General features: G+C 72.4%; 96 protein-coding genes, 2 pseudogenes and 1 CRISPR repeat array (1 of these 99 only partly in view). Of the genes and pseudogenes, 57 read left to right on the top strand and 41 right to left on the bottom strand.

Annotated features, from left to right (window positions below):
- Window positions 1–459, top strand: the final stretch of a protein-coding gene (gene arc / locus FHS13_RS15565) for a proteasome ATPase (RefSeq protein ID WP_343065046.1). The gene continues 1311 nt to the left of window position 1, outside the view; only the last 459 of its 1770 coding nucleotides appear in the window; the start codon falls outside the window, past its left edge; its stop codon occupies window positions 457–459.
- 166 nt (window positions 460–625) lie between these two features.
- Window positions 626–2143 carry a depupylase/deamidase Dop gene (gene dop, locus FHS13_RS15560; protein ID WP_343065045.1) on the top strand — a complete coding sequence of 506 codons (1518 nt, stop codon included), beginning with the start codon at window positions 626–628 and terminating at the stop codon, window positions 2141–2143.
- 28 nt (window positions 2144–2171) lie between these two features.
- Here the strand turns inward: dop and FHS13_RS15555 are convergent, their stop codons facing one another.
- Window positions 2172–3701 carry a PucR family transcriptional regulator gene (locus FHS13_RS15555; RefSeq protein WP_184292643.1) on the bottom strand — a complete coding sequence of 510 codons (1530 nt, stop codon included), beginning with the start codon at window positions 3699–3701 and terminating at the stop codon, window positions 2172–2174.
- A gap of 170 nt (window positions 3702–3871) precedes the next feature.
- On the opposite strand from FHS13_RS15555, the gene FHS13_RS15550 reads away from it, so the two are divergent.
- Both FHS13_RS15550 and FHS13_RS15545 read left to right on the top strand, forming a co-directional pair.
- Window positions 3872–5167, top strand: coding sequence for an MFS transporter (locus FHS13_RS15550; protein WP_184292642.1), 1296 nt, complete (start codon window positions 3872–3874; stop codon window positions 5165–5167).
- 81 nt (window positions 5168–5248) lie between these two features.
- Window positions 5249–6865, top strand: coding sequence for an amidohydrolase family protein (locus tag FHS13_RS15545; RefSeq protein WP_184292641.1), 1617 nt, complete (start codon window positions 5249–5251; stop codon window positions 6863–6865).
- 71 nt (window positions 6866–6936) lie between these two features.
- On the opposite strand, the gene FHS13_RS15540 is transcribed toward FHS13_RS15545, so the two are convergent.
- Complete coding sequence (locus tag FHS13_RS15540; protein WP_184292640.1) at window positions 6937–8097, bottom strand: S1 family peptidase; 1161 nt, start codon at window positions 8095–8097, stop codon at window positions 6937–6939.
- A 1037-nt stretch (window positions 8098–9134) separates the two neighbouring features.
- Here FHS13_RS15540 and FHS13_RS15535 point away from each other — a divergent pair.
- The 6 genes from FHS13_RS15535 to FHS13_RS15510 all read left to right on the top strand — a co-directional run bounded on the left by FHS13_RS15535 (window position 9135) and on the right by FHS13_RS15510 (window position 15378).
- Window positions 9135–9338, top strand: coding sequence for a ubiquitin-like protein Pup (locus FHS13_RS15535; RefSeq protein ID WP_184292639.1), 204 nt, complete (start codon window positions 9135–9137; stop codon window positions 9336–9338).
- A 401-nt stretch (window positions 9339–9739) separates the two neighbouring features.
- Window positions 9740–10540 carry a proteasome subunit beta gene (gene prcB, locus FHS13_RS15530; protein WP_420221854.1) on the top strand — a complete coding sequence of 267 codons (801 nt, stop codon included), beginning with the start codon at window positions 9740–9742 and terminating at the stop codon, window positions 10538–10540.
- 49 nt (window positions 10541–10589) lie between these two features.
- Complete coding sequence (gene prcA, locus FHS13_RS15525; protein WP_184292637.1) at window positions 10590–11342, top strand: proteasome subunit alpha; 753 nt, start codon at window positions 10590–10592, stop codon at window positions 11340–11342.
- A gap of 110 nt (window positions 11343–11452) precedes the next feature.
- Window positions 11453–12811 (top strand): Pup--protein ligase, encoded by a 1359-nt coding sequence (gene pafA / locus FHS13_RS15520; RefSeq protein ID WP_184292636.1) that lies wholly within the window; start codon window positions 11453–11455, stop codon window positions 12809–12811.
- A gap of 162 nt (window positions 12812–12973) precedes the next feature.
- Window positions 12974–14089: an FKBP-type peptidyl-prolyl cis-trans isomerase gene (locus FHS13_RS15515; RefSeq protein WP_184292635.1), complete on the top strand. Its 1116-nt coding sequence runs from the start codon at window positions 12974–12976 to the stop codon at window positions 14087–14089.
- Window positions 14090–14364: 275 nt separating this feature from the next.
- Window positions 14365–15378 (top strand): methionyl-tRNA formyltransferase, encoded by a 1014-nt coding sequence (locus FHS13_RS15510; RefSeq protein ID WP_184292634.1) that lies wholly within the window; start codon window positions 14365–14367, stop codon window positions 15376–15378.
- 130 nt (window positions 15379–15508) lie between these two features.
- Here the strand turns inward: FHS13_RS15510 and FHS13_RS15505 are convergent, their stop codons facing one another.
- A complete protein-coding gene (locus tag FHS13_RS15505; protein ID WP_184292633.1) occupies window positions 15509–16645 on the bottom strand; it encodes a DUF3866 family protein in 1137 nt (378 codons plus the stop codon).
- 106 nt (window positions 16646–16751) lie between these two features.
- Between FHS13_RS15505 and FHS13_RS15500 the strand changes: the two genes are divergently transcribed.
- The 10 genes from FHS13_RS15500 to FHS13_RS15455 all read left to right on the top strand — a co-directional run bounded on the left by FHS13_RS15500 (window position 16752) and on the right by FHS13_RS15455 (window position 26888).
- Window positions 16752–18794, top strand: a complete 2043-nt coding sequence (locus tag FHS13_RS15500) for a helix-turn-helix transcriptional regulator (RefSeq protein ID WP_184292632.1) — start codon at window positions 16752–16754, stop codon at window positions 18792–18794.
- 64 nt (window positions 18795–18858) lie between these two features.
- A complete protein-coding gene (locus FHS13_RS15495; RefSeq protein WP_184292631.1) occupies window positions 18859–19041 on the top strand; it encodes a hypothetical protein in 183 nt (60 codons plus the stop codon).
- Window positions 19042–19107: 66 nt separating this feature from the next.
- Complete coding sequence (tatA, locus tag FHS13_RS15490; RefSeq protein WP_184292630.1) at window positions 19108–19419, top strand: Sec-independent protein translocase subunit TatA; 312 nt, start codon at window positions 19108–19110, stop codon at window positions 19417–19419.
- A gap of 303 nt (window positions 19420–19722) precedes the next feature.
- The gene (tatC, locus tag FHS13_RS15485) at window positions 19723–20574 is read left to right on the top strand and encodes a twin-arginine translocase subunit TatC (RefSeq protein WP_184292781.1); all 852 of its coding nucleotides are present in this window, start codon (window positions 19723–19725) and stop codon (window positions 20572–20574) included.
- Window positions 20575–20682: 108 nt separating this feature from the next.
- On the top strand, window positions 20683–21081 hold the full coding sequence (locus tag FHS13_RS15480) for a DUF397 domain-containing protein (protein WP_184292629.1): 399 nt from the start codon (window positions 20683–20685) through the stop codon (window positions 21079–21081).
- Between the two features lie 111 nt (window positions 21082–21192).
- Window positions 21193–22089 carry a diacylglycerol/lipid kinase family protein gene (locus tag FHS13_RS15475; RefSeq protein WP_184292628.1) on the top strand — a complete coding sequence of 299 codons (897 nt, stop codon included), beginning with the start codon at window positions 21193–21195 and terminating at the stop codon, window positions 22087–22089.
- An 11-nt stretch (window positions 22090–22100) separates the two neighbouring features.
- Window positions 22101–24944, top strand: a complete 2844-nt coding sequence (locus FHS13_RS15470) for a DEAD/DEAH box helicase (protein WP_184292627.1) — start codon at window positions 22101–22103, stop codon at window positions 24942–24944.
- 174 nt (window positions 24945–25118) lie between these two features.
- The gene (gene panD, locus FHS13_RS15465; RefSeq protein WP_184292626.1) at window positions 25119–25526 is read left to right on the top strand and encodes an aspartate 1-decarboxylase; all 408 of its coding nucleotides are present in this window, start codon (window positions 25119–25121) and stop codon (window positions 25524–25526) included.
- A gap of 145 nt (window positions 25527–25671) precedes the next feature.
- The gene (locus FHS13_RS15460) at window positions 25672–25911 is read left to right on the top strand and encodes a hypothetical protein (protein ID WP_246405326.1); all 240 of its coding nucleotides are present in this window, start codon (window positions 25672–25674) and stop codon (window positions 25909–25911) included.
- Window positions 25912–26141: 230 nt separating this feature from the next.
- Complete coding sequence (locus FHS13_RS15455) at window positions 26142–26888, top strand: hypothetical protein (RefSeq protein WP_184292624.1); 747 nt, start codon at window positions 26142–26144, stop codon at window positions 26886–26888.
- 371 nt (window positions 26889–27259) lie between these two features.
- On the opposite strand, the gene FHS13_RS15450 is transcribed toward FHS13_RS15455, so the two are convergent.
- Both FHS13_RS15450 and FHS13_RS15445 read right to left on the bottom strand, forming a co-directional pair.
- The gene (locus FHS13_RS15450) at window positions 27260–28120 is read right to left on the bottom strand and encodes a (2Fe-2S)-binding protein (RefSeq protein WP_184292623.1); all 861 of its coding nucleotides are present in this window, start codon (window positions 28118–28120) and stop codon (window positions 27260–27262) included.
- Between the two features lie 215 nt (window positions 28121–28335).
- Window positions 28336–29070, bottom strand: coding sequence for a DUF2306 domain-containing protein (locus FHS13_RS15445; protein ID WP_184292622.1), 735 nt, complete (start codon window positions 29068–29070; stop codon window positions 28336–28338).
- Window positions 29071–29262: 192 nt separating this feature from the next.
- Here FHS13_RS15445 and FHS13_RS15440 point away from each other — a divergent pair, with 192 nt between their 5' ends.
- Window positions 29263–30066 carry a TetR/AcrR family transcriptional regulator gene (locus tag FHS13_RS15440; protein ID WP_184292621.1) on the top strand — a complete coding sequence of 268 codons (804 nt, stop codon included), beginning with the start codon at window positions 29263–29265 and terminating at the stop codon, window positions 30064–30066.
- A gap of 66 nt (window positions 30067–30132) precedes the next feature.
- Here the strand turns inward: FHS13_RS15440 and FHS13_RS15435 are convergent, their stop codons facing one another.
- Both FHS13_RS15435 and FHS13_RS15430 read right to left on the bottom strand, forming a co-directional pair.
- Window positions 30133–31332 carry a JmjC domain-containing protein gene (locus tag FHS13_RS15435; RefSeq protein WP_184292620.1) on the bottom strand — a complete coding sequence of 400 codons (1200 nt, stop codon included), beginning with the start codon at window positions 31330–31332 and terminating at the stop codon, window positions 30133–30135.
- 227 nt (window positions 31333–31559) lie between these two features.
- Window positions 31560–33638 carry a prolyl oligopeptidase family serine peptidase gene (locus FHS13_RS15430; RefSeq protein WP_184292619.1) on the bottom strand — a complete coding sequence of 693 codons (2079 nt, stop codon included), beginning with the start codon at window positions 33636–33638 and terminating at the stop codon, window positions 31560–31562.
- Window positions 33639–33775: 137 nt separating this feature from the next.
- Between FHS13_RS15430 and FHS13_RS15425 the strand changes: the two genes are divergently transcribed.
- Window positions 33776–34276 carry a TspO/MBR family protein gene (locus tag FHS13_RS15425; RefSeq protein WP_184292618.1) on the top strand — a complete coding sequence of 167 codons (501 nt, stop codon included), beginning with the start codon at window positions 33776–33778 and terminating at the stop codon, window positions 34274–34276.
- A 161-nt stretch (window positions 34277–34437) separates the two neighbouring features.
- Here the strand turns inward: FHS13_RS15425 and FHS13_RS15420 are convergent, their stop codons facing one another.
- Window positions 34438–35649: an ABC transporter ATP-binding protein gene (locus FHS13_RS15420; RefSeq protein ID WP_184292617.1), complete on the bottom strand. Its 1212-nt coding sequence runs from the start codon at window positions 35647–35649 to the stop codon at window positions 34438–34440.
- A 609-nt stretch (window positions 35650–36258) separates the two neighbouring features.
- On the opposite strand from FHS13_RS15420, the gene lnt reads away from it, so the two are divergent.
- Entirely contained in the window at window positions 36259–37902 is a 1644-nt protein-coding gene (lnt, locus tag FHS13_RS15415; RefSeq protein ID WP_184292616.1) for an apolipoprotein N-acyltransferase, read from the top strand.
- Window positions 37903–37991: 89 nt separating this feature from the next.
- The gene (locus FHS13_RS15410) at window positions 37992–38507 is read left to right on the top strand and encodes an FxsA family protein (protein WP_184292615.1); all 516 of its coding nucleotides are present in this window, start codon (window positions 37992–37994) and stop codon (window positions 38505–38507) included.
- Between the two features lie 124 nt (window positions 38508–38631).
- On the opposite strand, the gene FHS13_RS15405 is transcribed toward FHS13_RS15410, so the two are convergent.
- Window positions 38632–41121, bottom strand: coding sequence for an HAD-IC family P-type ATPase (locus FHS13_RS15405; RefSeq protein ID WP_184292614.1), 2490 nt, complete (start codon window positions 41119–41121; stop codon window positions 38632–38634).
- Between the two features lie 246 nt (window positions 41122–41367).
- Here FHS13_RS15405 and FHS13_RS15400 point away from each other — a divergent pair, with 246 nt between their 5' ends.
- Together FHS13_RS15400 and FHS13_RS15395 are read left to right on the top strand one after the other, a co-directional pair.
- Window positions 41368–42150, top strand: a complete 783-nt coding sequence (locus tag FHS13_RS15400) for an NRDE family protein (RefSeq protein ID WP_184292613.1) — start codon at window positions 41368–41370, stop codon at window positions 42148–42150.
- 159 nt (window positions 42151–42309) lie between these two features.
- Entirely contained in the window at window positions 42310–44091 is a 1782-nt protein-coding gene (locus FHS13_RS15395) for an N-acetylmuramoyl-L-alanine amidase (protein WP_343065044.1), read from the top strand.
- Between the two features lie 84 nt (window positions 44092–44175).
- Here FHS13_RS15395 and FHS13_RS15390 read toward each other — a convergent pair whose 3' ends face one another.
- Entirely contained in the window at window positions 44176–44805 is a 630-nt protein-coding gene (locus FHS13_RS15390; protein ID WP_184292611.1) for an MBL fold metallo-hydrolase, read from the bottom strand.
- Window positions 44802–45887 carry an S-(hydroxymethyl)mycothiol dehydrogenase gene (locus tag FHS13_RS15385; protein ID WP_184292610.1) on the bottom strand — a complete coding sequence of 362 codons (1086 nt, stop codon included), beginning with the start codon at window positions 45885–45887 and terminating at the stop codon, window positions 44802–44804. Before FHS13_RS15385 ends, FHS13_RS15390 begins: the two co-directional genes overlap by 4 nt.
- A gap of 216 nt (window positions 45888–46103) precedes the next feature.
- Here FHS13_RS15385 and FHS13_RS15380 point away from each other — a divergent pair, with 216 nt between their 5' ends.
- Window positions 46104–46304 (top strand): hypothetical protein, encoded by a 201-nt coding sequence (locus FHS13_RS15380; protein WP_184292609.1) that lies wholly within the window; start codon window positions 46104–46106, stop codon window positions 46302–46304.
- 52 nt (window positions 46305–46356) lie between these two features.
- Here FHS13_RS15380 and FHS13_RS21970 read toward each other — a convergent pair.
- The 4 genes and pseudogenes from FHS13_RS21970 to FHS13_RS15370 form a co-directional block, all read right to left on the bottom strand.
- Window positions 46357–46527 (bottom strand): annotated as a pseudogene (locus FHS13_RS21970) (hypothetical protein); the annotation flags it as partial.
- 161 nt (window positions 46528–46688) lie between these two features.
- A CRISPR array of direct repeats spans window positions 46689–47570; the repeat unit is 29 nt; unit sequence GTGAGCCCCACGCACGTGGGGATGGGCCC.
- Between the two features lie 217 nt (window positions 47571–47787).
- Entirely contained in the window at window positions 47788–49023 is a 1236-nt protein-coding gene (locus tag FHS13_RS15375; protein WP_184292608.1) for an MFS transporter, read from the bottom strand.
- Between the two features lie 163 nt (window positions 49024–49186).
- The gene (locus tag FHS13_RS21965) at window positions 49187–49603 is read right to left on the bottom strand and encodes a ricin-type beta-trefoil lectin domain protein (protein ID WP_425491178.1); all 417 of its coding nucleotides are present in this window, start codon (window positions 49601–49603) and stop codon (window positions 49187–49189) included.
- Window positions 49586–50401: pseudogene (locus FHS13_RS15370) on the bottom strand (glycoside hydrolase family 16 protein); the annotation flags it as partial. The gene FHS13_RS21965 and the pseudogene FHS13_RS15370, both read right to left, overlap by 18 nt.
- 293 nt (window positions 50402–50694) lie before the next feature.
- Between FHS13_RS15370 and FHS13_RS15365 the strand changes: the two are divergent.
- The 3 genes from FHS13_RS15365 (at window position 50695) to mshC (ending at window position 52781) form a co-directional block, all read left to right on the top strand.
- Window positions 50695–51051: a hypothetical protein gene (locus tag FHS13_RS15365; protein ID WP_184292606.1), complete on the top strand. Its 357-nt coding sequence runs from the start codon at window positions 50695–50697 to the stop codon at window positions 51049–51051.
- 218 nt (window positions 51052–51269) lie between these two features.
- Window positions 51270–51461 (top strand): hypothetical protein, encoded by a 192-nt coding sequence (locus FHS13_RS15360; protein ID WP_184292605.1) that lies wholly within the window; start codon window positions 51270–51272, stop codon window positions 51459–51461.
- 96 nt (window positions 51462–51557) lie between these two features.
- The gene (gene mshC, locus FHS13_RS15355) at window positions 51558–52781 is read left to right on the top strand and encodes a cysteine--1-D-myo-inosityl 2-amino-2-deoxy-alpha-D-glucopyranoside ligase (RefSeq protein WP_184292604.1); all 1224 of its coding nucleotides are present in this window, start codon (window positions 51558–51560) and stop codon (window positions 52779–52781) included.
- A 45-nt stretch (window positions 52782–52826) separates the two neighbouring features.
- On the opposite strand, the gene FHS13_RS15350 is transcribed toward mshC, so the two are convergent.
- Entirely contained in the window at window positions 52827–53339 is a 513-nt protein-coding gene (locus FHS13_RS15350) for a nitroreductase family deazaflavin-dependent oxidoreductase (RefSeq protein WP_184292603.1), read from the bottom strand.
- 63 nt (window positions 53340–53402) lie between these two features.
- On the opposite strand from FHS13_RS15350, the gene FHS13_RS15345 reads away from it, so the two are divergent.
- Both FHS13_RS15345 and FHS13_RS15340 read left to right on the top strand, forming a co-directional pair.
- Window positions 53403–54536 (top strand): hypothetical protein, encoded by a 1134-nt coding sequence (locus FHS13_RS15345; protein ID WP_184292602.1) that lies wholly within the window; start codon window positions 53403–53405, stop codon window positions 54534–54536.
- 112 nt (window positions 54537–54648) lie between these two features.
- A complete protein-coding gene (locus FHS13_RS15340; protein ID WP_184292601.1) occupies window positions 54649–55092 on the top strand; it encodes an ABATE domain-containing protein in 444 nt (147 codons plus the stop codon).
- Between the two features lie 37 nt (window positions 55093–55129).
- Here FHS13_RS15340 and FHS13_RS15335 read toward each other — a convergent pair whose 3' ends face one another.
- Entirely contained in the window at window positions 55130–55969 is an 840-nt protein-coding gene (locus FHS13_RS15335; RefSeq protein ID WP_184292600.1) for a PAC2 family protein, read from the bottom strand.
- Between the two features lie 367 nt (window positions 55970–56336).
- Between FHS13_RS15335 and metH the strand changes: the two genes are divergently transcribed.
- From metH to FHS13_RS15300, 7 genes are all read left to right on the top strand, one after another.
- Window positions 56337–59810: a methionine synthase gene (gene metH / locus FHS13_RS15330; RefSeq protein WP_184292599.1), complete on the top strand. Its 3474-nt coding sequence runs from the start codon at window positions 56337–56339 to the stop codon at window positions 59808–59810.
- A gap of 249 nt (window positions 59811–60059) precedes the next feature.
- Complete coding sequence (locus FHS13_RS15325) at window positions 60060–60794, top strand: HAD family hydrolase (protein WP_184292598.1); 735 nt, start codon at window positions 60060–60062, stop codon at window positions 60792–60794.
- Window positions 60795–61017: 223 nt separating this feature from the next.
- A complete protein-coding gene (locus FHS13_RS15320; RefSeq protein WP_184292597.1) occupies window positions 61018–61500 on the top strand; it encodes a cellulose synthase in 483 nt (160 codons plus the stop codon).
- Window positions 61501–62088: 588 nt separating this feature from the next.
- Window positions 62089–63150, top strand: a complete 1062-nt coding sequence (locus FHS13_RS15315) for an ABC transporter permease (protein WP_184292596.1) — start codon at window positions 62089–62091, stop codon at window positions 63148–63150.
- 100 nt (window positions 63151–63250) lie between these two features.
- Window positions 63251–64996 (top strand): ABC transporter substrate-binding protein, encoded by a 1746-nt coding sequence (locus tag FHS13_RS15310; protein WP_184292595.1) that lies wholly within the window; start codon window positions 63251–63253, stop codon window positions 64994–64996.
- An 87-nt stretch (window positions 64997–65083) separates the two neighbouring features.
- Window positions 65084–66097, top strand: a complete 1014-nt coding sequence (locus FHS13_RS15305) for an ABC transporter permease (protein ID WP_184292594.1) — start codon at window positions 65084–65086, stop codon at window positions 66095–66097.
- A 43-nt stretch (window positions 66098–66140) separates the two neighbouring features.
- The gene (locus FHS13_RS15300) at window positions 66141–67898 is read left to right on the top strand and encodes an ABC transporter ATP-binding protein (protein ID WP_184292593.1); all 1758 of its coding nucleotides are present in this window, start codon (window positions 66141–66143) and stop codon (window positions 67896–67898) included.
- 66 nt (window positions 67899–67964) lie between these two features.
- Here FHS13_RS15300 and FHS13_RS15295 read toward each other — a convergent pair whose 3' ends face one another.
- Window positions 67965–68609 (bottom strand): TetR/AcrR family transcriptional regulator, encoded by a 645-nt coding sequence (locus tag FHS13_RS15295; RefSeq protein WP_184292592.1) that lies wholly within the window; start codon window positions 68607–68609, stop codon window positions 67965–67967.
- 231 nt (window positions 68610–68840) lie between these two features.
- On the opposite strand from FHS13_RS15295, the gene FHS13_RS15290 reads away from it, so the two are divergent.
- The 4 genes from FHS13_RS15290 to FHS13_RS15275 all read left to right on the top strand — a co-directional run bounded on the left by FHS13_RS15290 (window position 68841) and on the right by FHS13_RS15275 (window position 72696).
- Window positions 68841–69542 (top strand): YqeB family protein, encoded by a 702-nt coding sequence (locus FHS13_RS15290; RefSeq protein WP_184292591.1) that lies wholly within the window; start codon window positions 68841–68843, stop codon window positions 69540–69542.
- A 283-nt stretch (window positions 69543–69825) separates the two neighbouring features.
- The gene (gene rpmG, locus FHS13_RS21530) at window positions 69826–69990 is read left to right on the top strand and encodes a 50S ribosomal protein L33 (RefSeq protein ID WP_184292590.1); all 165 of its coding nucleotides are present in this window, start codon (window positions 69826–69828) and stop codon (window positions 69988–69990) included.
- A 26-nt stretch (window positions 69991–70016) separates the two neighbouring features.
- Window positions 70017–70259: a type B 50S ribosomal protein L31 gene (locus FHS13_RS15280; protein WP_184292589.1), complete on the top strand. Its 243-nt coding sequence runs from the start codon at window positions 70017–70019 to the stop codon at window positions 70257–70259.
- Between the two features lie 67 nt (window positions 70260–70326).
- A complete protein-coding gene (locus tag FHS13_RS15275; protein WP_343065043.1) occupies window positions 70327–72696 on the top strand; it encodes a flippase-like domain-containing protein in 2370 nt (789 codons plus the stop codon).
- A gap of 80 nt (window positions 72697–72776) precedes the next feature.
- On the opposite strand, the gene FHS13_RS15270 is transcribed toward FHS13_RS15275, so the two are convergent.
- The 4 genes from FHS13_RS15270 to FHS13_RS15255 all read right to left on the bottom strand — a co-directional run bounded on the left by FHS13_RS15270 (window position 72777) and on the right by FHS13_RS15255 (window position 75552).
- Window positions 72777–73760 carry a YihY/virulence factor BrkB family protein gene (locus FHS13_RS15270; protein ID WP_184292588.1) on the bottom strand — a complete coding sequence of 328 codons (984 nt, stop codon included), beginning with the start codon at window positions 73758–73760 and terminating at the stop codon, window positions 72777–72779.
- Between the two features lie 123 nt (window positions 73761–73883).
- Window positions 73884–74483 carry a DUF3618 domain-containing protein gene (locus FHS13_RS15265; protein WP_184292587.1) on the bottom strand — a complete coding sequence of 200 codons (600 nt, stop codon included), beginning with the start codon at window positions 74481–74483 and terminating at the stop codon, window positions 73884–73886.
- Window positions 74459–74881 carry a phage holin family protein gene (locus FHS13_RS15260; RefSeq protein ID WP_184292586.1) on the bottom strand — a complete coding sequence of 141 codons (423 nt, stop codon included), beginning with the start codon at window positions 74879–74881 and terminating at the stop codon, window positions 74459–74461. Before FHS13_RS15260 ends, FHS13_RS15265 begins: the two co-directional genes overlap by 25 nt.
- An 11-nt stretch (window positions 74882–74892) precedes the next feature.
- Window positions 74893–75552 (bottom strand): hypothetical protein, encoded by a 660-nt coding sequence (locus tag FHS13_RS15255; RefSeq protein WP_184292585.1) that lies wholly within the window; start codon window positions 75550–75552, stop codon window positions 74893–74895.
- Between the two features lie 417 nt (window positions 75553–75969).
- Between FHS13_RS15255 and FHS13_RS15250 the strand changes: the two genes are divergently transcribed.
- The gene (locus FHS13_RS15250; protein WP_184292584.1) at window positions 75970–76305 is read left to right on the top strand and encodes a DUF6968 family protein; all 336 of its coding nucleotides are present in this window, start codon (window positions 75970–75972) and stop codon (window positions 76303–76305) included.
- Window positions 76306–76357: 52 nt separating this feature from the next.
- Here FHS13_RS15250 and FHS13_RS15245 read toward each other — a convergent pair whose 3' ends face one another.
- Both FHS13_RS15245 and FHS13_RS15240 read right to left on the bottom strand, forming a co-directional pair.
- Window positions 76358–77305 (bottom strand): MSMEG_6728 family protein, encoded by a 948-nt coding sequence (locus FHS13_RS15245; protein ID WP_184292583.1) that lies wholly within the window; start codon window positions 77303–77305, stop codon window positions 76358–76360.
- Window positions 77306–77409: 104 nt separating this feature from the next.
- The gene (locus FHS13_RS15240) at window positions 77410–79206 is read right to left on the bottom strand and encodes an acyl-CoA dehydrogenase C-terminal domain-containing protein (protein WP_184292582.1); all 1797 of its coding nucleotides are present in this window, start codon (window positions 79204–79206) and stop codon (window positions 77410–77412) included.
- A 306-nt stretch (window positions 79207–79512) separates the two neighbouring features.
- Between FHS13_RS15240 and aroQ the strand changes: the two genes are divergently transcribed.
- Window positions 79513–79977: a type II 3-dehydroquinate dehydratase gene (gene aroQ, locus FHS13_RS15235; protein WP_184292581.1), complete on the top strand. Its 465-nt coding sequence runs from the start codon at window positions 79513–79515 to the stop codon at window positions 79975–79977.
- 63 nt (window positions 79978–80040) lie between these two features.
- Here aroQ and FHS13_RS15230 read toward each other — a convergent pair whose 3' ends face one another.
- Both FHS13_RS15230 and FHS13_RS15225 read right to left on the bottom strand, forming a co-directional pair.
- A complete protein-coding gene (locus FHS13_RS15230; RefSeq protein ID WP_184292580.1) occupies window positions 80041–80676 on the bottom strand; it encodes a histidine phosphatase family protein in 636 nt (211 codons plus the stop codon).
- Between the two features lie 57 nt (window positions 80677–80733).
- Entirely contained in the window at window positions 80734–83043 is a 2310-nt protein-coding gene (locus FHS13_RS15225; RefSeq protein ID WP_184292579.1) for an FdhF/YdeP family oxidoreductase, read from the bottom strand.
- 156 nt (window positions 83044–83199) lie between these two features.
- Between FHS13_RS15225 and FHS13_RS15220 the strand changes: the two genes are divergently transcribed.
- Entirely contained in the window at window positions 83200–84033 is an 834-nt protein-coding gene (locus FHS13_RS15220; protein WP_184292578.1) for a MerR family transcriptional regulator, read from the top strand.
- Window positions 84034–84137: 104 nt separating this feature from the next.
- Here the strand turns inward: FHS13_RS15220 and FHS13_RS15215 are convergent, their stop codons facing one another.
- Window positions 84138–85136 (bottom strand): ABC transporter substrate-binding protein, encoded by a 999-nt coding sequence (locus tag FHS13_RS15215; RefSeq protein WP_184292577.1) that lies wholly within the window; start codon window positions 85134–85136, stop codon window positions 84138–84140.
- 507 nt (window positions 85137–85643) lie between these two features.
- Here FHS13_RS15215 and FHS13_RS15210 point away from each other — a divergent pair.
- The 3 genes from FHS13_RS15210 to FHS13_RS15200 all read left to right on the top strand — a co-directional run bounded on the left by FHS13_RS15210 (window position 85644) and on the right by FHS13_RS15200 (window position 90003).
- On the top strand, window positions 85644–87365 hold the full coding sequence (locus FHS13_RS15210) for an ABC transporter transmembrane domain-containing protein (RefSeq protein WP_343065042.1): 1722 nt from the start codon (window positions 85644–85646) through the stop codon (window positions 87363–87365).
- Window positions 87362–89167 (top strand): ABC transporter transmembrane domain-containing protein, encoded by a 1806-nt coding sequence (locus FHS13_RS15205; protein ID WP_184292575.1) that lies wholly within the window; start codon window positions 87362–87364, stop codon window positions 89165–89167. The genes FHS13_RS15210 and FHS13_RS15205 overlap by 4 nt, the downstream gene beginning before the upstream one ends.
- Before the next feature lie 71 nt (window positions 89168–89238).
- Window positions 89239–90003, top strand: coding sequence for an alpha/beta fold hydrolase (locus FHS13_RS15200; RefSeq protein ID WP_184292574.1), 765 nt, complete (start codon window positions 89239–89241; stop codon window positions 90001–90003).
- A 60-nt stretch (window positions 90004–90063) separates the two neighbouring features.
- Here the strand turns inward: FHS13_RS15200 and FHS13_RS15195 are convergent, their stop codons facing one another.
- From FHS13_RS15195 to pdxR, 3 genes are all read right to left on the bottom strand, one after another.
- Window positions 90064–91662: a glycoside hydrolase family 10-like protein gene (locus FHS13_RS15195; RefSeq protein WP_184292573.1), complete on the bottom strand. Its 1599-nt coding sequence runs from the start codon at window positions 91660–91662 to the stop codon at window positions 90064–90066.
- Window positions 91663–91824: 162 nt separating this feature from the next.
- On the bottom strand, window positions 91825–92592 hold the full coding sequence (locus FHS13_RS15190) for a siderophore-interacting protein (RefSeq protein ID WP_184292779.1): 768 nt from the start codon (window positions 92590–92592) through the stop codon (window positions 91825–91827).
- Window positions 92593–92754: 162 nt separating this feature from the next.
- Window positions 92755–94185 (bottom strand): MocR-like pyridoxine biosynthesis transcription factor PdxR, encoded by a 1431-nt coding sequence (gene pdxR / locus FHS13_RS15185; RefSeq protein ID WP_184292572.1) that lies wholly within the window; start codon window positions 94183–94185, stop codon window positions 92755–92757.
- 68 nt (window positions 94186–94253) lie between these two features.
- On the opposite strand from pdxR, the gene FHS13_RS15180 reads away from it, so the two are divergent.
- Window positions 94254–94895: a pyridoxamine 5'-phosphate oxidase family protein gene (locus FHS13_RS15180; RefSeq protein WP_184292571.1), complete on the top strand. Its 642-nt coding sequence runs from the start codon at window positions 94254–94256 to the stop codon at window positions 94893–94895.
- On the opposite strand, the gene FHS13_RS15175 is transcribed toward FHS13_RS15180, so the two are convergent.
- The 8 genes from FHS13_RS15175 to FHS13_RS15140 all read right to left on the bottom strand — a co-directional run bounded on the left by FHS13_RS15175 (window position 94870) and on the right by FHS13_RS15140 (window position 103758).
- Window positions 94870–95946, bottom strand: coding sequence for a methyltransferase (locus FHS13_RS15175; protein WP_184292570.1), 1077 nt, complete (start codon window positions 95944–95946; stop codon window positions 94870–94872). The genes FHS13_RS15180 and FHS13_RS15175 overlap by 26 nt on opposite strands.
- Before the next feature lie 28 nt (window positions 95947–95974).
- Entirely contained in the window at window positions 95975–96898 is a 924-nt protein-coding gene (locus FHS13_RS15170; protein ID WP_184292569.1) for a universal stress protein, read from the bottom strand.
- 125 nt (window positions 96899–97023) lie between these two features.
- Window positions 97024–98271 carry an FAD-dependent oxidoreductase gene (locus tag FHS13_RS15165; RefSeq protein ID WP_184292568.1) on the bottom strand — a complete coding sequence of 416 codons (1248 nt, stop codon included), beginning with the start codon at window positions 98269–98271 and terminating at the stop codon, window positions 97024–97026.
- 85 nt (window positions 98272–98356) lie between these two features.
- Window positions 98357–99397: an L-glyceraldehyde 3-phosphate reductase gene (mgrA, locus tag FHS13_RS15160; RefSeq protein ID WP_184292567.1), complete on the bottom strand. Its 1041-nt coding sequence runs from the start codon at window positions 99395–99397 to the stop codon at window positions 98357–98359.
- 35 nt (window positions 99398–99432) lie between these two features.
- Window positions 99433–100485, bottom strand: coding sequence for an ABC transporter substrate-binding protein (locus tag FHS13_RS15155; protein WP_184292566.1), 1053 nt, complete (start codon window positions 100483–100485; stop codon window positions 99433–99435).
- A gap of 43 nt (window positions 100486–100528) precedes the next feature.
- On the bottom strand, window positions 100529–101311 hold the full coding sequence (locus tag FHS13_RS15150; protein WP_184292565.1) for an ABC transporter ATP-binding protein: 783 nt from the start codon (window positions 101309–101311) through the stop codon (window positions 100529–100531).
- Complete coding sequence (locus FHS13_RS15145; RefSeq protein WP_184292564.1) at window positions 101311–102423, bottom strand: FecCD family ABC transporter permease; 1113 nt, start codon at window positions 102421–102423, stop codon at window positions 101311–101313. The genes FHS13_RS15150 and FHS13_RS15145 overlap by 1 nt, the downstream gene beginning before the upstream one ends.
- Before the next feature lie 99 nt (window positions 102424–102522).
- Window positions 102523–103758: an MFS transporter gene (locus tag FHS13_RS15140; protein WP_343065040.1), complete on the bottom strand. Its 1236-nt coding sequence runs from the start codon at window positions 103756–103758 to the stop codon at window positions 102523–102525.
- Window positions 103759–104018: 260 nt separating this feature from the next.
- Here FHS13_RS15140 and FHS13_RS15135 point away from each other — a divergent pair, with 260 nt between their 5' ends.
- Genes FHS13_RS15135 through FHS13_RS15120 form a run of 4 tightly spaced genes read left to right on the top strand, consistent with a single transcriptional unit; the run spans window position 104019 to window position 107471 of the window.
- A complete protein-coding gene (locus FHS13_RS15135) occupies window positions 104019–104741 on the top strand; it encodes a class I SAM-dependent methyltransferase (protein ID WP_184292563.1) in 723 nt (240 codons plus the stop codon).
- Window positions 104738–105535: a Rossmann-like domain-containing protein gene (locus tag FHS13_RS15130; RefSeq protein ID WP_184292562.1), complete on the top strand. Its 798-nt coding sequence runs from the start codon at window positions 104738–104740 to the stop codon at window positions 105533–105535. Before FHS13_RS15135 ends, FHS13_RS15130 begins: the two co-directional genes overlap by 4 nt.
- Complete coding sequence (locus FHS13_RS15125; RefSeq protein ID WP_184292561.1) at window positions 105532–106494, top strand: GHMP family kinase ATP-binding protein; 963 nt, start codon at window positions 105532–105534, stop codon at window positions 106492–106494. Before FHS13_RS15130 ends, FHS13_RS15125 begins: the two co-directional genes overlap by 4 nt.
- On the top strand, window positions 106452–107471 hold the full coding sequence (locus FHS13_RS15120) for a pyridoxal-phosphate dependent enzyme (protein ID WP_184292560.1): 1020 nt from the start codon (window positions 106452–106454) through the stop codon (window positions 107469–107471). Before FHS13_RS15125 ends, FHS13_RS15120 begins: the two co-directional genes overlap by 43 nt.
- Before the next feature lie 42 nt (window positions 107472–107513).
- Here FHS13_RS15120 and FHS13_RS15115 read toward each other — a convergent pair whose 3' ends face one another.
- Both FHS13_RS15115 and FHS13_RS15110 read right to left on the bottom strand, forming a co-directional pair.
- Window positions 107514–108332 (bottom strand): metallophosphoesterase, encoded by an 819-nt coding sequence (locus FHS13_RS15115; RefSeq protein WP_184292559.1) that lies wholly within the window; start codon window positions 108330–108332, stop codon window positions 107514–107516.
- Between the two features lie 92 nt (window positions 108333–108424).
- Window positions 108425–111799, bottom strand: a complete 3375-nt coding sequence (locus FHS13_RS15110) for a pyruvate carboxylase (RefSeq protein WP_184292558.1) — start codon at window positions 111797–111799, stop codon at window positions 108425–108427.
- 568 nt (window positions 111800–112367) lie between these two features.
- Between FHS13_RS15110 and FHS13_RS15105 the strand changes: the two genes are divergently transcribed.
- Window positions 112368–112946, top strand: a complete 579-nt coding sequence (locus tag FHS13_RS15105) for a winged helix-turn-helix domain-containing protein (RefSeq protein WP_184292557.1) — start codon at window positions 112368–112370, stop codon at window positions 112944–112946.
- Window positions 112947–113098: 152 nt separating this feature from the next.
- Window positions 113099–113353 carry a transposase gene (locus FHS13_RS15100; protein ID WP_221443008.1) on the top strand — a complete coding sequence of 85 codons (255 nt, stop codon included), beginning with the start codon at window positions 113099–113101 and terminating at the stop codon, window positions 113351–113353.
- Here FHS13_RS15100 and FHS13_RS15095 read toward each other — a convergent pair.
- Window positions 113341–114513 (bottom strand): ISL3 family transposase, encoded by a 1173-nt coding sequence (locus tag FHS13_RS15095; RefSeq protein ID WP_246405324.1) that lies wholly within the window; start codon window positions 114511–114513, stop codon window positions 113341–113343. The two genes, FHS13_RS15100 and FHS13_RS15095, sit on opposite strands and share 13 nt — an antisense overlap.
- On the opposite strand from FHS13_RS15095, the gene FHS13_RS21190 reads away from it, so the two are divergent.
- Window positions 114416–114933, top strand: a 518-nt coding sequence (locus FHS13_RS21190; RefSeq protein ID WP_221443071.1) for a hypothetical protein, incomplete at its 3' end; no start/stop codon positions are given. The genes FHS13_RS15095 and FHS13_RS21190 overlap by 98 nt on opposite strands.

Below are 114933 nucleotides of genomic sequence, written 5' to 3'. Positions count from 1 at the left end.
CTGCACGAGGACGACCTGGCCGAGCACGGCGGCTCGGCCAAGGCCACGGTGGACGCCATGATCCAGACGGTCGTGGAGCGGATGTACACCGAGGGCGAGGAGAACCGCTTCCTGGAGGTCACCTACGCCAACGGGGACAAGGAGGTCCTGTACTTCAAGGACTTCAACTCCGGCGCGATGATCGAGAACATCGTCTCGCGCGCCAAGAAGATGGCGATCAAGGACTTCATCGACAGCGGCTCCCGGGGCCTGCGGGTCTCGCACCTGCTCCAGGCGTGCGTCGACGAGTTCAGCGAGAACGAGGACCTGCCCAACACCACCAACCCCGACGACTGGGCGCGCATCTCCGGAAAGAAGGGCGAGCGCATCGTCTACATCCGGACGCTGGTCACGGGCAAGAAGGGTGCGGACTCGGGCCGCTCCATCGACACGGTGGCCAACACCGGCCAGTACCTGTAGGGGCCCGTCCCCTGCCCTCCGGGGCCGGCCGTGCGGCCGGCCCCGGAGCCGTTCCCTGACCTGCGGCGACGCGCCAGGGCCGTGCGAAACGCCCGGCAAGACGGCACTTGGGCCACAATCATCGCAAAGAAGTTCAAGACCGAGCACGGGTGGATAACCTCTCAGCATGAGTGTGCGGCGGATTATGGGCATCGAGACCGAGTACGGGGTCTCCGTGCCGGGCAACCCCGGGGCCAATGCGATGGTCACCTCCACGCAGGTGGTCAACGCCTATCTCGCGGCCTCGGCCGCCCGGGCGCGGCGGGCCCGCTGGGACTTCGAGGAGGAGAACCCGCTACGTGATGCGCGGGGCTTCGATCTGGCGCGTGAGGCCGCCGACCCCACACAGCTCACCGATGAGGACCTGGGGCTGGCCAACGTCATCCTCACCAACGGGGCGCGCCTGTACGTGGACCACGCCCACCCCGAGTACTCCGCCCCGGAGGTCACCAACCCGCGCGACGCGGTCCTGTGGGACAAGGCGGGGGAGCGGGTGATGGAGGACGCGGCCGCCCGTGCCGCGGCCACCCCGGGGATCGACCCCATCCAGCTGTACAAGAACAACACCGACAACAAGGGCGCCTCCTACGGCTGCCACGAGAACTACCTGATGCACCGGTCGACGCCCTTCGGCGACATCGTCCGGCACCTCATCCCCTTCTTCGTGTCCCGCCAGGTGGTCGTGGGCGCGGGCAAGGTCGGCATCGGCACCGACGGCCACGGGAGCGGCTTCCAGATCTCCCAGCGGGCCGACTTCTTCGAGGTCGAGGTCGGCCTGGAGACCACGCTCAAGCGGCCCATCGTCAACACGCGCGACGAGCCCCACGCCGATCCCGACAGATACCGGCGCCTGCACGTGATCATCGGCGACGCCAACATGAGCGAGATCGCCACCTACCTCAAGCTCGGCGCCACGGCCCTGGTCCTGTCGATGATCGAGGACGGCTTTCTGAGCGAGGACCTGTCCCTGGAGAAGCCGGTCGCCGATCTGCGGGCGGTCTCGCACGACCCCGGCCTCACCCACCGGGTGCGGCTGCGCGACGGCCGCCGGATGACGGCGCTGGAGCTGCAGGGCGAGTACCTGGACCAGGCGCGCAAGTACGTCGAGGACCGCTACGGCACGGACGTGGACCCCGACACCGCCGACGTCCTCGACCGCTGGGAGTCGGTCCTGCACCGGCTGGGCACCGACCCGATGGGCCTGGCCGACGAACTGGACTGGGTGGCCAAGCTCAAGGTCCTGGAGGGGTACCGCTCGCGCGACGGGCTGGACTGGTCGCACCCCCGCCTGCAGCTGGTCGACCTGCAGTACTCCGACGTGCGCACCGACAAGGGCATCTACAACCGCCTGGTGGCGCGCGGGCGCATGCGGACACTGCTGGAGGAGGCGCAGGTGCAGCGTGCCGTCACCCAGCCGCCCGAGGACACCCGCGCCTACTTCCGCGGCCGCTGCCTGGACAAGTACGCCGACTCGGTGGCGGCGGCCTCCTGGGACTCGGTCATCTTCGACCTGCCCGGCCACGACTCGCTCCAGCGCGTCCCCACCCTGGAACCCCGCCGCGGCACCAAGGAGCACGTGGGTGCCCTGCTGGATTCCTGCGACACCGCCGCCGAGCTCGTCGCCGTCCTCACCGGCGGCGGCTGAGGCGCCTCTGAGGCGCCTCTGAGGCGCCTCAGGCCCGGGGGCCGCCGTCGCAGCAGGGGCGGGGGTCGAGGCTGAGCGCGGTCCACAGCTCCAGGCGGGTGCGGGGGTCCTGGAGGGAGCGGCCCAGGACCCGTTCGGCCGCCCTCAGACGTGAGCGCAGCGTGTTGCGGTGCAGGCCCAGGCTGCGGGCGGTGCTCTCCACGTGCGCGCTGTGGTCGAGGTAGTGGCGCAGGGTGTGGGCGAGGTCGGTGCCGTTGCGCTCGTCGTGGTGCGAGAGCGGGCCCAGTACCGCGCTGGTGAAGGCCCGCGCCCCCTCGGCGGGGACGGAGGAGCGCAGCAGCGCCCAGGCGTCGGCCTCGTCGGCGTGGCGGTAGCCGCTCTTGACGGCCAGGGTCGTGTGGTGCGCCCGCTCCACCGCCGAGGCCAGCTCCGAGGGGCCGCGTGCGCGGCAGGCGCCCGCGGCCCGGGGGCCCTCCCCGTGAGCGGACAGCAGCTCCAGCAGGCGCTCGCCCGCGTAGGGGTGCCCGGTGTCGGGCAGGACCGCCACCAGTACGCCTTCCAGCAGGCACAGCCCCGCGCGCCGGGCCGCGTCGGTGTCGCCCAGGACGTCCACCAGCGCGTCCGCGGCCTCGTCCTGCAGGGACGCCCCGGCGGGCCGGTAGCAGACCACCTCCCAGGGCGGTGGAGGGAGGGTCAGGGGCACGCCGGTCGGGGTGCCGAGGGCCGCCGCGCGCAGCAGCGGGGCGCGTTCGCGAAACAGCGCCCGGCGGGTGTCGCGTGAGTGCAGCAGGTCGACCGCCAGCAGGGACACCGCGTGGTTGGCCAGCACCCGCACGTTCGCGTTGGGCCGTCCTTCGCAGTGCAGGGCCAGCCAGCCCAGGATCTGGCCCGTCGTCCCCAGGGTCTGGAGCAGTACGGAGTCGGGGCCGTCGGCGAGGATGCGCATTCCCCGGGCCTGCCTGCCGCCGGCGAGCGCCTCGCGGACCAGGGAGTGCCAGGGCGGCTCGGTGTCGGGGACGGCCTTGCTGGTCATGCCGTTGCGGTCCAGGAGCAGGCAGGCGCCTCCGGTGGCCGCCGCCAGCTCGTGCATCACCCCGGCGGGCCCCGAGCGCAGTGCCGCGCGGGCCATGGCGTCCTGGGACGACAGCACGCGGGACTGGGCCCGTACGCGTTCGGCCGCGTAGTGGTCGGCGACGGCCTCCACCACGGAGATGAAGGAGGTTCCTCCCTCCACCCGCATGACGGGGAAGCCGAGCCGCTCGCCTTCCTCCAGGATCTCGGCGGGGATGTCTCCGCCCAACCACACGTCGATGGCGAAGGCCAGGCCGGCGCATCCGGCCCGGTCCAGGCGGCGGACGTAGGCCCGCCTCTCCTCCTCCGAGGTCCCCATGCCCAGGCCCACGGACAGGACGAGCTCCCCGCCGCGCAGCCAGCGCACCGGGTCGGGAAGCTCGGTGACGTGGGCCCAGCGCACCGTGCGGTCCAGGCCCGCGAACCCCGCCACGGGGAACACCTGGAGGTCCGGCGCGGCCGCGATGTCCCGGACCGTGATCGGCATCTGTCCCTGCCCTCCGCCTCGTTGGTGTGCAACATGCACTTTTGTTACAGCTCACAGTGTGCGTGATGGCTCCCCGTAGGTGTCCCAGGAGTGTCTACCGTCACATACACACCTGAACTAACGGTTGTGGCCTGCGGGTTTTTCCAGCCGAACGTGCCAACGGAGTATCCATGTCTGAGCGGACCGCCCCCACGTCCACGCATCCTGCGCGTGCGGCAGTGGCGGCTTTCGTCGGCACCACCATCGAGTGGTTCGACTTCTACATCTATGCCACTGCGGCCAGCCTGGTGTTCGGCACGCTCTTCTTCCCGGAGGGCACCGACCCCTTGGTCGGCCTCATGGCCTCCTTCGCCACCTTCTCCGTGGGCTTCTTCGCCCGGCCCCTGGGCGGCCTGCTCTTCGGCCACTTCGGCGACCGGATCGGCCGCAAGTCGGCACTGGTCACCACGCTGCTGATGATGGGTGTGGCGACCTTCTGCGTCGGCCTGCTGCCCACCTACGAGCAGGCCGGCTTCCTGGCGCCCCTGCTGCTGGTGGTGCTGCGGTTCGTCCAAGGTATCGCCGTGGGCGGCGAGTGGGGCGGTGCCGTCCTCATGGCGGTCGAGCACGCCCCCGAGAACCGCAAGACCTTCTACGGCTCCTTCGCCCAGCTCGGCAACCCGGCCGGCGCCCTGCTGGCCACCGGCTCCTTCAGCCTCATCACGGCCTGGGACGCCGACCTGCTGTACACGTGGGGCTGGCGCCTGCCCTTCCTGGCCTCGGTCCTGCTGGTCCTGGTGGGCCTGTTCATCCGCCTCAAGGTCGAGGAATCGCCCGTCTTCACCGCGGTGCAGGAGCAGGACCGCACCGCCGAGCTGCCCGTGCGCGAGGCCCTGCGCACCTCGTGGCGGCCGCTGCTGCTGGGTATCGGCGTCCTGCCGGTGGCCGTCGGCGGCTACTACATCGTCACCACGTTCCTGCAGGCCTACGGTGTCACCGAGACCGGCATCAGCGAGCAGGTCATCCTCAACGGCCTGAGCCTGGCCGCGTTCGTCGAGCTGGTGGCCACGCTCGGTGTCTCCTGGCTGGGGGACCGCTTCGGGACGGTGCGGGTGGTCGTCATCGGCCTGGTCGGTGTGATCGTGCTGGCCCTGCCGCAGTTCCTGGTTCTGGAGAGCGGCAGCGTCGCGCTGGTCTTCCTCATGCTCTGCCTCATGCGCCTGGCCATGGCGGCGGTCTACGGCCCCATCGCCCGCGTGCTGGCCCAGATGTACCCGCCCCGGGCCCGCTACACCAGCATCTCCATCGCCTACCAGGTCGCGGGCGCGATCTTCGGCGGCCTGTCGCCCCTGGCGTGCACCGCCCTGTACGCGGCCACCGGCAGCATCCTGCCCGTGGTGGGCCTGCTCATGGCCATGGCGGCGGTCTCCATCGCCTGCCTGGCCTACGCCCCCCGCCACACCGACGAAGAGGTCGCCGTCGCCTGAGGCGGCACCACCCGGCCCGGAGGGCGGGACGTCCCGCCCTCCGGGCCGCGCACACCACAACTCGCAAGGAGAGGAACCGCCGTGTCCGGCATGCTCATCCACAACGCCGCCGTCCTGACCATGGACGACGCCCAGCCGCGCGCACAGGCCCTGGCCGTGCGTGAGGGCCGGATCCGCGCGGTCGGGACGGCCGAGCAGGCGCGGGCCGCCGCGGGACCGGGCGCGGTCGAGGTCGATGCGGGCGGACGCACCGTCCTGCCGGGGTTCATCGACCCCCACAACCACCTGCTGTCCACGGCCGAGTCGCTGGCGGCACTGGACGCCCGCTACCCGCGGGTGACCAGCGTGGCCGACCTGGTGGCCCTGGTGGCGGCCGAGGCCGAACACACCCCGCCGGGCCAGTGGATCCGCGGCTTCTCCATGGACGACGCCAAGTACCCGGAGGGCCGTCCGACCCGCCGCGACCTGGACGGCGCCACCACCGAGCACCCGGTGATCATCTACCACGTCTCGGGGCACCAGGCGGTGGTCAACTCCGCGGCCCTGGCCTGGAGCGGTATCGGCGAGGACGTGCCCGACCCCGTCGGCGGTTCCTTCCTGCGCGACGAGGGCGGGCGGCTGACCGGTATGGTCACCGACGCGGCGATGGAGCTCCTCCTGCCGCTGGCCGTCGACATCGGCTGCCACGGGCCCAACTTCCACACCGACCTGCCGGCCGAGCAGCTCCTGGGGTGGCTGTCCGACGCGGCCGGCCCCTACCTGTCGGCCGGTGTCACCACGGTGTGCGACCCCCAGGTCTCGGCCCGGGAGCTGCGCGTGTACCGCGCCGCCCGCGCCGCGGGGACCCTGCCCCTGCGCACCTTCGGCATGCCCCTGTCCCACCAGCTCGACTCCCTCACCGCGGTGGGGCTGGCCGGCCCCTTCGGCGACGACTGGCTGCGCCTGAGCGGCATGAAGTTCTACTCCGACGGCACCCTGCTGGGCGGCACCGCCAAGTTCTCGGTGCCCTACGGCGAGCACGGTGAGTTCCCCGGCAGCCTCTACCACCACCCCGACCAGCTCGTGGACCTGGTCACCCGGGCCGCCCGGGAGGGCTGGCAGGTGGCGATCCACACCCAGGGCGACGCCGCCATGGAGCACACGCTGAAGGCCATCGCCTCGGCGGTGCGCGTGTCGGGCCCCGACCCGCGCCCGCGCGTGGAGCACTGCGGTTACCCGACGCGGGAGCAGGCCAAGCGCTTCACCGACTTCGGGGTCATCCCGGTCAACCAGCCCAACTTCCTCCACGACAGCGGTGGCGACTTCCTGCGCCGCCTGGGGCAGCGTGCGCACCGGCTCCAGCCGATGCGAGAGGAGATCGACCTGGGGCTGCGCCCGGTGCTCTCCAGCGACTCCTTCGTCTCCAGCCTGCGGCCCATGGACACGGTGGCCAACGCGGTCGGGCGCACGACGCGCGAGGGACTGGAGATCGGGACCGACCAGGCCGTCACCCTGCACGAGGCGCTGCGCGCGCACACCCTCGACGCCGCCCATTCGCTGGGGGTCGAGGACCGCCTGGGCATGCTGCGCGAGGGCCACCTCGCCGACGTGGTGGTCCTGGACCGCGACGTCGAGGGCCTGTCGCCCGACGACCTGCGCCGGGTCGACGCCTGGATGACCGTTCTGGACGGCGAGGTCGTGCACCGGCGCGAGGACTGAGGGACCCCGCACACGGGGCGTCCCCGCCCGCGCGGTGCGCGGACGGGGACGCCGTGAGGGTGAGGGGAGGGTCAGCTGGTGCGGATGCGCACGCCCCAGGAGTTCACCATCGGGGTGACTTCCTGGTAGTAGGTCGTGCCGCCGGTGCGGCAGTTGCCCGAGCCGCCGGAGGTGACGCCCTGCGCCTGCGAGCCGGAGATGAAGGAGCCGCCGGAGTCGCCGGGCTCGGCGCACACGTTGGTGCGGGTGAGCGCGTTGACGGTGCCCTGCGGGTAGCGGACCGTCTGGTTGCGGGCCTGGATGGTGCCGCAGTACCAGCCGGTGGTGGAGCCGGAGCGGCAGACGGCGGAGCCGATGGCGGCCTGCTGGGTGCCGGTCACGGACTGGTAGCCGCCGCTGTTGTAGCGGTAGACCAGGTTGGTGAGGGTGAAGTTCGACGTGCCTCGCACGAAGGCGGCGTCGTTGCCGGGGAAGACGGAGCGCTCGAAGGTGCCGCGGCCGTTGCCGATGGTGACGGAGGCGCCCACGCGGCCGCAGTGGCCCGCGGTGACGAAGCCGGCCTGGCCGGAGCTGTTGGTCGCGGGGAAGCCGACCGAGCAGCGGCTGCTGCCGTTGATGTTGTAGGCGAGGCCGCCGATGATGTCGGCGTAGAGCTGCGGGGCCTCCTCGGTCACCACGACCTCGACGGCGGAGGCGTCCACGCCGGCCTCGGCCAGCAGGCCCGAGACGTCGGCGTCGCTGCCCTCGAGGACCTCGAGGACGACGGTGTCGGAGGCCGCGTCGGGGTACCAGCCCACGAAGCCGGCGTCGGGGTCGGCCGCCTCGAAGGACTCGATGATCTCGGCCAGGCCCTCGGCACCGTACTCCACGACCTTGGCCTCGGCGCCGGCGGCCTCGACCGCGGAGGCGGCGTCGGCGTCGGTCACCAGGACGGTGAGCTCGTGGGTGGTGGTGTCGAACAGCGAGCCGCCGTAGGCCGCGCCGGCGGCCTCGGTGGCCTCGGCGTCGATCTCCTGGGCGGCCTCCTGGGCCTCCAGGAGCGCCTCGGCCTCACTCGTGGTCAGGTCGAAGTCGCGCTCCAGTGCCTCCAGCATGCTGTCGGCGCTGTCGTCGGCGACGGGGGTTTGGGGGGCGGGGGCGGTCGCGGCGTAGGCACCGGGGGTCATGCCCAGGGACAGGCCGAAGGCCAGTGCACCCATGCCGACGGCGGAGATAACGGGGGAGGGTTTCATGATCCCTACTCTCCAGGGGGGGTTGACGGGGGAATGGAGCCCGTGCCGGTGGGCGAAGGCTCCGTTCGGGTGGTGGGTTGTCCCGCCACCCGACGTTCACCAAGACGCTCGGTAAACGATTCCAAACCATAAGTGGACACTTTGGTGAGGGAAAGCCCCAGGTCGCCGGAAGATCATTCAAGGCCGCAGGGGATCATCCCATGAAACGCGGTGCCGCCATGGCGGTAGGTAGTCGCGTATTGACAACCTGCATCTTTGGCGCGTTCGGGAAATTACCGGCGGTAACAGGACCCTTTTAGCAAGGGGGGCAAAGTGGCCAGATGCGGACACGGAACCGAGTGCCATGTGTAACCGGGTGGACACATGGAAGCAACACGCGAGGTCAGGGAGGCGAGATCTCGGCGGGTGGTCGCCGGGGCGCACGGGTTCCCACCGCGTGCGCCCCGGTTCCGTCTCCGGCCCGCGCCGCTCCGCCGCGGTGCCGAGCGCGGGCGGGTGCGGCTTCGCCGGGTCCGGCCCCGAGCGGGGCGGGGTCGGACCAGGGGCCGGCTTCCGGGGTGGCGGACAGGAACGCCTTCCCCGGGAATTTCACTGCCTGTCCCCAGCTGGGGACTCAGGGTGAACAATTTCCGACTCTACGTGGTTCCTACTGTCGAGGGAAGAAGAAGGAAATGAAGCTTTTATTCATGGGATGAAGGAAAAGTCGGATCACCCGACTTGCAAAGAGGCCGCAGTGGGTTCGAGTGGGCCGCTGACCTGCTTCTTTGCGTGGAGCCGCTGTTCGCCCGGAAGTCCTGGCTGCGTGTCAAGAGGTGTCGTCTGGCCGGATGCGGCCGCTTCCGCCCCGGAGGAGAGAGGGCTCCGCCGCCCTTCCCCGGTGGCGCGTCCGGGCGCTGGAAGCGGTCGGTGGCGCGCGTACGGGCGCACACAGTGCGCGATGTGAGGTCTCCGAGAGGTATCGGGCTCCCTGAAAGGGGTTGAGGCGCCCGGTGTTGGGCCAAGATAAGGGCGAGGGCTCCGAACGGGAGGTATCAGGTATGGCGACGAAGGACACCGGCGGCCAGAAGCACGCCTCGCGCCGCGACGAGGATGTCGAGGAGGTCGAGGCGTCGGCCGACGTCCAGGAGCGCAAGGAGGACCTCGACGAGGAGGTCGACGACATCCTCGACGAGATCGACGACGTCCTGGAGAGCAACGCCGAGGACTTCGTCCGGCAGTTCGTGCAGAAGGGCGGGCAGTAGCCCCCCGCGCGGCGGTCCGCCGGGAGCCGGCCGAAGGCGCGGTCGGCGCTGCCGCGGATACGACCGGGAGTGTCCGGTGGGTGCCGCCCGTCGCGGGCGGGGCCTCGGTGCGTTCCGTGCGGGGCCGGAGAGGAACCGCCCCCGCCGCGGGTGCTCCGCGATCCCGGCGGCTCCCCCGCCGGTCGGCGGGGGAGCGGCGGGGAACGCACCGGGGTGCCACGCGGCAGAGTGGGTATCCGCCGGACATGCCCTAGGGTCAGTCGAGAGGCCGCCGAGCGGCCTGCCACCAGCACACAGGAACAATGCAGGCGCCCCGCCCGTCCCCCACACCGGGGCGGGTCGCCAGTGGAGGGAATCGCGTGTTCAAAGGGTTCGAGGGCGGACAGTTGCCCGCCGCTTTCATGAGTGCGGGAACCTCGTCCTTCACCGAGTTCGTCCGTGCGGTCAGCCCCGAGCTGCTGCCCGGGCACAATCCGCCCCAGGGCGGCGGGGCCGAGCACCTCACCCCCGACGCGACGACCATCGTCGCCCTGACCTTCCCGGGGGGTGTCCTCCTGGCCGGCGACCGCCGGGCCACCCAGGGCAACGTCATCGCCAACCGGGACATGGACAAGATCTTCCGGACCGACGAGTTCTCCGCGGTGGCCATCGCGGGCTCCGCCGGGATCGGGATCGAGCTCGCCCGCCTCTACCAGGTGGAGCTGGAGCACTACGAGAAGATGGAGGGCCGCCCCCTCTCCCTCGAGGGTAAGGCCAACAAGCTGGCGCAGATGGTCCGCGGCAACCTCGGCATGGCCATGCAGGGCTTCGTCGTCGTCCCCGTCCTGGTCGGCTACGACGAGGTCACCGAGGAGGGCCGCGTGTTCAGCTACGACGCGGTCGGCGGCCGCTACGAGGAGCGCCGCTACCACTCCGTCGGCTCCGGCTCGGTCTTCGCCAAGGGATCGGTCAAGAAGCTCTACCGCGACGACCTCACCCGGACCGAGGCCGTCAAGGTCGCCCTGGAGGCCCTCTACGACGCCGCGGACGAGGACTCCGCCACCGGCGGCCCCGACCTGCACCGCAAGATCTTCCCCCTCGTCGACGTCATCACCGAGGACGGCCACCGACGCCTGCCGGCCGAGGAGGTCGAGCGCCTGGCGGTCGAGGTGGTCGAGGGGCGCTCCGAGCACCCCGACGGCCCGACGGCCCGGCTGGGCTGACCGTCCCGCCACACAGACATCTCCCGACTAGGTAAGGAAACGATCCGCGGTGTCGATGCCGTTCTACGTCGCCCCCGAACAGCAGATGAAGGACAAGGCGGACTACGCGCGCAAGGGCATCGCGCGCGGCCGCAGCGCCGTCGTCCTGCAGTACGAGGGCGGCATTCTCCTGGTGGCGGACAACGTGTCCCGCACCCTCCACAAGATCAGCGAGCTCTACGACCGCATCGCCTTCGCCGCGGTCGGCCGCTACCCCGAGTTCGAGAATCTGCGCCTGATGGGCGTCCGGTTCGCCGACGTGCGCGGGTACCAGTACGACCGCCGCGACGTCAGCGGCCGCCAGCTCGCCAACATCTACGCCCAGACCCTGGGCACGGTCTTCAGCGAGAGCCTCAAGCCCTGGGAGGTCGAGCTCGTGGTCGCCGAGGTCGGCGACACCTCCGCGGAGGACGAGATCTACCGCATCACCTTCGACGGCTCCATCGTCGACGAGCAGCGCTTCGTCGCCGTCGGAGGTTCGGCGGAGCAGGTCTCCACCGCGCTCAAGGACCGCTTCTCCCCCGACGCCACCCTCGGCGAGGCCCTCGGCACGGCCACCCGCGCCCTGGCCCGCGAGAACGGCGGCGACCAGGGACCGGAGGCCGCCAACCTGGAGGTCGCCGTCCTGGAGAGGAAGCGCGAGCACCGAAAGTTCCGCCGCATCCGCGGCCGGCGCCTGGCCTCCCTCCTGGAGGAGGCCGCGGGCGCCGCCGGGACCGCCTCCGGCGGCGGGACCACCACCGAGGACGAGGCCGACGAGTGACCTGCAAGCGATGAACACGGTGCGGCGCACCCTGGCGCCGCACCGGTCGGGCGGGTGTGGACGGCGCGGCCCGCCGTCCGCACCGGGCGACGGGAAGTTGGTGAGGCCGCGTGGAACGACGGATCTTCGGGCTGGAGAACGAGTACGGGGTCACGTGCACCTTCCGGGGGCAGCGGCGCCTGTCACCGGACGAGGTGGCCCGCTACCTCTTCCGGAGGGTGGTCTCCTGGGGGCGCAGCAGCAACGTGTTCCTGCGCAACGGCGCCCGCCTCTACCTGGACGTGGGCAGCCACCCCGAGTACGCCACCCCCGAGTGCGACAGCCTCGTGGACCTGGTGGCCCACGACAAGGCGGGCGAGCGCATTCTGGAGGGGCTGCAGATCGACGCCGAGCAGCGCCTGCACGAGGAGGGCATCGCCGGGGACATCTACCTGTTCAAGAACAACACCGACTCCGCGGGCAACTCCTACGGCTGCCACGAGAACTACCTGGTGGGGCGGCACGGCGAGTTCGGGCGCCTGGCCGACGTCCTCATCCCCTTCCTGGTCACCCGGCAGATCATCTGCGGTGCCGGAAAGGTCCTGCAGACCCCCCGCGGCGCCCTGTACTGCGTCAGCCAGCGCGCCGAGCACATCTGGGAGGGCGTCTCCTCGGCCACCACCCGCTCCCGCCCCATCATCAACACCCGCGACGAGCCGCACGCCGACGCCGAGCGGTTCCGCCGGCTGCACGTCATCGTCGGCGACTCCAACATGAGCGAGACCACCACCCTGCTCAAGCTGGGCTCCACCGACCTGGTGCTGCGGATGATCGAGGCCGGCGTGGTCATGCGCGACTACACCCTGGAGAACCCGATCCGGGCGATCCGCGAGATCAGCCACGACATGACCGGCCGCCGCAAGGTGCGTCTGGCCAACGGCCGCGAGGCAGGCGCGCTGGAGATCCAGCGCGAGTACCTGGAGAAGGTGCAGAGCTACGTCGACCGCCACGGCACCGACGCCACCGGCAAACGCGTGCTGGAGCTGTGGCAGCGCACCCTGGAGGCGGTCGAGACCCAGAACCTGGAGGCGGTCGCCCGCGAGATCGACTGGGTCGCCAAGTACCTGCTGCTGGAGCGCTACCGGGCCAAGCACGACCTGTCCCTGTCCTCGCCCCGCATCGCCCAGCTCGACCTGACCTACCACGACATCCACCGCGACCGCGGCCTGTTCTACCTCATGCAGAACCGCGGCCAGATGGACCGGGTGGTCGGTGACCTGAAGATCTTCGAGGCCAAGTCGGTGCCTCCCCAGACCACGCGCGCCCGCCTGCGCGGCGAGTTCATCCGCCGGGCCCAGGAGCAGCGGCGCGACTTCACCGTCGACTGGGTGCACCTCAAACTCAACGACCAGGCGCAGCGCACCGTGCTGTGCAAGGACCCCTTCAAGTCCGTCGACGAACGGGTGGAGAAGCTCATCGCCGGGATGTGACCGGAACCGGGACCCGGCGGTACTCCGGCCGCCGGGAAACCCGGTTCCGTCGCGTACTCGCAGAATTTTTCTTACCAATGTCCCACTTTTGGGGCGGTGGTTACGGTCGCTCTTTTCGGTAGTGTGGCTTCGTCCCGTGCCGGAAACCAGAGGTTGTGACTGATGCGCCGACGTGCCGCCGCCCTCGCGGTGCCCCTGACCGCCCTTGCGCTGGCGGTCTCCAGCTGCGGAAACATCCCAGAGGAGTGGCGTACCCCAGCCTTCCTCCGCATGGGTGAGGACCACCTCGACTCGAGGCTGCCCACCGTCACCGGCGAGGTGGGGGAGGCACCCGAGATCACCTTCCCCGACATCGAACCCCCCGAGGAGGAGATCGCGGGCGTGGTCGCCGAGGGGTCGGGCGAGGACGAGCTGGTGCGCGCCGACGACCTGCTCGTCGCCAACGTGGTCCAGTACCAGTGGACCGGACCGGGTGAGGGAGAGGCGGTCGAGGGTCAGTCCAGCTACGAGACCGGGGCCCCCGACCTGATCCGCATGGGCGAGATGCCCGAGCAGATCACCGACCTCCTGGTCAACCGGTCCGTGGGCAGCCGCGCCGTGTACGTCTTCCCCCCGCTGACCGAGGAGGAGGCCCAGCAGGCCGAGGCCGCGGGCCAGGAGGCCCCCGCCGGCGCCAGCGTGCTGATCATCGACCTGATGGCGCGCCACGGAACCGGCGCGGTCGTGCCGGGCGAGCAGACCACCGACGGCGGCGACGGCTTGCCCACCGTCGTCCAGGAGGGCCACAGCGAGCCCGTCATCGAGGTTCCCGAGGGCGATGCCCCGGAGGACCTCCAGGTCGTTCCGCTCATCGAGGGCGGGGGCGCCGAGGTGGAGGAGGGCCAGCAGGTCATCGTCCAGTACACCGGTGTGCCGTGGGCACCCGACGAGGACGGCGAGCACCCGGTGTTCGACTCCACCTGGAGCCGGGGCGGGGCGCCGTTCGACACCACCATCGGTGCCGGTGCCGTGATCGAGGGCTGGGACGAGGGCATCGTCGGCCAGAAGGTCGGCAGCCGCCTGCTCCTGGTCGTTCCCGGCGACATGGCTTACGGGGAGAGCGAGGAGGAGGCCATGGGCGCGCCGGCGGGCACGCTGGTCTTCGTCGTGGACGTCCTGGGCGCCTACGACAACCCGCCCCCGCCCGAGGAGGAGCCCGCCGAGGAGGAGCCTGCCGAGGAGGGTGGGGACGCCGAGGCCTCCGCCGAGCCCGCCGAGGAGGAGTCCTCCGAGGAGTGACCGCTCCCGAGCATGCTGCGCCCCCGCGGAGATTCCGCGGGGGCGCAGCGCTGTCCGGGGCTGTCCGGGAGGCCCGCGGGGCCCGGGGCGTGGGCAGGGCCGCGGTGCCCTTCGGGGGCGCCGGGGCGGACGCGGCCGCCCCGGTACGGAGAGCGGCGCCGGCGGTGATCCCGGCATCGCGGGTGGACACGCAGAGCCCTCCGACCTCCCCGAACGCCGCCCGAGCGGTACGTAGAGTCGGACGGGGGACCGGCCGACCGGACGAGGGGGGACTCATGTCGGAGCGGCGACGCTACTGCTACGTGTCGGGGCTGGGCCTCGGGGTTCCGGCCCTGGAGGAGCTGTGTGCGCGAGGGCGGCCGCCCTCCCTCGTGGTGTCCTACCCGGCCGAGCTCGCACACAGGTGCGGTTACGCCGACTACGGGGAGATCGCCCGCCGCTCCGGCCTGCCGCACCTGAGCACGGCCGACCTCAACTCCGACGAGACGCGTGAGGCGCTGGCCTCCCACGGCATCGACCTGCTCGTGGTGGCCGGGTGGTCGCAGCTGGTCCGCGAGCGGACCCTGGCGGCCCTGCCCCTGGGCGGGGTCGGCCTGCACCCGTCCCCGCTGCCGGTGGGGCGCGGATGGGCGCCCCTGCCCTGGACGATCCTGCGCGGCATGCGCTCCAGCGCCGTCACCCTGTTCCACCTCGACAGCGGCATGTGCACCGGCGACGTGGTCGACCAGTCCTGGTTCGACCTCGAGCCCGACATCACCGCCACCGGCCTGTACGGCCGGGTCGCGCGCCTGCAGAGTGAGCTGCTCGTCCGCCACCTGGACGGCCTGCTCGCGGGTACCGCGCCCCGCAGGCGCCAGAGCGGGCACGCGTCGGTGTGGCCGCTCCGGCGCCCCAGCGACGGGCGTATCGACTTCACCGCCTCGGGAACGGACGTGGACCGGCTCGTGCGTGCGCTGGCCGACCCCTACCCGGGAGCGTTCGCACTGTTCGGGGGAGCCCGCATCACCTTGTGCGGTGGAGAGATCGACGCGGACCTGGCCGGTGGCGCGCCGGGGCAGATCGTCGCCGCGGGGGAGGGGCGCCGGTGGGGGGTCTCCTGCGGGGACGGGAGCGTCTTCGTGCCCAGCGCGGTGCGGGTGGACGAGGGTGTGCGGGCCGAACCGACCTCGCTGGCGATGTTCCGCCCCGGCGCCTCCTTCGACGAGCCCTCGCCCACGACGGTCTCCGCGACCCTGCACCCGCCGGTCCCCGGCCAGGCGCCCGGCCACGAGAGCCTGCTGCGGGCCTGAGTCGGGGGCGAGCGGCGCCGAACACGGCCCGTCGGGCCGGGCGGAAAGAGCGCCGGTGCGGCGGACGCGGTCCGGCCCGCGGTGACCGCGCCCCCGGGCACCGCCGGCGTCGGCGCCGCCGGGGCAGGTGTCACGGCGAGCAGGACCGGGCCGGCGGACCCTGCCGGTCGCCGTGCCGGACGAGTGCGGCGGCGTGGCGGCCCGCGGCGGCGGCGCTCAGGAAGGCGGCGCGGTCCTCCTCCCACCCGCGGCCCATGGTGGACAGCTTCACCGGCAGGTCCAGCAGGGCCTCCTCCAGGCCCTCCACACCCACGTGCACCAGCGTGTGCCGAGCTCCCAGCGGTTCGGCCTGGGCGCGCACGGTCGCGCCGAACACCCCGGGCAGTACCGGGACCACCACGTCGGCGGGGGCCAGGGCCACCCGGCCGTAGGCGGTCAGGCTGTGGTGCGAGATCCCCCGGTGCCGCTCGCGCGGGTCGGCCTCGCTCATCCGCAGGGAGGCCACCGGGTGCCCGTCCAGCACCGACGCCGCGTTCACGGCCTCGCCGCAGGCCACGCCGGAGAACCCCCACGGGGTTCCGGTGCCCAGGTTTCCCGGCCCCTGACAGACCACGGCGATGTCGGCCCCGAGCACGTGGCGGGCCGCCAGCAGCCCCGAGTGCACGGTCACCGCCTCCAGGTCACCGCCGAAGGCCTGTCCGGTGGTCACGCAGCCCGCCAGCAGCCCCTCCTCGCGCAGGGTTCCCAGCAGGCGTGAGAACGCCGCGGGCAGGGCGCCGCCGTCGAGCATCACGTTGGCCACGCGCGCCTGCGGCCGGGCGGCGCGGATCCCCGCCAGGACGGCGGGCAGGGACGAGTGCAGGTCGGCGACCACCACCGGCATCCCCTGCACCCCCGCGGCGGCGCGCAGCGTCGCGTGGTGGGGGGAGTCCTGCTCGTCGGCGCCCAGCACCGTCGCCTGCAGCGGTGTGTAGCGGGCCTTGACGAGGTGGCCGGGTCCCCGGCGATCGGGGGGCAGCCGGTCGGGCAGGGCCACCACCATCGCGTACCCGCCCGTGCCCAGGCCCAGGTCCAGCGCACCGGTGTTGAGCAGGACCGTGTCGCCCTCCCGGGGCGAGCCGACCAGGTCGGTGTAGGCCAGTGCCCGCACCGGTGCCCCGCCGGGGGAGGGTCCGCCCTCCGGCGCCTCGACGGCCACCGTGCAGGCCGCGACCCCGGGCCAGGAGGGGAGGAGCTGAAGGACTTCGCCGCGGCGCCACCGGATCATGCTCGGCACGGTACCGTCGTTCCTGAACCGGGACGGGGAGGACGCGCCAGTCGGCCCGATCCCGGTACGGGCACCGAGGCGCGGGCTGACGAAGGGGTTGCGGACCATGTCGCGCAAGAAGACGGAACGGCAGCTGAACCTGGTCATCTGCCTGTTGTCCACACGGCGACACCTGACCGCCCAGGAGATCCGCGCGACCGTCCACGGGTATGCGGAGGCCGAGAGCGAGCAGGCGTTCAAGCGCATGTTCGAACGCGACAAGCGGGAACTGCGCGACAGCGGTATCCCCATCCAGGTCGGCACCGGGGACGCCGTCAGCGGCGAGGAGGGCTACCGCATCTCCCGCGCCGACTACGAGCTGCCCGAGATCGAGCTGCTGCCCGACGAGGCCCTCGTCCTGGGCCTGGCCGCACGGGCCTGGCGCCACGCGGCCCTGGGAGAGGCCGCCGCCAACGCCCTGTTCAAGCTGCGTTCGGCCGGGGTGCCGGTGGACACCGACGCGGCTCCGGGCCTCACCCCCGCCATGCGCACCGACGAGCCCGCCTTCGGTCCGGTCTGGCAGGCGGTCCGCGATCGCCGGCCCATCGCCTTCGACTACCGCAAGCCCGGACAGGTGCGGGCCGAGCGCCGCGAGCTCGAGCCCTGGGGCGTGGTCAACCAGCACGGGCACTGGTACGTGGTCGGCCACGACCGCCACCGCGGGGCCCGGCGCGTCTTCCGACTCGGCCGTGTGCGCGGCGCGGTGGAGATCGTGCGGGGAGGGCCCGACGTGGTCGTCCCCGAGGGGGTGGACCTGCGCTCGGTGGTCGCCGGGCACAGGGCCGATCCCGAACTCACCGCGGTGCTGAGGGTGCGTACCGATGCGGCCCACGCGCTGCGCCGCGGGGCCCGGCGCGTCGTACCCGGCGAGCGTGACGGCTCGGGTACGGGCTGGGACACCCTCGAGTATCCCTACACCGACGTCCCGGACCTGGTGGAGCACGTGGCCTCCTTCGGCTCGCGCGCCGTCGTGGACGAGCCCGCGGAGGCGCGGGAGGCGATGGTCGCCCACATGTCCGCCGTCGCCGAGGCCGAGGCGCCTTCGGGCACCCCCGTGCCCGCGGAGGGCGGCGGGGAGGGCGGCGCCCCCTCCCGCGGCCCGCGCTCGGCCGACCAGCTGCGCCGCCTGCTCATGCTGGTGCCCTATGCCCTGGGACGTGACGTGCGCGTGCCCGAGGTGGCCGCGCACTTCGGTCTCACCGAGAAGCAGGTGGTGTCCGACCTCAGCCTCCTGTGGATGTGCGGTCTGCCCGGCTACACCCCCGGCGACCTCATCGACGTCGACCTGGACGCGGCCAAGGAGACGGGCGAGATCATCATCGGCAACGCCGACACCCTCGCCCAGCCGCTGCGCCTGACCGCCGACGAGGCGGCCAGCCTGGTCGTGGGCCTGTCCCTGCTGGAGTCCCTGCCCGAGGGCCTGGGCTCGGGGGCCCTGGAGAGGGTCGGCGAGAAGCTGCGCTCGGCAGCCGGCTCGGCCCTGGGCTCCCTGGCCGACTCGGTCCAGGTCCGGGTGGAGGAGGACGAGCAGGTCGCCGCGACGCGGCGCCGGTGCACCGAGGCCCTGGAGACCGGGCAGCGCCTGCACCTGCGCTACCTGTCGGGCTACCTCGACCAGGTCACCGAACGCGACGTCGATCCGCTGGGTCTGGTCGTCCAGGACGGCCGCACCTTCCTGGAGGGGTACTGCCACCTGCGCGAGGACGTGCGCCTGTTCCGCCTGGACCGCGTACTGGAGCTCACGGTCCTGCCCTTCGCGGCCGAGGTGCCCGAGGGGGTGGGGCGGCGCGACCTCTCGGGCGGCCTGCTCCAGCGTTCGGACCGCGACGCCCTGGTGACCCTCGACCTGGAGCCGTCGGCCCACTGGGTGGTGGAGGACTACGTGTGCGAGTCGGTGGCCGAGATGCCCGGGGGCGGCCTGCGGGCCACGCTGCGCACGCCCGCTCCCGAGTGGGTGGTGCGCCTGGCCCTGCGGCTGGGGCCGCGCGGGCGCATCGCCGCTCCCGAGGTGCTCGCCGAGGAGGCGCGGGCCGAGGCCCGGCGTACCCTGGAGCACTACGGGGAGCTCCTGAAGGAGGGGGAGCCGGGCCGTGACCATTCCGTCGCCTGAGTGAGCCCAGGACGTTCACCGGGGTATTGGGTGCGGAAGGGTACGAAAGGGATAAAGTACAAGCGTGATCGCCCTGACTGTCCTGTTCGCTGCCGTCACGGTGGGAGCCTCTGCCGTAGGTGTCCTCGTCGCGCGGGCGAACCGCGCGGCGGATGCGCTGTCGTCGCAGGTGGAACGGGTGTCGGTCGGTCGCCGGACGAGCAGCACCGCGCTGCGTGAGCGCACGGCCGGAGGTGGCGCGAGGTGACGGTGCCGCCTGCCGGTGCGCGTACCATCGAAGGCGCCTGGCCGCGCCCCGAAGAGAGGTAGAACCATGGGACCGTTCAACGGACCTACCATCGCCATCCTGGTGATCCTGGCCCTTCTGCTGTTCGGCGCCAAGAAGCTGCCCGACCTGGCCCGCTCCCTGGGGCGCAGCGCGCGCATTCTCAAGGCCGAGAGCAAGGGCCTGATCGACGAGGACGAGCAGGGTGGCGCCCAGACGCAGCAGGCCTCTCAGCAGCCTCAGCAGGAGCCCGCTCCCCAGCAGCCGCACCAGCCCCAGCAGAGCTACCCCCAGCTCCCTCCCGGCCAGCGCATCGTCAACGAGGCCGGCGAGCCCACCCACCGCCCCTACAACGGCTAGGGCGCCCACCGGTGGACGCCCGCCCCGCCGTGCGGGGCCCGGGCACGTCCTCCGCCGTGTTCCCGTCGGCCGACGGAGAACGGCCACGGCTCCTTCGGCCCGGCGGCGAACGCACCGGGACACCGCCCGCGACAGGCGGTATCCACCGCACACACCCCGGGCACACGGCCGAAGACCTGGGACACGGCACGGCGGTGCCGTGTCGGACGGATGCCCGCGCGAACCGACGGCGCGGGCCCCTGAGGAGAAGAGAGTGACCGCACGATGAGGTCCGGACGCCGGGCGGCCAACCCCGAGGGTCGGATGCCGCTCATGGACCACCTGCGTGAGCTGCGCGGGCGCCTGGGGAAGGCCATGATCGCCATCGCCCTGGGCTGCGTGGTCGGCTATCTGACCTACGACTGGGTGTGGGAGTTCCTCAAGGCGCCCTACTGCTCGCTGCCCGAGTCCCAGGCGGTCGACCCCGAGGGCTGCGCCCTCATCGTCACGGGACCCTTCGACGCCTTCTTCGTCGCCTTCAAGGTGTGGCTGTTCGTCGGTGCGCTCGTCTCCGCGCCGTTCTGGCTCTACCAGCTGTGGGCCTTCGTGGCCCCGGCCCTGCACGGCAGGGAGAAGCGCTACGCCTACATCTTCGCCCCGCTGGCCGCGGTGCTGTTCGCCGCGGGGGCGGCCCTGGCGTACTACATCACGTCGCTCGCGCTGACCATGCTGTTCGGGTTCCTGCCCCCCGACGCGCTGACGTTCCTCACCATCAGCGAGTACCTCAGCTACATGCTCATCATGATGAGCATGTTCGGGGTCGGCTTCGTCCTGCCGCTCCTGGTGTCGCTGCTCAACCTGCTGGGGATCCTCCCGCACGCCGCCCTGGCCAAGTGGCGCCGGGTCATCATCTTCTGCTCCTTCCTGATCGCGGCGGTCATCACCCCGGCCGAGCCCATCTCCATGCTGGCCCTGGCCATCCCGCTCATCATCCTCTTCGAGATCGCCGAACTGTTCGCCTTCCTCAACGACCGCCGCAAGGGACGCAGCGATCCCTACGCCGGGCTGTCCGACGACGAGGTCTCCGCGCTCGACGAGACCCCCTCCGTCCTGGACGAGTCACCCTCTCCGCTGGAGGGCCCCGACTTCGAGGAAGAGTCGGGCAAGCGCCCCTGACGGCCCCCGCGCCGCGCTAAGGTCGGCGGTGGCACCCGTACGCCTTCTCGAGGAAGGCGCCCGGAGAGCCGGCAGCAGCCGACGCGGACGCGGGAAGAGGAAGGTCCGATGAGCGAGCAGACCAGGGAGGGGCGGGAGCTCCCGCCCGAGGCCAGAGGCAACGAGAAGTGGCACGACACCACCCACGCGGTGTGGATGCGCTCCTCGCTGTCCAAGGAGGAGTCCTCCGCGATCGTGGAGGTGGCCACCTTCGACGACGGCTTCCGCGCCGTGCGCGACGGCAAGTCCCCCGAGAAGGGCACCCTGTTCTTCACCCCTGCCGAGTGGGAGGCCTTCGTCCTGGGCGCCCGCGACGGCGAATTCGACATCCCCGAGGAATACCTGACCGAGGAGGAGCGGCGCATCCAGCGCGGCGAGGTCGACACCGAGGTCGGCTGGGTGCCCTCTCCCCTCAACTCGCCCGAGGCGATGGAGGAGTACCGCCGCCGGCAGCGCGAGGAGACCTGAGGGACCGGGACGCGGCCTCGGCCGCCGGGCCGAGCACGACCGGGGGCGTGCGGGAGGCCCGCGCAGTCCCGTACGCACCCCCGCCCCCCGCGTGTAACGAAGGACCGGTACATGCCCCCCCACATCGCCCTTCTGGTCAATCCGAGGTCCGGGCGGCGCCGAGCCGCCGTCACCGCTGTCCGGCTCAAGGACGCCCTGCGTGAGGCGGGCGCCCACGTGCACGTCTACGGCGGCGACTCGGCCTCCGACAGCCGCCGCCTGGCCCGCCTGGCCGCCGCCGACCGCCCCGACGCCCTCGTGGTCGTGGGCGGTGACGGTCTGGTCCACCAGGCCCTGCAAGGGGTGGTGGGCACCGGGGTCCCGCTGGCCGTCGTCCCCACCGGGACGGGGAACGACGTCGCCCGGGCCTTCGGCCTGCCCTGCGGATCGGCGCGGGACGTGGCCGCCGCGATCCTGCGCGGGCGCACCCGAGGGGCCGACACCGTGCGCCTCAGCCTGGCCGACGGCACCCGGCGCCACTACCTCAGCGTCCTGGCGTGCGGCTTCGACGCCCGCGTCAACGAGCGGGTGAACAGCTTCCGGTTCGGCATCGGCCGCGCCGGATACGTGCTCGGCCTGCTGGCCGAGCTGCGCTCCCTCCGGCCCCTCGACTACGAGATCGACGTCGACGGGCACGTCATCTCCGAGCCGGGCATGCTCGTCGCGGTGGGCAACACCTCCTCCTACGGCGGAGGGATGCGCGTGTGCGCCGGCGCCCGGCCCGACGACGGGCTGCTCGACGTGGTGTTTGTGCGCGAGTGCTCCCGGAACCGCTTCCTGCGCCTGTTCCCCCGCGTCTTCGACGGCAGCCACGTCGACCTGGACGAGGTCGTCGTCGCCCGCGGCCGCTCGGTGACCGTCCGCGCCGACGCGGGGGCCGCCTACGCCGACGGCGAGAGGATGGGCGAACCGCCGCTGGTGTGCGAAGTGGCGCCTATATCGGTCGAGATGTTGGAGCTGACCTCATAGGCTGGAGCCATATGAGTAGTCACGCTGAGCGGTACGCCGCCTTCCGTCGGCGCCAGAGCACCTCCAGCGCCGCCATCGAGGCCTTCCAGGGCCTCTACGGGTTCGATTTCGACCCGTTCCAGATCCGGGCCTGCAAGGCCCTCGAGAGCGGCCACGGGGTGCTGGTGGCCGCTCCCACCGGTTCGGGCAAGACGGTCGTGGGTGAGTTCGCCGTGCACCTGGCCCTGTCGGAGGGGACCAAGTGCTTCTACACCACGCCCATCAAGGCGCTCTCCAACCAGAAGTACAACGACCTGGTCAAGCGGTACGGCGCCGACCGGGTCGGCTTGCTGACCGGTGACAACAGCGTCAACGGCGAGGCCCCCGTGGTCGTCATGACCACCGAGGTGCTGCGCAACATGCTCTACGAGGGCTCGGCGACGCTCGGCGGACTCGCCTACGTCGTGATGGACGAGGTGCACTACCTCGCCGACCGCTTCCGCGGCGCGGTCTGGGAAGAGGTGATCATCCACCTGCCCGAGTCGGTGCGGATGGTCGCCCTCTCCGCGACCGTCAGCAACGCCGAGGAGTTCGGCGAGTGGCTCCAGCAGGTGCGCGGGGACACCGACGTCATCGTCGACGAGAAGCGGCCGGTGCCGCTGTGGCAGCACGTCATGGTCGGAAGGCGCCTCCACAGCCTGTTCGCCGAGGTGCAGGAGGAGACGGACGGGGAGAGGGACGAGGAATCGGAGCGGGGGGAGCGGCGCGGCAAGCGCAGGCGCGAGCGCCGCCACCAGGGCCGGCAGCCCCGCGAGATCCACGTCGGCGGGCGGACACTGCGGATCAACCCGTACCTGAGCCGCATCGCGGAGGAGGACTCCCGCATCACCCAGCTCGCCCACCGGCGCCGCCACCCGCAGTCGCGCGCCCGCGGGCCGATGCGCCCGCGCTCGAAGTACGCGCCGCCCACGCGGCCCGCGATCATCACCGAGCTCGACGACGAGGGCCTGCTGCCCGCCATCACGTTCATCTTCAGCAGGGCGGGCTGCGACGACGCCGTCCGCCAGTGCCTGGCCTCGGGGCTGGTGCTCACCACCCCCGAGGAGGCCGACGAGATCCGGGAGTACGCGGAGTCCCGCTGCGCCGACATCCCGGGCGCCGACCTGGCCGTGCTCGGCTTCGACCAGTGGCTGCGCGCCCTGGAGGCGGGCATCGCCTCCCACCACGCCGGGATGCTGCCCACCTTCAAGGAGATCGTCGAGCACCTGTTCTCGCGCGGTCTGATCCGGGCGGTCTTCGCCACCGAGACCCTGGCGCTGGGCATCAACATGCCCGCCCGCACCGTGGTCATCGAAAAGCTCGACAAGTGGAACGGCGAGGCCCACGTCCAGCTCACCCCCGGCGAGTACACACAGCTCACGGGCCGCGCCGGGCGCAGAGGCATCGACGTGGAGGGGCATGCCGTCGTCGTCTGGCAGGCGGGAACCGATCCCGAGTCCGTCGCCAGCCTCGCCGGCACCCGCACCTATCCGCTCAACTCCAGTTTCCAACCCTCCTACAACATGGCGGTCAACCTCGTCGGCCAGGTCGGCCGCACGCGCAGCCGCAACATGCTGGAGGCCTCCTTCGCCCAGTTCCAGGCCGACCGCTCCGTGGTCGGACTGGTCAAGCAGCTGCGCAAGCACGAGGAGGCGCTGGAGGGGTACGCCCGGGCCGCCGAGTGCCACCTGGGCGACTTCATGGAGTACGCCCGGCTGCGCCGGGCCCTGAGCGACCGGGAGTCGGTGCTGGCCAGGACGCGCTCGGCCCGCCGCCGCGACGAGGCCCTGGAGTCCCTGGAGAGGCTGCGCCCGGGCGACATCATCCGCATCCCCTCGGGCCGCCACTCCGGGCACGCGGTCGTCCTGGACCCCGGACTGCGCCACGACCTTCCGGCGCCGCTGGTGCTCACCGTGGACAAGCAGGTCAAACGGGTCAATGCCAGCGACTTCACCGTCGCCGTGGAGCCCTCGGGCCGCCTGCGCATCCCCAAGACGTTCTCGCCCAAGTCTCCGCGCTCGCGCCAGGACCTGGCCTCCAGCCTGCGCAACAAGCTCAAGGAGCAGGGCACCGAGCCCGTCTACGAGCGCGGCCGGCGCGGAGCCGGGGAGGACGCCGAGGTGCTGCGGCTGCGCGCCGAGCTGCGCGAGCACCCCTGCCACGGATGCGCCGACCGCGAGGACCACGCCCGCTGGGCCGAGCGCCACCACCGGCTGAAGAAGGAGGCCGAGGGGCTGCGCCGCCGCGTCGAGGGGCGCTCCCACGTCATCTCCCGCACCTTCGACCGGGTGTGCGGGGTGCTGGAGGACCTGGAGTACCTGTCCGGCGACGCGGTCTCCGACGACGGCGTGCGCCTGGGCAAGATCTACTCCGAGCTGGACCTGCTCGTGGCCGAGTGCCTGCGCCGGGGCGTGTGGAGCGGACTGGGCCCGGTGGAGCTGGCGGCCTGCGCGGCGTCCCTGGTCTACGAGGCGCGCCGGGGCGACGACGCCTACCCGCGCCTGCCGGGCGGGCGCATCGACGAGACCCTCGCCGAGATGGTGCGCCTGTGGGGCGAACTCAACGAGGTCGAGTCCCGCCACAGGGTGTCGTTCCTGCGCCGGCCCGACCTGGGCTTCGTGTGGACGGCGCACCGCTGGGCGCGCGGCGACCGGCTCGACGAGATCCTGCGCCAGGCCGACATGACCGCCGGCGACTTCGTGCGCACGGCCAAGATGCTGGTGGACATGCTGAGCCAGATCGCCGGGGCCACCGGGGACGCGGAGCTGCGCACCAGCGCGCGCAAGGCCTCCGACCTGGTGCGGCGCGGGGTGGTGGCCTACTCCTCGCTCACCTGACGTGACATGTGTCGGTGTGCCCGGCTGTGCGGAACAGCCGGGCACACCGGTGTGTTGGGTGCGTTGGGGGACCCCGGTGGCCGAAACGGGCTCGGGGGGACGTCATCATGGGAGGAGCACGGGACCCCGCACGGGGCCTGTAGTTCGCGAGAGACCTGAAACGAGGCTTGGCCAGTGCTGCGCACGCTCATCAACGGCAAGATCCACCGCGCGACCGTCACGCAGGCGGACCTGCACTACGTCGGGTCGGTCACGATCGACGCCGACCTGATGGACGCCGCCGACATCGTCGACGGCGAGCAGGTCCACATCGTCGACATCGACAACGGCGCGAGGTTGGTGACCTACGCGATCACCGGTGAGCGCGGCAGCGGTGTGATCGGGATCAACGGCGCCGCGGCCCGCCTGGTCAGCCCCGGTGACCTGGTCATCATCATCTCCTACGCCCAGCTGACCGAGGCCGAGCGGGCCGAGCACGTTCCCCACATCGTGCACGTGGACCGGGACAACAACATCGTGGCCCTGGGCGCCGACCCGGCCGAGCCGATCCCCGGCAGCGAGGAGCTCGTCCCCGGCCGCTGAGCCTCCGCGCGGCCTGCACGGACCGGCCCGGTCGGCGCGGGCCGCGTACTTTCGGGGAGCGTGTCCCGCATGCGGCCAACCCCCGCACGGTGGCCGGTTCCGGCCGGATCGGGCGGGTGCGCGCCCGGGTATGCCCTGTGTCGGCATGGACGCAGCAGATGAGGTGAAGCGCCGGATCGCCGAGCACGTCGAGTGGCAGAAGCAGGGCGCCTGGGTGGTGCTCTGGGGCTGCTACACGCGCGTGTTCTGGGCGTACGCGTGCTGGCCCGTCGTCCCCGCCGACGGTGTCGTCGTCAGCGCGGGCGACCCCGAGGTCCTCTACTCGCAGATGCGCGACGTCGAGCGCGAGCACGACTACCTGAGGTGGCGTCACCGCCGCGCCTGAGCGCGCCGCACCCGGACCTGCCGCGCCCGGATCCGGGCGGGAGAGCGGAGGGGCGGGCCGTGCGCCATCGCGACCGCCCCGCGCGCGGCGATGAGGACGGCCGGACTTTTTTCGGGAAACACCCCCGCGCCTTCCGGCTTCTGCGTGTCTGCGCGGTTACCGTGCGGTAGTGGGATGCCTGACGGTCGATGCCGTGCGGGCGGATGCCGCTGGACTAAGGGGTGTTCTCAGTGACCGGTCGACAACCCGAGGAAGAGCCGCAGGAGCAGTCGGGGCAGCAGGACCCGGTGAACCACCGCCCTCCGGAGGAGTGGCGCCCGGGCGACCCCGGCGATCCGATGAGCGGCGGCCCCCAGCCCCCGGGGGAGCCCCCGCACGGGTTCCCCGGTGACCGGGAGCAGCGGGCCGGTGGCGCCGGAGGGCGCCCGGGCTTCGCCGAGCCCTCCGGCGGGTATCCGCCGCCGGTCGGCCGCCCGGCGGGTCAGGAACCGTCCGGGCAGGAACCGTCCGGGCAGCTCTCGGAGGGGCCCAGCGGCATGTCTCAGGCGGGGTACGAGCAGGAGGGGTACGCGCCCGGATACGGGGAGACGGACGTGCCCGGTATGGGCGTGGGCAGTTTCCCCACGGCGGGCAGGCCGCCCGCCGACACGGGCGGGGACGTGCCCCAGGAGCCCGGCTCCGACGCTCCGGGCGGCGGAACCGCCAACTACGGCCCGCCCCCGGCCTCCGGCCAGGCGGGTGCCTACGGCCAGTACGGCCAGGGCCAGTACCCTCCCGGAGGTCCCGGTTATCCACCGCAGGGCGTTCACGGACCGCAGTCCGATCCGCCCACCCCGTGGGGCAAGATCCTCGGTATCGGGTGCGGTGTGCTCCTGCTCCTGCTGCTGGTCGGCGGCGGGTGCATGGCCGTGGGCATGTTCATGGCACAGAACCAGTCACCCGGTCTGGGCGCGCCTCCGGACCCGGGGGAGCGGTAGGCCCTGTTTTTCGGATCATCTCGGGCTGTACGGCCGCCAGGCGCCCCCTTGCCGCGCCGGAGAGCTTGCGAAGCCCACCAGGCTGAGCTGCGCTCTCCGCCTTGCAAGGGAACACCTGGCCGGCCGTTCGCCGGGGGATCGGCTCCGCCGATACGGCGAGAGCATCCAAAAAACACGGCCTCGGCCCTGCCTTTCGGATCATCTCGGGCTGCGCGGCCGCCAGGCGCCCCCTTGCCGCGCCGGAGAGCTTGCGAAGCCCACCGGGCTGAGCTGCGCTCTCCGCCTCGCGAGGGAACACCTGGCCGGCCGTTCGCCGGGGGATCGGCTCCGCCGATACGGCGAGAGCATCCAAAAAACACGGCCTGGCTACCTCAGGGGGCCAGCGCCGGATTGCTCAACCACTCGGAGAGGTCCTCCTGGCGCTCGCTGTCGCACTTGAGCGGACACGTGGTGCAGAACCCGTGTTCGGGATCGCCCTTGTAGTCGAAGCAGCAGGTGCCGCGCACCGCCCACGTCCCCCTGGGGTGCTCGGGGGCGAAGGGGAACAGGCGGGGTCTCTTGCGGGTGACCGCGCCCGCGGCGACCACCGCGTCGGCCAGCCGGGAGGCCAGTTCCCAGGCACCTTCGGCGTCGCGGCCCAGGTAGCGGGCGGGGTTGAGCATGTAGAAGTGCAGGGTGTCGAGCACCCAGCCCCACAGGGTGCGCTTGCCGGCCCTCGAGTGCCGGTGCAGCGCGTCGACGAGCGGTTCGAAGGTGGAGAACAGAGCCCGGCCCGCCCGTTCGAGCTGCTCGTCGGCATCGCGCACGGTCACCGTGCCGGGATGGCCGGCCGCGGGGTCGCCGGGCAGCACCGCCAGGCGGGCGTCCACCACGGTGGGGGTGGCGAAGCGCGAGGCCACGGTGTTCCACGGCAGGTACAGGGTCTCGGGGGAGAGCAGGGGGGCCCGACCGGTCAGGTACAGCGAGGCCGAGACCATGAAGACGGGCTCGCGCAGGGTGACTCTCAGGAAGTTGGTGGCGGCCGGGAGTCGGTGGCCGGGGCCGTGCTCGGTGCGGAGCTTGTCGAACAGGACGGGGACCCAGCCCTCGGAGGCCAGCTCTCCGGCGCTGTACCAGTGCTCGGGACCGAGCGGGCGGGCGCGGAGCTCCTCCGGGGAGAGCAGAACGGGCAGGGGCGCGAACTTCAGCGGCACACACGCGTCCTGAAGAGCTTCGAGCGGATCCTGAGTCACCTCTGAACCTGCCCTTCGTCAGGGATACCGTCATCCGGGGTGGCGCGGTCGCCCTCGGGCCGATATCACCTGCGCCTCTTAAGTGAGGCTATCCTAACGTCCGCGTCACGTGCAACGACCGGCTCCCCGCATACGGAACCTTTACGTCGCGAAACACCCAGTTCAGGATGCTTCGCGACGGTTCATTCCACTTCCTGCCCGCTGGAGGAGAGGGGTCACCTCGGGCGTCGACGCGGACGCCGGTACTGGAGCCACCACTCGGTGAACAGCAGCGGCAGCACCCACGACAGGAAGCTGCTGGCCGGGGCGAGGGCCACCCCCAGGGCATGGGCGTCGCCGCCGAAGGCGCTGTCCGCCTGGGGGAGCATGGCCATCAGCAGTACGACGAGCACCACCCGGTTGAGCGCGATACCGAAGACCAGGGCGAAGCTGCGCAGCATCCACGCCCGGTGTTCGGGGAAGCGGCGCTTGCGGGCCTTCATGTAGCCGAGGACCGTGAAGGACAGCCACAGCACGGCCCAGAGGGTGTTGCTGACCTGCGTGCTGGGGCCGGTGCTGCTGAAGGGGGAGATGAGCAGTGCGGGGACACCCATCAGCGGAATTCCGGCCAGAACGTAGACCCGGCCGCTCCAGCGGTGGACCGCCGGATGGCGTGTCCGGAGCCACGGCCACACCTGGAGGACCACCAGGACGGTCAGCACTGCGCCGCTGAAGATGTGGAGGACCATCACCGGGTAGTACCAGGTCGGCTCGTCGGGGAGGGGGAGCCGGGCCTGGGCGGGGTCCAGGCCGAGATAGGGCGGCAGTGCGTAGAGCAGGAACACCGTGCTGAACAGGGCCAGGGGCGCGATCCAGGGGCGCTGCCACCAGCGCGGGGGCGGGGTTTCGCGGCGGGGGCGGCTCGGGGGTGCGGCCGAGTCGCTCTCGGCAGGGGGTGCGGGGGGCTGCATGGTCCGGTTCCTTCCGGGGCGGGGGCCGTGTGTCGTCGCGGACGCGGGGTTTCCTCCTGTGGCGGAGGTGCTTCGGGACGGCCGGTGCGAACATCTGTGTGCGTCGTAAACTGTTTACGAAGCACACTATATAGTGTAAGTAATACACAGTTCTAGGATGGAGTCAACAACGATTTCGACGACTGGTGACCCATGACGAGCGAGCGCAAGCCCATGAGCAGGATGGCGAGGGAGATCGAACTCCTGTGGGGGCTGGACGAGCCGGGGGCTCCCCGGCGCGGCCCCAAACCCCAGTTGAGCCGGGAGGCCGTGGTGCGGGCGGCGATCACCGTCGCCGACACCGAGGGTCTGGAGGCCGTCTCCATGCAGCGGGTGGCCAAGGAACTCGGCTACACCACGATGTCCCTGTACCGGCACGTGGACAGCAAGGAGGACATGCTCGCCCTCATGGCCGACACGGTCATGAACATCCTGCCCCCGCCGCCCCGCGACGACGGCGACTGGCGCGCGGGCGTGGAGGCGTGGTGCCACGCCGTACTGGAGGCCTACCGCCGCCATCCCTGGCTCGTCTACGTCGAGATGGCAGGTCCTCCCAGCGGCCCCGGCGGTCTGCGATGGATGGAAGCCGGCCTGCGCGAGCTCGACAGGTCCGGGCTCGGTCTGGGGGAGTCCCTGCAGATGCTCGTCATGTTCTCCGCGGTCCTGCGCGAGACCGCCCGCATGGAGAACGAGATGAACCGCGCCGCACGCGCCCAGGGCGCCACGATGGCCGACACCGAGCGCGAGTACAGCCTGGGCCTGCGCAGGGTCGTCACCCCCGAGCGCTTTCCCACGCTCGCCCGCCTGCTGGAGGAGGATGTCCTGTCGGAGCAGCCCCGGGAGGAGGCGGGCGAGTGGGACGGCGGGCCGGCCCAGGAACTCGACCTCGGCCTCCACCGCATCCTTGACGGGATCGAGGTCCACATCGAGAGGCAGAGGGGGAAGAGGCGGGACTGATCCCGCCCGTCACCCACCACCACCCTCAACCGACGGCCTGCGGCCACGGCGCCCTGGGGATCGCTGTCAGCGGACCAGCACCAGGTGGTGGCGGGCGAGCGCGGACACCGCCCGGGCGGTCCGCTCCTGCTCCTGGCCCGCGCGCTCGGCCAGGTCGGCCAACGTCAGTCTCCGGTGCTCGGCGAGCACCTCCAGCACCGGCGCCACGGCCTCGGGGAACCGGTAGCGGCGCCCGGCCACGGTCACCGAGACCTTGCCGTCGGCACGGGAGAGCGGCGGCGCCAGGATCGGGACGAACTCCACCAGGGCGTCCGGTCCCGGATCCCCCTGCACCGGCCAGGGCAGCGAGAAGGAGGTGCGGCGCGGGAAACGTGCGTCCCGCTCGGCCAGGAAGTCCTCCAGGTCCAGTTCCTCGGCCAGCTCCGCCAGCCTGGCGGCCAGCTCACGCCGGTGCTTGCCGCGCACGTCGGGGTCGGCGAAGCGGGGCAGGTCGCGGCGGAAGACCTCCTCGTCGAACAGGCGCCGCACCAGTGCCTCCGCCCAGTCCACCCCGGTCGCCCGTGTGAAACCGAACGTCAGGTGCATGCTCACCTCGCCCGTACCGGTCACCGTGTGCCACCAACCGCGCGGAACGTGGATCACCTGGCCCGGACGCAGCACGCCCTCCCACAGCACCTGCAGCTCGCCCTCGGCGTCACGCGGAGGGGTGTGCGTGTGGTCCACGTCGTTCTTCATCGGGTACGGCCGCGAACCGGGCCCGTGCACCTGCCAGTGTTTGCTGCCCGCCAGCTGGACGATCACCGTGTCGTGGTCGTCCCAGTGGGTGTCGAAACCGCGCGACTCCCCCCAGATCAGGTACAGGTTGGCCTGCGCGCGCTCGCGCACCAGCCGCATCAGGTCGTCGGCCGCCGCCGCCACCGGCGGATGCATGCGGTCCACGCTGTCCAGGACCAGGCTCGCGCCCTCCCGCAGTTCGCGGTACAGCGCCTCGGGGCGCACCACCCGCCGCGGATTGCGCGACGACACCGCCGCCTCGGTGTAGCGCTCCACCGGTACGGGGGACCCGTCCCGGTGCAGCCGCAGCCGGGGCGGTTCGGGCGCGCACGAGGACAGCACCGCGTTGAGGTCGTCGAAGGTCAGGAGGGAGCGCACCGCGTCCGCGCCCACGTCGGCGAGGACGAACTCCTCCGACAGGCGTGAGGTCAGGGCCTCCCGGCCCACGGCGTCGCACAGGTCCTTGGTGAACAGCTGGCCGGGATCGGTCACGGGTCTTCCCTTCACGGTCGGGTCCGCCCGGCCCGCGGTCGGGCCGGGCGGACGGTAGGGAGTTAGATGAAGTCGGAACTGGAGTCGGTGCCGTCGTTGTCGCCGCCCGCGGTGATGTCGCGGGAGGTCACCTCGGCCAGGTCCTCGACCTCGACCTCGATCGGGTCCATACGCCAAGCCTCGCTTTCTGTGTACGGTTCCTCATGGCCAGGACTCCCCGCGCGCGGTCAGCGCGCGCAGAGCCCCGTTCTGTGGGCCGCGAAGGCGTGCACCTCCGCGGCGAGCCCCACCGCGCGGCTGACCGCGCGCGGGCCGTGGCCCACGTCGCGCTCGTAGCGCAGCAGGGCGGCGGGAGAGCCTCCCTCCCCGTCCGCCGCCAGCAGCGCCGCGCACATCTTGCGCGGGTGGGCGGCATCGGTGCGGGTGTCGCCGTCGAACCCGGTGAGCAGGACGCGGGGGAAGCGCTGCCCCGGTGAGCGCGCGGCGCTGTCCAGCACCCGGTGGTAGGGGGAGTAGGACATGAGGGCGGCGAAGTCGTCGGGGTCGGCGACGGTGCCGAACTCCCTCGTCCACATCCGGCCGAGGCCCAGAAGCTCGAACCGGGCCATGTCGGCCAGCGGGGCCGAGGCGATCACCGCCTCGCACAGGTCCGGCCTGGCGGCCGCGGCCGCCAGGACCAGCAGGCCGCCCGCCGAACCGCCCGACAGGCACAGCCGGCGCCGGGTGCACAGGCCTTCCGAGACCAGGGCGTCGGCCGCCGCGACCAGGTCCTGCACGGCACGCGGCTTGCCCCGGCCCGAGCCGGCCAGGTGCCACTCGCGCCCCGCGTCGCCGCCGCCGCGCACGTGCGCCACGGCGTAGCGCCCGCCCGAGGACAGCCAGGCCAGCACGGTCGCGCTGAACCCGAACTGGCGGGGCCGGCCGAACCCGCCGTAGGCGTGCAGCAGGGTGGGGGCGCCGGCCGGTGTGTCCGCGGCGGCGAACACGGTCACGGGGACGCGGGTGCCGTCGGCCGAGCGGCAGTGCAGCACGGTCCGCCCGATCTCGGGGGCGGGAGGAGGAGGGGTGCTGCCGGGCGGCCAGAGCTCGGTGCGGCCCGTCCCCGGCGGCAGGCGCAGGACCCGCTGCTGGGTGGCGACGTCGGCGTAGGCCAGGTACACCGAGCCGTCGGGGGCCGGGTCGGTGGGGGAGGAGGCCATGCCCTCCCCCGGCAGCTCCACCGCGCGCAGGGCGCCGCCGGTGCGGGCGTCGTGGACGGAGGCCTCGCTGATGCCCAGGCGGGTACGCACGACCAGCAGTTCGGCGGCCCGCTGCGAGCCCATCGGCGCGAACGCGTCCAGGGTCGCCCCCGGATCCTGCGGCACGATCTCGCGCCAGTTCTCCGTGCCGGGGTCCTCGGGGGAGACCGCGCAGATGCGCCGCCAGGGGGCACCCAGCGTGGTGCGCAGGTACAGGAGTCCGTCGGGGCCCAGGCGCGCCTCGGTCTCGGCCTCGGGTCCCACCTGCACCGGGCGCAGGAGGGGCCGGGCCGGGTCGGCGCCCGCCAGATCGGCCAGCCACAGGTCGGTGCGGTGCCCGGTGCCGTGGCTCTCGGTCACCAGCAGCCAGCGGCCGCCCAGCACCTTCACCCCGGGAACGGTGCGGGGCGCGGTGCAGGCGTGGACGAGGGTCTCGGCGCCGTCGCCGACCCGGCGCAGCCACACGCCGCGCACACCGCGCGCGCCGTCGCGGCGCACGTAGTAGAAGGAGGGGGCGCCGCCGGGCAGCCAGGCCACGTGGGAGTAGCGCACCCCGGTGACCTCGGGGCCGACCCGGGTCCCGGTGTCGGTGCGCAGCACGCGCAGGGTTCCGCGCTCGACGCCGCCCGAGGAGGTCTGGACGGCCACGAGGCGCCCGCCGGGGCCGGGTTCCCAGGCGTCCAGGGTGGTGCTGCCGCCGGGGTCTTCCGCGGCCGGGTCGTACAGGGTGCGCCGCGCGCCGTCGTCGCCGAGGACGACCAGGCGGGGGTGCTCGCTCCCCGAGGGGCGCACGGTGGCCATGGCCAGGCCCTCCCGGTGGATCGGCGGGGACCACAGGTCGGTGGCGACGAACGCGCGGATCAGCTCGGCCATGCGTTCGCGCAGCGGCCAGGACGCGGCCTCGCGTGTGTACTCGCGCTCGCGCTCGCGCAGCCAGCGCAGTGTCTCGGGGGAGTCTGCGGACTCCAGCCAGCGGTAGGGGTCGGGCACGGGACGGCCGTGCAGGATGTCCGCGGTCGGCCGGGGGTCGGCGGTGAGGGCGGCTCCGGGGGCTCGGTTGCGCACCATCACATGGTTCAGCGGTGCCGAGCCGGGGGTCAAGGAACAGCTGCCTTGCCCCGGGACCCGGCTGTTGTGGCCCGCGGGCAAGGTTTGTCCGGAATTGGCGAGGGAAGAGGGCCCTCCACGCTCACGGGGAGGGACTCATGTACCGGACCACCGACGAACACAGAAGGAGCGGGGTCAAACCCTGGGTGGCGCTGGCCGTCTACGCCGCCGCCGTGCTCGCCGCGGCGGTCGTCGGGGGGCAGGGCGCCGCCGGCTCAGGAGAGGTCTACCAGGCCCTCGAACTGCCGTCCTGGGCGCCGCCCTCGTGGCTGTTCGGGCCGGTGTGGACGGTTCTGTACGTGTTCATCGCGCTCGCCGGATGGCTCGTGTGGCGCGCCTCGGGGCTGGGAGGGTCCCGCGCCTTCCACGTGTTCTACGTGCTCCAGCTGCTGCTCAACGCGCTGTGGCCCCCGCTCTTCTTCGCGGGGAACCTGTACGGTGCGGCCCTGCTGGAGCTGGTCCTGCTGGTGGCGGCGGTGGCGGTCACCGCGGTGCTGGCGGTGCGGCACAGCAAGGTCGCGGCTCTGCTCCTGCTTCCCTATCTCGGTTGGAGCGTGTTCGCCGGCTGCCTCAACTTCGCCGTGTGGCTGGCGAACTGAGGCCGAAGGGGGCGGTGCCCCGCAGCAATCGGGGCACCGCCCGGCGGACGCGTCAGGGGCGGGTCCCGGCGCCGGCCGGTCGGGAGTGGAGGAGTGCCCGGCCGGCGCCGCCCGTGGGACCCCCGGCCCGTCGAGGGGCCGGCGCGTCCCGGGAGGGTGGTTCAGACGTTGTCGGGGTGGCCGATGGCCAGGCCGCTCTGCGGGTCGAAGAAGTGGAGCTGGCTGACGTCCACCGACAGGGAGATCTTGCTGCCCGGCCGGACCTGGCTGCGCGGGCTCACCCGGGCGGTGAACAGCGAGCGGTCCTCGTTCAGCAGACCGGAGTCGTCGCCCTCGTCGCCCGCGGCGTCCTTGGCCAGGGCGGCGGCGTCCTCGTGGCGCACCGGCGGGGCGTCCACGGCGAAGATGACGTTGATCTCGGTGCCCAGCTCCTCGGTGACACCCGCGGTGACCTCGATGCGCGGGTCGCCGTTGCTGTCGAGCTCGGCGTCGTTGAAGTCCGAGGGGCGGATGCCCAGGATGATCTTGCGGCCCAGGTAGTCGCGCAGGTTCGGACGCGCGTCCAGGATGTCGGCCGACACGGGGAGGCTGTGCTCGGCGAACTTGAGCACCGCGCCGTCCCCCTCGGCGGTCAGCTCGGCGTCCACGAAGTTCATGGCGGGCGAGCCGATGAAGCCGGCGACGAACAGGTTGACAGGCGCGTCGAACAGGCGCTTGGGGGTGTCCACCTGCTGGAGGCGGCCGTCGCGCAGCACGGCGACCCGGTCGCCGAGGGTCATCGCCTCGACCTGGTCGTGGGTGACGTAGACGGTGGTGACGCCCAGGCGGTCGTGCAGCTGATTGAGGGAGGCCCGCATCTGCACGCGCAGCTTGGCGTCCAGGTTGGACAGCGGCTCGTCCATGAGGAACGCCTGGGGCTCGCGCACGATGGCGCGGCCCATGGCGACACGCTGGCGCTGGCCGCCGGAGAGGGCGCCCGGCTTGCGCTTGAGGTAGGGCTCCAGGCCCAGCATCGCGGCCGCCTCCTTGACGCGGCGGGCGATCTCGGGCTTGGCGACCTTGCGCAGCTTCAGGCCGAAGGCGAGGTTCTGCTCGACCGTCATGTGCGGGTAGAGCGCGTAGTTCTGGAAGACCATCGCGATGTCGCGGTCCTTGGGCGGACGGTCGTTGACGATGTCCCCGCCGATGGTCAGGGTGCCCGCGGAGATCTCCTCCAGGCCGGCGATCATGCGCAGCGCGGTCGACTTGCCGCAGCCCGAGGGGCCGACGAGCACCATGAACTCGCCGTCCTCGATCCGCAGGTTCAGGTTGTCGACGGCCTTGACGCCGCCGCTGTAGATCTTGTCGACGCCCTCGAGGACGATCTCCGCCATGGCTCAGCTCCGCTGCAATCGGGTCGTGTGTGCGGCGGGAACCGAGAGTTGGCGGTTCCCGTCACTTCTCCCGGTCCTTGTGAACTTGATCGAACCGGACTGATTTGTCGATCATATGAGACACGATCCTGATCGAAAAGTCCAGAAGTGAAGGAGAAATGATCGGATTGCGGTCAGGTGTACACCCTGCGGCTCCGGCTGGCGCGGCGGCCCCAGGTGCGTTAGCCTGTCCGACGGTTCTTCACTTTCTCCCCGTCCGTGTGCCCGGCCCGGCGGCCACGACACGGCAGCCCGGTTGAGGCATCCGGTTGGGGAGTCTGGGTAACCTGACGACCAGTCCAGCACTGGACGGACCGGTTGTGCGGCCCCCACTCGTCCGATCGGACGCTGCATCACCACCAGGTGCAGCCGGGATCGGGTGAGGGGCGGAGCACCGCGGCCGGGCGGGGGGTTGGACCCGGAAAAGGCCCGGACATCCAGTAGACAACGGTCTTCCGAGCTCGCCGCCGACGGGACGGAGCCGGTCCGAAGGGTGGCTCGGGCCTTTTCCGCGTCCCCCCAATATGCTGACCGCGCACCTTCCTACGCCGTCGGAAAGCGAGCACCCACGTGGTTGCCGAGCACAGGGAACGGGGCGCAGCCCCCGCGGTCGACGAGATCTCGCGGCAAGCGCCTCCCCAGGAGCGGACGGACGCCCCGCGTCCCCCGCGCACCCTTCTGCCCCTGGGCCACCGCTGGGGCCGCCTCGACCTGCTCTGGCGCGTGCTCGCCGCGGTCGGCGCAGGCCTGGTGCAGCTCCTGTCCCTGCCCCCGTACGGGCTGTGGTGGCTGGGACCGGCCGGCGCCGCACTCCTGGCCCTCGCCGTCGCGGGCGCACGTATGCGCCGCGCCGCCTGGCTCGGACTCCTCTCCGGCGCCTCCCTCATGGTCCCGCTCGTCCGCTGGCAGGACGTCTTCGGCATCGACGTGTGGCTGGTCATCGCCGCCGCCGAGGCCGTCTACTTCGCACCCATGGCCATGGGCCTGGCGCTGGTCGTGCGCCTGCCCGGCTGGCCCGTGTGGACCGCGGCCCTGTGGGTGGTCCAGGAAGCCGTGCGCGCCCGCTGGCCCATGGGCGGCTTCCCCTGGGGCAAACTCGCCTTCGCCCAGCCCGACACCCCCTTCTCCGGATACGCCTCCCTGGGCTCCTCGGCCCTGGTGACCTTCGCCGTCGCCCTCGTCGGCGGCCTGCTGCTGTGGGCGGCCCTGCGCGCCGCCCGCTCGCGCACCGCGCGCGAGCGGGCCGCGGCGGCCCTGGCGCTGGCCTGCGGCGGCGCCGTGGTGGCGGGCGGTGCCCTGGCGCCCTCCCTCAACAACCTGGAGGAGGGGGAGGCCGTCGCGGTCGGCATGGTCCAGGGCAACGTCCCCGGGGTCGGTCAGATGTCCGTCGCGGGCGAGCGCATGCAGGTTCTGAACAACCACGCCGACGGCGTCCACCTCCTCGCCGACCTGGTCCGCGAGGGCGAGTACCCCCGCCCCGACCTGGTGCTGCTGCCCGAGAACGCCAGCGACATCGACCCCTTCCGCGACCCCGAGGCCCACGAGATCATCAGCGCCGCCGCCGAGGACGCCGGTGTGCCCCTGCTGTGGGGGATGAGCCGCTACAACGACGACGGCACCCGCTACGTCAGCAGCGTCGTGTGGGACCCCGAGACCGGCCCCGGAGAGATGTACGACAAGCGGTTCCTGGTGCCCTTCGGGGAGTACGTCCCCTACCGCGACTTCTTCACCCGCTTCGTCGCCCGCCTCCAGCAGGTCAGCTCCGACGCGATCCCCGGCGACGAGCCCGGGGCCCTGGACGTCGGCGGAACCACCCTGGCCGTGGCCATCTGCTTCGACGTGGCCTTCGACGAACCCGTGCGCGAATCGGTGGCCGAGGGCGGCGGAATCGTGGTCGTGCCCACCAACAACGCCAACTACAACTTCACCGGGCAGTCCGACCAGCAGCTGGCCATCACCCGGCTGCGCGCCGTCGAGCACGGGCGCCCCGCCGTCGTGGTCTCCACCAGCGGCATCAGCGCGGTGGTCTCTCCCGACGGAACGGTGGACTACCGCTCGCCCGAGGCCGAGCCCGACGTCCACGTCGCCGAGCTCACCCCCATGGAGGGCACGACTCTGGCCACCCGGGCCGGCGCGGCCCCCGAGGCCGCGCTGAGCGCCCTGGGCCTGGCCGCGGTCCTGGTCGCCCTCCGCCGTTCCCGGTCCCGGGTGTGATCTCCGGCGCCGGGGAACCGCGAGGGCCCCGAGCGCGTTGTCCTCAGTGAGGCAGGATCCCGTGGCCGTGCCCCGAGAAAGGTGACCGCATGCCGCTTCTGACAGTGCTGGCGCTGATGGCGCTGCCCTTCGTCGAGGTGGGGCTGATGATCGCGGTCGGAGGCCGGATCGGCGTCCCCTGGACCCTGGCCGCCCTGATCGCGCTCACGGTCCTGGGCGTCGCGGTGCTGCGCCGTGCCGGGACCAAGGCCTTCCGGGACGCAGACCTGGCGATGCGCTCGGGCCGACCGCCGCGCGGCGGCCTGCTCGACCCGCTCATGCTCATGGCCGGCGGCATCCTGCTGGTGGTCCCCGGCTTCCTCACCGCCGCGGTCGGACTGCTGCTGGTCCTGCCCTTCACCCGCCCCGCGCTGCGCTGGGCGTTCACCGGGTGGGTCCGGCGCCGGATGGAGCGCATGGAGAGCGAGTTCGCCGCCCAGGGCGTCACCATCTCGGGCCAGGACTTCGGCGCCCCCCGCGGGCCCCGCCACGACGAGCCCCCGACCGCCCGGGGCCGGGTCATCCAGGGCAGCTTCGACCCGGTGGAGCCCGACGACAGGACCTGAACCGCGGCCGCCCGGCCGCGGGAGCGATCTTCGGGAAGGCGCGCTCCCGAAGAGGCCCGCCGTGGAACTCTCCACGGCGGGCCTTCATCATGTCGGGGGCGGCCCGGGCCGCCCCCGAGACCTGTCAGACCGGTTCGGGGACCCGCTCCCGCTCCTGCTCCTCCCCGGAACGCTCCCGGGACCGGGCGATGATCCGGTCGTCCACCACCCGGATCACGGTGATCACGCAGATCGCCGCGGCCGCCACCGCCAGACCGGTGAGGACCTTGCCCGGGTCGCTCACGTCCAGATCGAAGAACCACTGCCCCAGCGGGGTGACCATCGCCAGGGTCAGCAGGCCCACCATGGAGCCCACCAGCAGCACCTTCCACCACACGTACGGCTTGGCCACCAGCAGCAGCACCCACAGCGTCGTCGCGCACAGCGTGATCACCACCGCGGTGCGGTCCGACGGGTCCGGCGCCGACCGGCCGCCGAGCACCAGCAGGTAGGTGGTCACCGCCGCCAGCCCCGCCACCAGACCCGAGGGCACGGCCAGGCGCAGCGTGCGCGCCACGAACCCGGGCCGGGCGATGTCGGTGTTGGGCGCCAGCGCCAGGAAGAACGACGGGATGCCGAAGGTCACCGCGTTGATCAGCGTCGCGTGCCTGGGGAAGAACGGATACGACACCGCCAGCAGGCCCACGATCGTGGCCAGCACCATCGTGTACACGGTCTTGGTGAGGAACAGGCTCGCCACCCGCTCGATGTTGCCGATCACCCGGCGTCCCTCGGCCACCATCCGCGGCAGCACCGCGAAGCGGTTGTCCAGCAGCACCAGCTGCGCCACCGAGCGCGACGCCGGGCTGCCCGAACCCATCGCCACACCGATGTCGGCCTCCTTCAGGGCCAGCACGTCGTTGACGCCGTCACCGGTCATCGCCACCGTGCGGCCCCGGTCGCGCAGACCCCGCACCATGTCGCGCTTGCGCTCGGGCGTGACCCGACCGAACGCCGAGTGCTCCTCCACCTCGCGGCCCAGCCCGGCGGGGTCCTGCGGCAGCGTCCGCGCGTCGACCGGGCGGTCCGCGCCCTCCAGGCCGAGGCCGCGCCCCACCGCGCCCACCGAGGCCGCGTGGTCGCCCGAGACGATCTTGACGTCCACGCCCTGGTCGGCGAAGTAGTCCAGGGTCGGGCCCGCGTCCTCGCGCACCCGCTGGTCCAGCACCACCAGCGCCACCGGCCGCACCGGCCCCGGGGCGGCCTCGGTGTCCACCCGCAGCTGCGCGCGGCCCAGCAGCAGCACCCGGTACCCCTGCGCCCCCAGTCGCTCGGCCTCGGCCGCGGCGGGGTCTCCGGCGCCCAGCAGCACGTCGGCCGCGCCCAGGACCCAGTTCTGCTCGCCGTCGGGGGTGGCGAAGCTCGCACCGCTCCACTTGCGGGCGGAGGAGAACGCCGCCAGCGCCGTCACCGGCCATTCGGGGGAGTCCTGCCCGGCGGCCGCACACCCCTGGGCGATCGCGGCCATGCTCGCGTTGTGGTCGGGATCGCCCGCGGCCAGCGCGGCCAGGACCTGTACGGGGGAGCCCGTCCCGCCGCCCAGGTCGCGGATCTCCGCCAGCTTCATGCCCGTCTCGGTCAGCGTCCCGGTCTTGTCGGTACACACCACGTCCACCCGGGCCAGGCCCTCGATGGCGGGCAGCTCCTGCACCAGGCAGCGGTGCCGGCCCAGTCGGATCACCCCTACCGCGAACGCGATGCTCGTCAGGAGGACGAGCCCCTCGGGAACCATCGACACCAGCGCCGCCACCATGCTCCGCAGCGCGTCCGCCAGCGGGCCCGAGACCTGCCCGCCCGCTCCCGACTCCTCCAGGGAGACGTGCCCGCCCATGAACAGCTGGCTGTAGATCAGCAGCGCGCCGATGGGGAAGAGCGCGTAGGTGATCCAGGTCAGGATCCGGTCGATCCCCGACCGCAGCTCCGAGCGCACCAGCGAGAAGCGGCTCGCCTCCTCGGCCAGTCGGGCCGCGTAGGCGTGCCTGCCGACCTTGGTGGCCCGGAACCGGCCCGTGCCCGCCACGACGAAGCTGCCCGACATCACCGTGTCGCCGGGCCGCTTGGCGACCGGGTCGGCCTCGCCCGTGAGCAGGGACTCGTCGACCTCCAGACCGCCCGACCAGGTCACGGTGCCGTCGACCACCACCTGGTCGCCCGCGCCCACCTCCAGAATCTCGTCCAGCACGATCTCCTGGGTGGCCACCCGCACCACGGTGCCCTCGCGCACCACCCGGGGCCGGGCGGCGTTGACGATGGCGAGCTTGTCCAGCGTCCGCTTGGCGCGCAGCTCCTGGACGATCCCGATCAGGGTGTTGATCAGGATGACCATCGCGAACAGGCCGTCCTGCACCGGTCCGATCACCGCGATGACGGAGAACAGTACCGCGATCATCGCGTTGATGCGGGTGAACACGTTGCCGCGCACGATCTGCCCCACCGTGCGGCCGGCCCGCACGGGGACGTCGTTGGTCCGGCCCGAGGCCACGCGCTCGGCGACCTCGGCCTCGGTCAGCCCGGTCTCCGCCGGTGGGCGGGCCGGTCCGCCGGGCGGTTCGATGACGTCGGGAAGCTCGGTCACGCGTGCTCCTGGAGAAGCTGGGTCGGGGAAGAGGGCTCCCGGAAGAGCAGGGAGTGCCACAAGGTTAGAAGAACCGGGGCGGTGGTCGCGGCGGGGTGGGCACCCCGGGGCGGGGGAGGGCTGCCACCCCCGCGGCGGTGCGGGCACCCGCCCCTCGGGGAGGCCGCCACCGCATAGAGTCCAGGTACTGTTTCCTGTCCACCTCCCGACGCCCGCCGGGGCCGGGACCGACACGCAGAGGTCGACATGTGCACCGTCATCGTCGGGTTCGACCCCGACGCCGACACCCCGCTGGTCGTCGCCGCCATCCGGGACGAGATGCGCGACCGCCCCTGGGACGGGCCCGGCCGCCACTGGGAGGACCGCCCGTTCGTCGGCGGCCGCGACCGCCGGGCGGGCGGCACCTGGCTCGCCGTCGACCCCGCCCGGTCCCGGGCCTGCGCCCTGCTCAACGGGTGGCCCTGGGACGGCAGGATGCCCTGGGAGGGCACCTATCCCGCCAGCCGCGGCGAGCTGCCGCTGCGGGCACTGGAACGCCCGGCCCGCGACCCGCTGCACGGCGAGGACCCGACCCTGTACGCGCCCTTCCACCTCCTGGACGCGGGTGCCCACCACGCCCACCTGTACAGCTGGGACGGCCGCTGCCTGGACTCCCGGCAGCTGGGCGCGGGGGTGAGCATCCTCGTCAACACCGGACTCGACCCGGCCGATCCGCGGGCGGTCCGCCACACCCCCGAGTTCGCCCGGACCCGCCCCGACCCCGCCCGCCTGGCCGACGCACACGGAGTCGAGGAGGTGTGGGGGCAGTGGCCCGAGCTGATCACCCGGGCCGCCCGTGACACGCCCCGCTCGGCGGGACTGGACGAGACCGGAGATCCCACGGGCCTGATCGCCCACGCCGACCTGCCCGACGGACAGGTGTGGGCCACCGGTTCGGTCACGCTACTGGCTATGGACAGGGACACGGTCCGCTACGCCTTCACCGACGCTCCCGCCGACCCCGGAGCATGGCGCACGATCGACCTCTGACCAGCACGGGAATCGCACATCGGGGTAGATAAAACTATCTCCGAAGGCTGATCACACAGCGTATTCCCGGGTATCGCTTGAGTAGGCGTCCCCTCCCCCAGGACGGTTCCGCCGATTCCAGCACTCCCGGAGGTCCGTGTGCCCCGACCCCCTGATTACGTGAGCCGGTCCCAGTTGGGCTGGTCCTCGACCTCTCCCGCCTCCTACGCCGAACCGCGTTCGGGGCTGGTGGTCCACTACGACAGCTCCGACCAGGGCCTCGCCGCCAAGAGCCACGACGCGTGCCTGTCCTACTGGAAGAGCACCCGCGACTTCCACACCGGCTCCGCCAGGGGCTGGACCGACATCGGCTACTGCGTCGACGAGGACACCCAGATCCTCACCGAGGACGGATGGAGGTCCTTCGAGGAGATCGGGGCGGGGGACACGGTCCTCACCCTCGACCACCGGACGGGCACGTCCCGGTGGCAGCCCCTCCTGGCGGTCAACGTCTTCCCGGCCCGGCCCCGCCGGCTGCTCAGGATGGAGGGCGTCGGCCACTCCTCCCTGACCACCGCCGAGCACCGCTGGCCGGTGGAGCGGCGGGCCCGGCGCGAGCGCGCGTGGGCGACCAGCGCGTCCCTGGACCGCGGGGACCGCATCCTCCTGGCGGCCCCCTGCACCGGGCTGCCGCAGGACCCGAAGTGGTCGGACGCCCTCGTCGAACTCGTGGCCTGGTTCTGGGCCGAGGAGGACGGCACACCCACCGGATCCGGAGCGGTCCTCCACCGCCCCGAGCGGAGGGGCCCGGGCGGGGCGGCCCGGCTCAGGGGCGTGCTCCACACCCTCTTCGGCCCTCCGTGCGAGGACTCCGCCGCAACGGCCGGGGACGCCCCCCACTGGAGGGAGGAACGCGGCCGCCGCGGAGCGGAGTTCCACCTGTCCGCGCGGGCCGAGCGGCTCCTGCGCGAGCAGGCGCCCGGACGCGTGCCCTCCCACGCGTTCCTGCGCTCCCTCACCAGGGCCCAGCTCGAACTGTTCACCGGCGTCTGCCTGGCGGCTCGCGGAAACGGCCGGTCGGCGCTCGGACACGGGACCAGGGAAGCGGCGGAGGCCTTCCAGTTCGCCGCGATCCTGGCCGGGCACGCGACCTCGCTGCGGCACCGCCCGCCCGGGCCGCGCACCGGGCCGAGGTGGAGGGTCGAACTGCTCCGCAGGGCGCACGTCTCGCCCGTGGCGGCCGCGGCGCGCACGCCGGCGTTCACCGTCGCCCCCGAGTCCTACGGCGGCCGCATCTGGTGCCCCACCACCCCGGACGGGACCTGGCTGGCCCGGCGCGCGGGGACGGTGTACTTCACCGGCAACTCCTTCATGTGCTGCGCCCACGGCTACGTCCTCGAAGGACGCGGGCTCTACCGGCAGCAGGCCGCCCAGCCCGGAGGCAACTCCACCCACTACAGCGTCACCCTGGCCACCGGGCCCAAGGACGAGATCACCGCCGCGCAGATCGACGCGGTCCGGGCGCTGCGCGAGTGGCTCGTGCAGGACCACGGAGTGTCGGGGCGGGTGCTCGGCCACCGGGACTTCATCTCCACCAGCTGTCCCGGGGACAAGGCCTACCGCATGGTGGAGGACGGCACGTTCGAACAGCCTCCCGGGGCGAACACAGGAGGGACGAATCCATTGATCGGACTCAAGAAGGGTGACTCCGGGGAAGCCGTCAAGGCACTCCAGGAACTCCTCCGGTACGCGGGGCAGAAGGAGGCCCTCGGCGAGCACGGCGTCGACGGCCACTACGGCGACGGCACCGCCGAAGCGCTGCGCCTGGCCCGCAAGAGCGTCGGATCCGCGGCCAAGCCGGGATACGGCGACAAGATGACCGGCCACGCCTACGCCCAGCTCATCGCGGCGGTCTCGCGCCACCAGTCCCGCCCCGAGAGCACCGAGGCAGCGGCGGCCTGAGCCGTTCGGCCTCCCCCCGGCCGTCCGGCTCCTCCCCGGTGCCGCGGGACCCGGACCCCCTTCCTGGGCCCCGCGGCACGGACCTCAGTGCCCCCGGTCGATCCACTCCTGGAGATGGGGCGCCTCGGCACCGATCGTGGTGGAGTCCCCGTGACCGGTGTGCACCACGGTCTCCGGCGGCAGGGAGAGCAACCGGTCGCGGATCGAGGCGACGATGGTGGGGAAGTCCGAATAGGAGCGCCCCGTCGCCCCCGGGCCGCCCTGGAAGAGCGTGTCCCCGCTGAAGAGCACACCCAGCCCCGGCGCGTACAGGCAGACCGCCCCCGGCGCATGCCCCGGGGTGTGCAGCACCGTCAGCTCCGTGCCCGCCACCGTGAGGACCTGCCCGTCCGACAGCTCCCCGTCCGGCGCGCGGCCGGGATGGGTCATGTCCCACAGCACCCGGTCCTCCGGATGCAGCAGCACCGGGGCACCGGTGGCCTCCGCCAGCGCCGGAGCGGCGTTGACGTGGTCGTTGTGGGCGTGGGTGCACACCACCGCCACCACCCGGCGCCCACCCACGGCCTCCAGCACGGGGGCGGCGTCGTGGGGCGCGTCCACGACGAGGACCTCCTCGTCGTCACCCACCAGCCAGACGTTGTTGTCGACCTGCCACTCCCCACCGTCCAGGGCGAAGACCCCTGAGGTGGTCAGATGCTCGACACGCGCACTCACAGCCTCACCACCGATCGCAGGACCTCGCCGCGTTCCATCCGGGCGAAGGCCTCCTCGACATCGTCCAGAGTGATCTCCTCGCTGACGAACCCGTCCAGGTCCAGACGGCCCTGGAGGTGGAGGTCGACGAGCATCGGGAAGTCGCGCGAGGGCAGGCAGTCGCCGTACCAGGACGACTTGAGCGCGCCGCCGCGGCCGAACACGTCGGCCAGGGGCAGCTCCAGGCGCATCTCCGGGGTGGGCACACCCACCAGCACGACGGTGCCGCCCAGATCACGGGCGTAGAACGCCTGCTCGTAGGTCTGCGGCAGTCCCACCGCGTCGATGACGACGTCGGCGCCGAAGCCGCCGGTGAGCCCCCGGATCGCCTCGACCGGCTCGGTGGAGGCGGCGTTCACCGTATGGGTGGCACCGAACCGGTTCGCCCACTCCAGCTTGCGGTCGTCCAGGTCCACCGCGATGACGCGCGAGGCCCCGGCCAGCCGGGCCCCGGCCACCGCCGCACAGCCCACACCGCCGCACCCGATCACGGCGACCGTGTCGCCCCGAGACACACCGCCGGTGTTGACCGCCGCACCGATCCCCGCCATGACCCCGCAGCCCAAAAGACCGGCCGCGGCGGGCGACACCCGGGGGTCGACCTTCGTGCACTGCCCGGCGGCCACCAGCGTCTTGTCGGCGAACGCCCCGATCCCCAGCGCGGGGGTGAGCTCGGTGCCGTCCTCCAGCGTCATCCGCTGCTCGGCGTTGTGGGTGTCGAAGCAGTACTCCAGCCGTCCCCGGCGGCAGGCCCGGCACTGCCCGCACACCGCTCGCCAGTTCAGGACGACGAAGTCACCCGGCTCGACCCCGGTGACGCCCTCCCCGACGGCCTCCACGACCCCGGCGGCCTCGTGGCCGAGCAGGAAGGGGTAGTCGTCGTTGATGCCGCCCTCGCGGTAGTGCAGGTCGGTGTGGCAGACCCCGCACGTCTGCACGTCGACCACGGCCTCCCCCGGGCCGGGATCGGGAACGACGATCGTGGTCAGCTCGACAGGTCTCCCTTTGGCACGGGAGACCACCCCCCGGACCTTCTGCGGCATGGCGTCGACACCTTCCCGTTGGCTGAGAGCCGCGCCCCGGAGCGGACGCGTCACCGCCACCCTGCCCGAACGCCGGGGGCATGTCCACGAGGAACCGCCGGGAGCCACAACCGGAGGTCATCGATCCCGCCGAAGTCGGCAAAAGGCGCCCGCGGCCCCGGCCCCCCGGCGCCGCGGATGGCATCGTGTACTCCTCGCCGACACGGAGGATTCCCGATGGTTGAGCCCAGTTGGACCGTCACCCCGTCCCGGGAGCGCGGACTGGGGGCCCTGTTCTCCTGGTCGTGGTCGTGCACCGCCCGGGACCCGGACGAGAGCGGCGGCGCGCGGTGCTCGCGCACGGGCATGGCCTTCTCGGAGGACGAGGCCCACGAGGCCGCCCGCAAACACGCCCGCGCCCACCGCCGGACCAACTGACCAGCAGACGAACGTAGTCCTGATCCATCCCCACGTGCGTGGGGATTACCCGCTGTGCGAGGCCGGCGGGGACGAAGGCGTCCCACAAGGCCATCGAGACGGCGACGCTGTCCAGGACATGGCAGATGTGCGGATGGCGTGCACCATCGAGGCCCCGCTCTTTTGCCCAGAGCCGGAGATCGATGTAGGAAGGGTGGCTCGGGCTGGACGTCACTATGGGCATGCGCTCCGTGTGACCATGGGGGATGGAATGTGGTGAAGACCGTAACGCTGGTGCGGGTTCCCTGTAGGACCTTTGGGGAGAGTGGCCGGAGACGGCCATTTTTCCTACTAAGGGGTAGGTCCCGCGGAGATAACGACTAGCGTTGTCGCAGGTCAAAAAGGGTGAGCCCCACGCACGTGGGGATGGGCCCCTCGCCCATTGGGCGAACCCTTAGACCTCGCCGTGAGCCCCACGCACGTGGGGATGGGCCCCCCCTACCCCCCGCCACCCCGAGGGGCAGCCGTGAGCCCCACGCACGTGGGGATGGGCCCACCAGGATGATCCCGTAGGCGCGCGCCTTGCGGTGAGCCCCACGCACGTGGGGATGGGCCCTCGGGGCTGCCCTTGATCCCGATCGCGGCCAGGTGAGCCCCACGCACGTGGGGATGGGCCCGGAATCAACGGCGCTCAGTACCTCTTGGAGAAGTGAGCCCCACGCACGTGGGGATGGGCCCCTCCCCCCCGATCTCGACCATGCGCGGCGCGGGTGAGCCCCACGCACGTGGGGATGGGCCCGTCAGGCCACAGTCGCGGGTCCAGCCGGGCAGGTGAGCCCCACGCACGTGGGGATGGGCCCTCGAGTTCGACGACGGACAGACCGTCGAGGACGTGAGCCCCACGCACGTGGGGATGGGCCCCCTCGATTCAGAAGCAGCGGATTCAGTTGCGGGTGAGTCCCACGCACGTGGGGATGGGCCCTTGCGCCAGCGAGCGCGCATCCGCTTGCCCGCGTGAGCCCCACGCACGTGGGGATGGGCCGTTGGGCGACCCTGAGTAGCGCCCGGCCAGGATGTGAGCCCCACGCACGTGGGGATGGGCCGAGCCGACGGGACTGGCCGGAGTCCTGGTGAACGTGAGCCCCACGCACGTGGGGATGAGCCCGGCGACCGCCAGCGCCCCGCTGGCCTGGATCGGTGAGCCCCACGCACGTGGGGATGGGCCCGGGGCGGGCCACGTACCGCGTACCTGCCAGCGGTGAGCCCCACGCACGTGGGGATGGACCGACGTAGGGCTGAAGTTCGCGTGTCACAGGCCCGTGAACCCCACCTACGTGGGCACGGACAGACCGGTCTTCCGCTCCTCGTCGGTGCCGGCCGGACCTCCCGTCTCCACGGCCCCCCGGGTTGGCACTGTCCGCGCCTTCGGTGGCGGGCACAGCGTCGGCCCCTGGGGAGCGTGAGGTGTCCGCCCCGTGCGGTGGCCTCCACGGGGCCGGGCGGGTCAGGGTTCTTCGGTGTCGGGGTGCTGCTGCGTACCGGTTGCGGCGGGTTCGGTGGAATCCGTGGTGGTTTCCTGCGGTCGGCGGGTCCGGGCGTTCCGGCGGTCGAGCGCTCCGGCGGTCAGGGCGATGGCCAGGCCGACCAGGGTCAGGGCGGCGCCGAGGGCGGCCGGGGAGGTCAGTCCCAGTCCCGCGCTGATGCCCAGGCCGCCGACCCACGCGCCGCCGGCGTTGGCCAGGTTGAACGCCGAGTGGTTGGCGGCCGAGGCCATGGTCGGGGCCGAGCCCGCCTTGTTCATCACCAGCAGCTGCAGTGGTGTGGTCACCCCGAAGCCGATCGCCCCCAGCGCCACCACGGAGGCCATGGCGGTCCAGGGGTTGTGCACGGTGTAGGTGAACGCGAGCAGCAGGACCGTCAGGGCTGCCATCGACCCGTAGACCGTCGGGCGCAGCGCCCGGTCGGACAGGGGGCCGGCGACCAGCGAGCCCAGGGTCATGCCGATGCCGAACAGGGCCAGGACCACGGTGACGCCGCGCTCGGGGATCCCCGCGAGCTCGGTCACCATGGGGGAGATGTAGCTGTAGACGGCGAACACCCCGGCGAAGCCGAACACCCCCGCGAGCAGGCCGAGGACGACCTGGGGCCGGCCCAGCGCCCTCACCTCGGACAGCAGGCGTCCGGTGCCGGCGCGGGGCAGGCGGGGCACGAACGCGGCGATGCCCGCCGCGGCCAGTGCCGCGATCGCCGTCACGACAAGGAAGGCGGCCCGCCAGCCCAGTTCCTGTCCCAGGAGGGTGCCCACGGGCACCCCGACGACGTTGGCGACGGTCAGGCCGAGGAACATCCGCGCCACGGCGCGGCCCTGGCGGGCCGGGCCCGCCATCTGGGCGGCGGCCAGCGCCCCGGCGCCGAAGAACGCGCCGTGGGGCAGTCCGGCCACGACCCGGGAGGCGAAGACCGCCTCGTAGGTGGGGGAGAGCACCGTTCCCAGGTTGCCCAGGGCGAACAGGCCCATGAAGAGGATCAGGACGCTCTTGCGGGGCAGGCGCGTGGCCGCGGCGGTCAGGAGGGGCGCTCCCACCACCACGCCCAGCGCGTAGGCGGAGATGAGGTATCCGGCGGAGGAGATGTCGACCCCGAGGCCGTCGGCGACCTCGGGCAGCAGGCCCATGATGACGAACTCGGCGGTGCCGATGGCGAAGGCCCCGACGGCGAGGGCGAGAAGGGCCAGGGGCATGGAGGGGCCTCTCTACAGGTGGGGAAGGACGGCGGGGGGCCGTCAGGCACAACCTGTGGAGAGGCCGCAGGGTTTCCCGGGAAGGGGGCCGGCGCCGTGTGACATCGGCCTCCTCACCCGGGGTGAGGGGCCCGCCGGGTCGGGAGGACCTGGCGGGCTCGGGTCAGGGCAGGTTCCACCGCTGGACGGCGCTGCCGTCGCAGTGGGCGATCTCGGTGCGGGTGCCGTCGGTCTGCGCCCGTCCCCGCGGTTGCAGGCAGAGGCCCGACTGCGGGTTGCGCAGCGCCTGGGTCCCGCTGTCGTGCACCCAGTGCTGGGCGCCGGTTCCGTTGCACTGCCACAGCTGGACGGAGGTGCCCGCGGTGGTGCCGCCGGCGGCGACGTCCAGGCACTTGTCGAAGGCCCTGAGCGTGCCGTCGCCGGCGACGGTCCATTCCTGGGCCTGGCTGCCGTTGCAGTGCGCGAGCTGCACGGGGGTGCCGTCGGCGGTCTGGGCCCCGGCGACGTCCAGGCAGATGCCGTTGGAGGCGGTGACGGTGCCGGTACCGCCGCCACCGCTGCCGTCGGAGTAGACCCGCACGTAGTCCACGAGCATCTGCTGCGGGAACTGGGTGGTGCCGTCGGGGTAGCCGGGCCAGTTCCCGCCGACGGCCACGTTGAGGATCATGAAGAACGGCTGGTCGTACACCCACGGGTTTCCGCGCGTGTCGGCCGAGGTGTAGGTCTGGTAGGCGTTGCCGTCCACGGACCAGGTCACCGATCCGGGCTTCCAGTCGACGGCGAAGGTGTGGTAGTCGTCGGCGAAGGACCAGCCCTGGGGGTGCATGTAGGACCCGGTCAGCGGGTTGCCGCCCGAGTAGCCGGGGCCGTGGAGGCTGCCGTGTACCAGGTGGGGCTCGCGGCCGATGTTCTCCATGATGTCGATCTCCCCGGCGTCGGGCCACTGGGTGTCGGGGTAGCCCGAGCCCAGCATCCAGAACGCCGGCCAGATGCCCTGGCCGCGCGGGATCTTGATGCGCGCCTCGATGCGGCCGTACTGCGGCTGGACCTTGCCCCGCGTGGTCAGCCGCGCCGACGTGTAGGAGCCGTCGGCCTCGCGGCGCGCGGTGATGACGAGGTTGCCGTTGCCGTCCAGGGCGGAGTTGGCGCGGCTGTCGGTGTAGTTCTGCAGTTCGTTGTTGCCCCAGCCGTGGTCGCCGGTCTCGTGGTTCCAGTGGGCGGGGTCCGGTGCGCTGCCGGCCGGGCCGTCGAATTCGTCGGACCACACCAGGGAGGCCTGGGCGGCGGGTTCGGGCGCGGGTTCGGCGGAGGCGCCGACGGGTGAGAGGAGGGCCAGCGCGGCGGCGAGGGCCGCGACGGCGGTCAGTGGTGTGCGCATGGGCGGTGCTCCGGGGTCGGGGGGGCGGCGGGGGTGATGTCGCCGGGGGAACACGACATGTGACCCACCGAATTGGAAAGACAATTTACATTTGGCTTCCCAGGTGGGCAAGAGGGAGCCGCCGGCCGTGTGGGAGCGCGGTTCCGCGCGGTTCGGAGGCCTCGGGGTGACGGAACTCACCCCTGAAGAGGCCGAAAGAATTCCGTAACCGTGTCATATGCGCCGAGCGGGAATGTACGGGGTGAACCGAAGACCGCGAACCGGGTCGTCCGTCCGACCCAGAAGGAACACCCATGAGCGCCATCCCCACCGCCGTACAGCCCCTTGACCGCCCCGCCGACCCCGCCGCCCTCGTCGGCACCTGGGTCCGCGCCGGCGACGGCCGCCCCGATGCCGTCGGGGTCCTGGTCAGGGTCGAGCGCCTCGGCCGGGGGTTCTGGAGCTGGGAACTGCGTACCCCCGCGGGCCCTGTCAGGGGCAGCGGCTCCTCGGCCCCGGCGCCCGTCACCGAGGCCGATGCCCGCGGCGCCCGGCGCCGCCTGCGCGCGGCCCGGGCCGACCTGGCCGAGTTCGGCGTCGGCACCCCCGGCTCGGAGCACGCGGCCGAGGACCTCGACCTCCTGGAGCTCCAGGCCGCCGCCTGCCCGTGAGCCCCTCACGGGCACACCCCCGCGCGACTCCGCGGATCCCGGCACCGGGGGCGGCGGAGGCGGGCGCCAGGCCCCGGAAATGCGGATACGACCGTTCACGGCCGTCCCGGATCCTCCCGGCCCTGACAACCTCGCGAGCACCCTGTGCGTCTTCCTTGGGACGGTGCGTACAACCGCCCCGGGACACGCGGGCACGGGGATGCACGGCAGGAGGGGACATGGAAGGCCGGAGAGGCAGTCTGTTCGAGACCGGGGCCTACTGGCTCCTCTACGTGGTGTCGGCCGGGGGCGCGCTGCTGCACTGGCGCCTGGGCAACGAGGAACTGGCGGCGCTCTGCGCCGCGGCCGCGGTCGCCGCCGTCCTCCTCATCACCCGCGGCCACCGCCGCAAGCTCACCGTGCCCCGCTGACGCCGCTGTTCCCGCCGGCCGTTGGGACGATCATCACCCGTACCACCTGTACCTCCCCGGGCGTTTGGCGGTGGAGTGCCCGGATAGGCTTCCGGCATGCGTTCATGGTCTGCGCCTGACATCGTCCCTCTGCCGGGTACCGGCGGCCCCTTGCGTGTCCACGACACCGCCACAGGTCGAACGAGGACCACCACTCCGGGGCCGCGGGCGGGGATGTACGCCTGCGGCATCACCCCCTACGACGCAGCGCACCTGGGCCACGCCTTCACGTACCTGGCCTTCGACCTGGTCAACAGGGTCTGGCGCGACGCCGGGCACGACGTGAACTACGTGCAGAACACGACCGACATCGACGACCCCCTCCTGGAGCGGGCGGAGGCCCTCGGCGTCGACTGGCGCGATCTGGCCCACCGGGAGATCGACGTCTTCCGCGAGGACATGGCGGCCCTGCGGATCCTTCCCCCGACCTCCTACGTCGGCGTCGTGGAGTCGATCGACCTCATCAGCGACCTCGCCGTCCGCATCCGCGACAGCGGCGCCGCCTACGAGCTCGACGGGGATCTGTACTTCTCCGTCGCCGATGCCGAGGACTTCGGCCGCATCAGCGGCCTGGAGCGCGCCCAGATGCTGGAGCTGTTCGGTGAGCGCGGCGGCGACCCGCAGCGGTCCGGCAAGAAGGACCCCCTGGACTGGCTGCTGTGGCGTGCCGAGCGCCCGGGCGAGCCCGCCTGGGACAGCCCTCTGGGCCGGGGCCGGCCCGGCTGGCACATCGAGTGCAGCGCCATCGCACTGGATCGCCTGGGCCCGGGGTTCGACATCAACGGCGGCGGCAGCGACCTGATTTTCCCCCACCACGAGATGGGCGCCGCCGAGACCCGCTGCGCCACCGGCTCCGCCAACGCCCACAACCACCTGCACGTGGGCATGGTCGGTCTGAACGGCGAGAAGATGTCGAAGTCGCGGGGCAACCTCGTGTTCGTCTCCAAGCTGCGCGAGCAGGGGGTGGAGCCGCCCGTGATCCGCCTGGCCATGCTCGCCCACCACTACCGCAGCCCGTGGGAGTGGACCGACGCCGAGCTGCCTGTCGCGACCCGCCGGGCCGAGCGCTGGCGCGCCGCCTTCGCCCTGGGCCAGGCACCCGACGCCGCGCCTCTGCTGGCCGCGGTGCGAGCCGCCTTGGCCGAGGACCTGGACTCGCCCGCCGCCCTGGCCGCCGTCGACGCATGGACCGACACCGCCCTGGCCGAGGGCGGCACCGACACCGGAGCCCCGGCGCTGGCCCGCGCCACCGCCGACACCCTGCTGGGTGTGGCCCTCTGACGGAGGGGACCTGGCGGAGGGGGCGGGCCCCGGCGGGGCCCGCCCTCAAGTCGTGAGGGTGCCGGGCCGGCGGGGCCCGGCCGGGACCAGGCGCACGACGGGCGTCCCGTTCTCGGTGTCCGCGCCGATCCTGGCGTAGGCCTCGGCGCTGTCGTCGGCCCTGTGGCCGAGGGCGCGCATCAGCGCGGCGGCGCTGCGCGGGTGCCTCGCGGCGTAGCGGGCCAGGGCCTGCCCCGACTCCTGCGGCGGCAGCGGCCGGGCGTGGCCCCGGTGCCGGACACCGCCGACCTGGAAGAGCACGCGCGGCTCCCGCAGGATGTTGCGGAACCACTGGGCCCTGGCCCCGTAGCCGGAGGCGACCAGTACCTCCCCGGTTCCGCGGTCGTGCTCCAACACCTCCAGCACGGCCTGGCGGGCCTGTCCGCTGCTGCGCCCCTTGTGGGTGAGCAGGACGAACCGGCCGCCCATGAGAGGCCCCAGCCCGGCCCGGTAGATCCAGACCGGGGCGCGGAACAGGGCCCTGGACAAGGGAGAGGTGGGAGGTTCGGCGAAGGACATACGACTCCTGTTCTGTGCTGCGGACGCGGAAAACGTCGTCGGCCGCTGCCACACTCCCTACCCATGCAGACAGGAGCGGACGTACTCCGCGGCACCGACTGGACCCGGACCTTCCACGCCTACGGGCAGGGCTCCGACGCCCCCGAACACCTCGCCCCTCTGTTCGGCGACGACACGGAGGGGCACGAGCGGGCCCTGGAGTACCTGTACGGCGCGATCCTCCATCAGGGCACCGTCTACCCGGCGACCGCCCCCGCCGCGCTGCTGGTCGCCGGGGTCCTCCCCGGTGCCCCGGCGGACCTGCGGCGGGACCTGCTCGGCTTCCTCTCCCGCGTCGGATCGGCCGTCGACCCCTCCTGCCCGGAGGAGCCCGTCCCCGACCCCCTCCCCGCTGCGGAGGTGGAGCGCATCCACACCGCGATGGGCTCCGAGGACGAGGAGGAGGCCGCGGAGGTGTGGGAGGAGGAGGCGGTGGGTGTCCTCATGTCCCGGGGAATGGAGGAGCTGCGCGCCGCCGCGCCGGTCCTGTACGAGGCGGTCCGGCCCTTCCTCACCCACACCGACCGGCGGACGCGCATGCGCGCGGTGGAGGCCGCCGGTGCGCTCGCCCGCCTCGGCGGCCTGGAACCGGACCTGTCAGGCGCGGCGGACATGGCCGAGACCCGGGACGAGGGCGCCGCGATCGTCCTGGCACTCGGGCAGAACGGCGTCGACACCGCGGAGTTCCTCTCCCACGCCGATCCCGCGATCCGCGCCTGCGCCGCGCTCGCCCCCGGGCAGAGCACGAACCCTGCGGCCACCCGGGAACTGGCGGCGGCCCTGGCCGACCCCGGCGCGGCCGACGCCTGGTTCGAGGACCGCCCGGACCGCTTCTGCGGCCATGTGCGCCTCACCCTCGTCGGAGTCCTCGCCGAGCGCAGCACCCCGGCCGACGCCGAACGCCTCCTGCCGGTGCTGCAGGCGCTGGTGCCGCTGTCGTCCACCTACACCGGTGCGGTGGAGATCTCGCCGCTGCTGGCCCTGGCCTTCCCCGACGGCGAGCCCGGGGCGCCGACCGAGCTCCAGCGCGCCTATCTGAGCGCCGTCGTCGACCACGGGCCGCTGTGGGAGGGCGGCGTCGCCAACTTCGCTCTCGGCCTCCGCCTGCTCGGACTGCCCTGCACCCGCGAGGGCCTCCTCGAACTCGCCATCCGCTGAGGGCCCTCGCGGCGGGTTCTGCGGGGCCGGCACTGCCCGCGCGGTGACCGACTGCGGTCAGAAGTCCGGTCGTTCACCGGTTTTCGTCCCCCCGGCATGGTGGGATGGCGCCATGACGATCCAGACCCCCGCGCGGCTCAGCTCTTCCGCGGAACTCATCCTCGACTTCGTCTCCAGCGGAGGGCAGCTCACCGACCGCGCCGATCTCGCCCGCTTCCTGCGCCGGCACCGGCTGGCCACCGAGGGAGCCATCCCCATCACCCTCGCCGACCTCGACGAGGCCCTGACCCTGCGCGACGGCATCCGCGCCGTCCTGTCGGGGGACCCCCACGGCCAGGAGGCGGCGGCCCGCGCGCAGAAGGTCCTCGACGGCCTGCGCGTCACCGTCCGGCTGGTGCCCTCCTCCGAGGACCCCGCGCCCCTCGCCCCGGCCGTGGTCGACGAGGTCCGCCGCGGCCTGGCCCGTATCGCGGGCGCCTGGGCGGTCCTCCTGTCCTCGGGGGAGTGGCGCCGCCTGCGCCCCGCCCAGGCCGCGGGGAGCGGCACCGGGAGCTGAGCCGGCCGGTGCCCGGGGCCGCCGGGCACCGGCGGCCTCAGTCGTCGTCGTGGCGGCGCAGGTAGCGCTCGAACTCGCGGGCGATCGCGTCGCCCGACGCCTCGGGCAGCTCCGCGGTGTCCTTGGCCTCCTCCAGGCCCCGCACGTAGGCGGCGATGTCCTCGTCCTCGGCCGTCAGCTCGTCGACACCGGCCTCCCACGACACCGCTTCCTCGGGGAGCTCGCCCAGGGGGACCTTCACCTCCAGCACGTCCTCCACCCACGCCAGGAGCGCCAGCGCGGCCTTGGGGCACGGCGGCTGCGAGACGTAGTGGGGAACCGCCGCCCACAGGGACACGGTGTCGATCCCCGCGCCGCTGAAGGCCTCGTGCATCACGCCCACGATGCCGGTCGCCCCCGAGTACGTGCTGGGCTCCAGGCCGGCCCGCGAGCCCAGCTCCACGGGCGAGGCCATGCCCGTCACCGGGACGGGCCGGGTGTGCGGGGAGTCCGACAGCAGCGAACCCAGCATCACCGCGCGCCGCACCCCCAGCTCCCGGGCGACGGAGAGCAGGTCGGCCGCGTACGACCGCCACCGCATGTTCGGCTCCGGCCCGGTCATCAGCACCACGTCGCGCCCGGCGCCCGGCGGCGAGGCCACCCGGACGCTGGTCGTGGGCCACTCGACCCTGCCCACCAGGCCCTCGGAGACCGCCAACCGGGGCCTCGTGACCTGGAAGTCGTAGTAGTCGTCAGGGGTGAGAGCGCACAACTCCTGAGCGTCCCACTCCTTGGCCAGGTGCTCCAGGGCCAGGCTCGCCGCCTCGCCCGCGTCGTTCCATCCCTCGAACGCAGCCACCAGCACAGGATCGACAAGCTCCCGGGTGAGCTTGGTCATCGGCGCCCCTTCCTGCACGCGAACGCAGTCCACCCTACGGGGTGGCACCCGGACCGGGAAACCGTCACCGGAAACCCTTCCGTGACCAGCGACGCGACGAACTGTGGGACACCTGTCTCACCTGTCGGGACGGGCGATGGGGTAGCCTCGCAGGCAGCGCCTGACCCGGACACCGCTGTCCCCGGACGCTCCGACCCGATCGCACCGCGGGCCGGCCCAGCGAGTCACCCACCCGCCCCGCGGCAGCGCCGCCACCGCCCCGAGGGCGGAGAGAGCCGGACACCCGCCGGCAGGGGCTCCCGCACATCCGGGAAACAGGGGGTCGCCTGCTGGGTCCCCGGGTGCCACGAGATTAGAGTTGCGGAACATGAGAGCTCGCCTGACCTTCCGTGAAGCACTGTCCCAGCGTGTCGTCGTGGCGGACGGAGCGATGGGCACCATGCTCCAGGCGCACGATCTCGACCTCGACCAGTTCGAGGGGCACGAGGGCTGCAACGACATCCTCAACATCACCCGTCCCGACATCGTCCACGGTGTCCACGCCGCCTTCCTGGCCGTGGGCTCGGACTGCATCGAGACCAACACCTTCTCCGCCAACTACGCCGGTCTGGCCGAGTACGGCATCGAGGACCGCACCTACGAGATCGCCCGGGCCGGGGCCGCCGTGGCCCGCGAGGCCGCCGACTCCTTCTCCACTCCCGACCAGCCCCGCTACGTCCTGGGATCGGTCGGTCCCGGCACCAAGCTGCCCACGCTCGGCCACGCCCCCTACGCACTCCTGCGCGACTACTACGAGCAGTGCCACCGCGGCCTGATCGACGGCGGCGCCGACGCCGTCCTCATCGAGACCTGCCAGGACCTGCTCCAGGTCAAGGCCGCCGTGGTCGCCGCCCGGCGCGCCCGCAAGGACGCCGGCCGCGACATCCCGATCATCGCCCAGGTCACCATCGAGACCACCGGCACGATGCTCCTCGGATCGGAGATCGGCGCGGCCCTGACCGCCCTCGAACCGCTCGGCATCGACATGATCGGCCTCAACTGCGCCACCGGTCCTGCCGAGATGAGCGAACACCTGCGCTACCTGTCCCACCACGCGCGGGTGCCCATCTCCTGCATGCCCAACGCCGGGCTGCCCCAGCTGGGCAAGGACGGCGCGGTCTACCCGCTCACCCCGGCCGAGCTCGCCGACGCCCACGACACCTTCACCTCCGAGTTCGGCCTGAGCATGGTCGGCGGCTGCTGCGGCACCACGCCCGAGCACCTGCGCCAGGTCGTCGAACGGGTGCAGGGAAGGGGCATCAAGGACCGCAGGCCCGTCGTCGAGCCCGCCGCCTCCTCCCTCTACCAGAGCGTGCCCTTCCGCCAGGACGCCAGCTACCTGGCCATCGGCGAGCGCACCAACGCCAACGGCTCCAAGAAGTTCCGCGAGGCGATGCTCGAGGAGCGCTGGGACGACTGCGTGGAGATCGCCCGCGACCAGATCCGCGACGGCGCCCACCTGCTCGACCTCAACATCGACTACGTCGGCCGTGACGGCGTCCGCGACATGCGCGAGCTCGCCGGCCGCTTCTCCACCTCCTCCACCCTGCCGCTCATGCTCGACTCCACCGAGCCGGCCGTCCTCGAGGCGGGCCTGGAGTCCCTGGGCGGGCGCGCGGTGGTCAACTCGGTCAACTACGAGGACGGCGACGGCCCCGGCTCCCGCTTCACCCGCATCATGGGCCTGGTCAAGGAGCACGGCGCCGCCGTGGTCGGCCTGTGCATCGACGAGGAGGGCCAGGCCCGTACCGCCGAGCGCAAGGTGGAGGTGGCGGTCCGCCTCATCGAGGAGATCACCGGCGACTGGGGCCTGGACACCAGCGACATCATCATCGACTGCCTCACCTTCCCCATCACCACCGGCCAGGAGGAGACCCGCCGCGACGGCCTGGAGACGCTGGAGGCCATCCGCGAGATCAAGCGCCGCTACCCCGGCGTCCAGACCACACTGGGCCTGTCCAATCTTTCCTTCGGTCTCAACCCCGCCGCCCGCGTCGTGCTGAACTCGGTCTACCTGCACGAGGCGGTCCGCGCCGGGCTGGACTCGGCGATCGTGCACGCCTCCAAGATCGTGCCGATCAACCAGATCCCCGAGGAGCAGCGCGAGACCGCCCTCGACATGGTCTACGACCGCCGTACCGCGGACTACGACCCCCTCGCCCGCTTCATGGAGCTGTTCGAGGGAGTCGACGCCACGTCCCTGAAGGCCTCGCGTGCCGAGGAGCTGGCGGCCCTGCCGCTGTGGGAGCGGCTGGAGCGCCGCATCGTCGACGGCGAGCTCGCCGGCATGGAGGCCGACCTCGACGAGGCCCTGGAGAGCAGGCCCGCCCTGGCGATCGTCAACGACACGCTCCTGTCGGGCATGAAGACCGTCGGCGAGCTGTTCGGCTCCGGCCAGATGCAGCTCCCCTTCGTGCTCAAGTCCGCCGAGGTCATGAAGGCCGCCGTCGCCCACCTCGAGCCCCACATGGAGAAGAGCGACGACGACGGCAAGGGCCGCATCGTCCTGGCCACCGTCAAGGGCGACGTCCACGACATCGGCAAGAACCTCGTCGACATCATCCTGTCCAACAACGGCTACGACGTCGTCAACATCGGCATCAAGCAGCCCGTCACGGCGATCCTGGAGGCCGCCGAGCGCGAGCGCGCCGACGTCATCGGCATGTCCGGCCTGCTGGTCAAGTCCACGGTGGTCATGAAGGAGAACCTCGAGGAGATGAACTCCCGGGGCCTGGCCGAGCGCTACCCCGTCCTGCTGGGCGGTGCCGCGCTCACCCGCTCCTACGTGGAGCAGGACCTGGCCGAGCTGTTCGAGGGCGAGGTCCGCTACGCCAAGGACGCCTTCGAGGGCCTGCGCCTGATGGACGCGGTCATGGCGGTCAAGCGCGGGGTGGAGGGCGCCAAGCTGCCCGAGCTGCGCCAACGGCGCGTCAAGCGGGGCGCCGTCCTCAAGGTCACCGAGCCCGAGGAGATGCCGGCCCGCAGCGACGTCGCCACCGACAACCGCATCCCCGTACCGCCCTTCTGGGGGGACCGGATCAGCAAGGGCATCCCGCTGGCCGACTACGCGTCCTTCCTGGACGAGCGCGCCACCTTCATGGGCCAGTGGGGTCTCAAGTCCGCCCGCGGCGGCAACGGCCCCACCTACGAGGAGCTGGTGGAGACCGAGGGGCGCCCGCGCCTGCGCATGTGGCTGGACCGCATCCAGACCGAGGGGCTGCTGGAGGCCGCGGTCGTGCACGGGCACTTCCCCTGCTACAGCGAGGGTGAGGACCTCGTCGTGCTGGACGAGGACGGGGTCACCGAGCGCACCCGCTTCACCTTCCCCCGCCAGCGCCGCGACCGCCACCTGTGCCTGGCCGACTACTTCCGGCCCAAGGAGTCGGGCGAGCTGGACGTGGTGTCGTTCCAGGTGGTGACCGTGGGTTCGGCGATCAGCCGCGCCACCGCCGAGCTGTTCGAGAAGAACGCCTACCGCGACTACCTCGAGCTGCACGGCCTGTCGGTGCAGCTCACCGAGGCCCTCGCCGAGTACTGGCACACGCGTGTGCGTGCCGAGCTGGGCTTCGCCGGCGACGACCCCGCGGAGCTGGAGGCGTTCTTCAAGCTCGGTTACCGGGGCGCCCGGTTCTCGCTCGGCTACGGGGCCTGCCCGGACCTGGAGGACCGCGCCAAGATCATGAGCCTGCTGGAGCCCGAGCGGGTCGGGGTGACCCTGTCGGAGGAGTTCCAGCTGGTGCCCGAGCAGGCCACGGACGCGATCGTCGTCCACCACCCGGAGGCCACCTACTTCAACGTCTGACACCGGCGCGGGCCCCGACCCGGGGCCGCCCCGGTGTGGGGCAACTCTCCGTCGGGGGCCCGTCGCCGGGCGGCGGCGGGCCCCCTTTGTTCGTACTGTGGAAAGAGCGGTGACAGGTCCCCGTCACACGCCGGTGCCTCCGGGCCGCCACGATGGGGACCGCAGCCGTGCCCGGGTGCCGTCGGGGGCGACCCGGGGACGACTTTCGGACGCACAGAGGGGGGAGCGGTGCCCGGCACCGCCGATCACATGACCGAGCAGACCACACAGCATCGCGACACCGTCCCCGCGGGGCGCCGCCTGCAGGCCGTCCTGCTGGACATGGACGGAACGCTCATCGAGAGCGAGCACCTGTGGGGCGCTGCCGAGGCCGAGGTCACCGCCGCGCTCGGGGGAGTGTGGACGGAGGAGGACCATCTGCGCAACGTGGGCGGGTCCGCCGAGTCCGTGGGCCGCTACATCGTGGAGCTGACCGGCCGCGACCTCACCCCCCGCCAGGCAGCGGACATGCTCTACGACCGCTTCCGCGCCGGGATCGCGGAGGGGGCCGCCCTGCGCCCGGGCGCCAAGGAGCTGGTGCGCATGCTCTCGGAAGCAGGGGTGCCGGTGTCCCTGGTGACCTCCACGGAGCGCGTGCTGGTCGCCGCCGCGATCGGCGGTATCGGCCTGGAGAACTTCGACGACTCGGTGGCCGGGGACGAGGTCGAGGCCAACAAGCCTCACCCCGCGCCCTACCTCACGGCCGCCGAGCGCCTGGGTGTCGACCCGCGCCGCTGCGTCGCCTTCGAGGACTCGGCGGTCGGTGTGGCCTCGGCGGCCTCGGCCGGATGTGTCACGGTCGCGGTCCCCAACCTGGTCGAGATTCCGCCGAGGGAGGGTGTCGTCTTCCGCGACAGCCTGGTCGGGGTCGACCTGGAGTGGCTGGAGTCGCTGGTGGCCGCCCACCCGAGCGGTGACCGGGAGGGCTCACCGTCCCGGTCCTGACCGACGTGACCCCGGTCCCGGGGTCGGGAGCGGGCCGCCGGGGTGCGGTGTCCGGCGGGTGTTCCACCGGGCGGGCGGTACTTTTCGCGTGCGTCCCGGCCGATCCGCCGGTCCGGGGACGGGTCGGCGGCCGCGGCACCGGGTAGGTCCTTCGACGGGTCCCGAGAATGCCCTAGGGGATCGGCCGGATGTGCGCCGCGGTACCGGATGGGAGACTGGCACCATGCCTGAGACTCTGACGATGACGACCGGTCTGATCGCGGGCGGCGGCCTCACCCTGGTGGGACTGGTCGTCAGCCTCCTCGTCTGGCGGGCCCGGGGCGCGGCCGCCGGGTTGCGCGGGGTGGCGTGGTCCCTCCTGCCCCTGGCGGCGGGCCTGCTCGGCCTGATGAACGCTGTCTGGCAGTTCCTCCTGAGCGTTGTGGGGATCCTGGTGGGCCTGGTCTTCAACCCGCTGGTCTGGGCCGGGGTGGCCGTGGCGGCCCTGGCCGCGGTGCTCTACGTCGTCTCGGGGTTCATGCGCGCACGGGGTGTGGGGACCAAGGACCGGGCCGGCGGGGGAGAGGTCTCCGCGAAGCGGCCGGAGCGCAAGGGCGCGGCGCCCGCCGCCGGCACCGCCGGGCAGGTGGGGCCGGCCGGGGGCGGTAAGAAGGACGACGACCTCGGCGACATCGAGGACCTGCTGCGCAAGCACGGGATCGAATGACAGCGCGGGCCCCTCGGGGCCCGTCGGAAGCAGGGCCGCACCGCTCCGGCGGGCGGCCCTCACTCTTTTCCCGAGGTCCTTCGTCGCTGCCGGTGCGCGGCCGGACACCGGAGAAGGACATAGCACTTGCCATAGCTTGTCCCACCTTGTGATGACTCGTAAGGAGCACAGCTCTAGGGTTGTCCCCGCGACGACCTCTTGCCCGCCCCTCTTGGGCCCCTGCCCCGAAGCAGAGGGGATTTTGTGGGCATTTCGGCCCATAAAGATTGTTTAACGGTGTTTGTCACAATTTAGCTACATGGGCAGATGTTGGACAGTGCGCCTCTGACTGGCGAGTAGGTTGGTCGCTATGTAACAGCCCGGGCGGAACGAACCCGGAAGTGCCGAATCTCTCCTGTGATCCGAGGCACCTCCGAGGGGAGGAGTCCGCGGCGGTGGGCACCATCCCGCCGCAGCGGCCCGACGCCCACGCCAGCCAGCGTCGAGAACCGACCGGCACCACCCGTGAGACCCCGATCGGGGTCCTGCTTCAGGCTCACGTGTGTGCCGTGTCCCTCGGCAGAAGCGATGAGTGGAGATGGTGGCCTGATGAGCGCGCCCTCGCATGCCCCTGAGTCGGTGGAGCAGCCGGAAGCTGCCGACACCGTCACGAAGGCCCCTGACGGGCGCGGCGGCTCCGACAACCGGTCCCTGCGCCAGATCGCCTGGCAGCGCCTGCGCAAGGACAAGGTCGCGATGATCTCCGGAGTGGTCGTCGTACTGCTCATCCTCGCCGCGATCCTCGCACCGCTCCTGGCCAAGTGGTTCGGGCACCCGCCCACCCAGTACCACCAGGATCTGCTCGAGCCGAACACGGGCCTTCCCTACAAGGACCCCGACAACCCTGTGCCCCCTGGTGCCTTCCCCAGCTCCGAGTACCTCGACAGGTGGGGAGCCATCAGCTCCGAGCACCTGCTGGGCGTGGAGCCGGTCACCGGGCGCGACCTGTTCAGCCGCATCCTCTACGGCGCGCAGATCTCCCTGCTGGTCGCCTTCCTCTCCACCCTGGTGTGCGTGGCCCTCGGCACGGTCCTGGGCATCATCGCCGGCTACAAGGGCGGCTGGGTCGACACCGTCATCAGCCGGGCCATGGACATCTTCCTGGCCTTCCCGCTGCTGCTGTTCGCCATCGCCCTGGTCGGCGTCATTCCCGAGGGCATCCTCGGGCTGACCGGCAACGGACTGCGCATCGGTGTCATCGTCTTCATCATCGGCTTCTTCAACTGGCCCTACATCGCCCGCATCGTCCGCGGGCAGACGCTCTCGCTGCGTGAGCGCGAGTTCGTCGAGGCGGCCAGGAGCCTGGGTGCGAGCAACCGGCACATCCTGTTCAAGGAGATCCTGCCGAACCTCGTCACGCCGATCCTCGTCTACGCGACCCTGCTCATCCCCACGAACATCCTGTTCGAGGCGGCCCTGAGCTTCCTGGGCGTCGGTATCAACCCGCCGACCCCCAGCTGGGGCAAGATGCTCTCCGAAGCGGTCTCGCACTACTCGACCGCTCCCTACTTCATCATCTTCCCCGGCCTGGCCATCTTCATCACCGTGCTCGCGTTCAACCTGTTCGGTGACGGCCTCCGAGATGCTTTCGACCCCAAGACCTCCGACTGACGTCGGGATCCCGGCGGGACCTGCTCTCTACCGCTGGGATTCAAACGTCCTATGGCAGGTTCATCCCATCCAACTGCAGGTTCGCAAGAGAGGTACATCCGTGAGGAAACGCACCCTCGGCTTCGTCGCGCTCGGCGCGGCGGCGTCCATCTTCCTGTCGGCGTGCGGCGGGGACTCCGGCAGCGGCGACAGCGCTTCCGGTGCCGCCTTCGACCAGGGCTCCACCGAGATCGTCAACGCCTCGGAGACGACCGGCGGCACGCTGCGCTACGCCATTTCCTCGGACTTCGACTCCACCGACCCCGGTGACACCTACTACGCGTTCAGCTGGAACTTCTCCCGCTACTACGCGCGTACCCTCCTGGCCTTCGCCCCGGCCCCGGGGCAGGAGTCCACCGAGCTGGTCACCGACCTGGCCGCGGGGATGCCCGAGCCCAACGACGACTTCACCGAGTGGACCGTCAAGATCCAGGAGGGCCTCAAGTACGAGGACGGCTCCGCGATCACGGCGCAGGACATCAAGTACGCGATCGCCCGCTCCAACTACAACGGCGGCGAGCTGCCCAACGGCCCGCGCTACTTCGAGTCCCACCTCGACCAGGAGCCCTTCAACGTCTACGAGACCGACGACCCGCTGGCGGCCTTCACCGCCGTGGAGACTCCGGACGACCACACCCTGGTCTTCCACCTCAAGGAGAGCTTCTCCGAGTTCCCGTACGTGCTGACCCAGCCGCAGACCGCCCCCGTGCCGGTCGACGCCGACCGGGGTGCGCTGTACAAGGAGAACGTCCTCTCCTCGGGCCCCTACAAGTTCGACGGTTCCTACGAGCCCGGCGTCAAGCTCGACCTGGTCCGCAACGAGAACTGGGACGGCGCGACCGACCCGATCCGCACGGCTCTGCCCGACGAGATCACCGTCGAGATCGGTGTCGACCAGGACGAGATCGACCAGCGCCTGGTCAACGGCGAGATCGACGTCGACCTCTCCGGCAACGGCGTCGGCCCGACCATGAAGAGCCAGCTGATCACCGACGAGGCCGCCCAGGCCAACCTGGACAACCCGTACTCCGGTGCGCTGCGCTACGTCAACATCCACACCCCGGTCATCGAGGACGTGGCCTGCCGCCAGGCGATCATGTACGCCGCCGACCGCGACAGCCTGCACCGCGCCTGGGGCGGCGACAGCGGTGGCGACATCGCCACCAACCTGCTCCCGCCGACCCTGGACGGCTCCGACCCCGAGTCGGACCTGTACCCCTCCGAGGACAACAAGGGTGACCTCGAGGCGGCCCAGGCCAAGCTCGAGGAGTGCGGCGAGGACGACGGCTTCTCCACCAACATCGCGGTGCGCGACGGCCGTCCCAACGACATCGCCACCGCCGAGGCCCTGCAGGAGGCCCTCAAGCGGGTCAACATCGAGGCCGAGATCCAGACCTTCCCGGCCGAGGACTTCTTCGCCCAGTACGCCGGCTCGCAGGACTACGTCCGCGAGAACGACATCGGCCTGAGCGTCTCGGGCTGGGGCCCGGACTGGGCGACCGGTTACGGCTTCGCCTACAAGATCACCGCGGGCGACGCCATCCAGGAGACCGGTAACTACAACACCGCCGAACTCGACGACCCCGAGGTCAACGAGCTGTGGGAGGAGGCCCTCCGGACCGAGGCCCCCGACGAGCGCGCCAACCTCTACGAGCAGATCGACACCCTGGTCATGGAGCAGGCCGCCATCCTGCCCGTCGTGTTCGACCGCTCGATGTTCTACCGCTCCGACGAGCTGACCAACGTCTACTACTCCGCCGCCTACATGATGTACGACTTCATGGCGCTCGGCGTGGACCGCGGCTGAGACACAACCCGCCTGAACTAGTACGAGAAGGCAGGTGAAAGCGGCGGGGGCCCCGCGGCCCCGCGGGTGCCCCCGCCGCTGACCGAGATGCTGAACTACATTCTTCGCCGCCTCGGCGCGGGGCTGCTGCTGCTCGCCGTCGTCACGGCCGTGACTTTCTGGATCTTCTTCGTCCTGCCCAAGTGGGCGGGCGTGACCCCGCGCGGCATGGCCGCCCTGTACGTGGGCAAGGCCCCCACGCCGGAGGCGCTCGACGCGACGGTGGAGCGGTTGGGCCTGGACCAGCCGGTCGTCGTGCAGTTCTTCAACTTCGTGAAGGACCTGATCTTCGGCACCGAGTACGTGTTCGGCCGCGAGACGGTGGAGTGCGCGGCGCCCTGCCTCGGCTACTCCTTCACCACCAACAGCCCCGTCCTCGAGCAGCTCCTGAGTCGGCTTCCGGTGACGGTGTCGCTGGCACTGGGTGCTGCGGTCATCTGGCTCATCGGCGGTGTGGCCGTGGGTGTCCTCTCCGCCGTCAGGAAGGGCAGCCTCTTCGACCGCCTGGCCATGGGAACCGCCCTCGTCGGCGTGTCCCTGCCCATCTACTTCACCGGTCTGCTGGCCCTGGCCTTCGTGGTCCACTCCTGGAAGCTTCTCCCGGTCCCGCGCTACGTTCCGCTGGCCGAGGACCCCGGCGCCTGGTTCACGGCGATGATCCTGCCCTGGATCACCCTGGCCTTCCTGCACGCCGCGCAGTATGCGCGCCAGACCCGCGCCGGCATGCTGGAGGTCCTGGGCGAGGACTACATCCGCACCGCCCGGGCCAAGGGTCTGAGCGAGCGCAAGGTCATCTTCAAGCACGCGCTGCGCCCTGCCCTGACCCCGATCCTCACCATCTTCGGTCTGGACGTCGGCCTGGTCCTGGGCGGCGCCGTCCTCACCGAGAAGGTGTTCTCCCTCAAGGGCATCGGCGCCTACGCCATCGACGCGATCATCGGCAAGGACCTGCCCGTCGTCCTCGGTGTGACGCTCCTGGGCGCCGTCTTCATCGTCATCTGCAACCTCGTCGTCGACCTGCTCTACCCGCTCGTCGACCCGCGGGTGCGGATCGCCGCCTGACCCCGCCGACAGACCAGACCAGCTCTAGCGAAGGAAATGTGACATGGCCACGACCGGGCCCGTCGTCCGCGTGGACGACCTGCGGGTGACCTTCCCGACCATGGACGGGGACGTCCAGGCGGTGAAGGGGCTGTCCTTCGAGGTGCCCGCCGGCGGTGCCCTGGGCATCGTCGGCGAGTCGGGGTCGGGCAAGAGCGTGACCTCGCTGGCGCTGATGGGCCTGCACCGGGGCAGCCGGGCGAAGATCACCGGTGCCATCGAGGTGGCCGGCAAGAACGTCGTGACGGCCTCCGACAAGGAACTGCGGCGCATGCGCGGCAACGACATCGCCATGGTGTTCCAGGACCCCATGCAGTCGCTGCACCCGCAGTACACCATCGGCAACCAGCTCGTCGAGGCCTACAAGATCCACAACCCGAAGGCCTCCAAGGACGCGGCCCTCAAGAAGGCCGTGGAGGCCCTGGACCGGGTGGGCATCCCCCAGCCGGAGAAGCGGGTCAATTCCTATCCGCACGAGTTCTCCGGTGGCATGCGCCAGCGCGTGGTCATCGCGATGGGGCTGATGTGTGACCCGAAGGTGCTGCTGGCCGATGAGCCCACCACCGCGCTGGACGTCACCGTGCAGGCCCAGGTGCTGGATCTGCTGGACGAGCTGCGCCGGGATCTGGGTATGGCCCTGATCCTGGTCTCCCACGACCTGGCGGTGGTGGCCGGGTCGGTGGACGAGGTCGTGGTCATGCGCCACGGCGAGGCCGTCGAGCGCGGTGACGTGCGCACCGTGCTGTCCGCGCCCGAGCACCCCTACACCCAGGCGCTGCTGGCGGCGGTGCCGCGGGTGGAGGTCTCGCGTGCCCAGCGCCGGGCCCAGGACCGCGCCGACCGGGTGGCCAAGGCCGGGGCCGAAGGAGGGGGCACTGTCCCCGCGGCCTTTGCTCCTTCGGCCGACGGTGGCCGCGGTGAGCCGCTGTTGAGTGTGCGGGATGTGGCGCAGCGGTTCAAGGTGCGCGGTGGTGCGTGGGGTCGGTCGACGGATTTCTGGGCGGTCAAGGGGGTGTCCTTCGACCTGTACCGCGGTGAGACGCTGGGTGTGGTGGGTGAGTCGGGGTCGGGCAAGAGCACGTTGTCGCGGACGGTGATGCGTCTGCTGGAGCCGACCCGGGGCCGGGTGGTGTTCGATGGGCGCGATATCACGCACATGAAGGAGCGGGAGCTGCGTCCGCTGCGGCGGGATGTGCAGATGGTGTTCCAGAGTCCGTATTCGTCGTTGAATCCGCGGTTGACGGTGGGCGATGCGATCGGTACGGCGCTGCGGGTGCAGGGGGAGAAGGACACCCGAAAGATTCGTGTGCGGGTGCAGGAGTTGTTGGAGCGGGTGGGGTTGGAGCCGGGGCATTACAACCGGTTTCCGCATGCGTTCTCGGGGGGTCAGCGTCAGCGGATCGCGATCGCGCGGGCGTTGATTCTCAAGCCGAAGTTGATCATCTGTGATGAGCCGGTGTCGGCGTTGGATGTGTCGACGCAGGATCAGGTGCTGCGGTTGTTGTCGGAGTTGCAGGATGATTTCGGGTTGACCTACATCTTTGTGGCGCATGATCTGGCGGTGGTGCGTCAGGTCAGTGATCGGGTGTTGGTGATGCGCAAGGGTGAGGTGGTGGAGTCGGGGGACAGCGACAGCGTGTACGAGAATCCGCAGAGCGAGTACACGCGTCAGTTGCTGGCGGCCGCCCCCGTCCTCGACCCGGACGAGGCCAGGCGCCACCGCGCCGAGCGCGAGATGCTGCGCGCGGGCCGCGTCGCCTGACGAGCTGTTCACGGCCGGGGCCGCCACGGAGAACATCCGTGGCGGCCCCGGCCGTTCGCGTTCCCGTCACCGGTCGGGGGAACGTCCGGTCGCGGCGGCGCAGAACAGATCGGCCAGCTCGCGGCCGTAGGCGGCGTGGGCGTCGGCGGGCCGAGCGTCCAGCGCACGGGAGACGGAGACGAGCACGGTCAGGAGGGAGTCGGCGAAGACCTCGGGGTCGAACTCGCGGAACTCCCCGTGGCGCTGCCCGTCGGCGAGGAAGGCGACGAGCTCGGCCCGGCCCGCCCGGTCCCCCTCGGCGATCTCGGTGCGCAGCCCGGCGGACAGGGTGGCCGCCGACTGGATCTCCCGCCGGGCAGTCATCTCACGAGGGTTGCGCGCGCAGTGGGAGACATGTCCGGTGACGATGCGCCGCAGGGCGTCCTCGAAGCCCTCCAGCGGCTCGGGCCCACCCTCCATGGAGCGGTCCAGACGGGCGTCGATGTCGGCGAGGACCCGGCGGATCAGGTTCTCCTTCGTCCTGAAGTGATAGGTGATCAGCCCCGGGCTGATCCCCGCCCGCTTGGCGATGCGAACGAAGGAGGCCTTGGCGTACCCCTCTTCGGCGATGGCCTCCACGGCCGCGGACACGATCTGCTCGCGCCGCGCGGCCTCGACGAAGGTCTCCTCCTCGCGGTCGCCGCCTTCGTCTGCCTTGTCGACTGGTTGCATGTATAGGATCCTATATGGTCAACTAGTAAAGTGGTGAGTGAATCCGCAGCGGCCCCGAGGCAGGACGTGGACGCAAGGGGCCCGCTCGCCCTGACCGGGGCCGTGGTGCTGGTCGGCGAAACACTCCAGTCACAGGAGAGCACAACTGCTGTGACGGACGGCGGTGATCTCGATCGCGGTGCGCGGCGCCCGCCTCGTCACCGACCGCCGACGACACACGAAGGGGACGACATGACCGACATCCGCAGACCCACCGCCGTCCGTGACGGACTCGGAACCCACCTGTTCCTCTGGACGGTGTTCCCGCTGCTCGGTGCGGGCACCGGGTGGGTGCTCTCCCAGGTGCCGTCCTGGCTCGCTCTGCTCCCGGAGTGGGTCCTGCATCTGCCCTTCCTGCCGGGGCCCGAGCCGGTGGCGGCCCTGGCCAACCTCAGCGGGCCCGTCCTGACCGGGGTCCTCACCGCCGCCGGCCTGCTCGCCGGAGCCCTGGTCACCCTCTCCTCCTACGACGAGATGGTCACGGTGGAGATCGACGGCGGTTCCGTGCGCGTCACCCGCAAGGAAACCGTGCGGATCGCTCGCGACCGGGTCGGTGCCGCCTTCGTCGACGGCAAGGACCTCGTCGTCCTGGGGCCGGATACCGCCGAGCTCGTGCGTGAGCGCACCGGCCATTCCGAGGCTCGGCTGCGCGCCGCCTTCGAGGAGCACGGCCACACGTGGCTGGACGCCGACCCCTGCCAGGACGACTATCGGCGCTGGTTCGACGGCGTGCCCGGACTGGAGCAGGGCGCTCAGGCGATCCTGCGGGCCAGGCAGGCGGCTCTGGAGGCCAAGGAGTCCGCGGAGGCGGCCGAGCTGCGCACGGAGCTGGCCCGGCTCGGCGTCGTCGTCCGAGACGAGGGAAAACGCCAGTACTGGCGGACCGTCCGCTAGGCTCCGCGGATGCCGTCCGTTGCGAGCGGCCCACTGCCGCAGCCGTGCGGCCGCGCAGGCTGATCCGGAACCGGCGCGCCCGCTCGGTCGGGAGTACCGACCGGCACGGCGAACAGGGACACAGGACCGCGGTTGTGTGCCACGAGCAACATTGCAAGTACTCGGAGTCCCTGATGTGGCCGCGCCGGACGCGGGGCGGCCCGACTGCTTTTCAGGGAATGAAAACGGCAACCATTTCCTTGTAGAGGGCGGGCAGCACGAAGGCAGTACGAGAGGAGACCTTGTGGCACGCAGCGAGACCCGCCCCGTCACCAAACTCAGGTCCACGGCGGGGACCGGCTACACCTACGTCACCCGCAAGAACCGGCGCAACACACCCGACCGGATCGTCCTGAGCAAGTACGACCCGGTGGCCCGCCGCCACGTCGATTTCCGCGAAGAGCGCTGAACCACAGTTCCGACCAGGAGGAGCTCATGAAGACCGGCATCCACCCCGGCTACCGAACCGTCGTCTTCCGCGACCGCGCGGCCGGCTCCGCCTTCCTCACCCGCTCCACCGCCGCCGGCGACGCGACGGTCGAGTGGGAGGACGGCAACACCTACCCGGTCGTGGACGTGGAGATCTCCAGCGCGAGCCACCCCTTCTACACGGGCAACACCCGTGTGGTGGACACCGCCGGCCGCGTCGAGCGCTTCGAACGCCGCTACCGGAGATGACACACAATCAGGCGAAACGCCCCACCACGGTGCTCGAACGGCGCGCTGTTCGGGCACTCTGGGGAGCGTGAACACCCCAACAGACATCCCCGTGGCCACGCGGGTACCCCGCAGACCCGTCGATCTCCTTCTGGGAGCGGCGGGTCTGCTCGTGGTCGCGGCGATCGTGGCCGCGGTCCGCGTGGCGACCGACGGCGAGAACACGGCGGGTACCGCCGAGCTGCGTACCCTCCTGCCTCCGGGGCTGCTGTTCCTCGCCGCGCTGGGCGCCAACCTCCTGCTTCTGGTGCTGGTGTGCTACTCGGTCCTGCGGACCCTGTTCGCCGGAGCGCTGCGCGACCTCGCCCGCGAGGGCGCCGCCGTGGTCTCGGCCTACGCCTTGTCCTCCCTCGTCAACGCCGCACTGGCCGTCCTCGTGGGGCCCCAGCGGGTCCCCGCCCCGCTGCCCGGCGCCCCCGACGACCTGTTCACCAGTGCCACCCTCGGCTACGTCGCCGCCGCCCTGGCCTTCATCCGCACCATGCCCCCCGGCCAGCCCCGTGTCCGGTCGCTGCTGTGGGCCTCGGGCACCACCGTCGCGCTGTGCGCCCTCCTGGCCGGGGTCACCAGCCTTCCCGCGCTCCTCCTCACCGTCATCCTCGGCCTGACCTGCGCCTCCCTGGCCCGCTACGCGATCGGGACGACCCCCGTACCGGCCCCCGGGGAAATGCTGTGCGAGGAGCTGCTCCGGTTCGACCTCCGGGTCCGCGCCGTCACCCCTGCCGGCAACGACGAGGAGGGCAACCCCCGCCACCTGGCCGAACTCGACAGCGGTGAGAGCGTCGAGGTGATCGTGCTCGGCTCCGAGAACACCTCCGGCTTCTGGCGCCGCCTGCGCGACCTCCTCCTGCTGCGCGGCCCCTTCGCCCCCCGCATGCTCTACGGTGTGCGCCGCCGTGCCGAGCACAGCGCGCTCATGGGGCTGTCCCTGCGCGAGGCGGGCGCCGCCGCCCCCCGCGTCCTGGCTGTCGGCCGGCTCGGCGCCGACCGGGTGATCCTCGTCCGCGACCTTCCGGACATGCGCCCCCTGGACGACCTCGCGGACGAGGATCTCACCGACGAACTGCTCGACGCCTGCTGGAGCGAGCTCGGGCGCCTGCACCGGCGCCGCATCGCCCACGGCAACCTCAGCGGCTCCACCGTCGGGGTCGTGGAGCGGAGCGGGCGCGTGGGCTTCACGGGTACGGACCGCGGCGCCGTGGCCGCGCCCCCGCTCAAGACCTCTCTCGACAACGCCGCGATGATCGCTCTCCTGGCGGTGCGGGTGGGGCCCCGGCGCGCCGTCGACTCCGCGGTGCGCGCCCTGGGGGTGCCCGCCACCGCGGCGGTCCTGCCCTACCTGCAGCTTGCGGGCCTGCCCTCCGCCGTGCGCTCCGCGCTGCGCTCCGAGAAGGGGCTGCTCGCCCGGGTGCGCGAGTGCGTGACGGAGACCGCCCCCGAGGCGCCGTCCGAGCCCGCCCGTGTGGAGCGTATGCGCCCGCGCACCGTCGTCACCTTCGTGGTCGCGACCGCCGTCGGTCTCGTGCTGCTGTACCAGCTCGCCGGCGTCGACTTCGGCTCCGTCGCAGCGGCCGATCCGCTCTGGGCCGGTGGCGCGTTCGCCATGGCCACGCTGTGCATGGTGGCCGCCGCGATGGTCCTGGTCGGGTTCGTCCCCGTGCCGCTGCCGTGGTGGCGCACCGTCATGGCCCAGTACGCGGCCTCGTTCGTGCGTATCGCCGCTCCTGCCGGGCTGGGGTCGATCGCGATCAACACCCGGTTCGTGATCAAGGCGGGCGCCCCCGCGCCGCTCGCGCTGTCCGCCGTCGGCCTCACCCAGCTGGTCGGCTTCCTCGTGCACGTCCCCCTGCTGCTGGTGTGCGCCTATCTGACCGGGACCTCCTACTGGACGGGCTTCACACCCTCGCCCACGGTCGTGGTGATCAGCCTCGCCGCCACCGCCGCCGTTGCCGCGGCCCTGTCACTGCCCCGGTTGCGCCAGGCGGTCGGCGCCCGCGTCCGCCCCTACCTGCACGGCGTCCTGCCCAGGTTGCTGGACGCCCTCCAGCGCCCCGCGGGCCTGGTGCTCGGTGTGGGCGGGACCCTGCTGCTGACCGTCGCGTTCGTGCTGTGCCTGCACTTCTCGGTGCTGGCCTTCACCCCGGAGGGCACGGAGGTGAGCCTGGTGGCCGTCGCCGTGGTCTTCCTGGCGGGCAACGCGATCGGTTCGGCCGCACCCACCCCGGGCGGACTCGGCGCCGTGGAGGCCGCGCTCATCGGCGGCCTCGCCGCGGTGGCGGGCGTTCCCGCCGCGGTCGCCCTGCCCGCGGTCCTGCTCTTCCGCCTGCTCACCTTCTGGTTCCCCGTCCTGCCGGGCTGGGCCGCCTTCGCCCACCTGCAGCGCCGCGAGGCCCTCTGACCGGATCCGGCGGAAGCGGCTGCGGCCTCCCCCGGACGGGGGAGGCCGCAGCGTTCCTCGGCGGGACGCGCCCGCGGGAGTCACTTCCCGCGGTGGCTCGCATGCTCCTCGTCGGGGGTGTCGCGCAGTTCGACGTAGGGCTCCTCGTCGCCGGGGAGTCCCTCACTCATGGCGCGGCCGCGCTCGATCTCGGCGTTGAACTCCTGGCCCAACAGGATCGCGATGTTGCTGATCCACAGCCAGACGAGAAAGATGATCACCGTCGCCATGCTGCCGTAGGTGTTGCCGTAGGAGGCGAAGTTGGCGACGTAGAAGGCGAAGCCGGCGGAGGCGAGCAGCCAGAGCACGACCGCCAGCGCGCTTCCCGGGCTGACCCAGCGGAACTTGCGCTTGGCGTTGGGCGCGGCCCAGTACAGGAATGCCACCATGAACATCACCATGAACAGCAGCACCGGCCACTTCGCGATGTCCCACACCATCACCGCCGTCGAACCCAGGCCCACCAGGTCGCCCAGCCATTGGGCGGCCGAACCCGTGAAGGTGACACCGAGCACCGTCAGGGTCACCAGGATCACGAGCACCACGGTGATGCCGACGCGCAGCGGCAGCGTCTTCCAGAAGGGTCGCCCCTCGGGGATGTCGTAGACGATGTTGGAGGTACGCATGAAGGCCGCGACGTAGCCCGACGCCGACCACAGGGCGACGGCGAGGCTGATCAGACCGAACACCCCTGCGGCCGTCTGGTTCCCCTGAAGGGTCGAGATCGCCGTCGTCAGCAGTTCGCCCGCGTCCTCGGGTACGGCCCGGGAGATGTTGTCGGTCATGGTCTGCGTCGCCTCGGGCCCGGCCATGCCGACCAGGGCCACCAGCACCAGGAGCGCGGGGAAGACGGACAGGATCGCGTAGTAGGTGAGGCCGGCGGCGAGGTCGGTCAGGTTGTCCTTGCCGAACTCGCCGACGGTCCGGCGCAGTGAGGCCCGCCACGAGGACGCCGGCACGTCGGTGGGGCCGTCGGGTTTCCGGGGAGAGGGCACCTTACCTGCGGTGGGTTTGTGTTCGGGCATCGTCTGGTCTCTCCTCGCTTCCCGGGGGCCGGACAGGGCGGGGTCCTTCGGCCCCAACGGCCGGCACCACCGCCGGACGGGTCCGGGGTGGTGCCGGCAGATCACGGATGTCGGGCATGCGCCTCAGGAGCGGCGCATCTCCTCCGCCGCGGACCGGGCCTCGCCGCGGGCGTGCTGCCCGGTGGTCTGCGCGGCTTCCGTCGCGTTCTCCTTGAGGTGCTGGCCGGCGGCCTGCGCCGACTCCCTGGCCTGTTCCTTGACGTGGTCGACCGACTCGCCCACGGCCTGCTTGGCGGGCTCGATCAGGTCTCCCGCGCGCTCGTTCACACGCTGGGCCGCACGCTTCTCGGCCTGGCTCTCGGACAGCACGGAGGCGGCCAGCAGGCCGGCGCCGAAGGCGATGAGCCCTGCGGCGATGGGGTTGCCCTGCGTCTGGCGGGCGGCCTGCTCCGGCGCGGACCTGGCCATGTCGACCGCCTGGTCCTTCGTGTGGCGGATTCCCTCGGCCGCCTGTCCGGCACCCTGGCGAACCCCTCCGGCAGCCTGCGACGACGAGCCCATGACCCGGTCCTTGATGCTGCGGGTCCTGTCCCGCATCCGCCGGGTGCGCCGCTCCACGACGTTCCTCGGCTTGGCGTGGTTCACCAGGCGGTCGGTGTCATGGGTCAGTTCCGAGCGGGTGCGCTCGATGTCGTGCTTTATCCGGTCGGATGTTTCGCCCATTGCGCGTCCTCCTTGAGCGTTTCGATGGTGCGTTCCGGTTTGGGAGAGACCTCGCGCATCCGGTTGCGTCCGACGACGAACAGGACTGCGCCCGCGATCGCCCAGAGTGCGGCGACGACCAGGGCGGCCCAGCCCAGTCCGATGAGTTCGGCCAGGCCGAAGACCGCCGCCAGGCTGAGCAGCACCACGGTCATGTAGCCGGCCAGTGCGGCGCCGCTGAGGAGGCCGGCCGCCTTGCCGGCCTTGCTCGCCTCCTCGCTGATCTCGGCCTTGGCCAGGGCGACCTCCTGCCGGAACAGCTTCTGCAGGTCACTGGTCACCGCACTGAGGAGTTCGGAGATGGACTCCTCCTCGCCGGGCCTCGCGCTGTGTGACGAGGTTGCGGAAGTGGCCGCCATGTCGTCCTCCTTCAGAGTGTTCGGCCCGGCATGCCGGGATCGCCGGGAGTCGTTCCGGACCCCTCGTGCCGGGGGGTACCGGGCTGCTGGAGATACGGGGTGGTTCCGCCGGAGTCGTCCCGGCTCTGGTGCGGAACCGACGGGGCCGCGTGGCCGCCGCTGCCGATCTGCCTGGGGTGGCCGCTGTCGGTGCCGCTGTCGTCCGAGAGGGCGGACGACACCTTCAGCACACGGCCCAGTGCGAAGCCGGCGACGGCCGCGCCGGCAAGGAAAGCCATCGGCTTGCGCCGGGCGAACTGCTTGGCCTCGTCGACCAGGCCCTCGAACCCCCGCTCCTCCAGGAAGTCGGCTGCCCGCAGGCCGCTCTGCGCGACCTGGTTCACGGCGTCGCGCACCGGGGACCCGGAGTCCCCGTTGTCGGCCATGGAGGACAGCTCCTCCGACCACTGGCGCAGGTTCTGCGAGGTGCGCCGGGTCTGCTCACCGGCCTCCTCGCGCAGACGGGCCTGGACGTCGCTCGCGACGTTCTGTGCCTCGGAACGGGCCTCACCGGCGAGGGAGCGTGCCTGCTCCCCGGCAGTGGACGCGACGCCCCCCGCCTTCTCGCGGGCGGTCGAGGCCAGTTGGCTGCTCTTGTCGCCCAACCCGCCTGTTCCCTCGTGCGACTGCATCAAGCCTCCTCGGAGCCGGCCTGTTACTCGGTTGTCATCGCGACTACCCGGGTGGCGCAGGGCTATACATGCGTGTCGGAGATGCGGTCCGACCGGGAAGAGAAAATGGGGCGGCCGTTGCCTCCCGGCCCACGCACGGCCGGGGGAGGAAGGGGTAGGGGGACGGTCGGAGGCGTCGGGGCCTCCGCCGAGAGGAGGTCCGTGTGTTCGTCTTCTTCAGCAGCCGCCTGGGCTGCTTCCTGTCACTCCTGGTCTCGGCCGGGCTGACGATCCTGCTCCTGCTGGTGCTGAACTCCTGCGGCTGACCCGCTCCGCTTTCCGGTCCGGTGGTCCTCCGGCCCGCGGTGGCCCGGCGGAGATGTCCTCCCCCTTTGCTAGCGTGCGGCCCGTTCCGAGGCACTGGAAGAAGAGGACGGTATGTCGGTGACCCATGAGCTGGGTGAGGTCGTGGCCGAGCGGCGGCTGGAGGCCGTGGCCGAGGACGGTACGCGCACACCGGTGATCGTGAGACTGGGCACGCCCGAGCCCGACCCCCACCCCGAGGCGCGCGGTGACTGGCACTGCCCCCGCCAGATCCTGGGGCTGGGGGACGAGGCCGTGGCGACCTCCTACGGTGTGGACTCCCTGCAGGCGTTCCTGCTGAGTGTGTACGCGACCCGGCTCCAGCTGGAGGAGCGGGCCCGGGTCGCGTCGGTCCGGCTGAACTGGCTGGGCCAGGAAGGTCTGGGCCTGGAGGTCGACCCGAGGATCTGACGGCGGTCGGGCACGGCGGGGGCGCGGCGGCCCCGCGGCCGCGGGACAGGGGTCAGGATCCGGTTCCGCGGGGCGGCAGCAGGCGCAGCACGGGGAGGCCGGTGGCGGGCTCGGGCAGATCGGGTCCTTCGACGACGACCAGTCCGGTTCCGGGCGGGATCCGCACCTCGGCCGAGGAGTCGGGGTCGACCCTGCGGAACCGGAACTCCGGTTCGTCCGCCTCGGCGCGCATCGCCTCCTCGTCCTCGGGGCCGGGCGGGCGGGCGACCGACGGGCTGGGCCGTCCGGCGATGCCCGAAAGTGCGGGGCCGCTGCGCGGTGCGGGCCGGGGAGGCGGCTGCCCGGGGACCAGCCAGAGGGTCTCACCCGGGGTGCACAGGCCGGCGAGCAGGCCCGGGGACACGTCGCCCGGTTCGGGCAGGTGCAGGCGCACGCTGCGCCCCGACACCAGCTGTTCGATCACGGCCGTGTGCGCGCCCCCGGCAGTACCCAGCAGCCTCTCGGCCGCCCCGATCTCCATCGGACCGGGACCGCCGCGCCTCAGAGGCCAGTACGGGAAGGCCGGCCGGGGCCAGACATAGGGCAGACCCCGGGGTGTCTCGGGGAACAGCGGCCGGTAGTGCTCCTCGTCCTTGGCCACCAGGTTCGAGCGGTGCGACCGGTGCAGGTCCTCCGCACCCAGCCACGGCGGGAGCATGTCCCGGTCCCACAACTCGGCCTCGTCGGGCGGTGTGCCCGCGGTGAAAGCGGTCAACGAGGGGAGAACGGCGTCGGCGCGGCCGCGTTCACGCCATTCACGGCACACCGCCGCGCCGTAGCAGACGAGCGCGGGCACGAAGCCGCGCCACATCGCCACGGCGGGATGGCGCTTCCATCCGTACCGGGGCCACACCAGTGCCCGCAGGATCTGCAGGGTCTCCACCCGCTGCTTCCCCAGGCGGCGGTCCTCCAGCACCCGCGCGCACTCGGCGAACGAGGCATGGGGCAGGAAGGTCTGCATCGCTCCCCCTCTTCGAACCTGCCCGGGTGCCGCCGCGGACCGCGGCGGCACCCGGAACACGGTTCCACCCTCTCACGGCCCCGCCCGCCTCCGCGGTCGTTCGGTCACAGGATGTCGGCGGGGGTGTCCAGGACGGTGCGGTCCCCGGAGGCGACCAGGTCGAACTGGGGGCCGGTGCGCGGCAGCTCGTGGCGGAAGAAGTAGGCGGCGGCCGCCCGCTTGCCGTCGTAGAAGCGGCCCTCGCGGCCGTGTGCCGCCACCAGCTGCTCCAGCCACATCCACGCGACCACCACGTGCCCCGTCGCCTCCAGGTAGGCGGTCGCGTTCGCCAGCGCCGTCTCCGGATCCCCCTCGGCCCAGGCCGCGGCCGTGGTCTGCGCGACGCGGTCCAGCGCCGCGGACAGCGCCTCGGCGCAGGCGGCCTCCTCCCCGCCCAGGGCGCGGGCGCGGTCGGCGGTGGCCCGCGCGGTCTCCAGCAGCAGCGCCAGGCGCCTGCCGCCGTCCTGGACCGCCTTGCGGCCCAGCAGGTCCAGCGCCTGGATGCCGTGGGTCCCCTCGTGGACGGGGTTGAGCCGGTTGTCCCGGTAGTGCTGCTCCACGTCGTACTCGCGGGTGTAGCCGTAGCCGCCGTGCACCTGGATGGCCAGGCTGTTGGCCTCCAGGCACCACTGGGAGGGCCAGCTCTTGGCGATCGGGGTGAGCACGTCCAGCAGCAGCGAGGCCCGCTCGCGGACCTGCGGGTCCTCCGCACTGGCGGTGTCGTCGACCAGCCGGGAGCAGTACAGCACCAGTGCGAGGGCGCCCTCGGCGTAGCTCTTCTGGGCCAGCAGCATGCGCCGCACGTCGGTGTGCTCGGTGATGGGCACCTGAGGCCGCGCGGGGTCCTTGGCGCCGAGGGGGCGGCCCTGAAGGCGCTCGCGCGCGTAGGCCAGCGACTTGAGGTAGCCGGTGTAACCGAGCGCCGCGGCGCCCGCTCCCACACCGATGCGCGCGCCGTTCATCATGTGGAACATGTACTTCAGCCCCTGGTGGGGCTCGCCCACCAGGTAGCCGACCGCGCCCGGCCGGCCGCCGGGGCTGTGCCTGCCCTCGCCGAAGTTGAGCAGGGCGTTGACGGTGCCGCGGTAGCCCATCTTGTGGTTGAGACCGGCGGGCACGACGTCGTTGCGCTCCCCGAGGGAGCCGTCGGGGCCCACCAGGTACTTGGGCACGACGAACAGGGAGATGCCCTTGACCCCGGGGGGCCCGCCGGGGATCTTGGCCAGCACCAGGTGGACGATGTTCTCGGCCAGCTCGTGGTCGCCGCCCGAGATCCACATCTTGTTGCCGAAGATCCGGTAGGTGCCGTCGCCGGCCTCCTCGGCGCGCGTGGTGATGTCGGCCAGGGAGCTGCCCGCCTGCGGTTCGGACAGGCACATGGTGCCGGAGAAGCGGCCCTCGGCCATGGGGCGCACCCAGGTGTCGACCTGCTCGGGTGAACCGTGGGCCAGCAGGAGCCGGGCGTTGCCCAGGGTGAGGAAGGGATAGGCCGAGGTGCCCAGGTTGGCTGCCTGGAACCAGGCGTTGCAGGCGCTGACGACCACGTGCGGCAGCTGCCCGCCGCCGACGGAGGCGGGCAGGCCCAGGGCGTTGAGGCCGGTCTCGGCGTAGACCTCCAGAGCGCGTTTGACCTCGGGGATGACGTGGACGCGCTCGCCGTCGAAGCGGGGCTCGTTGGCATCGTTCGTCTTGTTGTGCGGCGCGAAGTGGTCGGTGGCCACGCGCTCGGCCAGTTCCAGCGCGCCGTCGAGCGTCTCGCGCGAGTGGTCGGCGTAGTGGGGGCGCTTCGTGAGCGCCTCGGCGTCGAGCCACTCGTGGAGCATGAAACTCAGGTCGCGCGCGGACAGCAGGGTGGACGCCACGGGGCCGCCTCCTCGGGATCGGGTCCGGATGACAAGACCGACTGGTCGGTACGCTATCTGCGCAGAATACGCCCCCGCCACCGGGGACCGCGCCTGCGGGGCACGTGTGGCGGACACCCGTTCCGCCGTGGGGTGTCCCGGCGCGTTTCCCGCCGCGGTCCCTCCGGCCGGTGGAAAGCCGCTCCGGACCCGTGCCCGGCCTCGTACGGAACGCACCGGAACTCCGCTCGCGAAGGGCAGCGGCGACCACGATGATCAGGTCACTACATCTAGGCTGTCGGTGAGCCGAGAAGGAGCACCACCCACATGCCGCACGTACCTGCTGACCCCTCCCGCACCGTTCTGCTGCTCAACGGGCCCAACCTCAACCTGCTGGGCACCCGCGACCCGCGGCAGTACGGCACCACGACCCTGGCCGAGGTCGAGCGGCGGGTGACCGAGCTCGGCCGGGAGCTGGGCGTGGAGGTGGTGTGCGCGCAGAGCAACAGCGAGGGCGAGCTCGTCGACCGCCTCCACGCCGCCCGCCACTGGGCGGGTGTGGTGTTCAACCCCGGTGCCTACGCCCACTACGGCATCGCGCTGCGCGACGCGATCGACGCGATCGAGGCGCCGGTGGTGGAGGTGCACATCTCCAACGTCTACGCGCGCGAGGAGTTCCGCCACACCTCCGTCACCGCACCCGTGGCAGCGGGTTACGTCGCCGGATGCGGCGTCTTCGGCTACGAGCTGGGCCTGCGTGCCGTGCTCCGGCGCGCCGCCGAGCGCGGCTGACCGGCAGCCGGCCTGCGGGCCGACCGCCGGTACCGACCGGTCGGTTTCCGAGGGGCACGGATATCAGCGGTAGGTCATCAGATTCGCCCCCGGCCGCTCCAGGTGCGCGTGGTCGTTGAAGGAGAGCAGCTGGGTGCCGCCCCGGCCGTGGACGATCTTGCTCACCGAAGCGTTGACCACGACCCGGTTCATCGCCAGGAACCCGGGGACGGACGTGCCCAGGATCGTCGAGCACACCGCCGAGATCACCCCGGCGGAGGTGAACACCAGGGCCGTCTCACCCTTGCCCAGGCCCGCGGTCACGTCCGACAGCGCCGCCATCGCGCCGTCGCGGAACCCCGCCCAGGTGCCCGGACCGCTGCCTCCGGCGGCGGTCCACGCGCTCAGGGCGGCCTCCAGCCGCTCCTGCACGCTGCCCTCGCCGATCACGTGGCGGTCCAGCAGCTCCAGGTGCTCGTACTCGTTCCAGCGCGCGTCGGCGACCGGCTCCGCGCCGATCCCCGACTCGGCCAGCGCCGCGGCGGCCGTCTGCCGCTGCCTGCGCAGCGTGCCCGTCACGACCGGGCCCACGCGCAGCTCGCGCCGCTTGATCTCGGCGCCCAGGAGACGCGCCTGCTCGTGCCCGGGAGGGCTCAACTCGTCGTAGTCGTCCGCCTCGGGAGAAGCCTTCCCGTGGCGGATCAGGTAGATGGTCGGCATCGCCACAGGATACGGACGCCCTCCGGGCGGGGCAGTGCCGGGGCGCCCCCGCCGCCGCTACACGGGCCCGGACGCGGGCTCGAAGCGCACCACCACCGACTTCGACGTGGGGGTGTTGCTCACCTCGGCCGTGGAGTCCAGCGGCACCAGCACGTTCGTCTCGGGGTAGTAGGAGGCCGCGCACCCGCGCGCCGTCGGGTAGTGCACCACCCGGAAGCGGGCGGCCCGGCGCTCGCGGCCGTCGGGCCACTCGCCCACGATGTCGGTCAGGGAGCCGTCCGCCAGCCCGAGCTCCCGGGCGTCCTCGGGGTTGACCAGGACGACCCGGCGGCCGTTCCTGATGCCCCGGTAGCGGTCGTCCAGGCCGTACACGGTGGTGTTGTACTGGTCGTGCGAGCGCAGTGTCTGCAGCAGCAGGCGCCCCTCGGGGACCTCGGGCGCGTAGGAGCCGTTCACGGTGAAGTTCGCCTTCCCCGTCGCGGTCGGGAAGCGCCGCTCGTCGCGCGGGGAGTGCGGCAGGGTGAACCCGTCGCGGCGGCGGGCCCTGGCGTTGAAGTCCTCGAAGCCCGGGACCACCGCGGCCACGTGGTCGCGGATCCGGTCGTGGTCGGCCATCCCCGACCACTCCACCGGGCTGTCGCCGAACATCCTGCCCGCCAGGTCGCGGACGATGTCGACCTCGGAGCGCATGCCCTCCGACAGCGGCGGCAGCACCCCGTGGGAGGCGTGCACCCGGGACATGGAGTCCTCCACCGTCACCCAGCGCGCCCGGCCCTCGTGCAGGTCCCGGTCGCTGCGCGCCAGTGCGGGCAGGATCAGCGCCCTCGTCCCCGTCACCACGTGCGAGCGGTTGAGCTTGGTGGACACGTGCACGGTCAGCCCCACACGGCGCATGGCCTCCTCGGTGAATCCGGTGTCGGGGGAGGCGTGCACGAAGTTGCCGCCCATGGCGAAGAACACCCGCACCTCGCCCCGGGCCATCGCGTGGATCGCGTTGACGGTGTCGTGGCCGTGCCTTCGCGGCGGGGCGAAGCCGAACTCGGCCTCCAACGCGTCCAGGAAGCTCTCGGCGGGGCGCTCGACGATGCCCATCGTGCGGTCGCCCTGCACGTTGGAGTGCCCGCGCACCGGGCACACACCAGCGCCGGGGCGGCCGATGTTGCCGCGCAGCAGCAGGAAGTTCACGACCTCGCGGATGATGGGCACCGAGTGCCTGTGCTGGGTCAGGCCCATCGCCCAGCACACCACGGTCCGCTCCGAGGCGGCCGCCAGGGCGGCGATCTCCTCCACCAGGGACCGCTCCAGCCCGGTGTCCCTCTCCACCCGCGCCCAGAACTCCTCCTCGGGCTCGGACAGCAGCGCCTCGGCGAACGCGTCGAAACCGTGGGTGCAGGCGGAGATGAACTCCCGGTCCAGCACCTCCTCGCCGCGGCGGTCGGCCTCCAGGAGCAGACGGTTGACGGCGGAGAACAGCGCCAGGTCGCCGCCCAGGCGGATCTGCGCGAACAGGTCGGTCAGCCTGGTGCCCCTGCCCAGCAGCAGGCCGCCGACCTCCTGCGGGTTGCGGAACTCCCGCATCCCCGCCTCGGGCAGCGGGTTGACCGTGACGATGCGGGCACCGGCGCGCTTGGCGCGCTCCAGGGCCGAGAGCATGCGCGGATGGTTGGTGCCCGGGTTCTGGCCGGCGACGATGATCAGGTCGGCCTTGTACAGGTCCTCGAGGGAGACGCTGCCCTTGCCGACGCCTATGGTCTCGCTCAGGGCGGAGCCGGACGACTCGTGGCACATGTTCGAGCAGTCGGGCATGTTGTTGGTGCCCAGCTGGCGGGCGAAGAGCTGGTAGCAGAACGCAGCCTCGTTGCTGGTGCGGCCGGAGGTGTAGAAGACGGCTTCGTCGGGGGAGTCCATGGCCCTGAGCTCGGAGGCGACCATGTCCAGGGCCTCGTCCCAGCCGATGGGGGTGTAGTGGGAGGCGCCCTCGGCCAGGTACAGGGGCTCGGTGAGCCGGCCCTGCTGCCCCAGCCAGTAACCGGAGCGCTCCGCCAGCTCGCTCACGGGGTGGGCGGCGAAGAAGTCGGAGGTCAGGGCCCGCGAGGTGGCCTCCTCGGCGACCGCCTTGGCCCCGTTCTCGCAGAACTCCGCGCGGTGGCGCCGGTCTCCTTCGGGCCAGGCGCAGCCGGGGCAGTCGAAGCCCTCCTTCTGGTTGACGGCCAGCATCGCGGGAAGTCCGCGCCGCACCCCGGCGTGCTCGCCCACCAGCCGCATGCTGTTGAGCACCGCGGTCAGTCCGGCCGCGGCGTTCTCGGGCGGGCCGACGGCGGGCGAGTCCTGAACGGGGTCGGGCGCGGTGGGGCGTCGGTTCCTCATACCGAGATTGTGGCACCGGACACACGTGTGTCCAGCTCGCGGAGATCCTCCCCGGCTTGCCACCGGGGGCCTCCCCGGCGAGCCTGGTGGCCCGGCGGCCCGCAGCGGTCGGCGGCTTGACCCTGACACGGTGTCAGGGCCGACCGTGGAGGAGCCATGTACACGATCGGAGAATTCGCCTCGCTCGGACGGGTCTCGGTGCGGATGCTGCGGCACTACGACGCCGTCGGCCTGCTCACACCCGCCCGCGTCGATCCGCACACCGGATACCGCTTCTACTCGGAGGAGCAGTTCCTCCAGCTCGTGCGTGCCCTGGCCCTGAAGGACCTCGGCCTCACGCTCGGGCAGGTCGCCGCCGTCGTCCACGGACGGGTGGACCGGGAGGAGCTGGCCGCCCTGCTGCGTGAACGCGGCAGCGACCTCCGAGAGCGGATCCGGCGGGACACCGAGCGCCTGCACCGGGTGGAGGCCAGGCTCCGAGCTCTGGAGGGAGACGCCATGTCCCTGGAACACATCGACGTCCGGGCCTTGCCGGCCCGCACGGTGGCCGTCGGATCGGCTCGGGCGGAGGGCTTCAACCAGCCGCAGATCGGTCCCGTCGTGTCGTCCCTGTTCGGAAAGGTGGCCGCGGCGCTGCAGACCGCGGGCCTGACCTGTGACGGCGGCGCCGTCTCCTTCTACGAGGCGGTCGAGGCACCGCTGGGAGGCGACGGGGAGGTGCGCGTGTTCGCCGGATTCACGGTCCCCGCAGGAACCCCGGCCGGCGAAGGCTTCGAGGTCGTCGACCTGCCCGCCGTGGAACGCGCCGCGGTCCTCACCCACAAGGGGGCGATGGCGACGATCGGCGGGAGCTGGACCGTGCTCATGGAGGCGGTCGCCGAGAACGGCATGGTGCCCCAGGGCCGCGCCTACGAGGTCTACACGGTCTCCATGCCCGCTCCCGAGGAGGAGTGGGTGACCGAGCTGCAGGTCGGCGTGGCCGCCGCCTGACGGGTGCCCGGAGGACCCGGCCCCGCGCCGCCCGGGTCCGGGGCGGGCTCCGGCAGAGAAGCGGCGGGGGCCGGCGCGCCGCGCCGGCCCCCGCCGCCGAGACTTCAGTCCTGGAGGTGCTCCTGGACGAGCGGAACGATCCCGTCCAGGGCGTAGGAGACGCCCAGCGCCGAGCCGCTGGAGAAGGCGTTGGCCAGTTCCAGGTCGTCCATGACGACGAGGCGGCCGTCCTCCGCCGAGGGGATGCCCTGCAGCACCGGGTCCTCGTGCAGGTCCTGGGCGGTGTCGCCGATGGGGAAGACGATGGTCAGGTCCGCATCGAGGACCTCCAGCATCTCCTGGCTCAGATCGACGTAGAACGCGCCCTCGGCCATGTCGGTGATCTCGGACTTGTACTGGAAGCCGAGTTCCTGGAGCAGGTCGACGCGGGAGTCGCCGGGCACGTAGGCACCGTACTGGCCGTCGAAGTAGGCGCCGACCGCGATGGTCGTGTCGGCGAACTCGGGGTGGTCCTCCCGGATCTGCTCGAAGCGGCCCTCGAGTTCGGCGACGAGCTCTTCGCCGCGCTCGTCCTCGCCGAGCACCGCGGCGACCTGGCGGGTCTGCTGCTGCCAGGTGGTGCCGTAGGTGACCTCCACGCCGGGCGGCGGGCCGACCACCGGGGCGACCGGGGCCATCAGGTCGTGGCGCTCCTGGGTGTGGTCGGAGCGGGTGTCGAGGATGACGTCGGGCTCCAGGGCGGCGATCGCCTCCAGGTTCGGCTCCAGGGTGGCGAGCTGGGCGGGCTCCTCCTCGAACAGGTCGGCGGCCCAGGGACCCACACCGGTGCCGCCGTAGGCCTGCCAGTCGGCCACACCGACCGGCTGCACGCCCAGCGCGAGCGCGGTCTCGGCGTCCGACCACCCCATGGCGACGACGTTCTCGGGCCTGTCCTCGATCACCACGTCGCCGAAGAGGGTCTCGACGGTGACGGGGTAGCCTTCGGCGGTGGAGCCGGAGGAGGGCTCGGTTCCGTCGGCGGGGGTCCCGCAGGCGGCGAGCACGACGACGGAGAGCGCGCCGGCGGCGAGGGTGCCGCCGCGTGTCAGCGGACCGCGGTACATGGGGCCTCATTCGTTGGGGGTGAGCTTAGCCTTGCCTAAGCATCATAGTGGTGGAAAAGGTACATCAAGCGCAAGCCATCCCCGGTTGCCCCGCATCCGCACGGTACCCGGCCGCCCCGCGTTCGCCGCCGCCGGTCCGGCTGGCTAGCCTGACCTGGGCACGACAACAGGGGGTGGGGCACCGTTGGCTTCCTTGCCTCTCCGCGAGGAGGGGGCTGCGGCGGTCGGACGCCGGGCCGCCTTCCGCCCGGACACCTACCGCCCTGTCCGGGAGGGCGCCCGCCGAGGCCCCGCACCGGCCCCGCGGGCGGGCGACGCCGGCCCGCTCGCCGGTCACCGTGCCCCGGCCGGCCCCACGTTCCGTCCGACCTCCTCACAAGGCCGATCCGGGAAGGAGAAGGGCGTTCTCTTCCCCGCCTGAAGGCGGGGCCCCACGTCCGAACACCCGATGACCACACGTCCGACGGCAGGCGCACCCCCGCACCCGTGCGCACAGGGGCCCGCCGAGTGAACACACCCGCCGATCCCCGCGTCCCCGCAGACGTGCGCTCCCTGCGCACGCGCACCCTGGCCCGCAACCGGCGCGACATCGCCCTGGGCACCGCGCTGCTCTCCCTCCACCAGGCCGCCGAGGCCCTCGTCCCCGTCGCCATCGGCGTGACCGTCGACCGGGCCGTCTTCACCGGCGACCCCCTCGCCCTGGCCTGGTGCACCGCGGGCATCGTCGCCCTGTTCACGGTCCTGGCCACCGCCTACCGCTTCGGCGCCCGCTTCACCCTGCGCGCGGCGGAGAACGAGGCCCACCTGCTGCGCGTGGAGACCGCCCGCCGGGCCCTGGACCCCCGGGGTGAACGCAGCGGCCTGCGCGCCGGCGAGGTGCTCTCGGTGGCCACCTCCGACGCCGAGCAGGCCTCTCTGTACACGCAGGCCTGGGCGCGGTCGATCGCGATGGTCACCGCCATCGCGGTCACCACCGCCGCGCTGCTGGCCGTCGACGTCCCCCTGGGCCTCGGCGTGCTCCTGGGCGTCCCGCTGTTCATGCTTCTCATGCGCTTTCCCGCCGAGCACATCGCCCGGCGCAGCGAGGCCAAGCAGGCCGCCGCCGCCGGGGCCACCGCCCTGGCCACCGACCTGGTCGGCGGCCTGCGCGTCCTCATGGGGATCGGGGCCAGGCACAACGCCGCCCTGCGCTACCGCCGGGCCAGCGCCCGTGCCCTGGAGGCCTCGGTCTCCGCCGCGGCGAGCAACGGCCTCTACCGCGGCCTGGTCACCGCGGGCGGGGCGCTCTTCCTCGCCTGCGTGGCGGGTGTGGCCGGATGGATGGCGATCGAGGGACGGCTGAGCATCGGCGAACTCGTCACCGTGGTCGGCCTCGCCCAGTTCCTGGCCGAACCCGTCCAAGGACTGGGCATGGTCGGGCAGGCGTTCGCCACCGCACGCGCCTCGGCCCTGCGCATCGTCCGCCTGCTCAACGCCCCCGACGCGGTCGCCCCCGGCGGACACCCCCTGCGCACCGAGCCCGTCGTGGAGCTGTCGGGGGTCACCTACAAGTCGCTGCGCGGCCTGGACCTGAGCCTGGCACCGGGCGAGTTCGTCGGCGTCCTGGCCACGGACCCGCGCGACGCCGAGGCACTCCTCGAACTGCTCTCGGGATCCGCAGGCCGCGAGCAGGTCGGCGGCACGGCCGCCGTCGGAGGCGTGTCCGTCCACGACCTCGACCTCGCGGCGCTGCGCGGCGCCGTCCTGGTCGAGGACCACGGCGCCACCCTCTTCGAGGGCACCCTCCGCTCCAACCTGCTCGTCGGCGCCGACCTCGACGATCCCGGTCTGCTGTCCGCCCTGCGCGCGGCCGCGGCCGAGGACCTGGTCACAGGCCACCCCGAGGGGCTGGACCGACCCGTCGCCGACCGCGCCGCCAACCTCTCGGGCGGCCAGCGCCAGCGCGTGGCCCTGGCCCGGGCCCTGGCCGCCGATCCGCCCGTGCTCGTGCTCCACGACCCCACCACCGCCGTCGACGCGGTCACCGAGGGGGCCATCGCCGAGGGCGTGGCCCGCGCCCGGGCCGGGCGCGACCCGGCGGGCGCGACCCTCGTCATCACCTCCGGGCCGGCCCTGCTCGCCCGCGCCGACCGCGTCGTGGTCGTGGACGGGGGACGGGCCACCGCACAGGGCACCCACGAGAGCCTGGCCGAGGAACACCCCCGCTACGGAGAGGCGGTACTGCGGTGAGCGCGGCACCCCGACAGACCGAACTCCTGCCCACCGCCTCGGCCCGCCGCACCTGGGCGGTGCTCGGCGAGGGCGTGCGCGCCTCCCGGCGGACGGTGGCCCTGGCTGTGGCCGCCGTGCTGGCGGGCGGCGCCGCCGGGCTGGTCGCCCCCTGGGTGCTCGGCGACATCGTCGACGCCGTCGCGGCCGGTGAGGGCATGGACGCCGTGCTCCGGTCGGTCGCGCTGATCGCCGTCGCCGCGGTCGTCGGAGGGGTCTTCACCGGCCTGGGCGGTTGGTTCGTCGGCCGGGCCGGAGAGACGATCCTGGCCCGGCTGCGCGAGCGGGTCATGGACCGCGTCCTGCACATGCCTGCCGCCCGGCTGGAGCGCGTCCGCCTCGGCGACCTGCTCTCCCGGGTCGGCGACGACGTCGCCGTGGTCACCGCCGGCATCGCACGCAACGGGGCCGACCTCGTGGTGGCCGCCGCCACCGTGCTGCTCACCGCGGCGGGCATGACCGCGCTGGACTGGCGCCTGGGCCTGGCCGGACTGTGCGCGATGCCCGTGTACGTGCTGGCGCTGCGCTGGTACCTGCCGCGCTCGGGCCCCTACTACGCCCGGGAGAGGGTGGCGATGGGGGAGCGCTCGCACGCGATGATCGGGGCCCTGCGCGGGCGTTCCGCCGTGCGCGCCTACCGGCTCGAGGCCGAGCACGAGGGCCGTGTCGGCGACCGCTCCCGGGCGGCCATGGACATCACCCTGTCGGTGTTCCGCCTGTTCACCCGGTTCGGGGCGCGGCTCAACGCGGCCGAGTGCGCCGGCCTGGCCGCCGTGCTCGTGACGGGTTTCTGGCTGGTGCGCGCCGACCTGGTCACGGTCGGCATGGTGACCTCGGCCGCCCTGTACTTCCACCGGCTCTTCGGACCGATGATCTTCCTGGTCATGAGTTTCAACGAGGTGCAGTCGGCCGGGGCGAGCCTGGCCCGCCTGGCCGGGGTGGCCGACCTCCCGGCGGAGCCCGAACCGGACACCGGCCGGGACCCCGAGGACTCCTCCCTGAGGGTCGAGGAGGTCGTCCACACCTACGGGAACGGGGCTCCTCCCGCGCTGGACGAGGTGTCGCTGGAGGTGGCGCCCGGCGAGCGGGTCGCCCTGGTGGGCGCCAGCGGAGCCGGCAAGACCACCCTGGCCGCGGTGGTCTGCGGCCTGCGCGAACCGACCTCGGGCGGTGTGTACCTGGGCGGGGTCCCGCTGGCCGAACTGGGGGAGCGGCGCGTACGCGAGCACGTCTACCTCGTCAGCCAGGAGACCCACGTGTTCTCCGGGACACTGCTGGAGGACCTGGCGCTGGCCCGCCCGGAGGCCGGCGAGGCCGAGGCCCTGGCCGCCCTGGAGCGGGTCGGCGCCCTGGAGTGGGTGCGGGCGCTGCCCGAGGGCCTGCACACGGTGGTCGGCGAGGGCGGGCACACCCTGACGTCCGAGCAGGCCCAGCACCTGGCCCTGGCCCGGCTGGTCCTGGCCGACCCCCCGGTGGCCGTGTTGGACGAGGCCACCGCCGAGGCGGGCAGTTCGGGCGCCCGCCGCCTGGAGAGGGCCGCCCTCGCCGCGACCGAGGGGCGCACCACCCTGGTGGTCGCCCACAGGCTCACCCAGGCCCAGGCCGCGGACCGGGTCGTCGTCATGGACGGGGGCCGCGTCGTCGAGCAGGGAACGCACGACGGGCTGGTCGCCGCGGGCGGGCGCTACGCCGCCCTGTGGCGCAGCTGGCAGGGCGCCCCCGCGGGGCAGGGGCCCTCCGGCACGCCGGCGGCCCTCGGATAGGGTTGCCGGGGATCCGGACCGGCGGCCTCAGACCTCCCACCGCCGGCCATGGTCGGAGGAGGCCTTTTCCCGTGGACCGTGTCTTCCCGCCGGAGAGCCCGTGGCTCCGCCGCTTCCACGAGCGGCGGGGCGCGCCGCTCACGCTCGTGCTCTTCCCGCACGCCGGCGGCACGGCCAACTTCTACCGCTCGTGGTCGGCCGGGCTGCCGCCGTGGTGCGAGCTGTGGGTCGTGCAGTACCCCGGGCGCGAGACCCGGATGTCCGAACCGCTCGTGCCGCGGATGGAGGAGCTGGCCGACGGCGCCGCCGCCGCGCTCGCGGAGCACCTCCGGGGCCCCTACGCGCTCTTCGGACACAGCATGGGCTCCGCCGTGGCCTACGAGACCGCCCGGCGCCTGTCCGCCGGGCCGGCGGGAGGCCCCGTCCACTTCTTCGCCTCGGGCAGGAGCGCGCCCACCCGGCCGGTGACCAGCCGTGTCCACGAGTTCGACGACGACGCCCTCGTGGAGTCCGTGGTCGCACTCGGTGTCACGCCGCCGGAGGTGTTCGACGTCCCGGGTTTCCGGGAGATGGTCCTGTCCGTGGTCCGCAACGACTACCGCCTCATCGAGACCTACCGGCCGGCGGACACGCCCCCTCTGGAGGCGCCGGTCACCGCCCTGGCCGGGGACGACGACCCGCTGGCCACCCCCGACGACGTCAAGGAGTGGGCCGGCATGACCACCCGCGGCTGCACGGTGGAGGTGCTGCCGGGAGGCCATTTCTTCCCCGTCCGGCACCAGGACGAGGTGCTGGGGATCCTCGCCCGCGACCTGGCCCCTCACCTGCGGTCCTGAGCACTCCCCGGCGGGGCCCGGTCCGGGCCGCCGGTTGCGTCCCGGCGGCCCCTCCCCGGCCTAGGAGCGCGGGTCGACCGCCTCGCCGGGGGAGCCCTCCAACCGGTTGTCGTCCAGGGCGGTGACCACGTAGGCGCCCTCCTCGTCGGAGCTGTCGCTCCAGGAGGTCCGGCCGGTCACACCGAGCAGGTTGTCGGAGGACAGGGCCTCGTAGGCGTCCTCCCCGCCCGACTCCAGCAGTTCCACCTCGTCGGCGCCGAGCCGGTAGACGGCGTAGGAGCGCGCCCCCTCGGCCTCCTCCCACTCCAGCTCGGTGTCCCCGTCGGAGACGGAGGCCGAGAGGTTCTCCACCGCCCCGGTCCGGGGCTCGGTGTCGGCGGGCACGTCGGCGACCGGCGGCAGCGCGGGGTCGGAGTAGTGCTCCTCCGCCAGGTGCTCGAAGGCCTCCTCGGCCACGCCGGTCAGCGACTTGTAGGAGAAGTAGACGTCCCCGCCCACCTCCTCCAGGTCGCCGGAGTAGTCGAGCTGCGTGCTGAGGGCGTCCTCGCCCCGCCAGCCGGACTCACCGACCCGGTAGGCGCCCTGGCCGATGTACAGGTCCACGTCCGTGCCCTCGACCTCGCCGGCCCACCAGTCGGCCAGCTTCTCGTAGTCGGCGATCCCGAAGCCGCGCTCCCAGTACAGCTGGGGCACGACGTAGTCGATGCTCCCCTCCTGGATCCAGGTGCGGGTGTCGGCGTGCTGGGCCTCGTAGGACTGGAGGCCCGAGGTGGGCGAGCCGGTGGGGTCGCTGCTGTCGTTGCGCCAGATGCCGAAGGGGGAGATGCCGAACCGCACGTGCGGCTTGGTCTCCTGGATGCGCTCGTGCACCCCGGCGACGAACTGGTTGACGTTGTCGCGCCGCCAGTCGTCGCGGTCGTCGAATCCGTCGCCGTGGGCCTTCCAGGAGGCGTCGTCGTCGAACTCCTCCCCGTCCTTGGGATAGGGGTAGAAGAAGTCGTCGAAGTGCACGCCGTCGATGTCGTAGCGCTCGACCACGTCCGTGATCACCCGGGTGACCCACTCCTGGACCTCGGGGTTGCCCGGGTCGAGGAAGCCCTCGCCCCCGTAGCGGACCAGCCAGTCGGGATTCTCGCGCACGGGGTGGTCGTCGGCGAGCTCGGCGATGTCGGAGTCCATGCCGACCCGGTAGGGGTTGAACCAGGCGTGCAGCTCCAGGCCGCGCTCGTGGGCCTGGGCCACCGCGTACTCCAGCGGGTCGTAGCCGGGGTCGCCGCCCTGCTCGCCAGTGAGGTAGCGCGACCACGGCTCCAGGTCGGAGTCGTACACCGCGTCGGCGGTGGGACGCACGTGCAGGAACACGGTGTTCAGTCCCAGTTCGACGGCCTCGTCGAGGCGTCGGTCCATCTCCTCGCGCTGTTCGTCGGCGCTGAGGCCGGGCTCGGAGGGCCAGTCGATGTTGCCCACGGTCGTCAGCCACGCACCGCGCATCTGCCGCTTGTCGGAGGCCGTCTGGACACCCGCGTCGGCAAGGGCGGGATCGGCCTGGGCGGCGCCGACGATCGCGTACGCGGACAGCACGATTCCCGAAGCGGCAGCCACGGCCACCCATCGCCTGCTGCGGTGCGGTGCGGTGTCCTGTCGTCGCCTGGGGGTCATGGAAACTCCTCTGAGCTGCGATGACGCCGGATTGGCGTCAGCGAACAGAGTAGGCGACCTTGTAACGTTTTGGGCAAGTTGGTGTATCAATGGGATTCAGAACACTTTTGCGGGGTAGAGGCAACTGTCCCGCGCGGACCTGCTGCACGGACCCGCGCTGCCTCAGTCGGAGGCGGCCTGGCCGTGGCGCCAGTAACCGACGAAGGTGATGTCGGCCTTGGGCACCTTGCGCTCGCGCACCAGGTGGCGCCGCAGCCCGGTGGGCAGTGCGTTCTCCCCGGCGACGAAGCAGTAGGGGCGGCCCTCGGGCAGGTCGGCGCCGCGCAGGGTCTCCAGCGCCAGGCGGCCGGGCACGTCGTGCGGGTCGGTGCGCACCAGCCAGTGGACGTCCACCCCGGGCAGCCGGCGCAGGGGCCGCTCGTCGTCCGGCGTGGGGATCTCCAGGTACACCTGTGCCCGCAGGTCCTCGGGCGCCTGCTCCAGGATCGACACCACGGCGGGCAGCGCGCTCTCGTCGCCCACCAGCAGCTGCCAGTCGGTCCCGGGCGGGGGCAGGTGGTACACGCCCTCGGCGAGCAGGCCGATCTCGTCCCCGGGGGCGGCCGCGCGCGCCCACGCCGAGGCGGGGCCGGCGTCGCCGTGGTCGACGAACTCGATGTCCATCTCCAGGGCCGCGGGGTCGAAGCGGCGCACGGAGTAGTTGCGCACGTACGGCCGGCGGCTCTCGGGCATCGCGTACAGCTGCGCCACCCAGCGCCGGTCGGCGGCGGTGGGCATGTGGAGCCGCTCCTGGCCGGGGCGGGGCAGGAAGATCCGCACGAACTGGTCGCGGCCGAGGAACTCGAAGGAGGAGAGCTCCTCGCCGCCCACGGTGATGTTGACGAAGTGCTTGCTGATCCGCTCGGTGCGCACCACCCGGGCGCGGATCATCGCACGGTGGCCGGGCTGCTCGACACGCACGGGCGGGACTCCCTCGGCAGGGGGCGGGCGGACCTTCTGAGGTTAGCCTGTCCATACCTGTCCCGTCGACGGGGGAGGTGGTGCATATCGGACAAAAGTAGATCTATGCCGTAAAGGTGGCGGTCCAAGAGATCATCCGAACACTCCTTGACGTGCGAGAACGTCCGACAGAACGGCCAGAGCCCGGCGCAGCTGCGCACCCGACACCGAGCCGTAGCCCAGAATCAGGCCGTGGACGGCGGGCTCGCCGTGGCTGGTGCGGGCCGTGTCCTCCAGGAGGACCCCCTGGTCGGCGGCCTCGGAGAGCACCCCGGCGACCGCCTCGGCCGGCAGGGGGACCAGGGCGTGCAACCCGGCCGTCCCGCCGCTGAGGCGCGGGCCCAGGTACTCGATGACCGTCCTGCGGCGCCGCGCGTACTCCAGGCGCATGCGGCGCAGGTGGCGGTCCAGGTCGCCGCGCTCCAGGAGCAGGGCGGTGGCCGCCTGGACCGGGCCGCTGGTGCGGTCGGTCAGGTGGTGGCGCACCGCGGCCAGGTGCTCGACCAGGTCCGGCTCGGCCACGACCCAGCCGATGCCCAGGTCCGGGGTGAGGGTCTTGGCCAGGGTGCCCAGCAGCACCACCCGGCCCGGGTCGAGCCCGTACAGGGCGGGCAGCGGAGCGACGTCGTAGCGGAACTCGGCGTCGTAGTCGTCCTCGACCACCACCGTGCCCGCGGCGCGGGCCCAGGCCAGCAGGCGCTCGCGGCGGGGGACGGGCAGGCGCCCTCCCAGCGGGTACTGGTGGGCGGGTGTGGTGTACAGGACCGACAGGCCCCCGGGCAGCGCGTCGACGACGATGCCGTCGCCGTCGACGGGACAGGGGACGATCTCCGCACCGCGCGCACCCAGGATGGTGCGGGCCTTGCCGTAGCCGGGCTCCTCGACCCCGGCGAGGGTCCCGCGGCCCAGCAGGGCGGCCGCCACCAGGTCCAGGCCGTTGCCGGTGCCGCGGGTGACCAGGACGTTCTCCGGTCCGACGCGGACACCGCGGGCGCGCCGCAGGTGCTCGGCGAGCAGTTCGCGCAGGCGGGGCAGGCCGCGCGGATCGGGGTCGTCGTCGGGAGGGAGGTCCGCGGCCTGCCTCCAGGCGCGCCGCCAGGCGGCCCGGTCGAGGTCGTGGACCCAGGGTGCGCCGGGACGCAGGTCGATCAGGCCCCGCCGCCGGGCCTCGGTGCGGGACATACGCGGTCTGCCGGCCGGGACCGGACCCGCCAGGGGGGTGACCGGCCGCGCGGCCGCCGCGGGGGCGGGAAGGGCGGAGGCCTCCTCCCGGGCGACGAAGGTGCCCGAACCGTGGCGTCCCTCGAGCCAGCCCTCGGCGTACAGCTGCTGGTAGGCCTCGGTGACGACGGTGCGGCTCACGCCCAGCTGCGCGGCCAGGGCGCGGCTGGAGGGAAGGCGCTCGCCCGGGCGCAGGTCGCCGCCGGCCATGGCCCTGCGCAGGGCCTCGGTCAGCTGGGCGTTGAGCGGCACGGGGCGGGATCGGTCCAGGTGGAGTACGGGTTCGGCGATGTGTCGGGACAAAGTGGTCCTTCGTTTCGAGGGGGAAGTGGACATGTTCTCCAGGTCCACTTCTGTCTAGTTTGGGAGCCATGCTCTCCACGACGGAACGCACGCGGCTGCGCCGCGGCAAGCACAAGGGCCGCACCGACCGGTCCGAGCTGTACGCCCTCCTCGACGAGGGGCTGGTCTGCCACCTGGGTGTGGTCGTCGGCGGCTCGCCCATGGTGGTGCCCACCGCCTACGGCCGGGTGGACGACACCCTCTACCTGCACGGGTCCACCGGTGCCAGGTCGCTGCGCACGGACGGGGAGGTGTGCGTCACGGTCACCCTGCTCGACGGGCTGGTGCTGGCCAGGTCGGCCTTCCACCACTCCGCCAACCACCGGTCGGCCATGGTCTACGGCCGGCCCCGGGTGGTGGAGGACGAGGAGGAGCGGATGTCGGCCCTGCGCGCGATCACCGATCAGGTGGTGCCCGGCCGCTGGGAGGAGGTGCGCGCGCCCACGGCCAAGGAGATGGCCGCCACGAGGGTGCTGGCGCTGTCCCTGGCGGAGGCGTCGGTGAAGGTGCGCACCGGCCCGCCGGGGGACGACGACGAGGACCATGAGCTGCCGGTGTGGGCGGGCGTGCTCCCGGTGCGCCAGGTGTTCGGCGAGCCCGAGCCCGACCCCGGGCTCGCCCCCGGTATCGGTGTGCCCGCCTCCGTCAGGGGGTGCCGCTCGCCCCGGTAGGGCGGTCCGGCCCGGTCACCACGGCCTCCACCAGGCCTTGGCCCGAGGGCGGGGGAAGTGTCCGCACGCCGGTCACGGTGAAGCCGGCGCCGGCGCACAGGGCGTCGATGTCGGCGCGGGTGCGTTCGCGCCCGCCCGGGTTGAGCATCATGTTGAGGTCGCTGAGGAAGGGTGCCGGGGAAGGCGCCCCGGCCACGGTGTCCGGCAGCAACGGCTCGATCAGCAGCAGGCGTGCGCCCGGGGAGGCGGCCTCCTGGCAGCGGGTCAGGATCACCGCGGCCCGTTCGTCGTCCCAGTCGTGGACGATGCTCTTGAGCAGGTAGAGGTCGCCTCCGGCGGGGACGCGTGCGAAGAAGTCGCCGCTGACCCTCGTGCAGCGGTCCGCGGTCCCGGTGCGCTCCAGCACCTCGCCCGCCCGTGCCAGGCCGTCGGCGGTGTCGAAGAGGACGCCGCGCAGGTGGGGGTGGCGGGCGAGCACGGCGCCCAGCAGTGTTCCGTCGCCGCCGCCCACGTCGACCACGGTGGTGAAGGGGGCGAAGTCGTAGCTGTCGGGCAGGACGCGGGCCGTGGCCCGGGTGGCGTCGGCCATCGCCGCGTTGAACATCGCCGACAGCTCGGGCCGGTTCTGGAGATGGCGGAAGAACGGTGTGCCGTGCAGGGTCTCGAAGGCCACGTCCGCCTTGCGTACGGCGTCGGCCAGGCGCTGCCAGGAGTCCAGCAGCAGGCCGTCGGTGTACAGGTGGGCGAGGGAGCGCACGGAGTCCTCGTGGTCCGAGCGCAGCAGGTGCCCCGCGGAGGTGAGCGCGTACCGGTCCGGGCCGCGCTCGTGCAGCACCCCCAGGGCCGCCAGTGCCCTCAGCAGGCGCGCGGTGGTGTGCTCGGGGGCGCCGATGCGCTCTGCGACGGTCGCCGCGTCGAGTTCGGCGCCACCGAGCGCGTCGGCGATCCCCAGGCGCGCCGCGGCGCCCACGGTGGAGGCGGCCATGCCCCCCATGAGCAGCCGGACGAGGGCGGCGCGGTCCTCGGGATCGGCGGAGTTCGGAGCGGTCATGCCGGTCGGCACCCCCAGGGGAGAGCGGTCAGTCCTCGGATTCGCTGCTGCGCGGCAGCACCACCACGGGCACCGTCGCGGTGTGGAGCACGCCCTGGCTCACCGATCCCATGAACATGCCGCGCACGCTGCCCCGGCCGCGGGAGCCGACCACGATCATGTCGGCCTCCCGGCCGGCCTCCACCAGGGCCTCCACGGGTTCCTTGCGGGTGCGCACGACGGACAGGTCCACGTTCTCGGTGGTCTCGTCGATGACCTCGGCCAGCACGCCCGCGACGACCTCCTCCGACTGGCGGTCCAGGAAGTCCTCCGGCGGGGTCCAGCCCGAGGCGATGAGTGAGGCGGGGGCGAAGGGGGTGGGGGCCTCCCAGCTGTTGACGACCACGACCGAGGATCCCTCGGTGCGCGCCGCGTGGCGCAGCGCGTAGTCCAGGGCGCGCTGGGAGTCCTCGGAGCCGTCCACGCCGACCACGACCTGCTTGGGGTCGGTGGTGGCGCTGCCCTCGCCGGGATCGGGGACGACCACCACGGGGCAGGAGGCCCGGGCGGCCAGGCGTACGCCGGCCGCGCCGGCCAGGGCGGCCCGCACGGGGCCGAAGCCGCGCGAGCCGATGACGACCACGTCGCCGGGGCCGGACCGGCGCAGGAGCGCCTGGGCGGGGTCCTCGAGGGCGAGGACGGTCTCGACCTCCAGGTCCGGTCGGTTCTCGCGCACGTGGGCGGCCTCGGCCTCCAGCACGCTGCGGCCCTGCCGGGTGATCTCGTCGGAAGGGGGGAAGCGGGTGGGGCCCGTGTAGACGGACATCACGAGAGGCATCGACAGGGCGTGGACGACGCGCAGCGGCAGGTTGCGCCGCTGCGCCTCGGCCGCCGCCCAGTCCAGGGCGGCGCGGCCCGCCAGTGATCCGTCGACCCCTGCCAGAACGGTGTGGGAGCGTGCCTCGTCGGCCATGTGTTCTCCTTCGGGGGCCGGTGCCTCCGGTCGTGCGCCGTGGTCCTTTTCGGAGTCTGCCCCATGGCGGGGGGAAGGGCCAACGGGGACCCGCCGATGTGGCGAACCGCGCAGCGGCGGGTCTTTCAGGCGAGATCGGCCAGGACCGCGGCGGCGGCGCGCCCGCCGCTGACCAAGGCGCCCTGGAGGGAGGGTGTGTCGCGGTGGTCGCCGGCGACGTAGAGCCCCTTCTCCAGGCGGACGGGCCGGCGCAGGTCCCCCAGGGGCGGCGGCGCGGCTGGCAGGGCGCCGGGTATGTGCACGGTGTCCACGTGTTCCCAGTCCCCGGCGCCGGTGCCCAGGATCCGGGCGGCCTCGGCGCGGACCTCGGGTTCGGAGGGCGGTCGGGTGCCCACGGCGGAGGAGGCGATCAGGGCTCTCCCCGCCGGGGCGTAGGAGGGTGCGGTGGCCGTCATCACCACGACGCTGCTCAGTCGGCAGCGGCCCCGTCGGGAGCGGCCGTCCACGTGCAGCAGCGGATCGTCGTCCGGGGAAGCGGGCCGGGAGTGGAAGTAGGTGGTGGAGGAGTTGAGCGCGGGTGCGGGCAGCGAGGGCAGGAGGCGGGGGACGGCGTCGGGGCCGACGGCCACCACGACCGCGCGTGCCCGCACGGTCCCGGTCTCGGTGCGCACCAGGCCGGGTGCCGCCTCGTGCACGGCGGTGCCCAGGACGATCCGTGCCCCCGAGCGCCGGGCGAGCTGGTCGGACACGGCCTGGATCCCGGTCTCGGGGACGGTCAGGCTTCCCCGCACGAAGCTGCGCCAGACCAGGTCGTTGACGCGGCTGGACGTGCTCAGGGACTCGTCGAGGAAGACGCCGGACAGGAAGGGCCGCACGAGGGTGTTCACCGCCCGCTTGCCCAGTCCGCGGCGGCGCAGCGCGGTGAGGGTGTCGGTCTCGGGGCGGGCCTTGATGCGGTCGGCGGGTTCCAGCGCGTCCGCGGCCGCCGTGGCCAGCAGGCGTACGAGGTCCGAGGGGCGCACCAGGCTTCCCGAGAGCAGGGACAGCGACGACAGGGCCCCTGAGGGGGACGGGTGCAGGCGCAGCAGTCCGCGGTCGGTGCGCACGGCCAGCCCCTTGGGGAAGGCGCGCAGGCGCAGCGCGTCCAGGTCGAGGCGGCGCCGGACGGCGGGGTAGGCGGTGTTGAGGACCTGGAAGCCCCGGTCGAGGACGTAGCCGTCCACCGTTGTGCTGCGGACGCGTCCTCCGACGTCCTCCTGGGCCTCCACGACGGTCACGTCGAGTCCGGCCGCGGTGAGGTCGGCGGCCGCGGCCAGGCCGGCCGCGCCCGCTCCCACGACCACGGCGTCACAGTGTTTCGGCAGTTCGACCATGCCGAAACCCTAGGCGGGGCGGCCGCGCCGGTCCCGGACGAGGACCGGCGTGCCGCCGAAGAGGTCCCGGAAGTTCCGTCCGGGGTCAGAGGTTGCCCTTGCGGGCCTCCTTCCACAGGTCGAGGCCGCCGTCGACGGCGTGCTGGTCGATCTCGGCCAGTTCCTCGGGGGTGAGGTCGAGGTTGTCCAGGGCGCCGACGTTCTGCTCCAGCTGGGCGACCGAGGAGGCGCCGATGACCAGGGAGGTCACGCGCCGGTCGCGCAGCGCCCAGGCCAGCGCGAGCTGGGCCAGGGTCTGGCCGCGGCGCCGGGCGATGGCGTCGAGGGCGCGCAGGTGGCTCCGGGTCTCCTCGTTCAGCCAGGCGGGGTCGAAGGACTTGCCCTGGGCCGCTCGGGAGCCGGCCGGCACGCCTTCGAGGTAGCGGTCGGTGAGCAGGCCCTGGGCCAGGGGGCTGAATCCGATGACGCCCGTGCCGAGCTCGTCGACGGTGTCGAGCAGGCCCTCGTTCTCGATCCAGCGGTTGAGCATGGAGTAGGAGGGCTGGTGGATGAGCAGGGGTGTGCCCAGGTCCTTCAGGATCGCGGCGGCCTGGCGGGTGCGTTCGGCGTCGTAGGAGGAGATGCCCACGTAGAGGGCCTTGCCCTGGCGGACCGCCGTGTCGAGCGCCCCCATGGTCTCCTCCAGGGGAGTGGTGGCGTCCAGGCGGTGGGAGTAGAAGATGTCGACGTAGTCCAGGCCCATCCTCGCGAGCGACTGGTCGAGGGAGGCCAGCAGGTACTTGCGCGATCCTCCGCCCTGGCCGTAGGGGCCGGGCCACATGTCCCAGCCGGCCTTGGTGGAGATGACCATCTCGTCGCGGTAGGGCGCGAAGTCCTCCCGCATCAGGCGGCCGAAGTTGGTCTCGGCGGAGCCGTAGGGCGGGCCGTAGTTGTTGGCCAGGTCGTGGTGGGTGATGCCGAGGTCGAAGGCGCGGCGGGCGATGGCCCGCTGGGTCTCGAAGGGGCGGTCGTCGCCGAAGTTGTGCCAGTAGCCCAGGGACAGGACCGGCAGGTCGAGTCCCGAGCGGCCGGTGCGGCGGTACCGCATGGTCCCCTCGTAGCGGTCGGGTGCGGCGACGTAGGTCATGGTCGACTCCGAACATGGTGTGGCTGCGGACCTGCCTACTGTGCTCCCACCTGCGCGGTGTTGTCCAATGCGCGGGGCCGGTCGAGTTCGCGCAGGTACTCGGCGAACCTCTCCAGGCCGTCGATGTTGCGGGGGCCGGAGATGCCCTCGTTGTAGTTCAGGACGAAGAAGTTCTCCTCCTCGACGGCAGGGACACCGGACAGCGCGGGCAGGGAGGTGAGGAAGCCGATCTTGTCCTCGGCGGCCTGGTCCCCGTAGTCGAGGACGACGATCACCTCGGGGCGGGCCGCCACGACGGCCTCCCAGCCGGCCTGGGTCCAGCGTTCGTCCAGGTCGCCGAAGATGTTCTCCCCGCCGGCGAAGCGGATGATGTCGTCGGGCGGCACCTGGCTTCCGGCGGTGAAGGGCCGGTCGGTGCCCGAGTCGTACAGGAACACGCGCATCGGCTCCCCCTCGGGTGCCTGTGCGCGTACGGCCTCGACCCGTGCCCGGTAGTCCTCGACCAGTTCGGCGGCGCGGTCCTGCACGCCGAAGATCTCTCCGAGCCGTTCCAGGTCGGTGTACAGGGCCTCGAAGGGTGCCATCCGTTCGGGGTGGCCGGGGTAGTTGAAGCAGGACTCGGTGTGCATGAAGCTCTGGATGCCCAGCTTGTCGAGGATCTCGGGGGTGATGCCGCGCTGGTCGCTGAAGCCGGAGTTCCATCCGGCCACGACGAAGTCGGCGCCGGCGTCCACGACCAGTTCCCGGTTGAGCAGGTCGTCGCTGAGGAATTCGACCTTCTCGTACTCGGCGGCCCAGGGGGACTCCGACACCGGTGGGTTGGCGGGCGGCATCACGTAGCCGAGCACGTGGTCGGTCAGCCCGAGCGCGAACATCTTGTCGGCGCTGCCGCCCTCGTAGACGACGGTTCGCTGCGGGAGGGTGTATTCGACCTCCTCGCCGCAGCGGCGGACGGTGGCGGTGGAGCCCGCGAGGGCCTGGGCGGGGTCCTCCTCGACGCGGGCGCCGCAGCCGGTGGCGGCGATCAGGGCCGCGGCTGCGGCCGCGGCCGTACGCAGGGTGCGTCGGGCGGGGGAGAGGGAGTTCATGGGGTGCCTTTCTCTTCGCGGGGAGGAAATTCGTGGGGAGTGGTCAGGGGGAGACGGGCCGGGGAGCGAGCCGGTAGAGCAGCTGCGGGTCGCCGGTGAGGGGGTGGTCGACCACCGCGGCGTCGACGCCGAACACCTCGCGGACCAGCTCGGTGGTGAGGACCTCGCGCGGTGTTCCGGCCGCCACCAGCGCTCCCTCGGCCAGGACGCCGATCCGGTCGCAGGCGGCCGCGGCCAGGTTGAGGTCGTGGAGTACCACGAGCACGGTCGTGCCGGTGGTGCGCAGCAGCGACAGCAGTTCGACCTGGTGGCGTACGTCCAGGTGGTTGGTGGGTTCGTCCAGTACGAGCACGCGCGGTTCCTGGGCGAGGGCGCGGGCGACCAGGACCCGCCGGCGCTCGCCGCCCGACAGGCCCAGGACGCCGCGGTCGGCCAGGTGTGCCACGTCCATCAGTTCCATGGCGCGCCGGCACAGCTCGTGTTCGCGGGCGCTGAGGGGCTGGTTGCCGCGCAGGTGCGGGGTGCGGCCCAGGGCCACGGTCTCGGCGACGGTGAAGTCCAGGTCGCTTCCGCTCTCCTGGGTCAGGGCGGCGACGCTGCGGGCGCTCTCGCGCAGGGGCATCGCGCTCAGGTCGTCGCCGTCCAGCCACACGGTGCCGCCGCTGGGCCGCAGCGCCCGGTAGACGCAGCGCAGCGCGGTGGACTTGCCGGATCCGTTGGGGCCCACCAGGCCGACGACCCGGCCCGAGGGCACGTCCAGGGACAGTCCGCGCAGGATCTCCGATCCGTCGATCTCGACGCGGAGCCGGTCCAGGCGCAGGTCCATCAGCGTCCTCCGAACTGGTAGCCGCGGCGGCGCATGAGCGCGATGAACACCGGTACGCCCAGCAGGGCGGTGAGTACGCCCAGCGGGAGTTCGCGCGGGGCGGCGAGGGTGCGCGAGGCCAGGTCGACCCAGACCATGAGGACCGCACCCGCCAGGGGCGCCACCGTGAGCACCCTCCGGTGGGCGGCGCCGACGAGGATGCGCACCACGTGGGGCACGACGAGGCCGACGAACCCGATGGCGCCGCTGACGGCGACCATGGCGCCGGTCATCACGGCGGTGAGCACGAACAGCTTCCGGCGCAGCCGGTCGGTGTCCACCCCCAGGCTCGCCGCGGTCTCGTCGCCCAGGGCGGCGGCGTCCAGCTGCCGGGCCGAGGCGCGCAGCAGCAGGATTCCTGCGGTGACTCCGGCGGCGACCACGGGCAGGGACTCCCAGGAGGCCGCGCCGAAGCCGCCCATGGTCCAGAACAGGAGGGCGGAGGCGGCCTCGCCGTCGGGTGCCAGGTGGACGATCACGCCCATGAGGGCCTGGAAGCCGAACGACAGGGCCACCCCGGTGAGCACCAGGCGCAGCGGGGAGAGGCCGGTGCGGGAGCGGGCGACCGCGTGGACCAGCAGGGTCGCGCCCAGGGCGCCCAGGAACGCCCCGGCCGCGACCGCGTGGATGCCCAGGGCCGACAGTGCTCCGAAGGTGCCGACCAGGACGGCGCCCACCGAGGCGCCGGAGGAGACGCCCAGGACGTAGGGGTCGGCCAGCGGGTTGCGCACCATGGCCTGGACCGCCGTGCCCACGGCGCCGAGTCCGGCGCCGACGACGGCGGCGAGCACGACGCGGGGTGTGCGGATCTGCCAGACGATCTGGTGGCGCGTCACCTCGTCGGCCGCGATGGTGCCTCCGGTGAGGGCGGCCCACAGGTGGCGGGCGGTCTCGGCCGGGGGGACGGGGGCGGCGCCCAGCCCGACGGCCAGGACCGCCGACACCGCCAGTGCCAGGGCCAGTACCGCGGCGGCGATGGCGGTTCCGGCGGGGGTTGCCGGTCGGCGGGGTGGGTCCGGTGGACGGTCGGCGGGGGCCGGGGCCGCCGCCGCGGGTGGGGAGGTCTGCGACACCCGTTGCTCCTCTCGGGGGATGCGGCTGCGCCGCACGAGACAATGAAAATCGTTTTCATAATCTACACGGATCGGCGCGCGGTGCGCACCCCGGTCCGCTCAGATACGCCCGCGGCCGACCGGAGCGGTGAACCCCCGCGCGCCGGGGGCCAGGGCGGCCAGGGCCGGGGCGGCGAAGCACAGCACCGCGCATCCCACCAGGACGGGCCCGGTGCCCAGCACCTGCGCGGCCGGGGCGATCAGGGCCAGGCCCACCGGAGCCAGGCCGTAGGAGACCAGGAAGTCCAGCGAGGACACCCGCGCCAGCTTGCCGGGGGCGACCTCGCGCTGGGCGGCGGTGAACCACGGCACGTTGAACAGCTCGATCCCCACCCCCACCAGGGCGTAGGCGGCCAGGACCGCGACCGGCCCCAGCGGCAGCACCAGGCTCAGCGGGGCCAGCCCGTACAGGCCCAGGCCCGCCAGCGCGGTCCAGCCGGCGTTGCGCGGGCGCCACCGCGACAGCAGCGCGGCCCCGGCCAGCGCCCCGGCGGTGTAGGCGGTCATCGCCGCGGCCAGCAGGGCCTCGGTTCCGTACTGGTCGCGGCTGACCAGGGGCAGCAGCACCCCGGTGGCCGAGTAGCCGGCGGTGATGACCACGGCCAGTGCGCCCAGTCCGGCCAGGAACCACGGGTGGCGCCGCGCCTCGGTCAGGCCGTCGAAGAACTCGGCGGCGAAGGAGGCGCGCTCCTCCCGCCGGGGGAGGGCGGTGCCCCAGGCGGGCAGCAGCGCGGCCGCCAGCCACAGGCCGGCCGTCGCCAGCAGCAGCATTCCGGCTCCGGTCACCACGGCCAGCAGCGCGGCAGCACCCGGCCCCAGGAGGGTGGTGACGCGCACGGAGAGCGTGATCGCGGCGTTGGCGCGCTGGCGGTCGTCCTCGGCGACGACCTCGGCGGTCAGCGCCTGGAACGCGGGCCGGCAGGCGCCCTGGCCGGCGCCGACGACGACCGCAGCGGCGGCCGTCAGGGCGGTGGAGGCGCCCAGGCCCAGCACCATGACCGGGGTGGCCAGCGCGGCGGCCAGGCCCGACCACAGCACCACCGACCGGCGCGAGTGGCGATCGGCGAGCAGGCCGCCCAGGGGCACCGCGACGAGGAACCCGGCGGTGCGCAGGGCCAGGACCAGGCCCAGGCCCACCGCACTCAGGGTTCCCTCCAGGACCGCCAGGCCCAGGAGGAAGGGCATCGCCCAGGTCGCCAGACCCGATGCGGTGGTCGCGCACCACAGGCGGAGGAAGCCCTGGTCCCTCAGCAGGAGGCCCGCCCGGGGCGTGTTCGATGCGGTCGTGGAGGACACGGGATGCTCACCTTCCGGAGGGGTGCGGTCGCTGCTCCGCTACTGTAATGAAAACCGTTATCAGTTGCGACCTCTTTGGAGAGTCGGCCGCGCCCGAGGGGGCGGCCGCGTTCGATGGGGGGCTGATCGCGTCCGAGAGGAGGGAGGGGTCGGGGTGTGCCGCAGTGGTGACAATGATTTTCATTTCCCCTATAGTTGCGCTGTCGCGGACACCCCCGGCCCCGCCCCGCGGCGCACGACCCCTCCCCGAAAGGACACCGATGGAAAGCTCCCTGATCGCAGAGCTGCCGCCACCGCTGCCGGCCGAGCAGATCATCGCCCTCAACCAGCCGCGCGCCGACCTGGCCACCCACCGCACCTACACCTGGAACGGCCGGGACCTCGACGTTCCCCCCGGTGTCTTCATGCCCGGCGCCACCAGCCGGATGATCCACCAGCGCATCCTCGACGGAGACATCGACGTGCGCGGCCGCCGCTACGCCGCCATGGGGTCCGGCCTGGGCGTGGAGGCGGCCGTGGCCGCCCTGCGCGGCGCCCGCAGCGTCCACGCCCTCGACATCCACCCCGCCAGCGTCGCCGCCACCGAGCAGACCTACCGCGCGATCGTTCCCGAACCCCGGACCGCGGAGTTCACCGCCCTGGTCTCCGACCTGTTCGAGGCCGTCCCCGACGGCTGGCAGGCCGACGTCGTCACCTTCAACCCGCCCGCCGTCAGCCAGACCGTCAGCGACGACCCCGACGTGGTGCGCAACGTGTGCGTCGGCGCCTCCGCCACCGACGCGTTCTTCGCCCAGATCGCCGGGCGCGACCTGCTCGCCCCCGGCGGCGAGGTCCACCTGATCGCCTCCAACACGGCCGACCTGCGCGCCGTCGTCTCGGGCGCCGAGGCCGCCGGCTTCACCGCCGCCGTCGACCACGTCCACGACTGGCACGACGGAGTCCTGACCTACCTGTTCCGGCTCACCCGGGAGGGCGCCGCGTGAGGACCCTGGCCGAACTCGCCGAGAGCGTCCTGGCCGCGCCCGGCCCCTCGCCCGTGGCCACCAGCGTCTTCTGGCTCCACCACGGCACCCGGCTGGACGGCGGAGGTGTCACCTACCTCAACCAGTACGTCCTGGTCCGCTCCGGCCGGGCCTTCGGCGCCTGCGCCTTCGAGGCCGGGGAGATCGACCCCTCGGTGTGCGCCGAACTCTCCGGACGGCCCTTGGCCGATCTCGTCGCCGAAGGGCCCCTGCCGCTGCGCGTGGCCGCGCTCGACGCCTTCCTCGCCCAGGCCGCCCCCCACCACGGGGACCCCCGGGCCGAGGAGGTCGTCCTCCCCCACGGCACCCCCGAGGAGCGGGCCGCGGTGCGCGACGCCGCCATCGCCGGCCTCCTGCCCGAGCCCGAGGGCCGCAAGGTGGCCCTCATCGGCGTCGTCAACCCCCTCGTCGCCGCCATCCGACGGCGCGGCGGCGAATGCCTGCCCTGCGACCTCTCCCTGGGCCGCACCCAGTGGGGGGACCCCGTGACCTCCGACATGGAGGAGGTGCTCGCGGTCGCCGACGCGGTCGTGGCCACCGGGATGACCCTGGGCAACGGCACCTTCGACCGCATCCTGGCACGCTGCCGGGAGCGCGCCCTCCCCCTGGTCGTCTACGCCCAGAGCGGCAGCGCCGTCGCCCGCGCCTTCCTGGGGCGCGGGGTGAGCGCGCTGTCGGCCGAGCCCTTCCCCTTCTCCCAGTTCAGCGCCGCCCCCAGCGCCCTCTACCGCTACCGGGCGGAGGCGCCGGCGTGATCACGGGGACCGGGCGTGCCGCGTGCCACCACGGGGAGATCCTCCAAGGGGTCTTCCTCGACGGACGCGGACGCCACCGACGGGGGCTGGTCACACTGCCCATGGCCGAACCGGTCACCGAGGCGGTGTTCGAAGCCAGGCCCGGGTACGCGCCGGACCGGGTGGAGACCGACCCCCCGGGGCGGATCAAGGCGGCGCGCGCCGCGGCCCTGGCCGTCGCCGAGTGCGCGGCCGCCGCGCACGTCCCCGCGTGCGGGGGCGTGCTGCGTCTGCGCGGAGGGGCCCCGGCCGGCCTCGGCATGGGTTCCTCCACCAGCGACGTCACCGCGGCCGTGCGGGCCGTGTGCGCCGGCTACGGGACCGAGCCCGCCCCCGGCGCGGTCGCCCGGATCGCGGTCGCCGCCGAGGGCGCCTCCGACCCGATCATGCTCGGGGAGCGGGCGCTGCTGTTCGCCCAGCGCGAGGGACGGGTCCTGGAGGACCTGGGGGCGCCGCTTCCCCCCATGACCGCGGTGGGGTGCCTCACCGGCGGCGGGCGCCCCGTCGACACGCTCACCCTCGGCGGCCGGCCGCATCCGGCCGACACCGCCCTCTACGAGGAGCTGCGCGCCGACCTGCGTGCGGCCGTGGCGGCCGGGGACGCCGCCGGGGTGGGCCGGGTCGCCACCGAGAGCGCGGTCCTCAACCAGCGTGTTCTGCCCAAGGCGGAACTGGGGACGCTCAGGGGCGTCGCCCGCCTGTGCGGGGCGGTCGGCGTCCAGATCGCGCACAGCGGCAACGTCGCCGGTGTGCTCTTCGACTCCCGAGACCCCGATCTGAGGGCCCGGACCGAGGCCGCCCGCGCCCAGCTGCGAAGAGAGGGCCTCACCCCCACCCGGGTCTTCTCCACCCCCCGAAGAACCGATGGAGAGAGAACGTGGACGACCACGTGTGCGAGACCATTGGCAGACCTGATCTGATCGACCTGGGCGGCGGGCTCGTCTGCCTGCGGTTCGAGTCCATGAAGGTGGCGTCGGCGACAGCCGCGGTGCGTCACCTGCTCGAGACCGGGGCCGTCGAGCCCGGCGACACCCTGATGGACAGCTCCAGCGGCATCTACGCCTACGGTCTGGCCCTGGCCTGCCACAGGTACGGGCTGCGCTGCCACATCGTCGGCTCCACCACCGTCGACGAGGGGCTGCGCGTCCAGCTCGCCGTCCTGGGCGCCACCCTGGAGCAGGTGCCGCCCTCGGACTCGCTGCGGTTCGACCAGAGCCGCCGGGTGCGGCGCATCCGCGAGCTGCTGCGCGAGCATCCCGACTACCACTGGATGCGCCAGTACCACGACTCCGTCCACTACCTCGGCTACCGCGCGGTGGCCGACCAGATCGCCAAGGAGCTCGACCCCGCCCCGCTGACCGTCGTCGGAGGGGTGGGGTCGGGCGCCTCCACCGGAGCCCTGGCCACCTACCTGCGCGAACGCGCCCCCGACACCGCCCTAGTGGGGGTGCAGCCCTTCGGCAGCGTCACCTTCGGCAGCGACGCCGTCGCGGACAGGGACATCATCATCGCGGGGATCGGCAGCTCCATCCCCTTCGGCAACGTCGACCACACCCTCTACGATGTCGTGCACTGGCTCGGGTTCGAGGCCGCGCTCGCCGGGAGCGTGGACCTGCTGCGCCGCCACGCGGTGTTCGCCGGGCTCTCCTCGGGAGCCGCCTACCTGGTGGCCCGCTGGGAGGCCGAGCGCTCCCCGGAGCGCCGGACCGTGTTCGTGGCGGCCGACACCGGTCACCGCTACGTCGACACGGTGTTCGCCCGCCACGCCGAGGCCGCGGCACCGGAGGACCTGGGCCCCGCCGCGGTCACCGACCTGTCCCGCCTGGCCCGTCCCTGGTCGCGCATGGAGTGGGGCCGCGCCGCACCTCCGCCCCAGGCCGTCCACACCGAGGGCTGAGGAGGACCGGGAGGCGTCCCCGGGGCGCGCGCCCCGGGGACGTCAGGGCAGGATCCGGCGGGGTACCGCCGGAGGGTGGGGGCGGCGCTGCCACTCGCGCGGATACCCCAGGGAGACCTCCACGTGCGGCACGCCGTCGACCTCGATGGTGCGGGGGATGTGCAGGTGGCCGTAGACCACGGCCAGGGCGCGGTAGCGGGTGTGCCAGTCGGCGGTGGCCTCGGTGCCGCACCACTGGGCGAACTGCGGGTAGCGCAGGACCCTCGTGGGCTCGCGCACCAGCGGGAAGTGGTTGACCAGCACCGTGGGCAGCTCCGGGTCGACCGCCTCCAGGCGCGGGCGCGTGTACTCCAGGCGGGCCCGGCACCAGGCGTCGCGGCTGGGGTACGGGTCCGGATGCAGCAGGTACTCGTCCGTGCAGATCACCCCCGACGCGTAGGCGATCTCGAGCGCCTCCTCCTTGGTGCGGGCGCCCTCGGGCCGGAACGTGTGGTCGTACAGGACGAACAGGGGCGCGACCACCACCGGCCCTCGGGGCCCCTGCCAGACCGGGTAGGGGTCCTCCGGGGTGTGCACCCCCAGCGCGCGCATCTCCTCGACCAGGTACGTGTAGCGCGCCAGGCCGCGCAGCCGCACCGGGTCCTTGGCGGGGGTCCACAGCTCGTGGTTGCCCGGAACCCACACCACTTCGGCGAAGCGCTCGCGCAGCATCCGCATCGTCTCGACCACGCCGCCGGCGGTCTCGCCCACGTCCCCGGCCACGATCAGCCAGTCCTCGTCCGACTCCGGGCGCAGGCCCTCGGTGAACTCCTTGTTGCGCTCGTGGCGCACGTGCAGATCGGAAACGGCCAGCAGGGCCACCGATCCTCCTTCCCTGCCCGACCGCGCGCCGTGCGGCGGACACACGGCCGGGGCGGTGCGCGCACGCACCGCCCCGGCGAACGGAAACGCCGCTACTCCAGGACGACCAGGAGGTCCCCGCCCTCCACGCGCTGGGCGGTGCCCACCACCAGGCGGGCGACCTTGCCCGCGACGGGGGCGGTGATGGCCGCCTCCATCTTCATCGCCTCGATGGTGGCGACGGTGTCGCCGGCCTCGACCACGTCGCCGGCGGCGACGGTCGGGGAGACCACTCCCGCGAACGGCGCGGCCACGTGGCCGGGCACCGACTTGTCGGCCTTCTCCGCGGTGTGCGCCGCAGAGGCCATCGAGCGGTCCTGGATCTGCAGGGGCCGCAGCTGGTTGTTGAGCGTGGCCAGCACGGTCCGCACACCCTGCTCGTCGGCCTCGCCGATGGCGTCCAGGGCGATGAGCAGGCGCACACCCGGGGCCAGGTCGACCTTGTACTCCTGTCCGGCGCTCAGGCCGTAGAAGAAGTCGGCGCTGGAGAGCACGCTGGTGTCGCCGTAGGTCTCGCGGTGGCTCTCGAACTCCGCCGTCGGACCGGGGAACAGCAGCCTGTTCAGGGTGGTGCGCCGGTCCTCGGCCAGCCCGGTGCGCTGCTGGTCGGTCAGCTCCACCACCGGGCGCCGGGCCGGGCGGCCCTCCAGGGCGCGGGTGCGGAACGGCTCGGGCCAGCCGCCCGGGGGCACGCCCAGCTCCCCGTGCAGGAAGCCCACCACCGAGTCGGGGATGTCGAACCTGGCGGGGTCGGCCTCGAAGTCGGCCGGGGAGACGCCCGCGCCCACCAGGTGCAGCGCCAGGTCGCCCACGACCTTGGACGACGGGGTCACCTTCACCAGGCGGCCCAGCATCCGGTCGGCGGCGGCGTACATCGCCTCGATCTCCTCGAAATGGTCTCCCAGGCCGAGGGCGATCGCCTGCGTGCGCAGGTTGGACAGCTGGCCGCCGGGGATCTCGTGGTGGTAGACCCGGCCCGTGGGCGCGGACAGGCCCGCCTCGAAGGGCGCGTAGACCCGGCGCACCGCCTCCCAGTACGGCTCCAGCTCGTTGACGGCGTCCAGGTCCAGCCCGGTGGTGCGCTCGGTGTGGTCGAAGGCCGCCACGATCGCCGACAGCGACGGCTGCGAGGTGGTGCCCGCCATCGACGCCACCGCTCCGTCCACCGCGTCGGCGCCGGCCCCGGCCGCGGCCAGGTAGGTGGCCAGCTGGCCGCCGGTGGTGTCGTGGGTGTGGATGTGCACCGGCAGGTCGAACTCGCTGCGCAGCGCCTTGACCAGTGTGGCCGCGGCGGGGGCGCGCAGCAGGCCCGCCATGTCCTTGACCGCCAGCACGTGCGCGCCCGCCTCGACGATGCGCTCGGCCAGGCGCAGGTAGTAGTCGAGCGTGTAGAGCTTCTCGGACGGGTCGGACAGGTCGCCGGTGTAGCACAGGGCCACCTCGGCCACCGAGGTGCCGGTGGCGCGCACCGCCTCGATGGCCGGGCGCATCTGCTCGACGTCGTTGAGGGCGTCGAAGATCCGGAAGATGTCGATGCCGGTCGCCGCGGCCTCCGCGACGAAGGCGTCGGTCACCTCGGTCGGGTAGGGCGTGTAGCCCACCGTGTTGCGCCCGCGCAGCAGCATCTGCAGGCAGATGTTGGGCACGGCCTCGCGCAGCGCGGCCAGGCGCTCCCAGGGGTCCTCGGCCAGGAAGCGCAGCGCCACGTCGTAGGTGGCACCGCCCCAGGCCTCCAGGGACAGCAGCTGCGGCAGGGTGTGGGCCACGGTGGGCGCCACAGCCAGCAGGTCCTTGGTGCGCACCCGCGTGGCCAGCAGGGACTGGTGGGCGTCGCGGAAGGTGGTGTCGGTGACGGCCAGGTTCGGCGACTCGCGCAGCCACCGGGCGAAACCCTCCGGGCCCAGCTCGGCCAGGCGCTGGCGCGACCCGTCGGCCGGGGCACCGGCGGGCAGCTCCGCCAGCTTGCTGACCGGGTCGACCAGCTGGGGGCGTTCACCGTGCGGCTTGTTGACCGTCACATCGGCCAGGTAGGTCAGCAACTTGGTGCCGCGGTCGGCGGAGGGCCGCGCGGTCAGCAGGTGCGGGCGCTCCTCGATGAAGGAGGTGGTGACCCGGCCGGCCCGGAAGTCGGGGTCGTCCAGCACCGCCTGCAGGAACGGGATGTTGGTGGCCACGCTGCGGATGCGGAACTCGGCCACCGCGCGCCGGGCGCGCTTGACCGCCGTGGCCAGGTCGCGGCCCCGGCAGGTGAGCTTGACCAGCAGGGAGTCGAAGTGCGGGCTGATCTCGGTGCCCGCGGCCGAGGTTCCGCCGTCCAGGCGGATGCCCGAGCCGCCCGGCGAGCGGTAGGCGCTGATGATGCCGGTGTCGGGGCGGAACCCGTTGGCCGGGTCCTCGGTGGTGATGCGGCACTGCAGGGCCGCGCCGCGCACGTACACCGTGTCCTGGCTGATGCCCAGGTCGGCCAGGGTCTCGCCGGAGGCGATGCGCATCTGCGACTGCACGAGGTCGATGTCGGTGACCTCCTCGGTCACCGTGTGCTCGACCTGGATGCGCGGGTTCATCTCGATGAAGACGTGGCTGCCGTCCTCGCCGACCAGGAACTCGACCGTGCCCGCGTTGCGGTAGCCGATCCGGCGGGCGAAGCGCACGGCGTCGTCGCAGATGCGCTCGCGCAGCGCGGGGTCGAGGTTGGGCGCGGGCGCCAGCTCGACGACCTTCTGGTGGCGGCGCTGCACCGAGCAGTCGCGCTCGTAGAGGTGGACCACGTTGCCCTCGCCGTCGGCGAGGATCTGCACCTCGATGTGGCGGGGGTTGACGACCGCCTTCTCCAGGAACACGGTGGGGTCGCCGAAGGCCGCGTCGGCCTCGCGCATGGCCGCCTCCAGGGCCTCGCGCAACCTGTCGGCGGAGTCGACCCGGCGCATGCCCCGGCCGCCGCCTCCGGCCACGGCCTTGACGAACAGCGGGAAACCGACCGAGTCGGCCGCAGCCAGCAGCCCCTCCACGTCCGAGGACGGCTCGGAGGAGGTGAGCACCGGCACACCCGCCTCGCGGGCGGCGGCCACGGCGGTGGCCTTGTTACCGGTCAGCTCCAGGATCTCGGCGGGCGGACCGACGAACGTGATGCCCGCCTGCTCGCAGGCGCGGGCGAGCTCGGGATTCTCGGACAGGAAACCGTAACCGGGGTAGACCGCGTCGGCGCCGGACTCGCGGGCGGCCCGGACGATTTCGTCCACGGAGAGGTAGGCGCGAACCGGATGGCCGGGTTCGCCGATCTGGTAGGCCTCGTCGGCCTTCAGGCGGTGCAGCGAGTTGCGGTCCTCGTGGGGGAACACGGCGATGGTGCGTGCGCCCAGCTCGTACCCCGCACGCAGCGCCCGGATCGCGATCTCGCCCCGGTTGGCTACAAGCACTGTGCGAAACATGCTGTCCTTCTCATCGGTGAAACGGCGGAGGTCGCACGGTGGGGCCTGTTGTCGCCGCCGGCGCCTTTGACGGCGGTCTGCCCTCGTGTACGCCGCCACACGTCGGCAGTCGCACCCTAACCGGCGCCTTCACGGGTGCACGCAACCGACCCCCGGTCGCGGAACCGGGGGCCGAAGGACCCCGCGCCCGTCCATGGCAGGAGCCCCGGACGGGACGGAGCGTACGCCGACCGACGTCATCAGCCGGCCCGCCCCGACACGACCCCGATTCCGCGCCCCCGTCCGGGCCCGGCCCTGATGGTGGCCGCCCACGTCCTGGCCTTGGGTGTGGGGGTCCTGGCCGCTCACCGGCTTTTCTTCCTCTGGCCTTGCCACGTGGGTCGCGCCGGGGCCCCGCCCCGGTTCGGCTGTTCGCCGACTGGAAGAGACCGAGCAGTTCCTGGGCCTGAACTCCCAACCGGTGGTGACCCTGCCGTACCGGGACCTGGTGCTGACTGAGGTTTGATTGTTTGTTTCCCGGCGGGTACGCGTCCTCCTAGCTGGAACCTCTCTCCGAAGAGGGGGTGTCATGGACGCCCACGACAAGCAGCAGCGCCGTCTAACCGCAGCCGCCCTGTTCGAGCAGGACCAGATGTCGGACGCCCAGATCGGCGAGAGGCTCGGCGTGACCGGCCGCGCAGTCAACAACTGGCGGCGCACCTGGCAGCAGGGCGGCCCTGACGTGCTGATGAGCGAAGGCCGCACCGGCCCCCAGGGCTACCTGGGCCCCGACCAGCGCCTGCGGCTGCGGCAGCTGCTGCGCCGTGGCGCCAAGGACGACAGTTTTGCCACCGATGCCTGGGCTTTGAACCGGGTGCGGCGGGTGATCGCCGAGACCTTCGGCGCCGCCTACGCCGACCTCTTGGGGGTGTGGCGTTTGTTGAAGGCGATGGGGTGGTCGGTGCAGGTCCCGGCCCGCCGTGCCGTGGAGCGCGACGTGGAGGCCATCGCCGCCTGGATCGAGCAGGCCTGGCCCCGGATCGAAAAAAAGGGGGGCCTGGAGCGGGGCTTGGATCCTGTTCGAGGACGAGGCGGGCCCGGGACTGACCGGGGCCTGGTTCCGCACCTGGGCGCCGGTGTGGCAGAGGCCGGTGCTGCACGTGGTTAAGGGCCGCTCGGCGAAGATGTCGGTGGCTGCGGTGTGCTGCTGCCGGCGCGGCCGTGCGTCGCGGATGCTGTTTCGCACCCGCCCCGGGGTGGTACCGCGACCGCGACCTGGTCGCTTTCGGGGGCGGTGTCCACCGGGTGCTGGACGCGCCGGTGATCTTGGTGTGGGACAACCTGGCCGCCCACCGCAGCCGGTGGATACGCGCGGCGATCACAGCCCGGGAGTGGCTGGAGGTGGAGTACCTGCCCGCTTGTGCTCCCGAGCTGCACCCGGTGGAGGACGTCTGGTCCCACGTGAAGGGCACGGGGTTGGCCAATCTCGCGGCGCTGTCCTTCGCGGAGCTGAGCGGGGCGGTCCGGTCGGGGCTGCGCCGGCTGCGCTACCGCCCGGAGGCTCATCGCATTTGAGGGTGTAAGCGGGGCCGGAACCCGCCGGTCTCCAGCAACGACCGGGCGATGTAGTTGGTGAGGTTGTGAAACCCCAGCGCGGAACCGCGCAGATGCTCCAGGCGGCCATTGATCGCCTCGGTCGGACCGTTGCTGGTACCGGGGCGTTCGAAGTACGCGAGCACGTCAGCGGCCCGCTTCTTCAGCGTCCGCCCGAGCGTGATGAGCTCTGTGAGCAGGGACGGGACGCCGTGGCCGAGCAAGCTGATCAGAGCGGCCATGAGTTCTCGGCCGCGGGCCCGGTCGGGGTGGCGGTAAGCGGTGATCATCCGCTGGTAGATACCCCAGGTCGCTTCGACCTCGACATGTTCATCGGCCGCGAACAGGTCCGCGAGCCGATCCTTCTGCTTATCGGTGAGCAGATCGGCGCCGGTGTGCAGGGTCCGGCGCGCGGAGTAGAGCGGGTCACCCTTGTGGCCGCGGTGGCCGTTGATCGCCAGTTGGACCCGGCGTCGGCACCGGTCGAGGGCATCGCCGGCCAGGCGGACCACGTGGAAGGGGTCCATCACCGCCACGGCCTCAGGCAGCTCTTCGGTGGCGGCGGTCTTGAAACCGGTGAAGCCGTCCATCGCGACGATCTCGACGGTGTCGCGCCAGGCCCTGGGCCCGCTCGGCGAGCCAGGTCTTGAACGCTTGCTTGGAGCGGCCCTGGACATGTCGAGCAGGCGGGCCGGTCCGGTTCCCTCACGGATGCCGGTCAGGTCGATGATCACGGTGACGTACTTGTCGCCGCGGCGGGTGTGACGCCACACGTGCTCATCGACCCCGATGGCCTTGACACCGTCGAACCGGTGCTCGCCATCGATCAGGACCCGCTTGCCCTCGGCCAGGACCGCGTCGTTGGCGGTGTTCCAGGCGACCCCGAGCCCCTCGGCGACCCGGGCGACGGTCAGGTGGTGGACCACGATCCCTTCCAGTGCCCACCGTAGTCCGCGGCGGGACAGCCTGGCCCGCGGTTCCGCGGCCTTCGAAGTGTCTTGGCGCCACACGTGCCCGCAGCCGGTGCATCGGTAGCGGCGCACGATGACCTTCAACGTCGTGGGTCGCCATCCGAGCGGCTCGTGTGCCAGCCGTCGAGTCACGGGGTGCGCCTTGGCAGCCGCAGCTGCGGCACCACTCATCGGGCTCGACGATCCGGCACAGGAGCACCGCTCGATCAGGTTCCAGACGCTGGCCCACAGCCTCAAGGCCGAGGTCGTCGAGTCGGCAGAACGTGGTCAGGTCAGGGCACGCGAAGGTAGTGTCATGCACGTCGAGGTCTTCCGGATGGGCGGTGTGAGAACTTCCATCCTCGGGAGACCTCGACGTCTATCCCAAAACCGACCCGCCCACCGGCACTACACCCTCAACTGCGAAGAGCCCGATACGGTCCTGGCGCTGCCAGGCGTAGATCGTCTCGGTGCTGATGTCCAAATCGCGTGCCACGTCGGCGCTAGTTGCGGGTTGAGTGAGCCCTTTTCATCTTGCTTCTCGGAGCTGAAGGATCAGCACAGCGCGGGTGATCTGGCCGGCCCGGTTGGGGCAGCAGCGCAGGCGGCGCA

Source organism: Nocardiopsis algeriensis, assembly GCF_014203695.1.
In the GTDB taxonomy this organism is placed as follows: Bacteria; Actinomycetota; Actinomycetes; order Streptosporangiales; family Streptosporangiaceae; genus Nocardiopsis; species Nocardiopsis algeriensis.
Note: the sequence above shows the minus strand (reverse complement) of the source record. Positions and strands in the feature narration are given on the sequence as shown.

Bases quoted from the DNA above. Each gene is read 5' to 3' on its own strand.
- FHS13_RS15300 (WP_184292593.1), top strand. From the start codon at position 66,141: ATGGCCACGACCGGGCCCGTCGTCCGCGTGGACGACCTGCGGGTGACC.
- FHS13_RS15170 (WP_184292569.1), bottom strand. From the start codon at position 96,898: ATGGCCGACGAGGCACGCTCCCACACCGTTCTGGCAGGGGTCGACGGA.
- tatA (WP_184292630.1), top strand. From the start codon at position 19,108: ATGGGACCGTTCAACGGACCTACCATCGCCATCCTGGTGATCCTGGCC.
- FHS13_RS15535 (WP_184292639.1), top strand. From the start codon at position 9,135: ATGGCGACGAAGGACACCGGCGGCCAGAAGCACGCCTCGCGCCGCGAC.
- FHS13_RS15270 (WP_184292588.1), bottom strand. From the start codon at position 73,760: ATGCCCGAACACAAACCCACCGCAGGTAAGGTGCCCTCTCCCCGGAAA.
- FHS13_RS15290 (WP_184292591.1), top strand. From the start codon at position 68,841: ATGACCGACATCCGCAGACCCACCGCCGTCCGTGACGGACTCGGAACC.
- FHS13_RS15175 (WP_184292570.1), bottom strand. From the start codon at position 95,946: ATGACCGCTCCGAACTCCGCCGATCCCGAGGACCGCGCCGCCCTCGTC.
- FHS13_RS15425 (WP_184292618.1), top strand. From the start codon at position 33,776: ATGTACCGGACCACCGACGAACACAGAAGGAGCGGGGTCAAACCCTGG.
- FHS13_RS15555 (WP_184292643.1), bottom strand. From the start codon at position 3,701: ATGCCGATCACGGTCCGGGACATCGCGGCCGCGCCGGACCTCCAGGTG.
- FHS13_RS15515 (WP_184292635.1), top strand. From the start codon at position 12,974: ATGCGCCGACGTGCCGCCGCCCTCGCGGTGCCCCTGACCGCCCTTGCG.
- FHS13_RS15470 (WP_184292627.1), top strand. From the start codon at position 22,101: ATGAGTAGTCACGCTGAGCGGTACGCCGCCTTCCGTCGGCGCCAGAGC.
- FHS13_RS15150 (WP_184292565.1), bottom strand. From the start codon at position 101,311: ATGGACCTGCGCCTGGACCGGCTCCGCGTCGAGATCGACGGATCGGAG.
- FHS13_RS15360 (WP_184292605.1), top strand. From the start codon at position 51,270: ATGGAAGGCCGGAGAGGCAGTCTGTTCGAGACCGGGGCCTACTGGCTC.
- FHS13_RS15255 (WP_184292585.1), bottom strand. From the start codon at position 75,552: ATGCAGTCGCACGAGGGAACAGGCGGGTTGGGCGACAAGAGCAGCCAA.
- FHS13_RS15385 (WP_184292610.1), bottom strand. From the start codon at position 45,887: ATGCCGCAGAAGGTCCGGGGGGTGGTCTCCCGTGCCAAAGGGAGACCT.
- mshC (WP_184292604.1), top strand. From the start codon at position 51,558: ATGCGTTCATGGTCTGCGCCTGACATCGTCCCTCTGCCGGGTACCGGC.
- FHS13_RS15305 (WP_184292594.1), top strand. From the start codon at position 65,084: ATGCTGAACTACATTCTTCGCCGCCTCGGCGCGGGGCTGCTGCTGCTC.
- FHS13_RS15245 (WP_184292583.1), bottom strand. From the start codon at position 77,305: ATGCAGACCTTCCTGCCCCATGCCTCGTTCGCCGAGTGCGCGCGGGTG.
- FHS13_RS15295 (WP_184292592.1), bottom strand. From the start codon at position 68,609: ATGCAACCAGTCGACAAGGCAGACGAAGGCGGCGACCGCGAGGAGGAG.
- FHS13_RS15440 (WP_184292621.1), top strand. From the start codon at position 29,263: ATGACGAGCGAGCGCAAGCCCATGAGCAGGATGGCGAGGGAGATCGAA.
- FHS13_RS15250 (WP_184292584.1), top strand. From the start codon at position 75,970: ATGTCGGTGACCCATGAGCTGGGTGAGGTCGTGGCCGAGCGGCGGCTG.
- FHS13_RS15510 (WP_184292634.1), top strand. From the start codon at position 14,365: ATGTCGGAGCGGCGACGCTACTGCTACGTGTCGGGGCTGGGCCTCGGG.
- FHS13_RS15335 (WP_184292600.1), bottom strand. From the start codon at position 55,969: ATGACCAAGCTCACCCGGGAGCTTGTCGATCCTGTGCTGGTGGCTGCG.
- FHS13_RS15265 (WP_184292587.1), bottom strand. From the start codon at position 74,483: ATGGGCGAAACATCCGACCGGATAAAGCACGACATCGAGCGCACCCGC.
- dop (WP_343065045.1), top strand. From the start codon at position 626: ATGAGTGTGCGGCGGATTATGGGCATCGAGACCGAGTACGGGGTCTCC.
- FHS13_RS15480 (WP_184292629.1), top strand. From the start codon at position 20,683: ATGAGCGAGCAGACCAGGGAGGGGCGGGAGCTCCCGCCCGAGGCCAGA.
- mgrA (WP_184292567.1), bottom strand. From the start codon at position 99,397: ATGACCTACGTCGCCGCACCCGACCGCTACGAGGGGACCATGCGGTAC.
- tatC (WP_184292781.1), top strand. From the start codon at position 19,723: ATGCCGCTCATGGACCACCTGCGTGAGCTGCGCGGGCGCCTGGGGAAG.
- FHS13_RS15215 (WP_184292577.1), bottom strand. From the start codon at position 85,136: ATGTACCGCGGTCCGCTGACACGCGGCGGCACCCTCGCCGCCGGCGCG.
- FHS13_RS15155 (WP_184292566.1), bottom strand. From the start codon at position 100,485: ATGAACTCCCTCTCCCCCGCCCGACGCACCCTGCGTACGGCCGCGGCC.
- prcB (WP_420221854.1), top strand. From the start codon at position 9,740: ATGAGTGCGGGAACCTCGTCCTTCACCGAGTTCGTCCGTGCGGTCAGC.
- FHS13_RS15320 (WP_184292597.1), top strand. From the start codon at position 61,018: ATGCCTGAGACTCTGACGATGACGACCGGTCTGATCGCGGGCGGCGGC.
- FHS13_RS15110 (WP_184292558.1), bottom strand. From the start codon at position 111,799: ATGTTTCGCACAGTGCTTGTAGCCAACCGGGGCGAGATCGCGATCCGG.
- FHS13_RS15540 (WP_184292640.1), bottom strand. From the start codon at position 8,097: ATGAAACCCTCCCCCGTTATCTCCGCCGTCGGCATGGGTGCACTGGCC.
- FHS13_RS15345 (WP_184292602.1), top strand. From the start codon at position 53,403: ATGCAGACAGGAGCGGACGTACTCCGCGGCACCGACTGGACCCGGACC.
- FHS13_RS15430 (WP_184292619.1), bottom strand. From the start codon at position 33,638: ATGGTGCGCAACCGAGCCCCCGGAGCCGCCCTCACCGCCGACCCCCGG.
- FHS13_RS15180 (WP_184292571.1), top strand. From the start codon at position 94,254: ATGCTCTCCACGACGGAACGCACGCGGCTGCGCCGCGGCAAGCACAAG.
- FHS13_RS15500 (WP_184292632.1), top strand. From the start codon at position 16,752: ATGTCGCGCAAGAAGACGGAACGGCAGCTGAACCTGGTCATCTGCCTG.
- FHS13_RS15325 (WP_184292598.1), top strand. From the start codon at position 60,060: ATGACCGAGCAGACCACACAGCATCGCGACACCGTCCCCGCGGGGCGC.
- FHS13_RS15550 (WP_184292642.1), top strand. From the start codon at position 3,872: ATGTCTGAGCGGACCGCCCCCACGTCCACGCATCCTGCGCGTGCGGCA.
- FHS13_RS15420 (WP_184292617.1), bottom strand. From the start codon at position 35,649: ATGGCGGAGATCGTCCTCGAGGGCGTCGACAAGATCTACAGCGGCGGC.
- FHS13_RS15225 (WP_184292579.1), bottom strand. From the start codon at position 83,043: ATGAGGAACCGACGCCCCACCGCGCCCGACCCCGTTCAGGACTCGCCC.
- FHS13_RS15190 (WP_184292779.1), bottom strand. From the start codon at position 92,592: ATGATCCGCGCCCGGGTGGTGCGCACCGAGCGGATCAGCAAGCACTTC.
- FHS13_RS15350 (WP_184292603.1), bottom strand. From the start codon at position 53,339: ATGTCCTTCGCCGAACCTCCCACCTCTCCCTTGTCCAGGGCCCTGTTC.
- FHS13_RS15280 (WP_184292589.1), top strand. From the start codon at position 70,017: ATGAAGACCGGCATCCACCCCGGCTACCGAACCGTCGTCTTCCGCGAC.
- FHS13_RS15365 (WP_184292606.1), top strand. From the start codon at position 50,695: ATGAGCGCCATCCCCACCGCCGTACAGCCCCTTGACCGCCCCGCCGAC.
- FHS13_RS15195 (WP_184292573.1), bottom strand. From the start codon at position 91,662: ATGACCCCCAGGCGACGACAGGACACCGCACCGCACCGCAGCAGGCGA.
- FHS13_RS15475 (WP_184292628.1), top strand. From the start codon at position 21,193: ATGCCCCCCCACATCGCCCTTCTGGTCAATCCGAGGTCCGGGCGGCGC.
- metH (WP_184292599.1), top strand. From the start codon at position 56,337: ATGAGAGCTCGCCTGACCTTCCGTGAAGCACTGTCCCAGCGTGTCGTC.
- FHS13_RS15375 (WP_184292608.1), bottom strand. From the start codon at position 49,023: ATGCCCCTGGCCCTTCTCGCCCTCGCCGTCGGGGCCTTCGCCATCGGC.
- FHS13_RS15230 (WP_184292580.1), bottom strand. From the start codon at position 80,676: ATGCCGACCATCTACCTGATCCGCCACGGGAAGGCTTCTCCCGAGGCG.
- FHS13_RS15460 (WP_246405326.1), top strand. From the start codon at position 25,672: ATGGACGCAGCAGATGAGGTGAAGCGCCGGATCGCCGAGCACGTCGAG.
- FHS13_RS15410 (WP_184292615.1), top strand. From the start codon at position 37,992: ATGCCGCTTCTGACAGTGCTGGCGCTGATGGCGCTGCCCTTCGTCGAG.
- FHS13_RS15380 (WP_184292609.1), top strand. From the start codon at position 46,104: ATGGTTGAGCCCAGTTGGACCGTCACCCCGTCCCGGGAGCGCGGACTG.
- FHS13_RS15340 (WP_184292601.1), top strand. From the start codon at position 54,649: ATGACGATCCAGACCCCCGCGCGGCTCAGCTCTTCCGCGGAACTCATC.
- FHS13_RS15135 (WP_184292563.1), top strand. From the start codon at position 104,019: ATGGAAAGCTCCCTGATCGCAGAGCTGCCGCCACCGCTGCCGGCCGAG.
- FHS13_RS15505 (WP_184292633.1), bottom strand. From the start codon at position 16,645: ATGATCCGGTGGCGCCGCGGCGAAGTCCTTCAGCTCCTCCCCTCCTGG.
- FHS13_RS15400 (WP_184292613.1), top strand. From the start codon at position 41,368: ATGTGCACCGTCATCGTCGGGTTCGACCCCGACGCCGACACCCCGCTG.
- FHS13_RS15095 (WP_246405324.1), bottom strand. From the start codon at position 114,513: ATGAGTGGTGCCGCAGCTGCGGCTGCCAAGGCGCACCCCGTGACTCGA.
- FHS13_RS15315 (WP_184292596.1), top strand. From the start codon at position 62,089: ATGAGCGCGCCCTCGCATGCCCCTGAGTCGGTGGAGCAGCCGGAAGCT.
- aroQ (WP_184292581.1), top strand. From the start codon at position 79,513: ATGCCGCACGTACCTGCTGACCCCTCCCGCACCGTTCTGCTGCTCAAC.
- FHS13_RS15105 (WP_184292557.1), top strand. From the start codon at position 112,368: ATGGACGCCCACGACAAGCAGCAGCGCCGTCTAACCGCAGCCGCCCTG.
- FHS13_RS15445 (WP_184292622.1), bottom strand. From the start codon at position 29,070: ATGCAGCCCCCCGCACCCCCTGCCGAGAGCGACTCGGCCGCACCCCCG.
- FHS13_RS15260 (WP_184292586.1), bottom strand. From the start codon at position 74,881: ATGGCGGCCACTTCCGCAACCTCGTCACACAGCGCGAGGCCCGGCGAG.
- FHS13_RS15165 (WP_184292568.1), bottom strand. From the start codon at position 98,271: ATGGTCGAACTGCCGAAACACTGTGACGCCGTGGTCGTGGGAGCGGGC.
- FHS13_RS15220 (WP_184292578.1), top strand. From the start codon at position 83,200: ATGTACACGATCGGAGAATTCGCCTCGCTCGGACGGGTCTCGGTGCGG.